Origin of the sequence: Leisingera sp. ANG-DT (assembly GCF_000813785.1) — a bacterium.
GTDB lineage: Bacteria > Pseudomonadota > Alphaproteobacteria > Rhodobacterales > Rhodobacteraceae > Leisingera.
In genome coordinates, this window is record NZ_JWLE01000023.1 from 55,816 (window position 1) to 140,513 (window position 84,698).

Consider the following 84,698-nt stretch of genomic DNA (forward strand, 5'->3'; position numbering starts at 1 on the left):
TGCTGGAAACCCTGGCACGGGTCATCCGCAACCGGATTGCCCTGCGCCGCAAGGTGCATGCACTGGCCTCGGAAGGACGGCTGACGGCCTGGCTGCTGTCGGCGCTGCCGCTGGTGATTTTTGCCACCGTGTCGGTTCTGACACCCAGCTACTACGCCGGGGTGGCCGATGACCCGATGTTCCGGCCGATGATGGGCGCGATCGTCCTGCTGACGGTGCTGAATGCGCTGACGCTGCGCAAGCTTGTCAATTTCCGGATCTGATAGAGGAGGTTTGCCATGGAAGAGTTTGCCACACGCCTCCTGACCCAGACCGGGCTGCCGCCCGGCGCACTGGCAGCGGTTGGGGCTGCCGCTGCCGTGCTGCTCCTGTATTTCGGCGCTGCTGCCAGCCTGGCGCGGAAATCACCCGCCGCGGCACGGCTGTCGTCTCTGGGCGAGGCCCGCCGCCGCCAATCTGGCGACCTGGCGCTGCTGAAGGCCCCCGGTGCCCAGCCAGGCGGGCTGATGAAGGCCTTTGTGCCTGCCAGCCGGAGCGAACGGTCGGAGCTGGAGAACAAGCTGTCACAGGCCGGTTTTTCGCAAGAGGGAGCGCTGCGCAGGTTTACTCTGATCCGGGTTTTCCTCGGGCTGGCGGTGCCGGGGCTGCTGCTTCTGGTCATCGCAGCCGCCAAGACGCCCGGTCTGCTGCCGCCCAACCCGTTCACGGGGCAGGTGGCCGGATGGACAAATCTGCAAGTCTTTCAGGCCCTGAGCGGGCTTGTGGGGACAGGTTACTTCGGCCCGGTCTATGTGCTGAACGCCCGCGCCGCCGCCCGCCGCCGCCGGATCGAGGAGGCCTTTCCCAATGCGCTGGACCTGATGAGGATTTCAGTGGACTCCGGGCTGGGTTTCGACGCCGCGATGACCCGCGTCGGCAATGAGCTGGGGCAGGTTTCGCCGGATCTGGCCTTTGAGCTGCTCAGCGTGCAGCGGCAGATTCAGGCGGGCCGCGCCCGCGGTGATGCGCTGCTGGACATGGCTGGCCGCACCGGAGTGGACACGGTCCGGTCATTTGCCAATGTTGCCCTGCAGTCGATGCAGTTTGGCACCAGCATGGCATCGGCGCTGGCGACCTATTCCGAGGATCTGCGCAGCCAGCGGGAGATGCGGGCGCAGGAAATGGCCAGCAAACTTCCGGTCAAGATGTCGGCGGTGCTGGCCTCTCTGATGCTGCCTGCATTGGTCATGATCACCATCGGCCCGGTGGTGATCCGCTACATCCGCTTTATCGCAAGCTGATTCGAATTCCGTTTGGACAATTGCCGCAATCGGCGGCCATTGGTTCGGCGGGTCAGCTCCGGAGCACTGAATAAATCTCCTTATGATTGCAAAAATGCGCGTTTACCTGCAATTTGCGCCAAATTCTTGACGCAATTGAAAGAGCCGGCCAGCATGGCGGGACGCAATAAGGAGATGATTGGTACGGGCGCTTGCTAAGTTACTAAAAGCGCTATGTTAAAAGTTAGTATTGCTGTGGGGGGATGCGCGTTATGGGGACCAATGCGCTATTTGACACCCACACCATTCGGGCTGCTGAGGCCGGAATGATCGCGCCAATTGCGCGATGGTGTGAGTGTTTGCACGGCTGTGCGCCTTTCAGGGACGCGTTGAGCGGACTGGCGGCGGCCATTAAGGGGGAAGCAGCTGCAATTTGCAGGGTATCGGCTGGCAAGGGCCGGGCTTCAGGATCAGTTATCTATGACAGGGCCGCGGGCAGCGGAAACGGCTTGCCATTGGAGCGCTCCTTTGCCTGCTCGGTGCTGGGCAGTTATCTGGACAAGGCCAAACCAGGGCTGATCTGGTACAAATCCATGAGCGATGAGGCGGCGGATCCGGCATTGGACCGGTTCCACAGCGATCGCAAACTGGTGGAGCTGGCGGTGATCCCGCTGTCTTCGGGCGAGCAGCACACCGATTTTCTGGAGTTGCATTTCGCAACCCGGCCCGGTGCGGTGCAGCAAGCGCTGCTGAACATCATTTCCGGCACTTTGGTGCGGACATGGACCAACCGCTCTCCCGGCCTCTATGCTGAGGCCTGCCTGAAGGAACGCCGCGTAGCCCGGAATGCCGAAGTCGCGGCGCATCTGCTAAGCATGGAAAACCCGGCTCAGCTGAGCCGCGCCGAATACCGGGTCTGCGTTCTGCTGAGCAAGGGCCAGCCGGCCAAGCGGGTGCAGTCGGACCTGGGGATCTCGAAATCGACGCTGCGCACCCATCTGCGCAACATCTACGCCAAGACACGCACCCGCAACATGAGTGAGCTGGTCTATCAGCTGGTCTCGGTTGACACCTTCGCCGGGCAGACGCCGCGGCGAAGCTCTGCTGCATGACGGGCTTTGTTGAGCTGCTGCCGCTGGCTGCGGCCAGCCCGGTGCTGATCTATGCGGGGCTTGGCGACCTGCGGCACCTGCGGCTGCCAAACCGGCTGATGCTGGGTTTGGCGGCGGTCTTCTTGCTGACAGCACCGCTGCTGCCGCTGGCGGAAACCGGGCTGCGGCTGCTGGCTGCTGGCATTGTCTTTGCGCTGTGTTTCGCGCTGTTCTGCGGGCGGGTGCTGGCGGGCGGCGATGTCAAGATGATGGCACTGGCCATGCTGTTTGTGCCGTCTTCTGCGCTTGCCGCCTTCGGCTGGAGTTTCAGCGCTGCAATGCTCACCGTGCCCTTGGCTTTGACGCTGCTGGGCCGGACAGAGGCCGCCGCCGGCTGGCGGCAGTGGGCCTCGCTTCAGACGCCGGGGAAAATGCCGATGGGGGCGGCAATTTCCCTGGCGCTGATGCTCTTGCTGATTGTTCAGGCTGGCAGGGTCTGATCCTGAAAGGCGGCTGGCAACTTAGCGGGCAGGCGGAAACACGGCCGTCCGCTTGACCGTTCCATACACAAAACTGGTGTCGATGGAGGCAATGCCGCCGACCGGGTGGATGCGGGTGCGGATGAATTCTTCATAGGCCTCCAGGTCCGGTACCAGCACCCGCAACTGGTAATCCATCGCACCGGTCAGCACGTGGCATTCCAGCACCTCGTCGATCAGCTGCATCTTGCGTTCGAAATTCTTCACATCCGCCTCGCCGTGCCGCTCCAGCTTGATGCGGACAAAGACGGTGATTGGCAGCCCGTAGGATTTGGCATCAACCACCGCGCTGTAGCCCTGGATCACGCCCTGGGCCTCCAGATTGCGCACTCGCCGCAGGCAGGGGGAGGGGGAGAGACTCACTGCCTCCGCCAGGTCCTGGTTGGTCATCCGGCCGTCCCGCTGCAGGGCGCGGATGATCTGGCGGTCCTTGCTGTCCATTTTGAGGTCCTGTTTGGCATAATCTGCCAAAAATTATATCTACTCAGAAATAATTCGCAATCCATTGCCGCTGAAACAGGCGGATGATGCCTGTAACAACAGACAGGAGCATCCCATGAAAACCTCCGGCGGCTTTGCCACCCGTGCCATCCACCACGCCTATGACCCGCAGGACAACGAAGGCGCGCTGACGCCGCCGTTGCACCTGACCTCGACCTTCACGTTTGAGACCGCCGAGGCCGGTGGCGAGATGTTCGCAGGCGAACGCCAGGGCCATATCTACAGCCGGATCTCCAACCCGACCTGCGACTTGCTGGAGCAGCGCATAGCCACGCTGGAAGGCGCCGAGGCGGGCCTGGCGCTCAGCAGCGGCATGGGCGCCATCACCGCGGTTCTTTGGACGCTGCTATCGCCCGGTGACGAGGTGATCGTGGACAAGACGCTTTATGGCTGCACCTTTGCCTTCATGCGCCACGGGCTGGCGAAATGGGGCGTCACCATCACCCATGTCGACATGACCGACATGGAAAATCTGCGCGCAGCAGTGTCGGACAAGACCCGGGTGGTGTATTTCGAGACCCCGGCCAACCCGAACATGCGGCTGGTGGACATCGCGGCGGCCTCTGAAATCGCCCATGCCGCAGGCGCGCAGGTGGTGGTCGACAACACCTATGCCACCCCCTATTTGACCCGCCCAATTGAGCTGGGCGCTGATATCGTGCTGCATTCCGCCACCAAATACCTGGGCGGCCACGGCGATGTGGTGGCGGGCCTTGTCGTCGGCACCGCCGAGCAGATTGCTGAAATCCGCCTGGTCGGCATGAAGGACATGACCGGCGCAGTGATGGCGCCCTTCAATGCCATGCTGATCCTGCGCGGCCTCAAGACCCTGGCGCTGCGGATGGACCGCCACTGCGCCTCTGCCGTCACCGTGGCCGATTATCTTGCCGCCCACCCGGCAGTGAAGTCGGTGTCCTTCCCGGGGCACGAGAGCTTTGCCCAGGCTGATGTCGCTAAGCGCCAGATGGCACAGCCCGGCGCCATGATCGCCTTTGAGGTCGAGGGCGGCCTGCAGGGCGGCATTGCGTTCATGAACGGTCTGCAGATGATCCAGCGCGCAGTGTCGCTGGGCGATGCGGAAACCCTGATCCAGCATCCGGCCTCGATGACCCATTCGACCTACACCCCGGAAGAGCGCGCCGAGCACGGCATCAGCGACGGGCTGATCCGCCTGTCGGTGGGGCTGGAGGATGTGGCCGACATTCTGGCCGATCTGGAACAGGCCTTGCCCGCCCCCGTGCAGCACGCCGCCGAGTAAGGAGAGAGCCATGCGCCCCGATCTGACCCACCTCAAGACCATCGAACAGCGGCTCTTGTGGCTGTCGCATTGGATGATCCACAACGCGAACCACATCCGCCCCAAGGCGGACGGGATCAAGATCGGGGGGCACCAGGCCTCTTCGGCCTCCATGGTGTCGATCATGACGGCGCTTTATTTCTCGGCGCTGAAACCGGGCGACCGGGTGGCGGTGAAACCGCATGCCTCGCCCGTCTTTCACGCGATGCAGTACCTGATGGGCAATCAGACGCGCGAGAAAATGGAGAACTTCCGCGGCTTCGGCGGTGTGCAAAGCTATCCCAGCCGCACCAAGGACGTGGATGACGTGGATTTCTCCACTGGCTCTGTCGGGCTGGGTGTCGGGATCACCGCGCTGGCCTCCATGGTGCAGGACTTCATCACCGCCAAGGACTGGGGCAAGGATGCCCGCACCGGCCGCATGGTGGCACTGGCGGGCGATGCAGAACTGGACGAGGGCAACATCTACGAAGTGCTGCAGGAGGGCTGGAAGAACGATCTGCGCAACACCTGGTGGATCATCGACTACAACCGCCAGTCGCTGGACGGCATTGTCCGCGAAGGCCTGTTCGAGCGGATCGAGAAGATCTTTGACGCCTTCGGCTGGGACGTGGTGCGGGTGAAATACGGCGCCCTGCAGCGGACCGCGTTCGAGGAGCCGGGCGGCGAAGCTCTGCGCGCCTGGATCGACGCCTGCCCGAACCAGCAGTATTCCGCGCTCACCTACATGGGCGGCGCGGTTTGGCGGCAGCACCTGATGGATGATCTGGGCGACCAGGGCGATGTCAGCGCGCTGATTGAGAAACGCAGCGATGATGAGCTGGCGGAGCTGATGGAAAACCTCGGCGGCAACTGCGTCGAGACGATGGCGGACACTTTCGCATCCATTGACCACGACCGCCCGGTCTGCTTCCTGGCCTATACGGTCAAGGGCTGGGGTACGCCGATTGCCGGCCACAAGGACAACCACGGCGGCCTGATGACCAAGGCCCAGATGACGGACTGGCAGGCCCATATGGGCGTCGCCGCAGGGGAGGAGTGGGAGCCCTTCGCCAACGTCGCCGACCCCGCCGCGCTGCAAGGCTTTCTTCGCCAGGTGCCGTTCTTTGCCGAAGGCCCGCGCCGCCATTTCGACGCGCCGCTGCCGGTGCCCGCGATTGCCATCGACACCTCCCGCGAAATCTCCACCCAGATGGCCTTTGGCAAGATCCTTGATGATCTGTCCAAGGGGGACAGCGAGCTTGCGGCGCGGATCCTGACCACCTCGCCCGATGTGACCGGCACCACCGGACTGGGGCCGTGGGTTAACCGGCGCAAGCTGTTTGCCCGTGAGGTGCAGCAGGACGCCTTCATCGAGCACCGCATCCCGTCGACTGCGAAATGGAACTTCGCCCCCGAGGGCCAGCATCTGGAGCTGGGCATCGCGGAGATGAACTTGTTCCTGCTGCTGGGTGCCGCGGGCCTGTCGCATTCGCTGTTCGGCAAGCGGGTGATCCCCATCGGCACCGTCTACGACCCCTTTGTCTGCCGCGGCCTCGATGCACTGAATTATGCCTGCTATCAGGACGCGCGTTTCATGATCGTCGGCACCCCCTCCGGGGTGACGCTGGCGCCCGAAGGCGGCGCGCATCAGTCCATCGGCACGCCGCTCATCGGGATGTCACAGGACGGGCTGGCGTCGTTTGAGCCTGCTTTTGCCGATGAACTGGCGGTGATCATGGAATGGGCCTTCGACTACCTGCAGCGCGACGGCGAGGGCGATCCGGATGAGCGCACCTGGCTGCGCGACGAGACCGGCGGATCGGTCTATCTGCGCCTCACCACCAGCCCGATGGAGCAGCCCGGAAAGCGCGCCGACGAGGACTTCCGCCAGGGCGCCATCGACGGCGGCTACTGGCTGCGCAAGCCGGGGCCAAACTGCGATGTTGTAATTGCCTATCAGGGCGCAGTGGCGCCGGAGGCGATCAAGGCCGCGGGTATCATCGGTGAAAGCCGCCGCGACGTGGGCGTGCTGGCGGTGACCTCTGCCGACCGGTTGAACGCGGGCTGGACCGCGGCGCAGCGGGCGCGCTCGCGCGGCAACGCCGCCGCCAGGTCCCACATTGAAACGCTGATGGGCGGCCTGCCGCCGCACTGCAAGGTGATCACCGTGATTGATGGCCACCCGGCGACGCTGGCCTGGCTGGGCGGGGTTGCGGGCCACCAGACCGTGCCCCTTGGCGTCGAGCATTTCGGCCAGACCGGCACCATCGGTGATCTCTACCGCCACCACGGGCTGGATGCTGCCGCTATCGTGGCCAAGGTGAACGGCCTGACCGCCGGCAAACGGGTCAGCAACGCCGTGCCGGCCGGGTAATCACCCGTCTGAGCTTGCTGGATCAGACTGAAGTACAGGGGCGGCCGCGCGGAAGCACGGCCGCCCTTTTGCGTTATTCCGCCACGCAGTCGGCGAAGTAATGGGTCACCCCGTCAGGGCCGGTCTCCTGCACCAGCCCGTGAATGTCGGTCTCGAAACCGGGACAGTCCCGCGCAAAAGCGCGGTTGAACTTCAGGTATTCCACGATCTTCTTGTTGAACACCTCGCCCGGTATCAGCAGCGGAATGCCGGGCGGGTAGGGGGTCACCAGGCTGGTGGTGATGCGCCCCTCCAGATCATCTATCGGCACTCGCTGGGTGGTGCGCCGGGCGATGTGGCTGAAGGCATCGCTCGGTTTCATCGCTGGGGTCAGGTCGCTCAGGTACATCTCGGTCGACAGCCGTGCCACGTTGTTTTTGGAGTACAGCGCATGCACATGTTCGCAAAGGTCGCGCAGGCCCATCTGCTCATACCGCGGCTGGCTGGCGCAGAATTCCGGCATCGCGCGCGGCACGGCCAGGTTGCGGGCAAAGTCGTCCTTGAACTGCTGCAGCGCGCTCAGCAGCGAGTTCCAGCGGCCCTTGGTGATGCCGATGGTGAACATGATGAAGAAGGAATAGAGCCCGGTCTTTTCCACCACCACGCCGTGCTCGGCCAGGTATTTGGTCACGATCGAGGCGGGTATGCCCCAGTCTTCGAACCGGCCGTCCAGGTTGAGGCCCGGGGTGATGATGGTGGCCTTGATCGGGTCCAGCATGTTGAAGCCCGGTGCCATGTCGCCAAACCCGTGCCAGCTGTCCTCGCCGCCTGCCTGCACACCGTCGGCATCGGTTTTCCTCAGCACCCAGTCTTTCGTGCTGCCAATGCCGTCCTCGGCCAAATCCTCCGGCCCCCAGACCTGGAACCACCAGTCATCGGCGCCGTACTCTTCGTCGACCTTGCGCATGGCGCGGCGGAAATCCAGGGCCTCCATGATGCTTTCCTCGACCAGCGCGGTGCCGCCCGGCGGCTCCATCATCGCTGCCGCCACATCGCAGCTGGCGATGATCGAATACTGCGGGCTGGTGGAGGTGTGCATCAGATAGGCTTCGTTGAACAGATGCCGGTCCAGCTTGGTCTCCTCGCTGTCCTGCACCAGCACATGGCTGGCCTGGCTGATGCCCGCCAGCAGCTTGTGGATCGACTGGGTGGCATAGGTCACCGAATGCTTGGTGCGCGCCCGCTTGCGGCCCATCGCGTGATAGCTGCCGTAAAACGGGTGGAAGGCCGCATGCGGCAGCCAGGCCTCGTCGAAATGCAGGTTCTCGGTATAGCCGTCCAGCTGCCCCTTGATCACCTCGGTGTTATAAAGAACCCCGTCATAGGTCGACTGAGTCAGCGTCAGGATCCGCGGCTTCACCGCATCGGCATCCACATCCTCCAGCAGCGGGTTGGCGCGGATCTTGGCCTTGATGCTCTCGATTTCGAACTCCGAATGCGGGATCGGGCCGATGATCCCCCAGTGGTTGCGGGTCGGCTTCAGGAACACCGGGATGGCGCCGGTCATGATGATCGAATGCAGGATCGACTTGTGGCAGTTGCGGTCCACCACCACCACATCGCCCGGCGCCACCGTGTGGTGCCAGACCATCTTGTTGGAGGTCGAGGTGCCATTGGTCACGAAATAGCAGTGATCGGCGTTGAAGATCCGTGCCGCGTTGCGTTCCGACGCCCCAATCGCGCCGTTATGGTCCAGGAGTTGCCCCAACTCCTCCACCGCGTTGCAGACATCGGCGCGCAGCATGTTCTCGCCGTAGAACTGGTGGTACATCTGCCCGACCGGGCTTTTCAGGAACGCCACGCCGCCGGAATGCCCCGGGCAGTGCCAGGAATAGGAGCCGTCCTCGGCATAATCCAATAGCTTCTTGAAGAATGGCGGCTGGATGCTTTCCAGGTAACTCTTCGCCTCGCGGATGATGTGGCGGGCGACAAATTCCGGCGTGTCCTCGAACATGTGGATGAAGCCGTGCAGCTCCCGCAGGATGTCATTGGGCAAGTGGCGGCTGGTCTTGGTCTCGCCGTAGATATAGATCGGCACATCGGCGTTCTTCCAGCGTACTTCCTCAATGAAGGTGCGCAGGGCGACTACCGCGGGGTCCAGATCCGGTCCGGGGGTGAATTCCTCGTCGTCGATCGACAGCACAAAGGCGCTGGCGCGGGACTGTTGCTGCGCATATTGCGACAGGTCGCCATAGCCGGTGACACCCTGCACCTCGAACCCTTCGTCCTCGATGGCTTGGGCCAAGGCGCGGATGCCGGAGCCTGAGGAGTTTTCGGAACGGAAATCTTCGTCAATAATGACAATGGGAAAGCGGAATTTCATGCTGTTCTCCTGGAAGCATGCCTGATTTGACGATACAGGCTGCCCGCGCTGATGCAACGCCCGCGGCAGGGCGCAGTTCGCGTTACGCTCAACCGTAAAGCCCGCCAAGAGGGCATGTGCAGAATTCGCTGGCATTTGACGGGCAGATAGTTGACATTGTCAATTATCATGACCCAGACACGCTTTCACCTGCATCACTCCCTTGGCTACCAGATCACCATGCTGGCGCGTGTGATCGAACGCCGCTTTGAACAGCGCATCGCGGAACACGGGCTGACACGCGTGACTTGGTGCGTGCTGCTGGCAGTAGGGGAAGAGGGGCTGACGACCCCGTCGGAGATTGCGGATTTCATCGGCATTGACCGCACCGCCACCTCCCGCGCCCTGCGTCAGATGGAGGCGGGCGGGCTGATCACCCGCCGCAGCGGAGAGGGCGACGGGCGCTCGATCCGGGTGATGCTGACCGCTGCAGGCCAGGCGGCGCTGCAGGCGGTTCTGCCCATCGCGCAGGAGAACGCCGCGCATTTCGAGGCCAAGCTGAGCGGTGAAGAACTTTCCGAGCTGCGCCAGTCCGCCGTCAAGCTGCTGCAGGACGAGCCGCGCATCGTCGCCAAGCTGTAACTCAAAGGGGCCATCCATGGGCAAACTGTTTTCCTACCGCAACCGGCCTGTGCACCTGGGGCCGTACCCGATGGAGACCCTGACCCGGCAGGCCCAGCCGGAAGAGCTGGACGCGCTGCCGCCACAGGAGCAGGTCAGTTTCCGCCGCCCCGGTGCACCGCTCTCCATCGTCAATGCGATGCGCGACTACCAGGCGATGCTGGACGCCACCCGCGAAGGACTGGTGAAAAAGGAGCGTGCCGAGATCCCCGCCAGCCCGCAGGAGCGCACCGATCATCTGAAGGCCTTCGGCTACTTCTGCGACGCCTCTCTGGCCGGTGCCTGCGCGGTGCCTTCCGGCGCCTGGCTGGAGGCGCCGCTGGTGAACCCGGATGTGGCGGCGCTTTCGGAAACCCTGCGCAGCAAGCAGACCAAAACCTTCGCCTCCGGCATCGACGTGGTGATGGCTTCCTTGCGCGAGGCGATGCAGGCCCCGCCCGCGGACTGCCGCCACCACACGCATGCGCTGGTCTACATCTACGAGTTCCCGCGCGACCCTGAAGCCGGTGAAGACGGCACCGACTGGCTGGCGGATGCGCAGGATCAGCGCGCCTGCTTGCGGGCGGCGGAAACCGTGGTGACGCTGGCCAATTACATCCGCCTGCTGGGGTGGGAGGCGCGCGCGCATACCGGTGCCGCCAGTGATGTGCATCTGGGCCAGCTGGCGGTGCAGGCGGGGCTTGCCACCTGCGAGGATGGCGTGCTGACAAACCCGTTCCTTGGCAATCGCTTCGGCATCGCCGCCGTCACCACCACCCTGGAACTGGCCGCCGATCTGCCGCTGGTGCCGGGGCAGGCGCCGGGCCTCAAATACCGGCTGGGCCTTGGTAGCCACGCCAAAAGCGCTGCCAGCCGCGACCCCTATGCCAAGCGCCGCTTCATGGACGGCCCGCACCCGTTCGAGACCCTGAAGCGGGTGGCTGACCCCACCACCTATATTGACGAGGTGAACGTGGCGCGCGTGCCAAAGCGCGCCGACATGTTCGCACGCTCCCTGTTCGGCGACCTTGGCAAAGGCCCGCAGGAAGCGGCGAAGAACGGCAATTACGTCCGCAAGTCCTCCTCCGCCTTTGCCTTCCGATCCTCGCTTGCGGCCTTCGTGCTGCTGCAGGACGGCGAGCCCGCACCGCAGGTTGACCCCAGCGCCGCCGATGCTGAACGCAACGCCGCCAACATCAAGGCTGCGGCCTATTTCCTCGGTTGCGACGCTGTGGGGATCTCACGCTGCCCTGACTGGGCCTACTACTCCCACGACGCTGCAGGCGAACCACTGGCCCCCTACCACGAAAACGCCATCAGCATCATCATCGACCAAGGCCATGAGACGATGGAGGGCGCCTCCGGCGACGACTGGATCGCCTGCGCCCAGTCGATGCGCGCCTACCTGCGGTTTTCGCTGCTGGGCGGGGTGATCGCGCAACAAATCCGCAACCTCGGCTATACCGCCCGGGTGCATTCGGTGATGGACGGCGAGGTGCTGCAGCCGCCGCTGTTGCTGCTGTCCGGCCTTGGCGAGGTCTCCCGCATCGGCGAGGTGATCCTGAACCCCTTCCTCGGCCCCCGCCTGAAATCCGGTGCCGTGACCACCAATCTGCCCATGACCCATGACAAGCCGGTAGACTTCGGCCTGCAGCGGTTCTGCGAGGCTTGCAATAAATGCGCCCGCGAATGCCCTTCCGGCGCTATCACTGCGGGCCCTAAGCTGATGTTCAACGGCTACGAGATCTGGAAATCCGACAGCCAGAAATGCACCACCTACCGGGTCACCGTGCCCGGCGGCGCCATGTGCGGCCGCTGCATGAAGACCTGTCCCTGGAACCTCGAGGGCCTGTTTGCCGAGGCGCCATTCCGCTGGGCCGCGATGAATGTGCCCGGCAGTGCGCCGCTCTTGGCGAAACTCGACGACGCGCTGGGCAATGGCGAGGTCAACTCCGCCAAGAAATGGTGGTGGGATCTGGAGATGGTGGAAGAGGGGCCTTATTCCCCTTCGCAGCATCCGGTGAATGCCCGCAAGCTCTCCAAAGATCTGGACTTGAAGTTCGAAGACCAGACCCTGGCGGTCTATCCCGCACCGCTGGCGCCGCCGCCCTATGCCTGGCCCGCCCCGATGGACCGAGAGGCCGGGATCGCGGCTTATCAGGCGATGATACCCGCAGCGGAGCACAAGCGCCGCCGCGCGCAGGGCCTGCCGCCGGAGCATGTCTATTCTGCCGATCAGGGTGCTGCGCCGGTCATGCGGGTGCGTCTGTCGAAGGTCGAGCACGTGACGGAGGCCGTCACCAAGTATGAGTTCTCCCTCCCGGACGGTTCTCTGCTGCCGCCAGCAACAGCCGGTGCCCATATCGACGTGGTCGTCGCGCCGGAGTTCTTCCGCCAGTACTCGCTGTCGGGCGACCCGGCGGACCGCTCGAAATACCAGATCGCAGTGCTGCGCGAGGATCAGGGCCGCGGCGGTTCCAAGCTGATGCACGGCATCTTCGAGGAGGGGCGCATGGTCTTCATCTCCAAGCCAATCAACCACTTCCGGCTGGTGGAGGATGCCGCCAAATCCTACCTGATGGGGGGCGGTATCGGGGTGACGCCGATGATCGCCATGGCCCACCGCCTGCACGCGCTGGGCCGGGATTTCGAGTTCCGCTATTCCTGTTCGAAAGTGACGAATGCCGGCTTCCTGGAAGACCTCCGGAGCGTTCCCTGGGCGGGCAAGGTGCATCTGCATTTCTCCGATCAGGGCACCCGCGCAGACCTGAACGAAGTGCTGCAATACGTGCCCGGCAGCCACGTCTATACCTGCGGGCCGGAGGTCTATATGCAGGCTGTGCTGGAGGCGGCAGAAGCCAATGGCTTCCCGGAAGAGGCCCGCCATATGGAATACTTCTCGGTTCCCGAACAGCCCGAATACGAAAACCATCCCTTCACCCTGAAGCTTGCTAAATCAGGCCGGGAAATCCTGGTTCCGGCAGAGCAGACTGCCACAGAAGCGCTGGCAGACAGCGGCATCCACGTGGATGTGAAATGCTCTGACGGTATCTGCGGCGTCTGCAAGTGCGGGCTGATCTCCGGCGACGCCGAGCACCGCGATTTTGTGCTGTCGAATAAGCAGCGCGAGGGCGCCATCATCCTGTGCCAGTCCCGGGCGCAGGCGCCGGACGGGGTGCTTGAAATCGATCTCTGAGCCGCGGGGCTGGAAGGGGCGGCACAATTTTCTTGTGAAAGAAAATTGCCAAAAGTTTTGCTGAAAACTTTTGCGCGCGGGGCAGTGGCGGTTCAATACGCTTGCCGCTCTCCCAGCAAATAGCGCGCTGCATCCGCGTAATCGAATACCAGCGAGACCACGATCACCGCGCACACCGTCAGAATGATCCGCCGCGGCCAGACGGGCATATCCGGGCGCGCCTGCTGGCGCCACAGCCAGACCACGAGTGGCGTCCACAGGATCACATGCGGCACCCCCAAAAGCCGCACATATCCCAGCTGCCCGTAGATCCAGTAGACTCCACCAGCCGCCAGCACACTGGCTGCCACGGTCACCAGACCGGCGATCCGGCTGGGCTTCCAGATCAGCAGTGCCAGCGGCAGCACAAAGGCACCCAGAAACAGGATGTTGACCCAGACCTGCACCCACAGCGGCTGGGTTGCAATTGCCTCTTCCAGTGTCATGGCACGGCCCTCCTGCCGGCGACCCTAGGCAAGGGCAGGGCGGGCGGCAAGAGCTACAATGGAGAGCCTTCGCGCATCTTGTCCTGCTCCGAAGGAGTCGGCGTATGGTTGAAGACATAGGCGGTGCGGCAGGCCTCCTCACCGCCCAGTTCCTCGATCCTGCGGCGCTGATCGGCAAAGGCGCGGGCGTTCACCTCCTCCGGGTCGCAAATTGCGTGCAGCCGCCGTTCGCCTTCGCTAAGCGCCGCCCTGATTTCTGGGTCATTCACCCCGTCCATCGCCCGGTTCACGAGTTCATGCGGGTCGCCTTCCAGATCGAACAACTGCGGCTGCATCCCGGCGTAGTGGACATATTTCCACTTGCCCCAGCGCACCATGAAGGCGCCGGTTTTCGAGCCGCCGTCGTGGTATTCGCTAAAGCCGGTGCGGCTCTCGTCATAGGGGGCATTGGCAATCGCGCGCAGCGACACGCCCGGCAGCTCCGCATCCTCCGCCACGCCGCACACCTCGCGCGCGGTGGCGGCGATGTCGGTCAGGCTGGTGCAGGTCGCCACCTTTTGCCCCGCCGGAATCCCCGGCCCGGCGGCGATCATCGGCACCCCGGCGGATTGCTCATACATCACCTGCTTGGTCCAGAACCCCTGATCCCCCATCATGTCGCCGTGATCCGACACATAGAGGATCACCGTGTTCGCCAGCTGGCCGCTGGCCTCCAGCGCCCGGATCACCCGGCCCGCGCAATCATCCATAAAGGAGGTGAGCCCGTAATAGGCTGCCTTGGCCTCGCGCATCTTCTGCTCGTCGAAGTAATCATCGTAGTTGAAGAAACCCGCGATGTTGCGCAGCTCCTCATGCTCCGGCAGCCCTTCGCCATAGCCCACGGGCAGGTCCATCTCTGCCGGGTCATACAGGCTGTACCACTCCTCTGGGCAGGTGAGGGGGTAATGCGGGCTGACCAAGGACACAAAGGCCGCCCAGGGCTGCTGCTGCCGCTTGGGATCCGCCAGCCAGGCCTCCGCCGCCCCGGTGATGGCGAGATCATAGTCGGTATAGGTGCTCGACCCGGTGCCGACATCCCCGGCCAGCTCCGCTGCCGAGTCATAGGGCGGCGGGTTTTCCCGCAGCAGGCCAATCGCCCAGCCGACGCCGCCGACCACATGCATCGGCAGGATTTCTTCGGAAAACCCGTTGTCATCTTCTGCGGAGCGGAAATGCAGCTTACCGATCGACACCACCTCGCGGCCCGCCTCCCGCAGAGCGTGCATCCAGCTGTGCGGGGCTCCGACATAGGGCGTCGCGCTGTCCCAGTGGCCGGTCCTGTGCACCCAGTTGCCGGTGGCCAGCGCCGCGCGGGTCGGCACGCACATGGGAGAGGGCGTATAGGCCGCGGTGAACATCGTGCCGCGCGCCGCCAATGCATCCAGGTTCGGGGTCTTCACGATGGGATGTCCTGCGCAGCCCATCGCATCCTTGCGGTGCTCGTCCGAGATGATCACCAGTAAGTTCGGTTGCTGCGCCATCCTTCCCTCCCAATTTTGTCCTTCTCCCTAGACTGAAGGCGAAAGGCGGCGCCTGAACGTCAGTTTGCGGCACTCGGGCGGCGGATTGCTCCACCGGATGCTTGCCGTTTCCTGGCTTTCTGGGTTGTGAGCTGAGCAGCTGGGTGCTATCTCGCAGACGGTACTGTTATGATATAACATAATTGGATTCGCAAATGACGAACAACAGACTGCCGGTAACTGTGCTCTCGGGCTTCCTTGGGGCGGGCAAGACCACGCTTTTGAACCACGTCCTGAACAACCGCGCGGGCCGCCGGGTTGCGGTGATCGTCAACGACATGAGCGAGGTGAACATCGACGCGGACCTGGTGCGCGGCGGAACGGAGCTGTCGCGGCAGGATGAGAAGCTGGTGGAAATGACCAACGGCTGCATCTGCTGCACTCTGCGCGACGACTTGCTGCAGGAGGTGCGCCGCCTCGCGGCTGAAGGGCGGTTCGACTATCTGCTGATCGAAAGCACCGGCATTGCCGAGCCGCTCCCAGTGGCCGCAACTTTCGATTTCCGGGACGAGCAGGGCGCAAGCCTGTCGGACGTCGCCCGCCTCGATACCATGGTGACTGTGGTGGATGCGGTGAACCTGCTGAAGGACTTCTCCAGCCATGATTTCCTCAGCGACCGCGGCGAAAGCCTGGGCGCCGAGGACGACCGCACTCTGGTCAATCTGCTGACCGACCAGATCGAATTTTCCAACGTCATCATCCTGAACAAGGTAACTGAAGCGGGGCCGGCCCAAACAGAAGCGGCGATGCTGGTGATCAAGGCGCTGAACCCGGATGCCGAGGTGATCCAGACCGACTTCTCCGAGGTGGACGGGGACCGCATCTTCGACACCGGGCGCTTTGACTTTGACAAGGCCCACGAGCACCCCCTCTGGGCCAAGGAGCTCTACGGGTTTGAGCACCATGTGCCGGAAACCGAGGAATACGGCATCTCCTCCTTTGTCTACCGCGCCAAACGCCCCTTCGATCCTGCCAAGATCCATGCGTTGCTGAATGGCGACCTGCCCGGCGTGATCCGCGCCAAGGGCCATTTCTGGCTGGCCACCCGCCCGGAATGGGCCGCTGAATTCTCGCTGGCCGGCGCCATCTCCTCGGTCCGCCCGCTGGGCCTGTGGTGGGCGGCGGTGCCAACGGAGCGCTGGCCGTCTCATCCTGAGGCCCGGCGCGAATTCCTGCAGAACTGGGACGAGACCTGGGGCGACCGGCGCCAAGAACTGGTGTTCATCGGTGCAGGCCTCGACAAGGAAGCCACCACCGCCCGCCTCGACGCCTGCCTGATGCCGGAATTGGCGAATGGCTTCGACCCGGCCTGGGCCTCCCTGGAGGACCCCTTTCCAAGCTGGCGCCCCAATGGCTGACCGCAGGGCGCGCCGCAACCTGAACTCCCGCCTGAAGCGGCGGCGCAGGGCAGGGGATCCGATGCAAGCCTATGACGCGCTGCCGCCGGGGCTGCGGCAGTGGCTGGCCTCCGCCTGCCTGCCCTGGAGCCCGGCCTCGGCGCTCAGGATCTGGACCAGGGCGGGCGGCAGCCGCGATCCAGCTGCCGCGGCCGCACGGCTGGACGCCGCTGAACAGGCAATGCTGAAACGGGACGCCCGCGTCTGGGTATTCCGGACCTAGACACAATGACCGCCGCCTCAGGCGGTTTTCTTGTCCGCTTCTGCTGCAGCGTCAAACTCTGCCCGGGCCGCGTCGATCACCGGCAGATGCTCCAGCGCCCAAAGTCCCAGCGCCCTGACCGGCTCGCGGAACGACTCGCCCAGCGGCGTCAGCGCATATTCCACCTTGGGCGGGATCGTCGGGTGGTAAGTGCGGTTCACCAGCCCGTCCCGCTCCAGCTCGCGCAAGGTCAGGCTCAGCATCCGCTGAGAAATCCCCAGGTGCCGCTTCAGCGCGTTGAAGCGCAGCACGCCGTATTGCGCCAATGAAATCACGATCAGCACGCTCCAGCGGTCGCCGACCCGCGACAGCACTTCGTTGATGCGCCCGCATTCCGGGCATTGACCCTCCGCCATGGCGGTTCCTTCCGTGTTACCGGGGCTAAAGAATGTGCCTTCTTGTGCCCTTTCCGGTACCGCTTATATAGCCGGTTACAAATTTATACCACCCATCACATAAGGCCCCGAAAGGACCGGACACATGAGCAAGAGCACCCTGATCGAGAAGCTGAACTGGCGCTACGCCACCAAGAAGATGGACCCCTCCAAGGCGGTTCCGCAGGAGAAGGTCGACCAGATCATCGAGGCGATCCGCATGGCGCCGACCTCCTCCGGCACCCAGCCGTTTGAGGTCTTCGTGATCACCAACCCGGAAATCCGCGCGCAGATCCGTCCGCACGCCTGGGACCAGGCCCAGATCACTGACGGCTCGCACCTGATCGTTTTTGCCGCCTGGGACAACTACTCCGAAGACCGCATCGACGCGGTGACCCGCCAGATGACCGAGGAGCGGGGCGAGATCCCGATGCTGAACCAGTATTACGATAACCTCAAGGCGACCTACCTGCCGCGCGAGTCGCGCACCAACCACGACCACGCCGCCCGCCAGGCCTATATCGCGCTGGGCTTTGCGCTGGCCGCCGCGGCTGAGCTGGAAGTGGACAGCACCCCGATGGAAGGTTTCACGCCTGACAAAATCGACGAGATCCTGAACCTGCGCGAGAAGGGCCTGCGCTCCGTGCTGTTGCTGCCGCTGGGCTACCGCCAGGAGGACGGCGATTGGCTGCTGCCAATGAAAAAAGTGCGCAAATCCCGTGAAACCATCGTGACAGAGATCGCCTGAGCATTCCCCGCATGAGGGCAGCAGGCGGCATTTCCGGCCGCCTGCTGCCCTCCGTGCGGAACACGAAAGGCAATCAATTCGAATTGAATCCTTTAATGCGCTGATTTCAGGCTACATTAACAGCTGAGTGTTATTGATTAAGGTACGGCTCTTGCCGCTTCCAAAGGGCCGCAGAGTGGTGTGATTTTGCCGGGGCTGCCCAAGCGTGTTTACTTCTGATTTCTCTGCAGGCGAATTGCAGCCGGAGCTGAAGCAGGTCTTCTTCCACTGGCGGAACGCTGCTGAAGACGGGAAATTCCCGCGGCTCACCCAATTCGAACTGCCAAATGCCCATCCGGCACCGAACATCCTGTCAGTGTTTGAAATAGAACGGACACAAACCGGTGAACCTGCTGACTTCAAGGCGCTGTATATCCGCAACAAGATCATCAACACGCTGAGTCGCAAGTACGTCGGCACCCGGCTGTCCGAACATCCCGGCTTTGGACCCGGATCGATGATCTGGAGCTGTTTTCACGAAGTGGCATCCACCTCCCGGCCATTGCTCGCTGCACTGCCCTATGTCGGACCGCTGCCGGAATACCGCAGCACCTCCGAACTCTACCTGCCGTTGCGGGGGGAGGGGGTATCGGTTGACTACGTGTTTGTGGGTGTCGTCCTGCTGGAACAGGAATACAGCCACAAGGCACCCTGAACCGTCCGCAGAGAGCGGCAGCGGGCAGCCAGCCGCCGTAAAACCCTCTTCCCCTTGCCATGCAGGGCTTTTCCCTTGCGCGCCCCCGGGAATCCGCTTATATCGCGCGCTGTCAGAACACGGGCGGCCAACGTCCGGACGGCATATCTGAGCAGGGCTGAGGACTACCTCGGCCCTTTGTGTTTGTTTGATCAGATGTGCTCCGGGCCACGTTCTGGACTGGCTTAACCAAGACCGGCGGAGACAACCGCCCGGCCAGAAACACTAGTAAAGGAAACCTGAGACCTCATGGCTCAAAACGCATCGATGGAGGAATTCGAAGCCCTCCTGAACGAAAGCTTCGAAATGGACACCCCGGACGAAGGTTCGGTTGTCAAAGGCAAAGTGCTGGCAATCGAAGCCGGCCAGGCCATCATCGACGTCGGCTACAAGATGGAAGGCCGCGTTGATCTGAAAGAATTCGCAAACCCCGGCGAAGCCGCTGAAATCGCAGTCGGCGACGAAGTGGAAGTCTTCCTGCGTTCGGCAGAAAACGCCCGTGGCGAAGCCGTCATCTCCCGTGAGATGGCCCGCCGCGAAGAAGCCTGGGACCGCCTGGAAAAAGCATACGCAGACGATCAGCGCGTCGAAGGCGCGATCTTCGGCCGCGTCAAGGGCGGCTTCACTGTCGACCTGGGCGGCGCTGTTGCCTTCCTGCCCGGCTCGCAAGTTGACGTCCGCCCCGTGCGCGATGCCGGCCCGCTGATGGGTCTGAAGCAGCCGTTCCAGATCCTGAAGATGGACCGCCGCCGCGGCAACATCGTGGTTTCGCGCCGTGCGATCCTCGAAGAGTCCCGCGCCGAGCAGCGCGCCGAAGTCATCGGCAACCTGTCCGAAGGCCAGGCCGTGGACGGTGTCGTCAAGAACATCACCGAATACGGTGCGTTTGTTGACCTGGGCGGCGTTGACGGCCTGCTGCACGTCACCGACATGGCATGGCGCCGTGTGAACCACCCCTCCGAGATCCTGTCGATCGGCGAAACCGTCAAGGTTCAGGTCATCAAGATCAACAAAGAGACCCACCGCATCTCCCTCGGCATGAAGCAGCTGCAGGAAGATCCGTGGGATCTGGTTGGCGCCAAGTACCCGCTGTCCTCCGTGCACAAGGGCCGCGTCACCAACATCACCGATTACGGTGCATTTGTTGAGCTGGAGCCGGGCGTCGAAGGTCTGGTCCACGTCTCCGAGATGTCCTGGACCAAGAAAAACGTCCACCCGGGCAAAATCGTCTCCACTTCCCAGGAAGTCGACGTCATGGTTCTGGAAATCGACGGTGCCAAGCGCCGCGTGTCCCTGGGCCTCAAGCAGACCATGCGCAACCCGTGGGAAGTGTTCTCCGAGAACAACCCCGAGGGCACTCAGGTCGAAGGCGAAGTCAAGAACATCACCGAATTCGGTCTGTTCATCGGCCTCGACGGCGACATCGACGGCATGGTTCACCTGTCCGACCTGTCCTGGGACGAGCGCGGCGAAGACGCGATCCAGAACTACCGCAAAGGCGACATGGTTTCGGCCGTTGTCTCCGAAGTGGATGTCGACAAAGAGCGTATCTCGCTGTCGATCAAAGCCCTGGGCGGCGACAAGTTCGCTGAAGCCGTGGGCGGCGTGAAGCGCGGCTCGATCGTGACCGTGGAAGTGACCGCAATCGAAGACGGCGGCATCGAAGTGGAATACGAAGGCATGAAGTCCTTCATCCGCCGCTCCGATCTGTCCCGCGACCGTGCCGACCAGCGCCCCGAGCGTTTCTCGGTTGGCGACAAGGTCGACGTGCGCGTCACCAACGTCGACTCCAAGACCCGCCGCCTGGGCCTGTCCATCAAGGCGCGCGAGATTGCGGAAGAGAAAGAAGCAGTGGAACAGTATGGCTCCTCGGACTCCGGCGCATCGCTGGGCGACATCCTGGGTGCCGCACTGAAGTCGGGCGACTAATCTCCCCGGCCTCACGGCTGACAAATCGGAAAGCCCCGCAGATATCTGCGGGGCTTTTTGTTTGGCGAAAGAGCGTTAGTTCTCGGCAGCCACAGCGTCAGCTTGCGCTGCTGCTGTCTTCCTGGGGCAGAGCCGCTTCCTCCAGCCGCGCTTTGAGACGGCCAATAACGTGCTGCGCCGCTGCAATTTCCTCCGGCAGCAGGCCGCTGGCAAGCGCGTTTACCCAGGGGATCTGCTTTGCAATGGCGGCATCGTACAGGTCCTTTCCTTTGGGCGTCATGACGACCAGCTGCGCGCGTTTGTGCTGAGGGTTGGGCTGGAACTCCAGGATCCCTTCGCGCTTGAGCTCATTGACGATCCTTTGAATGCCCTGCCTGTGAACACCCATGGTACGGGCGTGCCAGGCGACAGTTTCCGCCTTTTCCGCATAGGCAATGGCGCCAAGTATCTGCCATCGCGCGCTGGTAAGCCCCAGCCCGGAAACCAGGCGGTCACCAGCAATCTGCAACCGGCCATTCAGCCGGAACACATCCAGGATCAGCTCCGTTACCGCTTCTCCCGCCTCGCTTCGTTGCACTTCAGGCATGACGCCCCCTGAATTTTTGACAATGTGTTGTCATTGTGGTTTATGGCTCCCATATGACAACATGACACCAAGTTGAAACGGCATACAAGGAGCACCCTGCGATGGTCAATTTCAAACCTCTGGACCCTGAGTTCCCCATTGATCATCAACTGGCGGTCGAGGCAGGGCCTGTTGTTCTGGTCAATCTTTTCACCGTTGATCCCGCTGAGCAGGACGCATTGGTCGAAGCGTGGAGGAGTGATGCCCTGTGGATGAAGAAACAGCCGGGCTACATCAGCACCCAGCTCCACAAGGCCATCGGCGATGGCAGCATGTATCTGAACTATGCGGTCTGGGATTCCGTGGCTGACTTCCGTGCGGCGTTTTCCAATCCGGAGTTCCAGCAGCAGCTCAGCCACTATCCCTCCAGTGCCGTAACGGCTCCGCATCTGTTCGAAAAGATTGCCGTGCCGAACTGCTGCACGTCCTGACGGCCTGTTCTGCGGATCTACTAATTGGGAAGTAAAATGAAGACGAAGATTCACGCCATTGCAGGCGCCATCGGTTTTCTGATGATCCTGGTGTTCTGGACATCGACGGCCCTAAGTGAATTGTTTGCCGGCCACGAGACGGTCGCGGCGGTCAAAGCATCGATCCTGAAGGGTATGCTCGTCCTTATACCGGCCATGATCATAGTTGGCGGGTCCGGGATGGCGATGGGCCGGCGGCGCAAAGACGCGCCGGCGAGGGCCAAGAAGAAGCGCATGCCGGTTATTGCACTGAATGGTTTGCTGGTTCTCGTCCCTGCCGCCTGGTTTCTGGCCGGGAAAGCTGCTGCCGGCGAATTTGACGGCACGTTTTATGCGGTCCAAACGGTCGAGCTGATCGCCGGCGCCGGAAACCTGTTCATGATGGGCTTGAATTTCCGCGATGGTCTGAAGATGACCGGGCGGCTCCGGCGTTCCCGCTAAGGGCGCCGCGGCACGATCAGGCTGCCGCGGTGCCCCGGATGCCCCTAGTTCGGCCGCACCGCCACCAGCACGACGCCCAGTTCCTCTTCCAACTCCTGCAGTTTCTTCAGCTTCTCGTCAGGCAGGGCGGCGGTGGTTGTCTCAACACCTGCCAGCGCCACCACCGGGCTGCCGATGTCTTTTTCGAGGCTCTTGATCGCGTCCAGTTTGTCAGCCTCAAGCGAGGCAAGCGGGTACAGCATGGTCGTCTCCTCATTGTTGATGGGTTTGACTATAGCCGATTCTTGGCGGTGCCGGCCTGAACGGCACAAAAAAGGCCCCGGCAGCAACCGGGGCCTTTCGCACTCTGTGCTGAATCAGGCGTGCTGGGCGCTGTCCGCGTGGGTGACAACATCCGGCTCCAGGTCCCAGTTCTTGCCGTCCAGACCGTCGATCTGGTCGTCTTCGGAGACGCGCAGGCCCACGGTGCGTTCCAGGAGGAAGGACAGGACAAGCGCCGTGACCACCCCGGTTCCGATGCAGACGGCAGTGCCCGCCAGCTGCATCACCAGCGAAATCTCGCCGTGCTGGAACGCATAGGCGCCTTCCTCGATGCCGAAGTAGCCGCCGCGCGGGGTGCCCGCCTTGAACAGGCCCAGCAGAACCATGCCGAGGGTGCCGCAGCCCAGGAACAGCGGGAACAGCTTGTGCTCGTCAATGCCGCGCTTCAGCGTGAACTCATAGACCGCATAGGCCGCGAAAGGCGCCACCAGGCCGACGATGAAGGCCTGCCAGGGCAGGTAGACATCAAAACCGGATGCGCCGGCAACGTAACCCGCCAGCGGCCCCAGCAGGGTATAGGCGTATTTGCCGGTGGCATAGGCGATCAGCAGCCCGGTGATGGCGCCGCCGGCCCAGACCATGGCGTAGTTGTTGATGGCGATGCCGACGCTGGTATCCGCCATGGTGACGCTGACGGCCAGCGCTTCGGGATCAAAGAAGAACAGGCACGACAGGATCACCATCGGCAGGCCCGCAAAAATCAGCAGCAAGCCCGGCGCACACAGGCCGATGCTGGGAGCCAGATAGGCCGAGATCCGCGGATGCGGCGCCATCATGCCGGGGCGGGCGCCCAGCTTGGGGGTGAAAACCAGCGCCATGCCTGCCGGGAACAGGTAAACAAAACCAACGCCAAAGAAGTCATGGAAACCCGCATTGGTCAGCGGCCCAACAGAGCCCCAGGTCGCCCAGCTCAGCGCGGAGGACACCACAGCAGCCACGATGCAGGTGATGAAATAGGCCGAGGCCTTCATCCGCTCCGACACCGCGAAATGCAGCAGGATGTTGATGATGCCGGCAAACACCGCCAGGAAAAAGATGAAGATCTGGAACGTGTTCAGCCCCGGAAACGTTGCCGGGTCGGTGTGATGCGCCAGCGCATTGGTCATGGCGCCGCCCAGCCACCAGTCCTTGATCGAATCCATCATGGTCGCGCCTTCCATGATGTAATACTGCCCGGCCCACAGGCCGAAACCGATGACGTAATAGGTGGCAAAGCCGAGGAAGAACCCCAGCGTCTTTTCAATGGTCGAGTTGAACAGGTTCCTGCGCCGCGCGGTGCCCGCGTCGATCAGCAGCAGGCCGACAACGACCAGGATGGCCCCGACGATGCCCGATGCGTACAGAATGTTCTGCACCAGGGAGTTCAGGGTAACTTGCTGCACATGTATCGTGCTCATGTCCAATGGCATTTCCAGTTCTCTCCAAGTTGGTTTGGCTGCCTGCCGGTTGTTCGCCACCAGCTTCGGCAGTCCGGCGCCCGTTGCCGCCATGAGGCGGGCGCGCCGGTTCGTTTGGCACCAGATCCGGTCAGTTTGCTGACGCGCCTGGTTAGGAAAAGGATGGGCGATGCGGTGCGCTTTACAATGAAAAATTTTACTTTGCGGAAATATAGTTTCATATGCGGCACGCGGGGCGGGCTGATGCCGCATCCCGCGCTGCCTGACCGGCAATGTGACGGAATCCGGGCAATGAAGAGAGCTGCCGGCAGCCCCCCCGAATCAATCGGACCCCAGCCTGCGCAGTTGACGCCGATGCCGCGCTGCGGCGGCGGTTTGCCGCCCGCGATTGGGGCCCGGCGGCCTGAAAAGGGGGTAAAGTGCCGCTGATTTGGCCGTCAAACCTGCGGCATTTTGTTCCCCCGCGCGCGAATTTTTCCTATACTCTCAGAATAATAGCCAAAACATACCGGCACCTGGGAGGAAAAAGAACATGATCCGCTCTGAGTTGATTCAGAAGATTGCAGACGAAAACCCGCACCTGTATCAGCGGGATGTAGAGAGGATCGTGAACACGGTGTTCGAGGAAGTGACCGATGCCATGGCCCGCGGCGACCGGGTCGAGCTGCGCGGCTTCGGGGCCTTTTCGGTCAAGAAGCGGGACGCACGCACCGGCCGCAACCCGCGCACCGGCGAGACGGTCGAAGTCGAAGAGAAACATGTGCCGTTCTTCAAGACGGGTAAACTCTTGAGGGACCGCCTGAACGGGAAAGCCTGATGCGTTACATTCGCTACGCGGTTCTTGGGGCCCTGGCCATCGTGCTGGTGTCCGTCTGTCTGGCCAACAGCACGGTGGTTGAGCTGAAACTGATGCCCGCTGCGCTGGCGGAGCTGTTCGGCTTTAACTACAGCATTGCGCTGCCGCTGTTCGTGGTGGTGCTGGGCGGGGTCGGCGCCGGGCTGGTGATCGGCTTCCTGTGGGAATGGATCCGCGAGCACAAGCACCGCAGCGAGGCCGCGCAGAAGGCCCGCGAGGCGCGCAAGCTGAACCGCGAAGTGACCCGGCTCAAGAAGCAGAAGAACCAAGGCAAGGACGAGGTCCTGGCGCTTCTCGAAGACGCAAACTGAGCCAGCCATGAGCAATATCCGGGTCAAGATCTGCGGGCTCAGCGTCCCGCAGGATGTGGCTGCCGTTGCCGCTGCCGGTGCGGCCTATGCGGGTTTCGTGTTCTTCCCGAAATCGCCGCGCAATGTTTCCATCGCCCAGGCCGCCGCGCTGGCGATCGAGGCGCCTATTGGTCTGTGCAAGGTTGCACTGACGGTGAATGCCTCTGATGATGAACTGGATGCCATCACCGGTGCGGTGCCGCTCGACATGCTGCAGCTCCATGGGCGTGAAACCCCGGAACGGGTGGCAGAGGTGCGCGCCCGCTACGGGCTGCCGGTTATGAAGGCGGTGGGCATTGCGGATGCCGCCGACATTCCCCAGATCGCGCTTTATGAACAAGTGGCCGACCAGCTGTTGATCGACGCCAAGCCGCCCAAGGAGGCCGAGCTGCCCGGCGGCAACGGCCTCGCCTTTGACTGGCGGCTGCTGGCAGGGCGCAAATACTGGCAGAAACCCTGGATGCTGGCTGGCGGGCTAACGCCGGAAAACGTGGCGGAGGCCATCCGCATGACCGGAGCCCGGCAAGTTGATGTCTCCTCGGGTGTCGAAAGCGCGCCGGGCGAAAAGGATGCAGGTCTGATCGAGGCCTTTACAAAGGCGGCCCACGCCGCCCGCGGCTGACGGCCTCCCCGCCGCGGGTTTCAGGATATGCCGCAAAGAGAGGGATTTGAGTATTTGGAGAAAGATGAAAACACTGGGCCTGCGCCTTCATCTTTTTGTAAATACTCACAGCGCAACCGCAGCGCCCAGGGTGTTGCGCCCCCGGCGTACGCTGGTCACACGCGATCTTAAGTCCCATATGCCACGATCTTTCCTGATCGCGGTCACCGCCGGGCCTGACACTCCCGGCACTTTGGAACAGGGCCCTTTGGCAGGGGCACGCACAGACGACGTTTCGCGTGCGGGAGGAAACTCCCGTCCCGCCTCCGCCCCTTGGCGGCGCCGCCAAACTTAAACTTCCGGCCTTTTGACAGGCAGATCACAGCAGAAACCAGCAGCACACCGGCAGGGCAGGCGCCTTGGCCGGATGCAGCCGCTTGCGCAATCTCCCTTTACCAAGGCGCTGGCGCGCTATAGTCATGGCGGGCGCTGCGAAAGTGAGGGAAGAACCATGGCCGACGATCTTTTCAACAGCTTCATGAACGGTCCGGATGAACAGGGCCGTTTTGGCATCTTTGGCGGGCGTTTCGTCTCCGAAACCCTGATGCCGCTGATCCTGAGCCTTGAGGAAGAATACAACAAAGCCAAGGACGACCCTTCCTTCTGGGCCGAGATGGAAGACCTGTGGAAACACTATGTCGGCCGACCCAGCCCGCTCTATTTTGCGGAGCGCCTGACGGCGGAACTGGGCGGCGCCAAGATCTATATGAAGCGCGACGAGCTCAATCACACCGGCGCGCATAAGGTGAACAACGTGCTGGGCCAGATCCTGCTGGCACGCCGCATGGGCAAGACCCGCATCATCGCTGAAACCGGCGCCGGGCAGCACGGCGTGGCGACTGCCACCGTCTGCGCCAAGTTCGGGCTCAAGTGCATCGTCTACATGGGCGCGCACGACGTGAAGCGGCAGGCGCCCAACGTGTTCCGCATGCGCCTGCTGGGGGCTGAGGTGATCCCGGTGACGTCGGGCCGCGGCACCCTGAAGGATGCAATGAACGACGCGCTGCGCGACTGGGTAACCAACGTGCGCGACACATTCTATTGCATCGGCACAGCGGCCGGCCCGCACCCCTATCCGGCGATGGTGCGAGATTTCCAGTCGGTCATAGGCAAGGAAGTCCGCTGGCAGTTGGCTGAGCAGGAAGGCGAAGGCCGCCTGCCGGACACCGTGATTGCCGCGATCGGCGGCGGCTCCAACGCCATCGGTCTGTTCTACCCGTTCCTTGATGATGCTTCCGTCAATATCATTGGCGTCGAGGCAGGCGGCAAGGGTGTCGACGACCGGATGCAGCACTGCGCGTCCCTCACTGGCGGGCGCCCCGGTGTGCTGCACGGCAACCGCACCTACCTGCTGCAGGATGAGGATGGCCAGATCCAGGAGGGCTTCTCGATCTCCGCGGGTCTCGACTATCCCGGCATCGGGCCGGAGCATTCCTGGCTGCACGACACGGGCCGCGCCCAGTATGTCTCGATCACCGACAAGGAAGCGCTGGAGGCGTTCCAGGTCAGCTGCCGTACCGAGGGCATCATTCCGGCGCTGGAGCCCAGCCACGCGCTGGCCCATGTGATGAAGATCGCGCCGGACCTGCCGAAGGACCACATCATCGTGATGAACATGTGCGGCCGCGGCGACAAGGACGTGTTCACCGTCGCCAAGCACCTGGGCTTTGACATGTCCGACACCGAAGAAGGGCGCACCTTCGAGGAGTGACCGGCGCCTGACCGGCACCGGATGTCCAGTATGAAACGGCACCTCGCCTTGGGGTGCCGTTTTTATTGCGGGCAATGTATCCGGTCGCGGCGGCCCTCTGCAGCCGTATAAACCAATGGTATAAGCGCGTTTTCAGCGTCTTTTAAACCTGCGGGTGATGGCGCTGGCCGCCGACGCATGGCCTTTGTCCGGCACCAGCCAAAAGTCCGGTGCCGTCATGACCTTGCAACTGCCCTGCCTCAGATCAGCCTTTGATCCGCCCTCCGGCCAGGCAGGCGCATTGACGGAGCAGCTGCGGGCAGAGCTGGTCGGGCAGGGCTATGACAGCGTTGCGTTTGAACAGGACGGGCAGGATTTGCTGGTTACTGCCCGAACGGGCGGCCTGGTGCTGGCGGCGGTCTATGACCTTTCCACCGGCGCCCTGATGGCGCAGGACATCTGGCATCAGAGCGATGAGGAGGCGCTGGAAATTCTGTCTGCGTCAGGCAGTGGAGATCAGGCCGGATCGGCGGCGTAGCTTTGCAGCACGCTCAGCGGCACAATGTCGAGCGCGCGCACATGAGTGGCCTCCAGGATGACCTTGGGCGCGCAGCCCTCATCGGCGGCCTGCAGGAAGCGCGCGGCGCAGAGGCACCAGCGGTCGCCGGGCTGCAGGCCCGTAAAGCTGAACTCGGGGCGCGGTGTCGACAGGTCGTTACCAACGTATTTTGAGAACGCGAGGAACTCTGCCGTGGTCACCACGCAGACGGTGTGGCTTCCCTGGTCTTCGGCGCAGGTGTTGCAATGGCCGTCGCGGAAGAACCCGGTCACCGGGCCATTGGAGCAGAGCGCAAGCGGGCCGCCCAATACGTTGATGCTGTCGTCTTTGTCCATGGGGTGCCCCGTCCCGGATATGGTTCAGTGTAATGATAGGGCAAATCCACCGCCCGTCCCGGTATTTCCCGTGCCAGAGCAGGTCTGTCAAACGCAAGCCGCCCGTCAGCGGGGCTGACGGGCGGCTGAATAGCTTACCTGAACGCCGGATCAGGTGTTGAACAGGAAGTGCAGCACGTCGCCGTCCTTGACGACATAGCTTTTGCCTTCGGCCCGCATCTTACCGGCTTCCTTGGCGCCCTGTTCACCATTGCAGGCGATGAAATCGTCATAGGCGATGGTTTCGGCCCGGATGAAGCCCTTCTCGAAATCGCCGTGGATAACACCCGCCGCCTGCGGCGCTGCGGTGCCGGTGCGGATGGTCCAGGCGCGTGCTTCCTTGGGGCCGACGGTAAAGTAGGTTTCCAGGTGCAGAAGTTCGTAGCCCGCGCGGATCAGACGGTCGAGGCCGGCTTCTTCCAGGCCCATTTCCTCCAGGAACATTTGGGCTTCTTCGGCTTCCAGCTGGCTGATCTCTTCCTCGATCTGGGCAGAGATGATCACATGGCTGTTGGCCTGCGCCGCGGCCATTTCCGCGACCTTGGCGGAATGTTCGTTGCCTTCGACCGATTCCGACTCGCCGACGTTGCACACGTACAGGACCGGCTTGGTGGTCAGCAGCTGCAGCATCTTCCAGGCCTTGGCGTCCTCGGCATCGACCTCGACCAGGCGGGCAGGCTTGCCGTCTTCCAGCATCGCCTGCGCGGCGGCCAGCAGGCGGTCCTGCTGCTGGGCCTCCTTGTCGTTGCCCTTCAGCTTGCGCACCAGGTTGGCGCGGCGTTTTTCGATGCTTTCGAGATCCGCCAGCATCAGCTCGGTCTCGATCACCTCGGCGTCCGTGACCGGATCGACGCGGCCCTCCACATGGGTCACATCGCCGTCTTCAAAGCAGCGCAGCACATGGGCGATGGCGTCGGTTTCGCGGATGTTGGCGAGGAACTGGTTGCCCAGGCCCTCACCCTTGGAGGCGCCTTTGACCAGGCCTGCGATGTCCACAAAGGTCATCCGGGTCGGGATGATCTGCTTGGAGCCGGCAATCGCCGCCAGCTTGTCCAGCCGCGCGTCCGGCACGCCGACCTCACCCACATTGGGTTCGATGGTGCAAAACGGAAAGTTGGCCGCCTGTGCAGAGGCGGTCTTGGTCAGCGCGTTGAACAGTGTCGATTTACCCACGTTGGGCAGGCCGACGATTCCCATTTTAAAGCCCATTCCGGCCTCCTGATACCACTTGGGAGCTGCTTCTAGGCAGCATTGGGGTCCCGTGCAAGCCAAGTCTGGCTGGCAGAACTGCCACAGTTGCGATCTGTGTTCCGCTTCACAGACAGTATGCACACTGATTTTTCATAACGCCCTTGGCAAAGATTTAGAGAGTTTTAGAACAAGGTTGAAAAAGGCTTGGCCAAAAGCCGTAATTTTTCCGAGGGGCTGGAAATGAAAAAGACAACGTTGCTGGCGGCCGCGGTTTCAGCGGCCATGGCACTGCCCGCTGCGGCGCAGGAAGTCGCGCTGGGGCTGGGGTATTCCGATTACCACCGCGAGACTGCGGACGACGGGGCGGTATTTACGCTGGATTACCTGCATGCGCCGTTCCATGAGCGCGGCCGTCTGTCGGCGCGGTTCGGTGCCGCGCTGGAGGTGCAGGATGCGGGCGACATTTTTGCAGGTGTCGGCATCAGCGGCGTGATTGATCTGAACAACGACTGGTTCATCGAAACCAGCGTGATGCCTGGCGCCTATCACGAAAGCTCTCCGGAGAACGATCTCGGCTCCGCTTTCGAGATCCGCAGCCTGCTGGCGGTGGGCAAGCGGTTCCAGAACGGCAAGGCGGTGTCGCTGGCGATCAGCCACAAGTCCAACGCCTCCACCGCGGATGAGAACCCGGGCGTGAACTCGCTGACTCTGCGCTGGCACATTCCGCTCGGCGGCTGAGCCGGGCTGCAAAACTGCGCGGGATTGATTTCCCGCGCAACATTCGGCACACCGGGGCGGACAGATTTCAAAAGGCCCGCCCATGACCCGTATCGATGCCAAATTCGCCGAACTGAACGCCGCCGGCAAGAAAGCCTTTGTCACCTATGTGATGGCGGGCGACCCCGACTACGAGACCTCTTTGGAGGTGGTGAAGGGGTTGCCGGACGCAGGCGTGGACATCATCGAGCTGGGCCTGCCGTTCACCGATCCGATGGCTGACGGCCCGACCATCCAGCTGGCTGGTCAGCGCGCGCTGGACGGCGGCATGACGCTGGAAAAGACGCTGCAGCTGGCTGCCGATTTCCGCAAGGGCGACGACACCACCCCGATCGTGCTGATGGGCTATTACAACCCGATCTACAGCCGCGGCGTGGAGAAGTTCCTGGAAGACGCCAAGGCCGCGGGCATCGACGGGCTGATCGTGGTCGACCTGCCGCCGGAAGAGGATGACGAGCTGTGCATCCCGGCGCAGAAGGCGGGGCTGAACTTCATCCGTCTGGCGACCCCAACCACCGACGACGCGCGCCTGCCCAAGGTGCTGCAGAACACCTCCGGCTTTGTCTATTACGTCTCGATCACCGGCATCACCGGTGCTGCTGAGGCTGAGGCCGGCGATGTTGGCCCTGAGGTTGCCCGCATCAAGGCGGCCACCGATCTGCCGGTCATCGTGGGTTTTGGCATCAACACGCCGGAGAAGGCGCAGAACATCGCGTCTATTTCGGACGGTGCGGTTGTGGGCAGTGCCATCGTCAGCCAGATCGGCGCGGGCAAATCCCCGGCAGAGGTGCTGGCATTTGTGAAGTCACTGGCGGATGGCGCCCACAAGGGCTGACACACGGACACCAACAGGTTTGGAAAACCGCGCCTTCGGGCGCGGTTTTTTGCGTTTCAGGGGTGCGGCAAACCGGGCGTTGCTTTTGCTGGCTTGAATTGGTAAAGAAATTTTACCAAATGAGATCGGGAGAGAATCCAGTGCCGGTGATCACCAATATCAACGACCTGAAGCGCATCTATGAACGCCGTGTGCCGCGGATGTTCTATGACTACGCCGAAAGCGGCAGCTGGACGGAACAGACCTTCCGCGAGAACACTTCGGACTTCGAACAGATCCGCCTGCGCCAGCGGGTGGCGGTGGATATGACCGGGCGCACGACCGCGGCCCAAATGATTGGCCAGGACGTGGCGATGCCGGTGGCGCTGGCACCGGTGGGGCTGACGGGCATGCAGCATGCCGATGGCGAGATCAAGGCAGCCCGCGCGGCGGAGGAATTCGGCGTGCCATTCACCCTGTCGACCATGTCGATCAACTCGATCGAGGAGGTGGCGGAGGCGACCTCCAAGCCGTTCTGGTTCCAGCTCTATACGATGAAGGACGAGGACTATATCCGCCGCCTGATTCAGCGCGCCAAGGATGCCAAGTGCTCTGCCCTGGTGATCACGCTGGATCTGCAGATCCTGGGCCAGCGACACAAGGATCTGAAGAACGGGTTGTCCGCGCCGCCCAAGCTGACTCCCGCCACCATTGCCAACCTGATGACCAAATGGACCTGGGGCCTGCAGATGCTGGGCGCCAAGCGGCGCAATTTCGGCAATATCGTGGGCCATGTGCAGGGGGTCTCCGACACCTCGCAGCTGGGCGCCTGGACGGCGGAGCAGTTCGACCCGGCGCTGGACTGGGGCAAGGTCGAAAAGCTGATGGAGATGTGGGGCGGCAAGGTGATCCTGAAGGGGATCCTGGACGCCGAGGACGCCAGGATGGCCGCCAAACTGGGCGCTGATGCCATCGTGGTGTCGAACCACGGCGGACGGCAGCTGGACGGGGCGCTGAGTTCGATCCGGATGCTGCCGGAAATCATGGATGCGGTGGGCAGCGATGTTGAGGTGCATCTGGACAGCGGCATCCGCTCCGGCCAGGACGTGCTGAAAGCGCTGGCGCTGGGGGCCAAGGGCACCATGATCGGGCGCGCCTTTGTCTATGGCCTGGGGGCGATGGGGCAGAAGGGCGTCACCGCGGCGCTGGAGGTGATTCGCAAGGAGCTGGACACCACCATGGCGCTCTGCGGCGAACGCTCTGTCGAGGGGCTGGGGCGCCACAATCTGCTGATCCCGGAGGATTTCGGCGGCCGCTGGCAGGAATAGTGCGCTCAGGCGGCCGGGCAGGGGCCTTTGCCCCTTCCCATGCTGCACATTCCGGTCTATAGGCACGGCTTCACGCGGGGTGACAGCCTTGGAGGCACCCCGGTTAGACATATGGAGAATTAAGATGGCAAAAGAGATTCCTGATCTCGTAGCCCAGGAACGTGCGGGGACGGGCAAGGGCGCCGCTCGCGCTGCGCGCCGCGCAGGCATGGTTCCGGGTGTGGTTTATGGCGGCGACGTGGATCCGGTCGCGATCCAGATCCCGTTCAACGAACTGCTGAAAAAGCTGAAAGCCGGCCAGTTCAAGTCCACCCTGTGGAACCTGAAAGTGGAAGGCCATGACGACGTGCGCGTGATCTGCCGCGACGTTCAGCGCGATGTGGTGAAGGACCTGCCGACCCACCTCGACCTGATGCGCCTGCGCCGCACCTCGAAGATCAACCTGTTCATCCCGGTTGAGTTCATCAACGAAGACCAGGCCCCCGGCATCAAGAAGGGCGGCATGCTCAACGTGACCCGCCCCGAGGTTGAGCTGGTTGTGACCGCTGGCGATATCCCCGAGAAGCTGGTTGTCGACATGGCCGGCCTGAACATCGGCGACGTTGTCACCATCTCGTCGATCGAGCTGCCGTCCGGCGCCAAGCCGACCATCGACCGCGACTTCGTGATTGCAAACATCGCGTCGCCCGGCGGCCTGTCCTCTTCCGACGATGAAGAAGGTGAAGGCGAAGAAGGCGAAGCAGTGGAAGCAGCTGCTGAAGAATAAGACCGGCGCCCATCGGGCAACGGTTTCACGGGCTCCCATCCGGGGGCCCGTTTTTTTGTGCGGCAGGCCGTTTGCCGGTGATTGACTTTTGCCCGCACCGCTGTCCCATTTCCGCCTGAGGATTGGGAGGAACGGGCATGGCGGATTACGATATTGCCATTGCAGGCGCTGGGGCCGTGGGGGTGAGCTGCGCGCTGTGGGCACAAATGCGCGGCCATAGGGTGCTGCTGATCGACCCGGAGGATCCGGGATCGGGCACCAGTTACGGCAATGCCTGCACGCTGGCGACCTATGCCTGCCTGCCGGTCAATGACCCCTCGGTGCTGATCTCGCTGCCCGGCCTGATGTTTTCCAAGGACAGCCCGCTGTCGCTGTCCTACGCCCATGCGCTGCGCAATCCGGGCTGGATGCTGTCCTTCCTTGCCAATTGCCGCCCCGGCCCGTCGCAGCGGATCGCGGGCCATCTGGCTGATTTGCTGTCGCACGCGGATGCCGGGATCAATCCGCTGATCGAGGCCGCAGGTGCGCAGGATCTGGTGGTGGAGCGCGGCCAGCTGTCTGTGTGGTCGACGGAGAAAGCCGCCAAGGCCGCAAGCGACGGGCTGGAGCGCCGCCGCGCCTTGGGGGTTCCGTGGCGGGAGGTGGACCCGGAAGAGGCGCTGGAGATGGAGCCGGGGCTGCAGCTGCCCATCAGGCGCGCGGTGCATTTCCATGCAGCCCGCAGTTTGCGTGATCCGCTGGAATTCATCACCCGGATGCACCGGGCCTATACCGAATTGGGCGGCACCACCCTGCGCGCGGAGGCAGAGGCGGTCAGGGCTTCGGATACGGGTGTGGAAGTGCAGGCCGGCGGCCAGAGTCTCACCGCGGGCCATGCAGTGATAGCCAGCGGCGCGTTTTCCAAGCGGATCGCGGGGGCAGGGGCGGAGCGTCTGCCCCTGGGCACCGAGCGCGGCTACCACGTGATGTATGAAGGTGAGGCGCATAGGGTGACGCGGCCCGTGGGCTGGGGCGAGGCCGGGTTTTACGCTGTTCCCCATGCAAAAGGCCTTCGGCTGACCGGAACGGTGGAGATCGCGGCGCTGGATGCGCCCATGAACATGCGCCGTCTGGCCTATATTGCCCGCAAGGGCGCGGAGATGCTGGGGCAGCTGCCCGCACCCAGCAGCGAGTGGCTGGGCTACCGCCCGACGATGCCGGATTCGCTGCCGGTCATTGGCCGCAGCCCGCAATCGGACCGGGTGCTCTACGCCTTTGGCCACCAGCACATCGGGCTGACCCTGGGCGGCATTACCGGGCGGCTGATCGCGGATCTGGCGGAAGGCCGCCAGCCGAATGTGGATCTTGCACCTTTTTCGGCAAACCGCAGGTTCGCCTGACGCCGCGCGGCTCTGGATTCCGCAGCCCAAATAGGGCATCACTCGGTTTCCTTGAAACGCAGATCGGGCAGACCCCATGAAACTCTTTGTCGGCCTTGGCAATCCCGGCCCGAAATATGAGCGCAACCGCCATAATATCGGCTTCATGGCGCTGGACCGGATTGCCGGTGATCACGGGTTTTCCCCCTGGAAGTCAAAATTCCAGGCGCTGATCTGCGAGGGCAATTTGGGCGGCGAAAAGGTGCTGCTGCTGAAGCCGCAGACCTTCATGAACCTCTCCGGCCAGTCGGTGGGGGAGGCGATGCGGTTCTACAAGCTGACTCCGGCCGATGTGGTGGTGCTGCATGACGAGCTGGACTTGGCGCCGGGCAAGGCACGCATGAAGCAGGGTGGCGGCCATGCCGGCCACAACGGGCTGCGGTCGATCCATTCGCACATCGGGGCGGACTACGCGCGGGTGCGGCTGGGGATCGGCCATCCGGGCCACAAGGACGCGGTGGCGGGCTATGTGCTGCGCGACTTCCCCAAGGCGGATGAGGGCTGGCTGGATGACCTGATGCGCGGTATTTCCGACGGCGCGGCTGAACTGGCGCGCGGCGATGGCGGCAAGTTCATGAACGCGGTTGCGCTGCGCGTTGCTCCGCCGCGCAGTTCCACCAGCAAGCCCAAGGCTGAGGCGAAACAGCCCGCCAAGGAAGACCCGGTGCCGGATACCCGTTCGCCGCTGGAAAAACTGATGGACAAGTTCAAGTAAGCTCAGGTCAAAAGCGAAGAGACAGACAGATGGTGAAACTGATTATCGACACCGATCCGGGCATCGACGATGCAATGGCGATCTTCTATGCCGCCGCGGCCCCGGACATCGACCTGTTGGGCCTGACCACGATCTTCGGCAATGTGACCACCGCAACGGCCACCCGCAACGCGCTGCGCCTGCTGGAAGCCGCGGATCTGGACGTGCCGGTGGCGGCTGGTGCCACCACTCCGCTGGTGCTGCCGCCGTTCAAACCCTCGGCCTATGTGCATGGTGACGAAGGTTTTGGCGACATCCCGGCAGCTGAGCCCAAGGGCAAACCGATGGAGGAGGACGCTGCGGACTTCCTTTGCCGCATGGCACGCGAGCACAAGGGCGAGCTGGTGGTTTGCCCGATCGGCCCGCTGACCAATATCGCCTTGGCGATGCAGCGTGATGCAGATTTCATTGCAAACGTGAAGGCCATCGTGGTGATGGGCGGCTCTTTGGAGGAAGGCGGCAACATCACACCCCATGCTGAGGCCAATATCTATCACGACCCGCACGCAGCGGATGTGGTCTGCCAGGGCGGTTCAAAGGTGGTGTTTGTGGGTCTGGACGTTACCCACCGCATCCTGTGCCGGCCGGAGGATTTCGAGGCCATCGCCGCTAAATCGCCGGAGCTGGGCGGCATGCTGCAGGAGATGTCGCATTTCTATATCAAGTTCTACCGGGAGGTTGCGGGCCTTAACGGCTGCTCGCTGCATGATCCGGCGGCAGTGATTGCCTGCACCAACCCGGAGCTGTTCGGGATGCGCGATGTGGCGCTTGAGGTGTCCTGCGAGGGCGAGACTTCCGGCGCCACGGTCGCTGCGCCAGACAGCACCCGCGACCCGGTTAAGGTCTGCATGACGGTTGAAGCGGACGCGGTGAAAGCCTTGTTTCTCAAGCGCTTGGCCCTGCTGCCATAAGGGGGGGTGGCCGGGCGGCCCGGTTGTTTTCCGGGCAGCCGCACCCGGTTAGCTGACCGCGCTGAGCATTAGCCGTCTGCGTTCGCTGCCGGGGCAAGATCTCGCGCAGCCGGTCTGCATCGCCGCGCCCTGCATCCCTTCGCTTTTCATTGGCCGAAACGCATTGTCAGGTGCTGTGCGGCTTGCCCGCCTTGCGTGCCCGGGAATGGGTACCGCGGCAGGCTTCCATGGCGGTCGCGCTGGATGGCAGCTGAGCAAAGATCTCCAGCGCCTGAACCCGCTGGATCATGCGCAACGGTGATAAACCTGCCATGCTTGCTCTGCTCTGCGGACCGTTGCTGACTCGCCTTGGCAGGCCGTTGCGCCAGCGGCGCGGTCACATCATCAGTGTCGAGGCGATGGCCTTTCGCTGCAGTTGCGTCACGTTTTTTCAGCTTTGACGAGTATTATTTCAGAATCCGATTGTGATATCGGAGTGCTATGGCATTCTTCATGTGCGCTAGTTTGGATTTGCTGGCAGACATCTTTGATTTTTGCTTGCGCCAGCTGATTTTAGCTTTTCTAAGATACATGTTCAGATTGTGAGGCGAAGGTTTGGTTGATAGGTTGTCGGTGCTGGCAGCATGCCGGCAGATTCAGGCAGAGCACCCGCACCTGCGGGAAAAGTACTCTCGTGCCAGAAAAGTCGTCCGGGCCTTCAAGTCGCCCGCATTTTATGAAGTCACCACCAAGTGCAATCTGAAGTGTGAAGGCTGCTACTATTTCGAAGGCGGGAAGACTGCGTCGATCCCTGCCAGAGATCGTATTGACGACTGGAAGAAGTTCTTCGCCGATGAAGCAGCACGCGGTGTCAGTATGGCCTATTTTGTCGGGGCCGAGCCTGCTATGGCGCCGGACCGGCTCATGGCAGCGGCTGAGCACTTCCCTTATGGAAACATCGGAACCAACGGCACGATCAGGATAGACCCAAGTGTGCAATACCGCATTGGTGTTTCGGTTTGGGCTGGCGACGACGAATCCGACAAGCAGCTGCGTGGGGGGAGTGTTTTTCGGAAAGCCCTCAGGAATTATGCGGGCGACCCGCGTGCTATCATACTGCTCACTGTGTCCAACTGGACAGTAGATCAGATCCCGCGTGTCGCTGAACTGTGCAAGGATCACGGCCTCCCGTTGACATTCAATATTTTTTCTCCAACCCATGAATTCAACCGAAAGCTGTCTATCTCAGCGCCGAACGACAGTGATTTTTTCCGGGTCAGCTCGCCGCTTTCATCTCCGAAACTGAATGATGCTGCGCTGGAGCGGCTTCGGCGCGCAATGAATCAGGCGATTGAAGATTTCCCGGAGACTGTAATCTACTCAAAATCGTATAATGACTACATTTGCCAGCCGGGTGCGCGTTACGAACTTGATCCGGAAACGGGCATTGCAATGGACTGCCAATCCCGCATTCGCGAACCCATGCGGTATTTTGATGTCTCCCTCAGACCCAACCCTGTGAAGTGCGGCACGCCGGATGTCGATTGCAGAACCTGCCGCATGTACTCTGGAGGCTGGTCCTCCCAGTTCATCCCGAAGCCCAGGGATGCAGCCAGCCCGGAAGCCTTTGAAGGCTGGCTGGATTCGCTTGAAACGCTTGGCCGGATTTTCCTCTATTCTCCGGCTGACGCAGGCGCCGCAAAGGCAGTCGCATGAGCTTGCAGGTTCCGGCACTGTCCTTGCCGCCATTGGCCGAAATCCGCTGGACCTCTGCTGCGGACGCCATTCGTTTTCGCCCGCACACCCGGCCCAGGGAATTGTTGTCGCAGGGAGTTGTTCCAGTGCCGGCCGGCAGGCGGAACATTTTTCTTATTTCGGATCCCGGCACTGCAGATCGCATTCTAAGGCGGGACAGCAAGCAGTTTCCCAAAGCAACCCCGCAGTACAGGGTCGGGTATAAGGCGTTCGGCCCGGGTATCAGCGGGACGATTGGAGAGACGAACCTGCGCCAGCGAAAGGCACTCGCCCCTCTTTTCGAAGGCGCAAATCTGCGCAGGGCCGCGGAAGCGGCGCGGCTTGCGGCGGCTGATGCTGCGCACCGCTGGACAGGCACGCGTGTCGTTGATCTGCACAAGGAATCCAGCCGGCTGGCCCTGGATGTGGCCTGGAGTATCTTTCTCGGCAATGGCGAGTATGAGGGGGCAGCGCCAAGTGTGCGCGAAGCCATTGAAAAGATTGCACGGCTTCCGAAACAGGATTTCGTGGAGGCGGCATCCGTTGTCCGGGAGCTGGTAGATACCTACGTTGATACGGGCCGCTATCTGTCCGTTGATGATGAAAACCCAATGTCTAAGATCGCCTGCGCTGCAGGCTACAGCGGCTCTCCCGGGTTAAGCCAGCCGGAGGTACGGGCGAATGCGGCGGTGCTGGCAGCGTCGGGGCATGTGACAACTGGCCTGACCCTTGGCTGGGGCCTGTGGGTGCTGGGGCAAATGCCCGCATATCAGGCAGAGCTGCGGGACAAGCTGGAACGCGAGGGAAGTATCCGGCCCGAACTGATCGCATTGTTCAGCGAAGCGATGCGGCTCTGGACGCCAGCAGCCGAAACCATGCGGGAGAACCTGGTTCCGGTTTCGGTGGAAGGGACAACGATCCCGCCCAAGTCCCTCATTCTGGTCTCCTATTACGCCATGCACCGGCGCTCCGGTCTTTGGGCCGAGCCGAACAAGTTCGACATAACGCGTTTCAGCCGGGCGAACCTGGCAAATATTCCCAAAGGGGCCTTTCAGCCGTTTTCAGGGGGAGAATACCGGTGCCCTGGCATGTCGCTGGCATGGCGGGAGCTGATTGCAGCAAGTGAAACCTTGCTGAGGCGATGCACGATCGAAGTTGAACCTGCGTCAGCTGCGGAAGTCGGGCTGGAAGCCGGAACCTGCATTTATCCCGACCGCCCGCTGCAGGCAAAAATTTCAGGAGTAAAATGAAACACGCTTTGGCCGACGGGCACTACCTTTCTATTTACTCCGCAATCGACCCTGTTTCGGCGGCTCATGACATTTACTTGCGGCACGACCAGAGCATGGCGCTGTGGAAAAAGAGCAGGCGGACGGTCGAGCTGATCCGCTACTGGGAATTTGAACGGATTTCCGGCATCAAGCACCACAGCCTCTCCTTCGCCAGCAGGCGGGACGCAATCGCATTCATTGATGCGCAACTGGCCGAGCTGGGGATGAGCAGCGCAGATCTTATCGAGATTTGGGGCACTCCGGGTTTGGAAAAAATAGGCGGCCTGCGTATCAGCCCCGAAGCGCAGGGCTACCCCTACCACAGCATCGCGCATCTTTTTTCCGGTATGCTGAGCGACACAAGCGTTTTCCAGAGCCAAAAGGTGCTTGCCATGGCAGTGGATGGAGCACCGGATCTGCTGTTTGAACGCGAAGCCCGCCGGAAACCCTACTACGCTGCGGCCTTCTGTGACCAAGGGCAGCCAGAGTTCTTTCCGGTTTCGTCGCCGGCAGTGCTGTGGGCCTTTTTGAAAAGCCACTACCGCATGGCTGAAGGCTCCCTGATGGCCCTGGCCAATGCCGCGACAGCACGGGCGAACATAGAGGCCGGGCAGCTCATCGAGATACGCGATGCCGCTGAAACGGCCGCCGCCGGACGCTGGCTCAAGGAATTGGCAGGCAGAATAGATGCTCTTGAGCCTAAGGATGAAGGAACGGGCTTCACTTGCCTTGATCCGCGCTTTTCCTTTGAAGAGAACAGGATCAGCATGGCAGCAAAGCTTGTCCAGGAAGTTTCGAACCTGATTATGCACCGGAACGTGGCCCGGGCTGTCGACCGCTTCCAGATTGACCCCAGGGAAACGGTGTTGTCGGTGTCGGGCGGATTTGCTCTGAACTGCCCTGCAACTGCCTTCCTGACCCGGAGTTTCGGGTTTCGCGGCGTCTTGCAATCGCCGCCGGTCAACGATTCCGGCTTGTCGCTGGGGATCGGGCTGCACCAGTTCTTCGAGAATGATCCAGGCTTCAGCTTCTCCCTTGGACATGCCTTTTACGGGCGCGGGCCTGTCCCGGCCGCCGGCTGCGGAGCCAAGGCTCAATTTTCTCCGTTCATCAGATCCAGCAGGCCGGCTGGCCCTGAAAGATTTGTGGATGATATTCTGCAGGGGCCGGTTGTCCGGATAAGCGGCCCGGCGGAAATCGGTCCGAGGGCTCTTGGCAACCGCAGCCTGCTGGCAGACCCGCGGTCGGAAAAGGCGTTGGGTGTCCTGAACCGCATCAAACAGCGACAGTGGTGGCGCCCTGTTGCGCCGATTGTGCTGGAAGAGGACGCTGGCGACTTTTTCGAGAATGCGGCCTGCTCGCCATACATGCTGCGGACCTTCCAGATCCGCGCCGGTAAGGCGCATCTCGTGCCGGCCATCCGGCATCTGGACGCAAGCGCTCGCGTGCAGACGGTCTCACGGAAGCAGAATGCCGAGCTGCATGCTTTTCTGACGGCTTTCAAAGAGCGAACCGGCATCCCGATGCTTTGCAATACCTCTTTGAATGACAAGGACGAACCGATCATCGACAGCCTTGCCGAAGCGATGAACTTTGCCCTGCGCAAAGGTCTGCCGGTTATCTATTCCGATGGCTGCCGAATCCGGCTGCAGGACCACTCAAATTATTCTGCGACCGGACCGCTGCCGCGCGCCGGTGCCGGTGCGCTCGTGCGTTCGAAGGCGGAAAAGACAACCTCAGGAAAGCTGTTGAACCCTTTTGGAATATCCAGGAAAGACCTGATCGTGCTCTCTTCGGTCAGTCTGATTGACGGGGTGGACCTGCAAGACCAGCAACGCGTTGAACGCCTCAGGCGGCGAGCTTTCCTGCTCGGGAAAAGACTGGACAGAACACTGGCGCTCGATTTCACGTCGGACTGGCACTCAGACCAGAGAGCCAGTGCAGACCGGGCAGCCGGTTTTGGCCCCGGCCCGGTTTGACAGAGGGCCGCGGCATGAATGAGCAGCACGCACGCAGTTTGATGCAATCCGGGAACTACCAGGGCGCCCTGTCGCTTTACGAGAGCTGGGCGGAGAAAACCGGAACGCCGGGAAGAGCCTATCTGGGAAAAGCGCGCGCGCTTGAGCAGCTCGGTCGGATTGAGGAAGCGCTTGATGCTGCCGAGGCGGCGGGCAAACTGCTTCCAAGGAACCTGGATGGGTGGTGGATAAGGGCACGCTGCCACAACAAGCTGGGGCAATCCGGGCAAAGCGAAGCATGCTGCCGTCAGGTGCTTGCGTTGAATCCGGTTCACGCGGGGGCGGCTGCAGCGCTGGCCCGTCTTTATGTGAAAGGGGATGCTGCCGAGCGCGCGATGGCAGTTGTAGCTGGTTTCCATCAGGCGGGTGGTACGGACGCCAGGGTTTCTCTTGTCCACGCCGGCATTCTGATCAGCAGGCGGGCTTACGGTGATGCCGAGGCTATTCTGCGCGGGCTTCTCGATGACGGCTTGGAGACACCGCAGCGGCAGAACGCAGTGCGGCGGCTGGCGGACCTGTATATTACCTTGAAGGATTTCCCTGCGCTGCGGGCGCTCTGTGACGGGCACGTCAAGGACGACGATGACAAGATCCGCATTGCCGTGCGCCTGTGCAAACTGCCGCCAGCGGACCTTGGAGCCAGTTTCCCGTTTTCCTTTTTCAGGGAGCTCTATGAAAACAACGCAGGCGACACGCGTGCATTCAATGCGTTCTTTATTCAAGCAAGCCTGGCTGGCGAAATTGAAGATACCCTCGGGTTGGAAATTTCGCATGCTGCCATAGCCGACACGTCGAATGGTGATATCTGCGGCCTGCTGAAGCGGCTGGAGCCGCCAGCGCCGGAAACAGCGGCCAAACCGGAAAACCTGGAATTCTGGCACCTATGCGGCCAGCCCTGCGGCAGTTTTACGGCGTGGGCAGCCAGGGCATTGTGGAACCGGGAGGCCACAGCTGCGCTGGCACGGTACCTGGGCCCGCACCGCGGCAATCGTGCGGAGGTGATGAAGCAGCTGAACGCTCTATGCGCACAGCCGGACTTCGCCCTGCTTGCGCAGCAGCGGTCCCGCGGAAAGGGCTGTCTTGTGGCCGGATCCCACTTGGGGCCTATCCGGGCCCTGCCGCCGTTTCTGGAAGACCGCTTAGACAGTGTGGGTGTCATTAGTGACCTTCGCCGGCACCGCTCTGCTGAAGGCCAAAATGATATCTCCGTTCGTTTGAACCCCGGACGAAGCTTTCGCGAAATCGCCATGTGCCTGAAACGGAATGCCATCTTATGCTGTGCGCCCGATGGTATTTGGCCGACCGATCCGAAACGTTTCTTTGACAGTGAGTTCGGGCCTGTCGCCCTGCAAACTCTTTATGCACGCGCCCAGTACGCCAGCGGGGCATCCTGCGTCTGGGCCGAGGCGTATTGGCAGGACGGTGAAATCCGCTTTGGTTTCCGGCCAATGCCTTGCCCTCGCGCCGGCGAGGGCAGGGAGGCCTTCGTGCAAAGATGGGGCAGATCATACCTGATGCATACGGTAGAGCTTCTGAAGAACCGGCTGCCTGCATTTTATGATGGGCACCGGAGATTCCGGGAGAGGGGCTGAGTGATCCCCTCTGGGCTGACCTGGCCGGTTGGCTCAGCTTTGTACCTGTTCACCGCCCGCTGCGGCAGGTGCGGCGGGCTGTTCCCTGCTGCCGTCTGCGCTGTGGTGCGTTCAATCTTTGAGTGTTGATTATAAAGATAAATATATCACAGGTTGTTTAAGGCGACTTCATGCAACAAAAAGGAGTTGTCATTCAGGCGTGGCACTTCGTGGGGACTGCCAGCTTTCTACCGCTCCGAGCGGAAAATGTTTCCGGTAACTTTTGGCGAGGACACAATGGGACAACCTTTTCTTTCCCAGATATCGTTGTGGGGCTTGGATTTTGCGGTAAGGGACTGGGCATATTGCGACGGTCAAGACATTCCTATCGCTCAGAATACAGCACTCTTTGCATTGCTCGGAGCCCGCTACGGCGGTGATGCCCGCACGACATTCGGACTGCCCAACCTTAAGGGGCGCATGGCCTGCGGCCTTGGAAATCCTGGCGAGGACCGCGGCTCAACCGGAGGTGCAGAGACCGTAACACTCAACGCAGCCACCATGCCGCAGCACAACCACCCAGGCACCATTCTCACGGTGGCAGATACGGCAGGTACCAGCGGTCCGGCGAGCGGCCTGGTCATGGCCAAGCCTTCGGTGACACGCAGTGGGACCACCGCGGTGGGCAGTTCATTCTCCGATCAAAGCTATGTCAGCGCGGCTGTGAGCAGCGGGCTGCCTGAGACCGGAAGCATTGGTTCGGGCACTCCTTTCTCCGTCCGCAGCCCGTATCTGGCGGTGAGTTACGAAATTGCCATTGAAGGGATCTTTCCGGCCCGGGCCTAGAATTTCCCTTGTCAATCCAACCTTGTTTCAAGGAGTACATTATGGCTGAGCCCTTTATCTCCCAAATTTCCGCATTCGGGCTTGGATTCACCATCAGAGACTGGGTGCAATGCCAGGGACAACTCTTGGCAATCTCTCAGAACCAAGCGCTGTATTCACTGATCGGCGATATCTATGGCGGCGATGGCATCAATTCCATGGGGGTGCCCAATCTGAAAGGGCGCACAGTCCTGCATTCGGGATCGGGTCCGGGTTTGACCCCGCGCCAGATCGGGTCCTTCAACAGTCTCCGGGACAGAAGCCTCACTTCGTGGGAGATGCCTGCCCATGCGCATCCGATTTCTCAAAAAGCGAAGCCGGAACCAGGCACCAGCCTGACACCGTCTTCAGGGTCGGTAACCGCGATACCCGAGGGCACCTACTCCGGAGCTTCAATCATTGCCGATTGGTACGCCGAAGCGTCAAACCTGACGGACCTGTCTTCGCTGGGCTCTCCGGCAACAGCGCCGAGTGGGAACAGTGCCGCCATTCAAACAATCTCTCCCTACCAGGTTGTCATGTATGAAATGGCCCTTTTCGGGGCCTATCCGCCGCGCAGCTAGCCACCCGGTGTCTCACCCACCTATCCAACCCAGCCACCGCCCTGAGCGGGTGTTTCAAACGAGTGGAGGCAGGAAATGTCAGAACCATTTATGTCGCAGATTTCAATATTCCCTTTGACCTATGCTGTCAGGGACTGGGCTTTTTGCGACGGCCAGATTCTTGCGATCGCCCAGTATAATGCCCTCTTTTCGCTTGTCGGAAGCAGGTTTGGCGGAAACGGGGTTTCTACTTTTGGCCTTCCGGAAATGCGCGGCCGTGTGGCGGTTCACCGCAACACAAATGGGACTTATCCGCTGGGCCAAATGGCAGGATCCGAAAATCAGAAGCTGACCACGGGCAATCTTCCTCCGCACACGCACGGCAACGTGTTTTTTGCAGTAGCCGAGGATGACGGAAGCGAAAACCCGGGGCCCGGCACTGTACTGTCCATTCCCAAGGTGGGGGATGTGGCTGGCCGCGGCTATGCTGCCCCGGATGGCAGCGAGGTTACTCTCGGCAACAGCGGTAGCCGGACTGTCAGTTCAGGGCAAAGCACCCCTTTTTCTATCATGGATCCGTTCATGTGCATGAGCTACGAGATTTCGCTTAGGGGTGCATACCCTTCAAGATCCTAGCTTTTGCCCCACCATCCTGAGAAGCAAAAGGAATTCTGATGACCGCAGTGAATCCCTTAGATGTGAAAATCAGGTCCGCCCGGGCAGGAGATGAAGCGTTTCTCCAGCAGGTGCATGCGGCTGAGCGGCATTGGGAGTTTGCTCCGCTTCTCAATGCAGGAGATGAAGAAAGCTACCACAAGGTGCTTGCGCAGCAGTACGACGCCCACCACGACGTTTACTTCAACAGCTATTCCGTTGCGAAATACGGAATCATCCTGCTTTGCGGCACGACGATCGGCCGGCTGTACCTGGACGAACGGGACAGCGAATTCCGGATTTTGGACATCGCTCTGCTGCCGCAATACCGCGGGCGCAGCATTGGCTCCATTGTCATGCATGGTGTATGTGCCGCCGCCGCTAGAAAGCATCTGCCGGTCACACTGCATGTGCATAGTCTGAACGCCGCAGCCTACCGCTTCTACTACAGGCTCGGATTTGAAGCGCAGAGCTCCAACCACCGCCATGTTCTGATGCGCTGGTTCCACCCCGACTATGAGCAGTTGGCCAGCGGCTGTTTCGTGCCGCCAGATGTAACCATTCGGCGGCTGCAGCCCCTCACAGCCAGGTCAGGACTAGTTTGACCGCGGCCAAGCCGGAATTGCCTGGCATCCATTGCATTGGCTTCAGGCCGATGCGCGAAAGCACCACCCATGGAGGTTATCATGAAAGCGATCAAGGAATTGGAACACAATGATTTTGCAGGTCTGGTTGGCGAGGCCTTTAATATCGGACATCTTGAGGCCAAACTCACTTCGATTGACATGGGGCCGGAAACACCCGCCGAATTCAGAGCGCAGTTCTCGCTGCTGTTTGAATGCCCGGAAGACTTTGTTGGCGACCACGAAACGCTGGCGCTTTCCCATGAAAAAATCGGCTCCCATTCTGTCTTTATCTCAAAGGTGATGGGCGGCAACGGCAAGCCAAACCTTCAGGTCGTGTTCAATTGAAGGTTTGGCTTGCGGCGGGTGAGTTCACTCGCGGGAACTTGCCATCAAACAGGGCATGCGACTGCAGGGATTTTGCACGCGAATCGCGTGCAGCCCTGCCAAAAATCCGGGAAGCGGCCTGAAATTCCATATTTTTCAGGGGCTGGAAGAAAATTGAAAAAACGCCTTGTTTCTCTGGGTTGCGGCACATATACGGGTCAGCGGAGACGTGGCCGAGTGGTCGAAGGCGCTCCCCTGCTAAGGGAGTAGGCGGGAAACCGTCTCGTGGGTTCGAATCCCATCGTCTCCGCCATCATACATTGGTAATTGATCGTCTCAGATTGCGTGCAGCTGCAGCCCGGCTGCCTGCGTGGCCTTCGCAGATGTGCCGGAGAGTGGATCTGTTGGTCGCGGCTGTTGCGTTTTGGAAAACGAGCGCATTCGCCCCTGTGCAATCAGTTACCTGCGATTGAGATCATCCCGGCGTAGTTTTCCGCCAGCCTCCGGGCGTCCTGACGGTCAAATTTCACTGACTGGGTTTGTGCCATGTTGAATGCAGATGCGCCGCTGAACAGTTCCATGACGTCAACTTTGAAGTTTTTTGCGCTCGTGCTGCTCAATTGTTCTTCGGCGGGCAAAGAGAACTGTAAGTCGCGCCGGTTCTCATCAAAGCCCAGGTGATAGACCAGGGGCAGGATGGCATCATCCAAAATCAGGCTGCCTTCGAACACGACAAACTTGTAGCCCACTTCCCAGTTCCAGGCCATTTGGCTGTTCGGGTCCAGATCGCCGCGCGGCTCGATGGAAGCGTTCGCCTGCTCGTCTATGCCGATTGAAAAGGAGAGGCCGGAATAGGACCTCAGCGGTATGTTGTTCAGTTCTACTGCAAAACTCTCATTTCCAGCACCGAACCGGACCAGATGGTAGCTGTCCGGCTCCAAATAGGTACCATCTTCGCCCGACAGCTTGATATTGCTGATGTAGAAACGAAAATTCTGTACCCTGAACTGCCCGGGACCGTTTGGGTTCTTGTAATGGAACTGGTCAAAAACCAGCTTCTGCCCATTGGCCTCTGCCTGGAAGACGAGGCGCAGCTGGCTGGCGGGCGGATCCGTTTTCCGGAACGCGTGCCAAACGGTAAGCGCCAGCAGGAAGGCCAGCAAGACATTGATGTGGATCGGCTTCATTCCGGACATCACAACTCTCCTTCAAGAGGATTGGAAAATCGGGCATCCGACAGGAATGCTTCATCCGTCAGGGTGTGCAGAAATGCGATGATTGCGGCTTTCTCGCTGTCCGTCAGACGTAATCCAACAAAGGAACCGGGAGGTGAGGCGGCGTTGTCAGCTTCAAGTATGAGCGGGCTCAGAGTGGGGCTGACCACCACTCCGCCGTTGTAGTGGTCCATCACGTCTTCCAGCGTCTGCAGGCGCCCGTCATGCATGTAAGGGGCCGTGACGGCGATGTTGCGCAGCGTTGGCACTTTGAAGAAGCCTTTGTGTGCCGGGTTGTCTGTTACAGCCATGAGGCCGGCGGGCAAATCCTCGTCCTTGTCCAGCCCGTTGTTGGAAAACCCGTCCAGCCCATCCCGGAAGCCTGAGGTCAGAAACTGGCTGTGGCAATCAATGCAGTTGCCGCCGCGCAAAGAGACCTTGGTGTCCGGGTGGGCCATGAAGAGCTTGCGGCCCAGTTCCTCCTGCTCGGTCAGCACCGCCTCGCCGCGCAGGAAACGGTCATACTTGGAACCAGCAGAGATGAGCATGCGCATGAACGTGGCCAGCGCCCGCGCGATATTCTCGGATGACACTTCGCCATAGGCCTGCCGGAACATGCGCCGGTACTGCCGGGACCCTTTCAGTTCGCGGACCAGCTCTTCCAGATCCTGTGCCATTTCCTGGGGGTTCTCGATCGGGAGCAGGGCCTGCTGCTCAAGGGACAGGGCCCGGCCGTCCCAGAAAAACCGCTCCTGCCCCCACAGAAGATTCACCAGACTCATACTGCTGAATTCCAGGCTTTCCCCATTCAGCCCGGCAGCAGTTGGCAGGCCGTCGGTGAAAGCCAGCCGCTGGATATGGCAGGTCGCGCAGGACCGGTCATTGCCGCCGGATAGGGCGGGATCGTAAAACAGCCTCCGCCCGAGGGCGAACGCCTCTTCGGTCAGGGGATTGTCCTGCGGGACAGAGAAGCGCCCGAATACAAAAGGGGCGGAAAAATCCGCAACCGGCGTCGGATCGGGTGGCAGCGCCCTGATGACGTAGGACGCTCCCGTACCGATGGCCACCACCGCAGCGGCGGTTGCGATCCAGCGCTGGCGAGCCATCCTGCTGCTTCCTCAGTGGTGATGCACAAACCCGGACCCGAACAGCCCTTCCAGGTTGTCTACGCCCTTGCTGTACTTTTCCCTGAAGTTCACTGATCCCAGCTGCTCGCCGGTGGCGAGATCATGCACGGTGATCGTGTGGGCGTTCAGCGCGGCGATGAAATCCACATCTGTCGGGTCATTATCAGCTGCGTTGCCAAGGTTCAGCAGGTTGTTCTGGACCGCGATCAGGTCACGGCCGGACTTGGATGTGAAGAAGATCATGTGGTGCGCGCCGGGCGCTGCCTGAATATCCGGCCCGGAAGACACCAGGTCGGGCAGCTTGGCGAGATCGTAGCGCTTCACCACGCCGGGCAGGGCATGGCTGATGAACAGTTCGGTATCGGTGCCATAGAACTCCAGCGGCACAGCGGTATTGTTTGCGGCACCGCTATAAAGCACCTCGGGATCTCCGAATGTCTTGGAGGCTTCGTCATAAGGCACTTTCCAGGTTTCGAATCCGAACATCGTATTCACCAGCACGGCCGGTTTGATGTTTTCGTTCATGGACGGCCGGGCAAATAGGACTTCCACAGGTGACGACGGGAAACCCAGCGGCTTTTCGTTTTCCACGACAATGTTCTGGATGGGCTCCAGCGTGTTGAGATCAATCACGGTCAGCGCATTTCCCACACCCGTGGCCAGGTCGGGGTGCACCGTGGAAGTGATGATCATCCGGTCCTGATAGGCGGAGATGCCATGTGGATACATGATGTAGGGCTTGTCCGCGCCGACTTCGCTTGGCCGCGCTTCGATGACTTTCACAACCGCGTTTGTCTGCGGGTCGAACACGCCCAGCGTTCCGCCGTCATCGCCGCCGGTGCCGCCCATGAAGGTGACAAACATGTACTCCGTGCCATTGGAGGAATGCCACATGATGTCTTCGCCCACCATCTGGCCTTGGGTGTCGAGGCATTCGAAACCGGTGACCTGCGGCGCTCCGGTTGCGTCCCGCTCCAGGCCGATCTCCGCCAGGCTGCAGACCGGGTCCAAACCGGTTGCATACAGCCGCCCGGCTGGGCTGTAATACAGGTGATGCAGCGGATGCGTCATGTCCGGTTGCGTGACTTCGCTCAGGATTTCACCGAAATTTTCCTGCTCTGGATCCAGCTCGACGATGGCGATGCTGTGAGCCGTTTCCAGCGTTGGCAGCCCTCGCAGGAGAACAACTCCGTGGCTTTCCTCGCGCACTTGGGCGCCAGGTTGAGCCGGCAGCATTGAAATGAGTGCAGCAGTAAACAATGCGGGCAACAGGCCCTTGAACTCGTTATTAACCTTCATGGCAGCTACGTCCCCTCCCGAGAAAATGACCCTGCTCGAGCCAGCCTCAACGTAACTTCTGACGAACAATACCACATCAGGGCTTACCCCCCAAGCTGCAGCGCCTCCCCATTGTCCGCCGCTAATAAACAGTCGGAGAAAGCCTTCGGCGAAGCACTTGCTGCCAGGTTGACCCGTGCCTCCGGCGGTCCGCTGAGTAACTGAAGGAGGGGCAGTTTTGGGTGCTTCATGCAAAAGAGGCGGGTGAGGCTGAGCAATGTTACAGGCACCTAAGTCTATAGCATTAAAGAGATATTCAATAATCGCATAGCTCCGATGTGCATCCTGCATACCCTATGCGATATCGGCATTTCACAGTTTGCGCAGCGCAGGATAGCGTTTGCGGCATAATCACAGGGGAGTATGCCTAATGACGAAATTTGTCAGAAGCCTGGCGGCTGCTGCGGTGGTGGCGATGGCACCGGTTGCCTATGCCGAAACCACCGTGCGCGTTGCCTATGACGCTGACCCGGTTTCGCTGGATCCGCATGAACAACTGTCCGGCGGCACGCTGCAGCTGTCGCACATGGTCTTTGACCCGCTGGTGCGCTGGACAAAGGACCTGCAGTTCGAACCGCGCCTGGCCGAAAGCTGGGAACAGATCGACGAAACCACCATGCGCTTTAAGCTGCGCAGCGGTGTTACCTTCCACAGCGGCAATGCGCTGACCGCCAAGGACGTCGACTGGACCTTTGACCGCCTGAAGGCGAGCGACGACTTCAAGGCGATTTTCGCCCCCTTCACCGATGTCGAAGTCGTCGACGACATGACCTTCGACCTCAAGACCTCTGAGCCCTATCCGCTGGTGCTGCATACCGCGACTTACATCTTCCCGATGGACAGCGCGTATTACACCGGCACCACCGATGACGGCAAAGACAAGGGCGAAATCGTCAAGCACGGTGATAGCTTTGCTTCGCGCAACGTTTCCGGCACAGGCCCGTTTGTGGTTTCCGAGCGTGAGCAGGGCGTGCGCGTCGTGTTTGACCGCTTCGACGGTTACTGGGACGCTGATGCGGGTAATGTCGACAAGATCGTTCTGACCCCGATCAAAGAAGACCCGACCCGCGTGGCAGCCCTGCTGTCCGGCGACGTGGACTTCATCGCGCCGGTTCCGCCGACCGACCTGAAGCGTGTGGAAGAGGCTGAGGGCGTTGACCTGATCACCATGCCCGGCACCCGTATCATCACCTTCCAGATGAACCAGAACCGTGTCGAGGCCTTCAAGGACGCCCGTGTCCGCCAGGCAATCGACTATGCTGTCAACAACGCAGGCATCGTTGACCGCATCATGCGCGGCTTCGGCACCGTGGGCGCGCAGGCCAGCCCGGCTGGTTACCTGGGTTACAACGAAGCCCTGGCACCGCGCTTTGACCTGGAAAAAGCCAAGGCCCTGATGGCTGAGGCAGGCTATGCCGACGGCTTCTCGATCACCATGATGGCGCCGAACAACCGCTATGTGAACGACGACAAGATCGCGCAAGCCGTGGCTTCGATGCTGGCACAGATCAACATCAAAGTTGACCTGCAGACCATGCCCAAGGCGCAGTACTGGCCGACCTTTGACGAGCGCGCAGCAGACATGATGATGATCGGCTGGCATTCGGACACCGAGGACTCGGCGAACTTCCACCAGTTCCTGACCGCCTGCCCGAACCCGGACAACGGCAACGGCCAGTACAACTCGGGCAACTACTGCAACGAGGAAGCAGATGCGCTGATGGATGCCGCCAACGCGGAAACCGATCCGGCCAAACGTGCGGAAATGCTGCAGAAGCTGGAAGGTATTCTGTACGACGAGGCCGCCTTCATCCCGCTGCACTGGCAGAACCTGGCATGGGGTTCCAAGTCCGGCATGAACTCGGCCGACATCGTGAACGCGCTTAACTTCCCCTACTTCGGTGACCTGGTTGTCGAAACCGGCAGCTAATCACTGAATACTTCCGGGCCGGTCTCCCCCGGCCGGCCCGGACCTTTTAAACAACAAGCGGCTGTCAAGGCTGCGCTTGCAGGACCCGCGGTTCCATCGGACACTGCGACCTGCGCTGTAACCAAACTCTACAAAGGTCAGGACGATGTTTGCCTATCTCGCCAAGCGAGTGATTCAGGCGGTTGCCGTGATGTTCGTCATCTCGCTGATTGCCTTTGCCATCCAGGGCAACCTGGGCGATCCGCTGCGCGAATTGGTCGGGCAGTCGGTTTCCGAAGAAGTGCGCCAGCAGTTGCGCGACGAGATGGGGCTGAACGACAGCTTCGTGACGCAGTACCTGCGGTTTGCGGGCAATGCGCTGCAGGGCGACCTGGGCACCTCCTATTTCTTCAAGGAGCCGGCGCTGGACGTGATCCTGAAGAAGCTGCCCGCGACGCTGGAGCTGGTATTCGGCGCAACGCTGATCATCGTCGGCTTCTCGGTGCCGCTGGGCGTCTACACCGCGATCAAGCCTGACAGCATCCTGAGCCGCATCATCATGGGCCTGTCGATTGTCGGCATCTCGATCCCGGTATTCCTGACCGCCATTCTGATGATCTTTGTGTTCTCTGTGGAATACGGCTGGTTCCCTTCCTACGGGCGCGGCGACACCGTGCAGGTCTGGGGGTATTGGCAGACGAATTTCGCCACTGCCGATGGCTGGCTGCACATCATCCTGCCCTCGATTGCGCTGGCCTCCATCATGCTGCCGCTGTTTGTCCGCCTGATCCGCGCCGAAATGATGGAAGTGCTGCAGTCCGAATACGTCAAATATGCCAAGGCCAAGGGCATCAATCCCTGGCGCATCTACTTTGTGCACGCGCTGAAGAACACGCTCCTGCCGGTGATCACCGTGGGCGGCGTGCAGATCGGCACCATGGTCGCCTACACCATCCTGACCGAGACGGTGTTCCAGTGGCCGGGCATGGGCTTCATGTTCCTTGAGGCGGTGAACCGCGTCGATACCCCGCTGATCGTGGCCTATCTGATTGTTGTCGGCTTCATCTTCGTGGTCACCAATACCATCGTCGACTTGATCTATGGCCTGGTGAACCCGACCGTGAACATTGCGAGGATGGGCGCATGAGCACCGAAACGCTGAACCCGAAATCCGAACCCTCGCGCTGGTCCAAGATCTGGAACTCCAACATGGGCTACAGCTTCCGCCGCAATCCGGTGGCGGTGGTGAGCATGATTGTGTTCCTGCTGATCGCCATTGCGTCCTTCCTGGCGCCGGTGATCGCGCCCTATGACCCTTATGATCCGGCGCAGATCGACATCATGAACTCGGAATACCCGCCTGCCTGGGTCAGCGGCTCGCTGCCGGAGTTTGTGCTGGGCACCGACGACCAGGGCCGCGACCTGTGGTCGACTATCCTCTACGGGACCCGCCTGTCGCTGCTGATCGGCATCTGCGCAGTCGCGCTGCAAGCCTTCCTGGGCATCTCCATCGGTCTGATCGCTGGTTACGTGGGCGGCCGCCTGGACAGCCTGCTGATGCGGCTTGCTGATATCCAGCTGTCGTTCTCGACCCTGATGGTGGCGATCATCTTCCTGGCGGTGACGCAGGCGATGTTCGGAACCGACACCTTCAACAAATATGCGGTGGTGTTCCTGATCGCAGTGATCGGGGTGGCGGAGTGGCCGCAATACGCCCGCACTGTCCGCGCCACTGTGCTGGCCGAAAAGAAGAAGGAATATGTCGACAGCGCCCGGGTGCTGGGTTTCGGCCCCATGCGGATCATGGTGCGGCACATCCTGCCGAACTCGCTGTCGCCGATCTTTGTGATCTCCACCGTGCAGGTCGCCAACGCGATCATCTCCGAGGCCTCGCTCAGCTTCCTGGGCCTGGGCATGCCGCCGAGCCAGCCGTCGCTGGGCTCGCTGATCTCTTCCGGCTTCGACTACATCTTCTCCGGCAGCTGGTGGATCACCGCCATTCCCGGCGTGGTGCTGGTGGTGCTGGTTCTTGTCATCAACCTGCTGGGCGACTGGATGCGCGACGTCCTGAACCCGAAACTCTACAAGGGGTAACGCGATGAGCCTTCTTTCCGTTCGCGACCTCACCGTCAAATTCGCCATGCGCGATCAGACGGTCACCGCCCTCAACGGCATTTCCTTCGACCTGGCCAAAGGCGAACGTCTGGGCATCGTCGGCGAAAGCGGCGCCGGCAAATCGATCACCGGGTTCTCGCTGATGAACCTCCTTAGCCGCCCGGGCTATATCGACACCGGCAAGATCCTGTTTGAGGGCGAGGATGTCGTTCAGATGAACGACAAGCGCTTGCGCAACCTGCGCGGCAACCGGATGGCGATGATTTTCCAGGATCCGATGGTGACGCTCAATCCGGTGCTGACGATTGGCCAGCAAATGATCGAGACCCTGATGGCGCACCGAAAGCTGAGCCATGAGGAAGCCCGCCAGATTGCAATCGTCAAGCTGCGCGAGGTCTATATCCCCTCGCCGGAGGAACGTCTGGAGCAATATCCGCACGAGCTGTCGGGCGGCATGCGCCAGCGGATCATCATTGCGATTGCGCTGTTGCTGGACCCGCAGCTGATCATTGCGGATGAGCCGACCACCGCGCTGGACGTGACCATCCAGGCTGACATCATGGAGCTGATGCTGGAGCTGTGCCAGTCCAACCAGGTGGGTCTGATCCTGATCACCCACGACCTGGGCGTGGTCAGCCAGATGACTGAGCGCACGCTGGTAATGTATGCCGGCCGGATCATCGAAGCGGGCCGCACCCGCGAGATCATCAACGACCCGCAGCACCCCTATACCCAAGGTTTGATCAACGCGCTGCCGCAGCAGACACTGCCGGGCCAGCGGCTGAAACAGATACCGGGCAACATGCCTGGGCTGGCCAGCATCCCCGCCGGCTGCGCCTTCAATCCGCGCTGCAAATACGCCACTGATCTCTGCCGCAGCCGGGTTCCGGAAATCGTGCACTATGGCGAGGTCGAAGTGGCCTGCCACGAGGTGCAGCGCCTGAACAGCGATGAAGACCGTCAGGAGGCACGGGCATGAGTGACGCAAAAACCGACCGCCCGCTCTTGGAGATCAAGAATCTGGAAAAACGGTTCGACCTTGATCAGGGCTTTCTGGAAACCCTCAAGTTCAAGCAGGGCAAGATCGTGCGCGAGAGCCGGTCTGTCCATGCCGTAAACAACATCTCGCTGGAGGCCCGCAAGGGCGAGGCGCTGTGCGTGGTGGGCGAGTCCGGCTGCGGTAAATCCACCGTGGCGAGGCTGGTCGCCGGCCTGCTGACCCCATCCGCAGGTGAGATCCACTATGGCGGCCAGCGTATCGACAATCTGTCGCGGTCCGGCATGCAGCCGCTGCGCAAGAAGATCCAGATGATCTTCCAGAACCCCTATGCCTCGCTGAACCCGCGCATGACAATCCGGCAGGCGCTGGAAGAACCGGTGCGCCACCATTATCCCAACGCCTCGGCAGCGGAGGTGCGCGACAAGGTGACCGAGGTGATGCTGTCGGTCGGCGTCGACCCCAGCTGGGCCAAGCGCTACCCGCACGAATTCTCCGGCGGCCAGCGCCAGCGGATCGCGATTGCCCGCGCCCTGACGGTGGACCCGGAATTCATCATCGCCGATGAGCCGATCAGCGCGCTGGACGTGTCGATCCAGGCGCAGGTGCTGAACCTGATGCTGGAAGCCAAGGAAAGCCGCGGCCTCACCTATCTGTTCATCACCCACGATCTGAGCGTGGTGGAGCATTTTGGCACCCGTGTTGCGGTTCTTTACCTTGGGTCGGTTTGCGAGGTGGCCGACACCCGGACATTGTTCTCCAGCCCCAAACACCCCTATACTCGGGCCTTGCTGTCCGCGGTGCCGCAGCTGAAGGACGACCGGCCGAACCACATCCGCCTCAAGGGTGAGATTCCGACGCCGATCAACCTGCCCACAGGCTGCCCGTTCCAAAGCCGCTGCGCCTTTGCGGACGCACGATGCAAGAGTGAAAAGCCCAAGGCCATTCACCAGCCCGATGGCAGCATGGTTGCGTGCCATGCCGTCGAAGAAGACAGGCTGGATGCGGTGGCCGCCGGTTAAGACGGGACGCCCAGTTGGATATCATCTGGCTCAAGGACTTCGAGGCTTTGGTCGCGTGCAAGAATTTCTCGCGCGCGGCTGAAGAGCGTAATGTCAGCCAGCCGGCCTTTTCGCGCCGGATCCGGGCACTGGAGAATGAGATCGGCGTGCGGCTGATCAACCGCGAGACGCTGCCGCTGACGCTGACCCCGGCCGGCGAGGTGTTCCTGTCGCAGTCCCGCATCATGCTGCGCACCTATGAGGAAACCATAGAGCGCTGCCAGACCATCGACGCGGCCGGCGAAAACGTGATCCGCTTCGCCGCCTCGCAGTCGCTCTACATGACCCATTACAAGACCCTGATTGCGCCCTTGGCCAGCGAGGGCGGGGTGGATACCGATCTCAACTCCACCTCTTGGGCCGCCGACCAGTTTGTTAGCGCGCTGCAGCAGGGCTATTGCGATGTGATCCTGACCTACTGGCACCCGTCGATGGATTTTCTGGGGCCATTGGAGGTCGCCAATTTCGAGTATCTGACGCTCTCGACCGACCGTTATGTGCCGGTGTCCCGCACAACCACGGACGGCGCGGCGGAGTTCGCTTTCAAACCCGGCAGCAAGGACGCAGTGCCGCTGCTCTCTTATGGTGCGGTGTCGGCGCTGCGCTCGGTGCAGGAATTTGCGTTGACCCAGCTATTGCCTGGGCAGAAAGTGTTTGTCGTCAACCAGAACGCACTGGCCAACAGCGTCAAGGCGATGATCCAGGAGGGGTTCGGCATCGGCTGGCTGCCGCTGAGCCTGTGCCGCGAAGAAATCGCCTCCGGCCGCTTTGCCATTGTGGATGAACGGCTGGGCACCGACCTGGAGATCCGCCTTTACCGCGATCCGCGCAGCACCAAGCAGACGCTGGATGTGCTGTGGAAGCAGCTGAAGCGCTCGGCGATGAAAGCGGCCTGAGCGGCCAGCAGAAGGCAGTCGCCCGTTGATTGCGCTGGCCGTCGTGCAGTAAATCTGACATTGCTAGTTGCGGGCCGGACACGAGCAAAGGCAGATGGATATGCATTATCTCAAGCGTGAGCTGTACGATCTGGTTAAAAGCGATGATGCCATCTTTGACTTCCTTCAAATCGGGTCGCTGGACGGCCTCTGGTACTGGGACCTGGAAAAGCCGGAACACGAATGGATGAGCCCGGAATTCTGGCGCCTGTTCGGGCTGGACCCGCAGACAAAGCAGCACTTTGCGTCAGAGTGGCAGGATCTGATTCACCCCGACGATCTGGCGCTGGCGCTTGAGAACTTCCACAAGCACCTGGAGGACCCGGAGCACCCCTATGACCAGATCGTCCGCTACCGCCATGCCGACGGTCATATGGTTACGGTGCGCTGCCGCGGCCTGGCGATCAGGGATGAAAACGGACGGCCGGTGCGGATGCTGGGTGCGCACAACGATTTGACAGAGCTGAAGGCGCGGGAAGCCGAGCTGGCGGCGGCCATTACCGGCTTGGCTGCGGAGGTGACGCGTGCAAATTCTGCCGTCGAAGCCCGCACTGCCTTTCTGGCTACGATGAGCCACGAGATCCGCACACCGCTGAATGTGATCCTTGGTCTGCTGCACCTGATCAAGAGCGATGAAACCGCCTCGGACAAGACCCGAGAGCGGGCGGATGTCGGGCACCGGGCTGCTGAGATGCTGATGACTCAGCTGGTCAACGTGCTGGAGACCGCACGGATTGATTCCGATGCGGTGGAATTCAGTCCAAAACCTGTGGAAACAGCGGGTCTGGTTGTCCAATGGCAGGACGCGCTTGAAGCCAGCGCCAGCCGTTACGGCAAGCCGTTGCGCACCTGGGTGTCTACGGCAGCTAATGTGCCGGAACAGCTGCTTCTTGATCTCCCGAAGGTCACCCAAATCGTGAACAACCTGATCGACAATGCGGTGAAATTCACTCCCAAGGGGAGCGTCTCCATAGCGCTGGAGCGTGACAATGCGGCGGCCTGTCCGATCAGCATCACTGTGCTCGACACTGGTCCCGGCATAGCGGCAGAGGACAGCGGCAGGGCTTTCGAGCGGTTCACTCAGCTCGAAAATGCGGTTTCCCAGCACAAGGGCGGGTCCGGCCTGGGCCTGTCGATCTGCGACGAATTGGCGGAGCTTATGGGCGGCAGCATCGCCATTCTGAAAAATCCGCCCGATGGGTTCAGCCTGGGCATCCGGTTGCAACTGCCCGAACCGGATAGTGACATGGCAGCAGGCTGACTGCTTGGGCTGGCATCCGTCCTGAGCCTGATTGTCCCTTGCGGCCAAGTGTCCCGGACAACAAAAAAGGCGCCCGAAGGCGCCTTGTTTTATTGGTCGGAGTGAGAGGATTCGAACCTCCGACCCCTGCCTCCCGAAGACAGTGCTCTACCAGGCTGAGCTACACTCCGACCGTGGAGGGCGAAATAGCTCAGGGCGCGGGGTTTGACAAGGGCGATTCCACAGAAAGATGCGGTTTTCGGGAATTCTTTTTGGCACTGCAGGCTGCGGCTCCACAGGCACGAAAAAGCCCCGCTCCGGCGGCCGGGCGGGGCTTTGTTAGTTCCGGATTAGCGACTGGAAATCAGAGGCTTGCGTCCAGCGCTGCGATCACTGCGTCGCCCATCTGGCTAGTGGAGACCGGCTCCACGCCTTCGCTTGCCAGCAGGTCCGCGGTGCGCACGCCGTCGGCCAGAACCTTCTCGACCGCGGCTTCCAGCCGGTCGGCCTCGGCGCCTTGGTCGAAGCTGTAGCGCAGCGCCATCGCAAAGCTCAGGATGCAGGCGATCGGGTTGGCCTTGCCTTGGCCTGCGATGTCGGGCGCAGAGCCGTGCACGGGTTCATAAAGTGCCTTGGGGCGGCCGTTTTCCATAGGCGCGCCCAAGCTGGCGGAGGGCAGCATGCCCAGCGAGCCGGTCAGCATCGCGGCGCAGTCGGACAGGATATCGCCGAACAGGTTGTCGGTCAGGATGACGTCGAACTGCTTGGGTGCGCGCACCAGCTGCATTGCACCGTTGTCGGCGTACATGTGGGACAGCTCGACCTCGGGGTAATCAGCTGCCACGCGGGTCACAACCTCGCGCCACAGGATGCCGGATTCCATCACGTTGGCCTTCTCCATCGAGCAGACCTTCTTGTTGCGCCGCATCGCCAGTTCGAACGCGGAACGGGCGGCGCGCTCGATCTCGCTTTCGGTGTAGCGCTGGGTGTTGATGCCGACGCGCTCGTTGCCCTCTTCGAAGATGCCGCGCGGCTCGCCGAAGTAGACGCCGGAGGTCAGCTCGCGCACGATCATGATGTCCAGACCGGCAACGATGTCCTTCTTCAGCGAGGAGAAATCCGCCAGCGCGTCAAAGCACTGCGCCGGGCGCAGGTTGGAGTAAAGGTCCATCTCCTTGCGCAAGCGCAGCAGGCCGCGCTCGGGTTTCACGGAGAAGTCCAGATCGTCATAGGCCGGGCCGCCCACCGCGCCGAGCAGCACTGCGTCGACGTCCTGCGCCTTGGCCATGGTCTCATCCGCCAGCGGCTTGCCGTGCTTGTCATAAGCCGCGCCGCCGACCAGATCCTCGCTCACATCGAACTGCAGGCCGCGCTTGTCTCCGAACCAGGAGATGATCTTGCGCACTTCGGCCATGACCTCTGGGCCGATGCCGTCGCCGGGCAGAATCAGAATCGATGGGTTGGGCATGGGGATCCTCCAAAATAACAGCTGGCAAGGGCGTAGCGGGACAGCGGGGCAGGGTCAATAACAGCCCTTGGTAATAAAGGGGAAAGAAGGGGATTTGCCCGCGTAATGATGTTGTCGCGGGGGGATCAGTCCAGCAGTAAATCCACCCAGACCAGCCGGTGGCGGCTGGCGGCTGCTGCGGGGTCATCCGGACCGTCTGGCCACACCACACCGCTGGCGGTCACGGTCAGACCGGCAGAAGGCAGCACATAGTCGACCCGCATGCGGCCCGCGTTTTGCCATTCGACGGTGTCTGTGCCTGCTTCCGGGCTCTGCGGGAGCGGATCCTGCAGGCGCGGATCCGACAGCAGGCTGCGGATCGCGTCTCTGCGGCCTTCCCCGCGCCCGGGATCGAGATTGGCGTCGCCTGCAATGACAAAAGCACCGTCTGGCGCCGGCCCAAGCTGGCCATCCAGCAGCAGTTGCCATAGGCGGATTTCATCGCGGTTGCGCAGCCCGTTGCGGTCTTCCGGCCCATCGAACAGCGGCGGGGTGGCGTGGAAAGTCATCACATTCAGGCGGGAGCCATCCGGTGGCATCAGCGGCACCAGCCAATGACCAGTAGCGGACAATCGTTGCACGGCCTGCGCCTCGGCGGAGGGAAAGGGGCTGCCATCCGGATGCTGCGGCAGCAGGGCACCCGCCAGATCCTTCCACAGCAGAGAAGAAAAGTCGCGGATGCCGTCATGATTTACCGGCAGCCGGGACAGCAGCGCAATGCCTCCTTGGCCGCGGAATCGGCCATAGCCCTGATTGTCGCGCGGTTCACCAGCCTTGCCGTTGCCATCCATGTCCAGCGGGGCAGAGGGCGGCAGGCCGGAATTAGGCTGCAGTGCAATGCGGTAGGGGTAATCCAGCCCATGATCCGCCAGCCGCGCCGCCAGCGCCGCCAGCGCCTGGCCTTCGTAGTCCCAGTCAATGCCTTGCAGCGCCAGCACATCCGGCTGTGCTGCGGTGATGACCTCCACCACCGCAGCAACCTGAGGGTCGCTGCCGCGAAGGATGTCGCGCAGCAGCAGGCCCGGCCCGTCGCGCGACAGTTCCGTGTTGAAGGTGGCAATGCGCAGGGTGTCTGCCCAGCCCGTCCCGGCGGCAAGGATCAGGAGGAGACCCGCCGCCAGCCGCCTCATGCGGTCTGCAGCGCCTCGTCGGGATCAGCGCAGGCAGCACGCCGCTTCTGTGCGATCAGCCCGGCGATCCGCAGCATCGCCATGCCGCGCATGATCATTGAGGCAGGCACCAGCGCCCAGGCGCTGATCACCCAGATAAGCATATGCGGCGCGGCCAGCATGCCAGGGTCCACCAGGCCAGAGGCCAGCTTGACCGCCGCAGGCAAGGCAAAGGGCAGCAGCACGCCGCCGATGATGTTGACGCGGCCGTCGCGCTGCAGCCGCTGCACCACGTCGCCGCCGGTAGTGGGATCGAACAGCGGCAGGTTGACCCAGACGTTGAAGGCGCCGCTGCCGACCGGCCAGTGACCGACCCGGATCACCAGCGCAAAGAGAACGATGGCAGTTGCCGCAACCGCGCTGGCCAACCCAGCGGCATCCCGCACCATCAGCACCACGGCCTCCGGCACTTGCGGCGGCATCATCAGCACTGTCAGCTGCACCGGGGAATAGGCAAAGTCGAGCTGGCCGCCGAGCCAGCTGCCCAGCCGCTGCACCAGCGCCGTCAGTCCGGTCGGGGCCTGCGGATGGGCCGCCAGCAGGCTGAGCGCGCCAACGGTGGCCGCTGCCGCTGCAAAACGCATCCGGTTGATGGGCGGGGCATTGCGGAATTCGACGAAGCTGGGGAAATGCGAGGCGTATTCGCTGAACGCCAAGGCTGAGCCCAGAAGCGCGATGAACAGGATGATCTCCGGCGACTGGGTGGCGGCTGCCGGCAGAATCAGCGTCGGCATCGCAAACAGCATGGCCACCAGTATGCCGCGGAACGCCGCGCCTGTGATGCGTGCAAACACGTTATTCATTCCCTTCAAACCGGCGCGGGCGTTTTGCCTCTTGGGTCCGGATTTGAAGCCCCCCGCGAAGTGCTCCGGGGTGCTCTGCCTCATTTTTGCCCCATTGTGGCAGGCAGGCAGCTTTCCGCTCAAGAGGCCGCAGCAGGTGTTGGGCCACTTTCGTAACTGCACTGATGCCGGATTGCATCAGGGTTTTGGTGGAAATTGAGGGTCTTGGCGGGCGCGCTACCAGATGCTGTGTTGCTGCGCGTACGGCGCACAAGCGGGCCGCCAACAGGCAATTGCGGCGGAAATGCGGCGCGAATCTGGCGGGCAAAAAGAAAACCGCCCAGGGACAGGGCGGTTTCCAGGTGTTTCAGCTGCGGCTGCAGGATCAGACCCAGGGGCGTTCCTGCGCGGCCTTGTCCTCGAACGACTTGATCGAGTCGGCCTTTTCCATGGTCAGGCCGATGTCATCGAGACCGTTCAGCAGGCAGTGCTTCTTGAATGCGTCCACTTCGAACGGGATCACTTCACCGTCGGAGGTGGTGATCTCCTGCGCTTCCAGGTCCACGGTCATGCGGGCATTTTGGCCCTTTTCCGCGTCGGCCATCAGCACATCGACCTGCTCCTGCGGCAGCACGATCGGCAGGATGCCGTTCTTGAAGCTGTTGTTGAAGAAGATGTCGGCGAAAGAGGTCGACACGATGCACTTGATGCCAAAGTCGGCGATTGCCCAGGGCGCGTGCTCACGGCTGGAGCCGCAGCCGAAGTTGTCGCCCGCCACCAGGATTTCTGCGTTGCGGTACTGCGGCTTGTTCAGCACGAAATCCTCGATCTCGGTGCCGTCGCGGTTATAGCGCATCTCGTCAAACAGGTTCTTGCCAAAGCCGGTGCGCTGGATGGATTTCAGGAACACCTTGGGGATGATCATGTCGGTGTCGATGTTCACCAGCGGCATCGGGGCGGCGATACCCTGCAGTTTCTGGAACTTTTCCATTACTCGTTTCCTTGTTTCTGGTGCTTCAAACCGCTGAGATCGAAGCCGATCTCCTGCGCGTGGCGTGCGATGAAGCTGTGTTTTTCGGGCCGGTGCGCCTTGTGGTAGCGGCGCACCATGGATGCATAAAGATGAACGGCCAGCGTGTTGTCCGTAAGCCAGCCGTCTTCCTGGCAGCTGCCGCTGAACAGCACATCGGTCAGAACCCCGCGGATCGGGTAGAACACGTCCGGCTCGCGCACGTGCTCGACCTCACCGGTCAGGTTCAGCGTGTAGTCCAGCGCCCGGGGGCCAAGCGACGGGCGCTGCAGCTCAAAGGCTGTCAGCAGGCGCTTGCCGGGCGGCGCGGCTTCCACTTCCTTGCGGATCTTGCGGGCCAGCCAGGGCGGCACGAACTCAGGGTCCTCGAACCAGTCCAGCAGATGGTTCAGCGTTGCGGAGCCTTTCGGCAGCCGCAGGACTGCGCCATTGATCGACCGTGTCGGCTCATAGCCGACGTGATAGTCCGCGTCCGGCAACGGCCGGCAGCAGAGCATATCGGTGTCGATCCAGATCATGTCCGTCTGCTTCAGCAGGTAAAGACGGAACAGATCCGACAGCATCGAGGCCGGCGCCTCCCCGTGCCCTGCCTTGGCAGGGTCCCAGATTTCCGCCGCCGGGCAGGTGCGGACACCTGCAGGAACCGGCGGTGCCGCAGGCCCGGTGTGGAACAGCACAACCTCGTGGCCGCGCTGCACGAAACTGGCCAAGGACAGTTCGTGCAGCCAGTTCAGGCTGTCACCGATCCACAGGCTTGCGACCGCGGGAAGGGAAGGGCTGGACGGCATCGTTGGCCCCTCAGGTTCAGATCAGCTCACGCACATCCGTCAGCCGCCCGGTCAGCGCGGCAGCGGCGGCCATGGCAGGCGACACCAGATGGGTGCGGCCCTTGTAGCCCTGGCGGCCTTCGAAGTTCCGGTTCGAGGTTGCGGCGCAGCGCTCTTCCGGGGCCAGCTGGTCGGGGTTCATTGCCAGGCACATCGAGCAGCCCGCAAGGCGCCATTCGAAACCGGCGGCCTCAAAGATCTCGGCCAGGCCTTCTTCCTCAGCCTGGGCGCGGACCAGGCCGGAGCCCGGAACGATCATGGCGCGCATGCCGTCCTTGATCTTCTTGCCCTTCACCACGTCTGCCACGGCGCGCAGGTCTTCGATACGGCCGTTGGTGCAGGAGCCGATGAACACGGTATCGATCTCGATGTCGGTGAGCTTCTGGCCGGGGGTCAGGCCCATGTACTCGATCGAGCGGCGGGCCGCTTCGACCTTGCCGCCGGAGAAGTCCTCGGGGTTTGGCACCACACCGGTGATCGGGAGCACGTCCTCAGGGGAGGTACCCCAGGTCACGACCGGCTCAATCTCCTCGCCCTTCAGGGTGACGACCTTGTCGAAATGCGCTCCCTCGTCGGTGTAGAGGGTCTTCCACCAGTTCAACGCGGCTTCCCACTGGGCGCCTTTCGGGGCGTGCGGGCGGCCTTTGACGTATTCAAAGGTGGTCTCGTCCGGCGCAATCAGGCCCGCGCGGGCGCCGCCTTCGATCGCCATGTTGCAGACGGTCATGCGGCCTTCCATCGACAGATCGCGGATTGCTTCGCCGCAGTATTCGATGACATAACCGGTGCCGCCGGCGGTGCCGGTCTCGCCGATCACGGCCAGGGTGATGTCCTTGGCGGTGACGCCCGGCTTCAGCTTGCCGGTGATCTCCACCTTCATGTTCTTGGACTTCTTCTGGATCAGCGTCTGGGTGGCCAGCACGTGCTCCACTTCGGAGGTGCCGATGCCATGCGCCAGCGCGCCGAAGGCGCCGTGGGTGGCGGTGTGGCTGTCGCCGCAAACCACGGTCATGCCGGGCAGGGTCCAGCCCTGTTCCGGGCCGACGATGTGCACGATGCCCTGGCGGACGTCATCCACCGGGTAGTAATGCACGCCGAATTCCTTGGCGTTCTTGTCGAGCGCCTCGACCTGAATGCGGCTTTCCTCGTTCTCGATGCCTTTGGCGCGGTCGAGTGTGGTCGGCACGTTGTGGTCCGGCACCGCGATGGTCTTTTCGGGCGCGTGCACCTTGCGGCCGGCCATGCGCAGGCCTTCAAACGCCTGCGGGCTGGTCACTTCGTGGACCAGGTGGCGGTCGATATAGAGCAGGCTGGTGCCGTCCTCTGCTTCATGCGCTACATGCGCATCCCAGATCTTGTCATAGAGTGTCTTGGGGGACATGGGTCCTCTCCCGTGATGTATTGGGTATGCTGGCTTTGGGCTGGGCAAGCACCTTATAGGCGCGCCAGGACCGTGCGGGCGGCGCCAAAGAACCGTTCGCGCAGCCGCGCGCGGTCTTGCAGTTCGATCTTTTGCGCCAATACGAGGGTCATGGCTGTCAGATACATCCGCAAAGGCCGGCAATCAAGATTCGTTCGCAGACGGCGGCCCAAGCCTGTCCTGCGCCAAAGCAGTCATCAGCCGGTGCTGTTCTTCTGTGCCAGCCGTCTTGTGTCTGCCCGCGACATCGATCGCAGGGCAAACCGCATGCCAAAGGCGCCGGCGATGCCCAGCCCGGCCATGACCAGCGGCATCATCCAGGTGGTGAAGAACCCATGCCGCTCCTGCACCCAGCCGCGGTTTTCCTCGTGGTAGAGGATCTCGAATTTCTGGCCCACCTCCGGCGTGAAGAACACTGGCAGAAAAGTTTCCGCTTGCCACCAATCGCCGGCCGCATCCCTGTAGCGCACTGTGGGGTAGTAGTCGCCGTCGTCGACCGTGCGTTTGGTGACGGAATCCGTGCGGGTCCCGTGAACATAGCGAATTGACAGAATTTCTGCTTCGGCGGGCTGCGCATGGCGCACAAACCGCCAGTTGTCGAGAAAGGCTATGAGGCCGAACAGAATGAAAATCCCCGGCACCAGAAACATCAGAAAACGCATCCACAGCGGTTGTTTTACGGTTTCTGCCATCTGCCCCTCCGGTTTTCCGGCAGCCTAGCAAACGGCGGCAATGGTGGCGAGAACTTCGCATTGGCTTGATCGAAACCCAGCGGAACGGCACAGTGGCAGAAAACGGGGGCGCAATGGAGCCGGAAGAGCAGACACCACCCAGGGACGCGATTGCCGAAAGCACCGCCGAGGCGCTGGAGCTTGGCCAGCGGCTGTGGGAACTGGCATCAGAAGGGCTCGAGCTGCTGCTGCGGCCCTGGAACGCGTACCAGGCCGGGATCGTTGTTGCGGTCTTTGTGCTGGCAACCTTGATTGCTCGTCCGCTGAAGAACGCATTCCACAACTGGCTGCGGGCGCGCGAGGGCTGGCCGCGCTGGCGGATCCGGGCCGGGCTGGTGGTGCACAAGCGGATCCGCGGCATCTTGTTTGTGCTGCTGATCTGGATGGTGGTCCTGATCATGCAGGAAATGACCTGGCCCAGCCGGTCCCGCCTGCTGACCGTCATCGCCAACCTGTCGCTGGCCTGGCTGATTGTCTCCTTTGCCACCCGGCTGGTGGGCAATCCGCTGCTCCGGAACCTCGTGAAATACGGCGCCTGGGCCTGGATCACCTTGCGCATCCTGGGCATCACCGAAGACGCGATACATCTGCTGGACGGCGTCGCCATCAATTTCGGCGATCTCAGGATCTCGCTGTTCCTGGTGGTGCAGGCGGTTGTGATCTTGGGCGTGATGCTGACGCTGGCGCGGGTGATCTCCTCGGTGGCGGCCAACCGGATCCGTGCCAATTCCGATATTTCCCCGTCGATGCAGGTTCTGGGGGCCAAACTGGCGCAGATCCTGCTGTTCGGCGGTGCATTCTTTATCGGGCTCAAGGCGATCGGCATCGACCTGACCGGCCTGGCGGTGCTGTCCGGCGCCATCGGCGTGGGCCTGGGTTTTGGCCTGCAGAAGGTTGTGTCGAACCTGGTGTCGGGCCTGATCATCCTGTTGGACAAATCAATCAAACCGGGCGATGTGATCTCGCTGGGCGACACCTTCGGCTGGATCAATGCGCTGGGCGCGCGGTATGTCTCAGTCGTGACCCGCGACGGGCGGGAATACCTGATTCCGAACGAAGATCTGATCACCACCCAGGTGGTGAATTGGTCGCATTCCGACAAATACGTGCGGCTGGACCTGCATTTCGGCACCGGCTACGGCGACGATCCCCACAAGGTGCGCAAGATCGCGATTGAGGCCGCCTGTGGCGTCAAGCGGGTGCTGCAGTACGGCAGCAAGAAGCCGGTTTGCCATATCACCGGTTTTGGCGACAGCAGCGTTGATTATGTGTTGCGGTTTTGGATCGACGACCCCACCGGCGGCCTCACCAACATCCGCGGCAACGTCTATCTGGCGCTGTGGGACGCGTTCCAGGAAGAAGACATTTCGATCCCGTTCCCGCAGCGCGAAGTGCGGATGCTGAACGACCCTTTGCCGGTCAGGGTTGCACCTTCGGACAATGACGGATAAAGCACAGGGCTTGCATCGCCGGGGCGTGGTTTTATTGAAAAGTTACCCTCCGGTTGCTACATTATTAACAGGCCCGGCGCCGGGGCTTGGCGGCGCGTTGCAAGGAGGACTATGTCCTGTCACCCGTACCTCAAGCGGCAGATGCCGCTGTTAATGGGGCAGCCGTGATGGCCGCCCAGTCCCAGCCCACCAGCGAACAGCTGCTGGAGCGGATTCTCTCCTCACTCAGCGATGACAAAGCCGAAGATGTTGTGCAGATCGACCTGCGCGGCAAGACGTCGATCGGCGATTACATGGTGCTGGCCTCCGGCCGCTCCACCCGTCAGGTCGCTGCGATGGCAGAAAAGCTGACCGACCGGCTCAAGCAGGAGTACCGGATCACCTGTAAGGTCGAAGGCAAGGATGCCGGCGACTGGGTGCTGATCGACTCCGGTGATGTGATCGTCCATATCTTCCGCCCGGAAGTGCGCGAGTTCTACCAGCTTGAGAAGATGTGGATGCCCGCAGGCACCCCGGCAGCACCGGCCGCCGAGGGCTGATCCAAGGCTGATTTGAGGCAGGCCCGCACAGGCGTGCGGGCCGGATTGCTGCAGGAAATTCATGCGTCTGCATATCTGTGCGGCCGGGCGTCTTCGCTCTGGCCCGGAAAAATCCCTCATCGACGATTACCTGACCCGGTTCGACCGGACCGGCCGCGCGCTGGGTCTGGGTCCTGCGCGGGTGGTGGAGATCGAGGATAAGAAAAACGCAGGCATGGCAGCAGAGGCCGCGCTCTTGCGCAAGGCGCTGCCCAAGGGCGCGGTGATCTGTACCCTGGATGAGCGCGGCAAGGTGGTGTCTTCCCCCGATTTTGCGGACAGGCTGGCTGGCTGGCGCGACAGCGGCCGCCAGGACCTGGCGCTAATCATCGGCGGCGCGGACGGGATCGACCCTTCCTTGCGGGCCGAGGCCGATTTCTCCATTTCCTTCGGTAAGATGGTCTGGCCGCATATGCTGGTGCGGGTAATGCTGGCGGAGCAGATCTACCGCGCCGCAACCATTCTGGCGGGCAGCCCGTACCACCGGGTGTGAAGGTGCCTTGGGGCGCATGCCTCCCCTCCCGGCGGCATAGCCGCCTGCCGGGCAGCGGGACGGGAATTTTTTAGCCAGAAGAAGATCAGGGCAGGGTGAGCACGTAAGTTTCCTTGCCCCAGCCATCCACCAGGCAGCGGGCCTGGATCTGCACCTGGGTTATTCCCTCCGGGATCTGCACACCGCTGAGCGACCGGGTAAAGGGCTGCTCGTGCTCGTGCGGATGCGCCAGCACCCGCAGGCCCAGTTCGTTTCCGTCCATATCCAGCACCCGCCAGCCGTCGGCGTAATGCTCCCAGCCGGTGTCCGGGTGGGAAAGGGTGACGCTGAAGGACCAGCTGCCGCCAGAGGCGCGGGCGGTGGCGTCCTCGATCACCGGTTCATCTGCAAGGGCGGGCAGGGCGGCGGCGCTGAGCGCACAGGTCAGAAGCAAGTGTTTCATGCCCGCACCTTAGCCTTGAGGAGCCAGCTGTGCAGTCACGAAACCGTGTCCCCTTTGCTATCAGACGGGATGCGCAGCAGGATCCGGCGGGAGTGCGAGACGAATTCGCGCCGGTACAGCACCGCAACAGTAATCAACACGGCCCCGCCCAGCGGCAGGGCGCCCGCCAGCCAGGCCACGGCGGCCAGCGCGAAATAGGTCGACCGCATGCCGCGGTTGAAACTGCGCGCGGCAGTGATGCTGATTTCAGCCGCCTGTGCGGCGCGCGGATAGGCAAGCTCATGGGCCGGATCATTCGGCACCGCCGCCATCAGCACCGCGCAATAGCCGAACAGCCGGTGCGACCAGACAAACTTCAAAAACGCATTGGACAGAAGCAGCAGCACAACAAGGATCTTCACTTCCCAGACAAAGGCCGGAGCGCTGTCCTGGATCAGGTCTTCTGCAACCCCCGCCAGCTGTTCAGTATTGCCGATCAGTGCCAGCCCGCCGCCGATCGCGATCATCGCAGCAGAAGCAAAAAACGCGGTGGCCTGCCGCAGGTTGCCGGCCAGCTGCGCGTCAAATATCCGCGGGTCGCGTTCCACCATCCGTTTCATCCAGTCGCGCCGGAAATCCTCCATCAGCAGAGAGACAGAGGGCCGCCCGGCAGGCGGATTCTCAATCCTCCAGCCGATCCACAGCCAGCCTGCGATCAGCAGGGTCAGTGCGGCGAGGTCAAAGAGGGTGAATTGCGCAAGGCGGGTGGTCCAGATCATGGCCTGACCGTAGCGTGGCAATCCGTCCCTTGCCAGACGGGAAGAATTGGTAATATCATTTTACCAAATAGGAGAGCCCGATGGAGATGCCATCCCCGAACCCCGCCATTCTGGCCCGCAAGGCGCGGCTTGCCGAGCGCCTGCGTGCCGTGCTGCCCGCGGATGCGGTGATCCAGGACGAGGCGGAAACCCGCGCCTATGAATGCGATGCGCTCACTGCCTACAGATGCCCGCCGCTGCTGGCGGTGCTGCCGCGGAGCACGCAAGAGGTCTCAGCCGTGCTGCGGATCTGCCACAAGGAAGGCGTGCCGGTGGTGCCGCGCGGTGCAGGAACCTCGCTGGCGGGCGGGGCGCTTCCGACGGCAGATTGCGTGATCCTGGGCGTGGCGCGGATGAATGAGGTGCTGGAGACCGATTACGACAACCGCATTATCCGGGTGCAGACCGGGCGCACCAATCTCAGCGTCTCCGGCGCGGTGGAGGAAGAGGATTTCTTCTACGCCCCCGACCCGTCTTCGCAGCTGGCCTGTGCTATTGCCGGCAATATCGCGATGAATTCCGGCGGGGCGCATTGCCTGAAATACGGGGTCACCACCAACAATCTGCTGGGTGTGACCATGGTGATGATGGACGGCACCGTGGCGGAAATCGGCGGTGCGCATCTGGATGCGGGCGGGCTGGACCTCTTGGGCGTGATCTGCGGCAGCGAAGGGCAGCTGGGGGTGGTGACTGAGGCCACCCTGCGGATCCTGCGCAAGCCTGAGGGCGCCCGCCCGGTTCTGATCGGCTATGACAGCAACGAGGTGGCCGGCGCCTGCGTCAGCGACATCATCAAGGCGGGTGTGCTGCCGGTGGCCATCGAATTCATGGATCGCCCCTGCATCGAGGCTTGCGAGGCATTTGCCAAGGCGGGTTATCCGATGTGCGAGGCGCTGCTGATTGTCGAGGTAGAGGGCAGCGAGGCCGAGATCGCGCACCAGCTGGGGTTGATTAAGGAGATCGCCCGCTCCCACAACCCGGTGGAGCTGCGCGAGGCGGGGGATGCGGATGAGGCCGCCCGCATCTGGCTGGGCCGCAAGTCGGCCTTTGGCGCCATGGGGCAGATCAACGATTACATGTGCCTGGACGGAACGATCCCGGTGTCCTCGCTTCCCTTCGTGCTGCGCCGCATCGGTGAGATGAGCAAGGAATTCGGGCTGGATGTGGCCAATGTCTTCCACGCAGGTGATGGCAACATGCACCCGCTGATCCTGTTCGATGCCAACAAACCGGGCGATCTGGAAACCTGCGAGGCCTTTGGTGCCGAGATCCTGAAGCTCTGTGTCGAGGCGGGCGGCTGCCTGACCGGCGAGCATGGGGTCGGGATCGAGAAACGCGACCTGATGCTTCATCAGTACAGCGCGGCGGATCTGGAAGCGCAGCTGAAAGTTAAGGATGTGTTTGATCCCAAATGGCTTTTGAACCCGGCCAAGGTGTTCCCGCTGTCTGTAACTGAAAGCCGCCGGGCCGTGGCGCTGGCTGCTGAATGATTGGGGGCTAGCCCCCAAACCCCCAGAGTATTTTCGGGAAAGATGAATATGATGACACCAGGGAGCGAGGCAGAGCTGGCCGAGGCCATTGCAGGCGCAAGCGGGCCGCTGTGCATTCAGGGCGGCGGCAGCCGCGGGCTGGGTGTGGAAGGGGACGTGCTGAGCACGCGCGGGCTATCCGGTATTGAACTCTATCAGCCCGGCGCGCTGACGCTGGTGGTCAAGTCGGGCACCCCAGTGGCTGAGGTGGAGGCGCTGCTGGCCGCGGAAAACCAGCGGCTAGCGTTTGAACCGATGGATCACCGCGGCCTGCTGGGCACCGATGGCGAGCCGACCGTTGGCGGAGTGATTGCCGCCAATGTCTCCGGCCCCCGGCGAATCCAGGCGGGGGCGGCGCGCGATCACCTGTTGGGGGTGCGGTTAGTGGATGGGTCCGGCCAAGCGGTGAAGAACGGCGGCCGGGTGATGAAGAATGTGACCGGCTATGATCTGGTCAAGCTGATGTGCGGCGCCCACGGCACCTTGGGAGTGCTGACGGAGGTGTCTTTGAAAGTGCTGCCAAAGCCTGAGTGCAGTGGCACGTTGGTCTGGCACGGGCTTGGATGGACTGCGGCGCTGAAAGTATTCTGTGAAGCTCTGAAGTCACCCTATGACGTGACCGGCGCAGGCAGGGTGCCGCAGGGTGCCGTTGGAAAATCGATGACGTTCGTTCGGGTGGAGGGATTCGAAGAGTCCGTCAAATACCGCCTGACAGAACTGCGGAGGCACTTTTCAGATTTGAAACCTGATGAGCTGAACATCGACGCAGAAGAAAATACCCGAATTTGGCAGTCCTTGCGCGACGCAGAACCGTTTCACGGCAAAGCTGGAGATGTGTGGCGAACCTCGGTAAAGCCGACTGACATGCTTAAAGTAACAGGGCAGAGGGATTTCGAGCATGTTGTCGATTGGGGCGGCGGGTTGATCTGGAGCCTTGTGCCGGAAGGGGAGGATTTAAGGCAGAAACTGGCAGATGTGCCGGGCCATGCCACGCTGGTGCGGGCCAGTGCAGACACGCGCGCGAGGCTCGGCGTATTCCAGCCGCAGCCCGCACCGCTGGCAGCCATCGCCGAAGGTCTGCGGCGGCAGTTCGACCCGCGCGGCATCCTCAATCCGGGCTTGATGGGGTAACACATGCAGACAACATTCACCGAAAAACAGCTGCAGGAACCCGGCACCAAACGGGCCAACGAAATCCTGCGCTCTTGCGTCCACTGCGGGTTTTGCACCGCGACGTGCCCGACTTATCAGGTGCTGGGCGATGAGCTGGATTCACCGCGCGGTCGGATCTACCTGATCAAGGACATGCTGGAAAACGAACGGGTGCCGGACGAAAAGACCGTCAAGCACATCGACCGCTGCCTGTCGTGCCTGGCCTGCATGACCACCTGTCCGTCAGGCGTGCACTACATGCATCTGGTGGACCATGCCCGCGCCTACATCGAAAAGCACTACGACAGGCCATGGAGCGATAAGGCCCTGCGCTGGCTCCTAGCGCGGATCCTGCCTTATCCGGGCCGATTCCGGCTGGCGCTTCTGGGAGCGAAGATGGCAAGACCGTTCAAGGGCCTGCTGCCGGACCCGCGGCTGCGGGCAATGCTTGAGATGGCGCCCAAGACCATTCCGCCAGTGAGCCGCAATGATGATCCGCAGAGCTTTGCCCCGGCCGCGCCGCGGAGGAAACGCGTGGCGCTGATGACCGGCTGCGCCCAGAAAGCGCTGAACACGGATATCAACGACGCCACCATCCGCCTGCTGACCCGGCTGGGCTGCGAGGTGGTGGTCGCCAGGGGTGCGGGCTGCTGCGGAGCGCTGACCCACCACATGGGGCGCGAAGACGAGAGCCACGCCACCGCGGCCAAGAACATCCGCGCCTGGGCGGCAGAGATGGATGGTCAGGGGCTGGACGCGATCGTCATCAACACCTCGGGCTGCGGCACCACGGTCAAGGACTACGGGCATATGTTCCGAAACAGCGAACTGGCGGCGGATGCGGCGCGGGTGTCAGGCATTGCGATGGATATCTCCGAATTGCTGATGCAGCTGGATCTGCCTGAGGGGGAGGACAAGGGGCTGACAGTGGCTTATCACGCCGCCTGCTCACTGCAGCACGGCCAGCAAATCAAGACCCACCCCAAGACGCTGCTGAAACAGGCCGGTTTCACGGTGGTGGAGCCTGCCGACAGTCATCTGTGCTGCGGATCGGCCGGTACCTACAATTTGATGCAGCCGGAAATCTCGGCCCAGCTGAAGGCGCGCAAGGTCAAGACGCTGGAGGCCAAAGAGCCCGATCTGATCGCTGCTGGCAATATCGGCTGCATGATGCAGATCGGCGGGGGCACCGAATTGCCCATCGTGCATACGGTCGAGCTGCTGGACTGGGCCACCGGCGGCCCGCAGCCGCCTGCGCTGACGGCACCGGGCAAACGCGCGCCGGAGGTACCCATCTTGCGCTGAGCGGTGTTTGAAAAGCGGAAAGAATCGGGCTGCACAAACCGCGCATTTGCCGTAATTTTGCCTGAACAGACAAATAATCTCCCACCCGGTGGATAAGAGGAGACGCATGTGAGGCAGTGGATTCTTGCGGTTGCAGCGCTGCTGGCGCCAGCCGCAGCAATGGCGCAGGACAGCAGACTACAGCGGATGGATACCCTGGATGCGGGCCGCAAGTGGGAAGCTGTCGGGCGGCTCGACGTGAATGGCGAGGGGTTCTGCACCGGTGCGCTGATTGCTCCTGACCTGGTGTTGACGGCCGCGCATTGCCTCTATGACAGCCGCACCAAGGCGCCGATCGACCCCGCCACCATCGAATTCCTGGCCGGCTGGCGCAACGGCCGCGCCTCTGCCTACCGCTCTGTGCGCCGGGCGGTGCAGCATCCCTCTTATGTCTATGACGGGGAGCTTTCGACCGGCCGGGTGCGCAATGACATCGCTCTGCTGCAATTGCAGCGCCCGATCCGCAATACCAAGGTCACGCCGTTTGAAACCGAAGCGCGCCCGCGCAAAGGAGCCAAGATCGGTGTCGTCTCTTATGCCCATGACCGGTCTGAGGCGCCGTCCCTGCAAGAGGTCTGCGCGGTGATGGCGCGGCAGCAGGGGGTGCTGGTAATGTCCTGTGACGTGGATTTCGGCTCCTCCGGTGCGCCGGTGTTTTCCTTTGACGGTGGCGTGCCGCGCATCGTCTCGGTGGTTTCTGCCAAGGCAGAGGTGAGCGGTAAGCAGGTGTCGCTGGGATCTGCCCTGGCCGAGGAACTGACTCTGCTGCAGGCGCAGCTGACTGCGGTTGCGACCGGCGGCCAGCTGCCCCCTGGCGTGGGCCGGGTGAAGGCGGGGGAGCGCGCCAGCTCCTCCGGTGCAAAGTTCATCAAGCAATGATCCGGCGGGCGCTGATACTGGCGGCTGCGGTTCTGGCCTATGCCGGCGGTGCGGCGGCTCAGGAAACTGGCCTGCGGCGGCTAACCGACCGCGATGATCTGTTCGGCTGGGAGGCCGTGGGCCGGCTGGAACTGAACGGGCAGGGATTCTGCACCGGCACTTTGATTGCCCCGGAACTGGTGCTGACGGCGGCGCATTGCGTCTATGACCGCAACGGGGATCAGCGCCCGGCAGAGCAGATCCGGTTCCGGGCCGGATTGCGGGACGGGGTGGCGATTGCCGAGCGGCAGGCGCTGCAGATCGCGGCGCATCCCGGCTACGATCCGCGCCAACGCCTGACCTTGGAGAATATCCGCCACGATGTGGCGCTGATCCGGTTGGCGGAGCCGGTCCTCAGCGGTCAGGCAGATGCCTTTGCGCTGCATTCTGGCCAGGATTACGGCGTTAACATTTCGGTAACCTCTTACGGCATGGGCCGGGCTGAGGCGCTGTCGCGCCAGCGTGAATGCAACCTGATGGGGGAGCACCGGGACGTGCTGATGATTGACTGCAATGTCACCTTCGGCTCTTCCGGGGCGCCGGTGTTTTCGCAGGTGGGCGGCCGCGGGCGCATCCTGGCGCTGGTTTCGGGCGGTGGTGACTTTCAGGGGAGGAAGGTCGCCTTTGGCATGAAGCTGCCGCAGCGGGTGGCGGAGCTGAAGGCGCAGCTGCGCCGCAATCCGGTGGCAGCGCCTGACCGGCGGATCAAGCGGGTCCGGGTGGGCAGCGGTGCTTCCGCAGGTGGTGCAAAATTTGTCAGCGTGGGCGACTGACAGACCTCTTGAAGCCGCAATTTCCGCTTCCTATCTCAGGATTGTCCGGGCAGCCGCTGATTGGGGCCCGGAGAAAAATCAGCCTGTCCCCGCGGGGAAGGCATCCTGAAATCGCTCATGAATGAGGATGGAAAATGCGTACTTTTGATTTTGCACCGCTGCACCGTGCCACCATCGGTTTTGACCAGATCGCCAGCCTGATGGACCGCGCCCTGAGCGCCGACGCCGCACAGTCCAGCTACCCGCCCTACAACATCGAGAAGACCGACGCCGACAGCTACCGCATCTCAATCGCTGTTGCCGGTTTCTCTGACGAAGACCTCAACGTCGAAGTGAAGGAAAACGCGCTGGTCGTGTCCGCGAAGAAAGCAGAGGACGGCGACGGCCGCACCTTCCTGCACCGCGGTATTGCCACCCGGGCCTTCGAACGCCGTTTCACCCTGGCCGACCACGTCCACGTGACCGGCGCCAGCCATGAAAACGGCATGCTGCATATCGATCTGCACCGCGAGGTGCCGGAGGCGCTGAAACCGCGCCGGATCGAAATCTCCTCCTCCCGCCCGAACCGACCGGAGATCGAGGCCAAAGCGGTCAACTGATCCTTCGGTTCCCGGTTCGCGCACAAGACGCCCCCTGGCTTTGCCAGGGGGCTTTTTTGTTTTGCCGGGCTGTCCCCGCGGGGACAGCCCAGGGTTGTGCGGCGCAATCAGATGTTAGGATTTTGGCGCCACACTGAGGTGGTGAATGGTTGTTGCGCCGGTGTCCGACCGCCCGCCGGTGCTGTCAATACGCGGTCAGGGTGAACCATATGGGACCACAAGAGATACAGCATGTTCAGCAGAGCTTCGCAGGCATATTTGCCCGCAAGGCGGATCTGGCAGAACGGTTCTATGTGCATCTCTTCACCCGCCTGCCGGAGGCGCGGGGGATGTTCCGCGGCAATTTCGTGAAGCAGAAAACGATGCTGACGGCGATGATCACGTCCTGTGTGCGCAATTTGGATGACCCGCGCACGCTGGAGGACATCGGCGTGCAGCTGGCGCAGGAACACGCTCATCTGGACCTTGGCCCGCGGGAGGCGGAGGCGGCAAAGCGGGCGCTGATCGCCGCTTTGCGCGATGTTCTGGGGGCGGAACTGGACCCGGAGACCGAGTTTGCCTGGGCCAGTGCCATCAACCGGGTGGCAGGGACGCTGACCCGGCACTGAGCTGGCACTGACCATCCGGCTGCCCTGATCCGCGGGGCGGTTCAGACCGCCATGCAGATGTATTTCATCTCCAGGTAATCTTCGATGCCGTGGTGGCTGCCTTCGCGGCCCAGGCCGGACTGCTTGACGCCGCCGAATGGGGCCACCTCGGTGGAGATGATGCCGGTGTTGACCCCGACGATCCCGTATTCCAGCGCCTCGGCCACCTTGTATACGCGGGAGAGGTCCTTGGCGTAGAAATAGGACGCAAGGCCAAAGATGGTGTCATTGGCCATGGCGATCACCTCATCCTCGTCCTCGAACTTGAACAGCGGGGCCAGCGGGCCAAAGGTCTCGTCGGTGGCAAAGGCCATCTCCTGGGTTGCGCCCTTGACGATGGTCGGCTGGAAGAAGCTGCCGCCCAGTTCCGACGGGTTGCCGCCCAGGATCACTTCGCCGCCCTTGGAGGTGGCATCTGCGATATGCTCCTGCACCTTCTCGACCGCTTCCTTGTTGATCAGCGGGCCGAAGTGGATGCCATCCTTGAGGCCGTCGCCGACGTTCATTTTCTCGACCGCGGCTTTCAGCTTCTCCGCAAAGGCATCGTAAACGCCAGCCTGCACATAGATCCGGTTGGCGCAGACGCAGGTCTGGCCGTTGTTGCGGAACTTGCACATGATGGCGCCTTCGACGGCGGCGTCCAGATCGGCGTCGTCAAACACGATGAACGGCGCGTTGCCGCCCAGCTCCATCGAGCATTTCATCACCGTGTCTGCTGCCTGGCGCAGCAGGATGCGGCCGACCTCGGTGGAGCCGGTGAAGGTCAGCTTGCGCACCGCGTCGTTCTCGCAGAACTCCTTGCCGATGTCGGAAGCGCGCGACGACGGCACAACGCTGAACACACCCGCCGGAATGCCGGCCCGGTCGGCCAGAACTGCCAGCACAATGGCAGACAGCGGGGTCTCTGCCGCCGGGCGGGCGACAAAAGAACAGCCGGCGGCCAGCGCCGGGCCTGCCTTGCGGGTGATCATCGCGTTGGGGAAGTTCCAGGGAGTGATCGAGGCGGCAACACCAATCGGCTGCTTCAGCACGGTGATGCGCTTGTCGCGCTGGTGGCCGGGGATGGTCTCGCCGTAGATCCGCTTGGCCTCTTCCGCGAAGAACTCGATGAAAGATGCGCCATAGGCGATCTCGCCGCGGGATTCCGCCAGCGGCTTGCCCATCTCGGCGGTCAGGATCACTGCCAGATCCTCCTGGTTTTCCATCATCAGCTCGAACCACTTGCGCATCACATTGGCGCGCTCCTTGCCGGTCCACTTGGCCCAGTCCTTTTGCGCGGCATCGGCCTGGGTAATGGCACCGGCAACCTGCGCGCGGCTGGTGTCGGCGACCTGGGCGATCACGTCGCCGCGGGCCGGGTTGGATACGTCAAAGGTGCCTTCGCCGTCGGTAAACTGGCCGCCGATATAAGCGCGGGTTTCCAGCAGGCTGGGGTCTTTAAGCAGGGATTTCAGGTCAGTGGTTGCGTCAAGCATGGCGGGCCTCCCGGGTGTTCTGTTGCGGAATGCAAAGCAGTTGTGCCTTGATATGTCCAGAAGGATTGATGAGTCCAGAATTTGATCAAATTCCGGGCAAAGATTTTGAGCCAAGCAATTTGACATGTCCTGTGCCAGACTGTCTGGTAGCCGCAAAGAATAAGAACAGGGGAGATTGGGCATGGAATTGGATGATGCCTATGCCAACGGGGCCTATATCGAGAATGCCGACAAGTACCCGCCGCGCTGGGCGGCCTCGGCGGAGGATTTCCGCAACAGCCTGCATGAGCGCGCCCGGCTGGATATCCCCTATGGCGAGGGGGAGCGGCAGACTTTCGACCTGTTCCTGCCGGAAGGCACCCCCAAGGGGTTGTTTGTCTTTGTCCACGGCGGCTATTGGCTGGCTTTCGATAAAAGTTCCTGGTCGCATCTGGCGCGCGGCGCGCTGGCACATGGCTGGGCGGTGGCGATGCCATCATACGACCTGTGCCCGGAGGTGCGGATTGCCGATATTACCCGGCAGGTCACGGCTGCCGTCAAGAAAGCTGCGGCCGAAGTTGATGGACCAATTGCACTGGCGGGCCATTCGGCGGGTGGTCACCTTGTGGCGCGGATGCTGGACAAAGCGCTGCTGCCAGCGGACGTGGGGGAGCGGATCAAAACGGTGATCCCGATTTCGCCGCTGTCGGATCTGCTGCCCTTGTTGCGCACCACGATGAACCAGAAGTTCAAGATGGATTCGGCTGCTGCGGTGGCAGAAAGCCCGGTGGAGATGCAAGACCGCTATGAGGCAGAGGTCACCGTTTGGGTCGGCGGCGAGGAACGCCCGGCGTTTCTGGATCAGGCGGTCTGGCTGGTGGAGGCCTGGGGTGCGGATCATGTGATTGCCTTTGGCAAGCATCATTTCAACGTGATCGACCCGCTGGCCGACCCGGACAGCGATCTGGTGGCGCTGATCGTGAATTGAGGGCTTGGAGGGGGCAGAAACGCCCTCTCTGAACAGGGCGAAAATAGTTCTTGCCAGAATCCCCTTTCCGCCGCATCTTCCGGCTCAAGGGCCAGGCGATGGCGTCGCCGCATGGAATACATGCCAGCCCCCGCATTCCAAAACTGTCCTGAACGCCGGGACCTTTCTTGTAAGAAGGAAGGGTCTGATATGACTGCACGTCCTGAAATGTACCGTTTTCACAATGGTGAAAAGGCGCCGCTGCAATTCGCCGTCTCCGAATACGAGGCGCGGATCGCGGGCCTGCGCAAGATCATGGCCGACACAGGGGTGAGCGCTGCTGTCTTCACCTCGATGCACAACATCTCCTACTACTCGGGCTTCACCTATTGCGCCTTTGGCCGCCCCTACGGCCTGGTGGTGACGGCGTCCGAGGCTGTGACCATCTCGGCCGGCATCGACGCGGGCCAGCCCTGGCGCCGCTCTTTCTGCGACAACATCACCTACACCGACTGGCAGCGCGACAATTTCTGGCGCGCAATCAAGTCTGTCTCGGGCGAGGGCGCGGTTGTCGGCTATGAAAGCGATCACCTGACCCTGCTGCAGAAGGGCAAGCTGGAAGCCTTCCTGGCGCCGTCCAAGCTGGTTGACCTCTACGAGCCGACCATGCGCCAGCGGATGGGCAAATCCGCAGCCGAGCTGGACATGATCCGGGCCGGTGCCGCGGTGGCCGACGTTGGCGGCTTTGCGATCCGCGAGGCGGTCAAGGAAGGCGCGCGGGAGATCGACGTGGCGATGGCTGGCCGCGACGCGATGGAGCTGGAGATTGCCAAGCGCTTCCCGGATGCGGAATACCGCGACACCTGGGTGTGGTTTCAGTCCGGCATCAACACCGACGGTGCCCACAACCCGGTGACGGGGCGCACCCTGCAGCGCGGCGATATCCTGTCCTTGAACACCTTCCCGATGATCTCCGGCTATTACACCGCGCTGGAACGCACCATGTTCGTGAAGGAAGTGGATGCCGAGAGCCTGAAGATCTGGGAGGCCAACGTTGCCGCCCATGAATACGGCATCTCGCTCTTGAAACCGGGTGCGAGTTGCGCGGAAATCACCCATAAGATCAACGCCTTCTTCGAAGAGCGGGATCTGCTGCAGTACCGCACCTTCGGCTATGGCCACTCCTTTGGCGTGCTGTCCCACTACTATGGCCGCGAGGCCGGTCTGGAGCTGCGCGAGGACATCGACACGGTGCTGGAGCCCGGCATGGTGATCTCGATGGAGCCGATGCTGACCATCGCCGACGGCCAGCCGGGCGCCGGCGGCTACCGCGAGCATGACATTCTGATCATCCATGAGGACGGCAACGAGAACATCACCAAGTACCCCTACGGGCCGGAGTTCAATGTTGTCGGCTGAGGCCGGCTGAACACGAAAATGCAGGGGGTGCCATGCGTGCACCCCCTATACACCCCTTGTGCACCGGGCAGGCGCCCTGCGGGTCCGGGGCTAGTGAAAGGCTTGGCCTTGGGGGCGAGCAAGCGCGGCCTCTGACGGCGGGCAAACCGGAGCCTGCGGAGCCGCCGGGCCGCCGTCGGCCAGCAGCTGGCGGTGCGCGTTCCATCCGCGGGTCATCCACAGGGTTGCAGTGGTCTGTTCCACGGCACGTTGCAGAGCACCTTGTACGGACAGGCTGAGCTGGGAGGCATCGTGCTGCGCGGTCACGCGCAGGCGGTCCCCGGGTGCCGCCAGATGCGGATGATCCAGCAGGTAAGCGGTTCGCCCCCAATGGCCGCCGGAGTTCACTCCGTTCGACACCTGGATGCCGGGGGCCAGGTCCATTTCGAAACTGACAAGGACCGCATGGATGGTGCCTGCGGCTGCACAGGCGAGATCCGCTGTGGTGCGCCCCGGATTGATGTTTGGCCGGGTGAAGTCAAACGCGAACAGCTCTGCCGCCGGGCCCAAGGAGCGAAGCTTGCAAGCCTCGAAATCGTTCGGGGTGAGCTGCGCCACGCGGGCAAAATTGTGAAAGGCGCTGAGGTCGAAGCCTTCTGCCTCATGCGGGCGCCAGAGGTTCAGAAGCCCATCGCTTTCGACCGGCTGCGCCATGAGCGTTCCGCGTTCGGGGATCGCGCGGGCATCCGGCTTGGCAAGTGCGGCCATGGCGTGGGTGAGAGTTGCAAGCGCACCTTCGCCAAGCAGAACCGTATCGACGATTTCCGAGATCACGACATCTGCCTGCTCTGGAATGTCTTCGCCGACCACGATGTCGTGCGACCATTTCGGGATGACGGTGATGCGGCTGCTGAGACCGTTGTCCGCGATGACCTGCTTCGCAGCCTGGGCGATCAGGGGCTGCTGTTCGCAAGTGTAGACATGTTTCGCGCCCGCACGTGCCGCCAGCATGGCGGTCAAACCAGCGCCGCAGCCGATGTCCAGAACCACGTCGCCGGGCTTCACTTTGGCTGCGATGGCCTTGGCATAGGCCTTGTTGCGGGCGGTGTCCGACAGCATCGGGAAGTGCCAGCGGGGCACAAATGTCCGATGCAGCCGTTCCTGCAGGATCTGCGCCTCGTGGTGGCCGGGGTCAATCCTGAGAGCCTCTGATAAGAGCTGCGAAGTCCGGATGCCGCCGTCGGTCAGGGGTTCAGATTTTGCGGATTGTAAGAGGGATTCTGCGTCCTGTGCAGGCTGGTTCTGGTGTTTTTGCGAAGGGGCAGGCGAATGACTTCCAGGCAAATTTTGTCCTCATTTATTGCAAATGCCACTGACCTGCTTATCCCTCATGCCTATCTAATAAATGATGAAGGAAAGGCACGTGCTGCGGGACGTTTCTGCCGGCGCTTCTGAGAATACCGGTGCCAAGGCTGCCGGAGGGGCTGGTCCGCAGATCTGCCGGCCGGGCGAGAGCTGTTCCGGCAAGGGGGGCACGGACGTTGCGCCGGGGCGGGTCTTGGGGCATATGTGCGCCACGGCATCGCCCGCCGAATAGCCCGCCGATATGATACCCTCTTGCTGCAGCACGGTTGCATGCCGCCGCGAGGAAGAAAGAGCCACCGCCATGTATGACGCCCCGGAAAAGAAGAAATCGGAATTTGCGCTGATCCAGCTGATGCCGAACCTGATGACCATCGGTGCCATCTGTGCGGGCCTGTCGGCGATCCGGTCTGCGGTTTACGGCAATTACGGGCTGGCGGTGATGCTGATCCTGCTGGCGGCGGTGCTGGACGGGCTGGACGGGCGGCTGGCACGGGCGCTGCGCAGCGTCAGCAAGATGGGAGCGGAGCTGGATTCGCTGGCTGACTTCCTGAACTTCGGCGTGGCGACGCCACTGGTGATCTATTTCTGGGCGCTGCAGGACATGCGCGGGATCGGCTGGATTTCAGTGCTGGTGTTCTCGGTCTGCTGTGTGGTGCGGCTGGCGCGGTTCAATGTGTCTGCCAAGTCGGAGGAAGACGCGCCGAAGCTGCGCAAGGGGTACTTTGAGGGCATCCCTTCGCCTGCCGGAGCGCTGCTGGCGCTGCTGCCGATGTTTGCCTCCTTTGCCTATGGCAGCCGCGAACCGGTGCTGCATGAGCTGCTGATCTGTCTCACCATGGTGCTGGTGGGGCTGGCAATGATCAGCCACATTCCGACCTGGTCGCCGAAAGCAGTTAAAATTTCACGTGAGAATGTTAAGTACCTGCTTGTGGGCTTTGCCTTCATGGCTGCGGCATTACTGACCTATGCATGGACCGTGCTGGTTGTGCTATGCCTTGGCTACGTTGCGATGGTGATTTGGGGGCTGGTTTCCAAGCCAAAAGACTAGCCCAAGACGTCCGGGGAGGGACGAATTGGATATCAAAGCAGTTGAGGAGTCATACGCGCGCTGGGCGCCGGTGTATGACAGGACATTTGGCGCGGTGACGCGCTCTGGCCGCCGCAGGGCGACCCGCTACATCAATTCCCGCGAGGGCAGTGTGCTGGAGGTCGGGGTCGGTACCGGGCTGTCGCTGCAGCATTACGCACCGCATCTGCAGGTGACGGGGATCGATTTCAGCCATGACATGCTGAAGAAGGCCCAAGGAAAGGTGCAGGAGCTGGGGCTGAAACAGGTGGAGGCGCTGCGGCAGATGGATGCCCGGCAGCTGGATTTCCCGGACAACTCGTTTGACACGGTGGCGGCGATGCATGTGCTGTCGGTGGTGCCGGACCCGAACAAGGTGATGCATGAGATTGCGCGGGTTCTGAAACCAGGCGGCAAGGTAGTGATCACCAACCATTTCAAGAGCGGCAAAGGGGTGCGGGCCTCGCTGGAGAAGCTGTCAGCCCCCCTGGCCAATGTGATTGGCTGGCATTCGGACTTTGCGCTGGAAACGGTGCTGCAGGAGGACCGGCTGCAGGTCGAGGTGCAGGAAAGCATTCCGCCCTTCGGGATGATGACATTCCTGGTGCTGGGCAAGCAGCAGACAATGTGAAACAGCCGGTTTCCGCAATGCAGCCCCGGGGGGATCCTCCGGGGCTTTTCTTTGTGCGGCCTGTCTGCAACAGTGCATTTGAAACGGGTGGAATTGCGCCGCCTCAGGGGATGTAAAATCCTTTTACATCCCCATATCAGGATCAGGTATTTGACAGGGAAGGAGCGGATGCGATGAGTGTGTCCCAATTTGAGAAAATGGTGGCGGACAGCCAGGACAAGGTGCGCGAGTCGCAGTCCAGGATCGAGGCGCTGACCTCGCGCATCGAAGCGGCGCGCAGCAAGATCGAGGCCGGCGAGGATGCCAGCATCGACATCGAAAACGCCACTCTGGAAGACGTGCATGCGCATACCGAGGTGATGAATGCCAATATTGCCGAGCTGATCATGGGGCTCGATGATGTGACGGCGGCGTTTTCCAAGGATTTTGACGAGATGCGGAACAAGACCGGCTGGGAGAGCTTTGTCGGCTTCTTCAGTCGCGGCAAGTCGGACTCGATGCGCCAGGAGCGGATGCGCACGGCGAATATCGACGACAAGCTGCAGGACCTGATTGCCAAGTCGGACGTGATCGTGAAGCTGCTGGAAGGCCAGCTGGCGACGCTGGAAGAGCAGCGCGAGAAGGTGCAGGTGAACCTCTCCGCAACCCTGGACGACCGCGAGTTCACGGTGCAGGAGCTGGAGGGCGTGCGGGCGCAGATCGTGGCGCTGGACCCGCAGATCATCGAGCTGGAGAACAAGATCGCGGTCGAGCAAGACGCGGCGGCACGCACCAAGCTGGAGACCGAACTGGCCGACATCAACGCCAAATACAACGCGCTGGTGCAGGAGGAGCAGGTGAAGCTTGCCAAGTCCCAGACGCTGGAGCGCTATATCGAGAAGGGCAAAACCTGGGTCGACAGCCTGCAGAACCAGGCGGCGACGCAGATGGTGCTGATCAACAAGCTGCAGACGGACACGCAGCAGCGGGTGGTGCTGTATGATGCGCTGACCAAATCGCTGAAGACCGCGCAGCAGCAGGATGTGGCGCACCGGATCAACGAGATCGGCGTGCAGACCGACAAGGAAGCCCAGACCGCAATGGCGGCGATCGGCACCGCGACCAACCAGAAGATGGCCGACATGCTGGAAGCGCATGAAGGCAACATGGTGTTTGCCCGCGACGTGCTGGAGAAGAAGGCCAAGGCGGATGAACGCTTTGCCCGCCGGTTTGCCGCGATTGTCGAGAAGCATGACAAGAACCTGTATGGGGGGTGAACTGCCATATCGGCCAGCGTTCACTCTGTTGAAATGGGCGCTGGGAATTGCAGGTCTTGCTATGGCATTCCCGCTGATCTCCACCGCACTTTTTCAGTTTGAGATGGAATTGGTAAGAAAGGTTGGAGCTGGGTTCGGCTTGGCGGCTTATTTTGGAAGTTTCTTGTTGCTGGGACTTTCAGCTGTGCTTGCCGCTTGGGCCGTCGCTTGGCTGGGGCTTACCTTCGTTCTCAATCGTGCCGGAAGTCAGAAGGACTGACATCGCTTATGAAAACAGCCTGATTACCTTGTCCGTTAGTGCAGCAAAGAAAAGTTAAATGGAAACAGCCAGAGTTGAGTTCGCACGAAACACAGGACGGCTCCGGGCCGCGGGTGGGGGCGTAGCGCCCGCCCGGGGGGGCG

85 protein-coding genes and 2 tRNA genes (1 of these 87 running past the window's edge) are annotated in these 84,698 nt (G+C 62.0%); 60 read left to right on the forward strand and 27 right to left on the reverse strand.

Annotated elements, in window-relative coordinates; genetic code table 11:
• From RA21_RS22080 to RA21_RS22085, 4 genes are all read left to right on the forward strand, one after another.
• Positions 1 to 263, forward strand: the end of a protein-coding gene (locus tag RA21_RS22080; RefSeq protein ID WP_052254259.1) for a type II secretion system F family protein. The gene continues 730 nt to the left of window position 1, outside the view; the window shows 263 of its 993 coding nt (coding positions 731-993); its start codon lies off the left edge, out of view; it ends in the stop codon at positions 261 to 263.
• A gap of 15 nt (positions 264 to 278) precedes the next feature.
• Positions 279 to 1,280, forward strand: a complete 1,002-nt coding sequence (locus tag RA21_RS17055; RefSeq protein ID WP_039151133.1) for a type II secretion system F family protein — start codon at positions 279 to 281, stop codon at positions 1,278 to 1,280.
• A gap of 488 nt (positions 1,281 to 1,768) precedes the next feature.
• Positions 1,769 to 2,371: a helix-turn-helix transcriptional regulator gene (locus RA21_RS17060; RefSeq protein ID WP_193747984.1), complete on the forward strand. Its 603-nt coding sequence runs from the start codon at positions 1,769 to 1,771 to the stop codon at positions 2,369 to 2,371.
• A complete protein-coding gene (locus RA21_RS22085; protein ID WP_052257698.1) occupies positions 2,368 to 2,850 on the forward strand; it encodes a prepilin peptidase in 483 nt (160 codons plus the stop codon). Before RA21_RS17060 ends, RA21_RS22085 begins: the two co-directional genes overlap by 4 nt.
• A gap of 21 nt (positions 2,851 to 2,871) precedes the next feature.
• On the opposite strand, the gene RA21_RS17070 is transcribed toward RA21_RS22085, so the two are convergent.
• Positions 2,872 to 3,330 carry an Lrp/AsnC family transcriptional regulator gene (locus RA21_RS17070; RefSeq protein WP_029205017.1) on the reverse strand — a complete coding sequence of 153 codons (459 nt, stop codon included), beginning with the start codon at positions 3,328 to 3,330 and terminating at the stop codon, positions 2,872 to 2,874.
• A 115-nt stretch (positions 3,331 to 3,445) separates the two neighbouring features.
• On the opposite strand from RA21_RS17070, the gene RA21_RS17075 reads away from it, so the two are divergent.
• The gene (locus RA21_RS17075; RefSeq protein WP_039151279.1) at positions 3,446 to 4,648 is read left to right on the forward strand and encodes a methionine gamma-lyase; all 1,203 of its coding nucleotides are present in this window, start codon (positions 3,446 to 3,448) and stop codon (positions 4,646 to 4,648) included.
• A gap of 10 nt (positions 4,649 to 4,658) precedes the next feature.
• Positions 4,659 to 7,043, forward strand: a complete 2,385-nt coding sequence (locus RA21_RS17080; protein WP_039151138.1) for a hypothetical protein — start codon at positions 4,659 to 4,661, stop codon at positions 7,041 to 7,043.
• Between the two features lie 73 nt (positions 7,044 to 7,116).
• Here RA21_RS17080 and RA21_RS17085 read toward each other — a convergent pair whose 3' ends face one another.
• The gene (locus RA21_RS17085) at positions 7,117 to 9,405 is read right to left on the reverse strand and encodes an arginine/lysine/ornithine decarboxylase (protein ID WP_039151141.1); all 2,289 of its coding nucleotides are present in this window, start codon (positions 9,403 to 9,405) and stop codon (positions 7,117 to 7,119) included.
• Positions 9,406 to 9,573: 168 nt separating this feature from the next.
• Between RA21_RS17085 and RA21_RS17090 the strand changes: the two genes are divergently transcribed.
• Positions 9,574 to 10,026 carry a MarR family winged helix-turn-helix transcriptional regulator gene (locus RA21_RS17090; protein ID WP_039151144.1) on the forward strand — a complete coding sequence of 151 codons (453 nt, stop codon included), beginning with the start codon at positions 9,574 to 9,576 and terminating at the stop codon, positions 10,024 to 10,026.
• A 16-nt stretch (positions 10,027 to 10,042) separates the two neighbouring features.
• Complete coding sequence (locus tag RA21_RS17095) at positions 10,043 to 13,240, forward strand: 2Fe-2S iron-sulfur cluster-binding protein (protein WP_039151147.1); 3,198 nt, start codon at positions 10,043 to 10,045, stop codon at positions 13,238 to 13,240.
• A 92-nt stretch (positions 13,241 to 13,332) separates the two neighbouring features.
• On the opposite strand, the gene RA21_RS17100 is transcribed toward RA21_RS17095, so the two are convergent.
• Together RA21_RS17100 and RA21_RS17105 are read right to left on the reverse strand one after the other, a co-directional pair.
• Positions 13,333 to 13,725 carry a hypothetical protein gene (locus RA21_RS17100; protein ID WP_019298071.1) on the reverse strand — a complete coding sequence of 131 codons (393 nt, stop codon included), beginning with the start codon at positions 13,723 to 13,725 and terminating at the stop codon, positions 13,333 to 13,335.
• Between the two features lie 53 nt (positions 13,726 to 13,778).
• A complete protein-coding gene (locus RA21_RS17105) occupies positions 13,779 to 15,245 on the reverse strand; it encodes a sulfatase-like hydrolase/transferase (RefSeq protein WP_039151150.1) in 1,467 nt (488 codons plus the stop codon).
• Between the two features lie 194 nt (positions 15,246 to 15,439).
• On the opposite strand from RA21_RS17105, the gene RA21_RS17110 reads away from it, so the two are divergent.
• Together RA21_RS17110 and RA21_RS17115 are read left to right on the forward strand one after the other, a co-directional pair.
• Entirely contained in the window at positions 15,440 to 16,642 is a 1,203-nt protein-coding gene (locus tag RA21_RS17110; protein WP_039151152.1) for a GTP-binding protein, read from the forward strand.
• Positions 16,635 to 16,904: a DUF6525 family protein gene (locus RA21_RS17115; RefSeq protein WP_039151154.1), complete on the forward strand. Its 270-nt coding sequence runs from the start codon at positions 16,635 to 16,637 to the stop codon at positions 16,902 to 16,904. Before RA21_RS17110 ends, RA21_RS17115 begins: the two co-directional genes overlap by 8 nt.
• Positions 16,905 to 16,921: 17 nt before the next feature.
• Here RA21_RS17115 and RA21_RS17120 read toward each other — a convergent pair whose 3' ends face one another.
• Positions 16,922 to 17,299, reverse strand: coding sequence for a winged helix-turn-helix transcriptional regulator (locus RA21_RS17120; protein WP_039151157.1), 378 nt, complete (start codon positions 17,297 to 17,299; stop codon positions 16,922 to 16,924).
• Positions 17,300 to 17,423: 124 nt separating this feature from the next.
• On the opposite strand from RA21_RS17120, the gene RA21_RS17125 reads away from it, so the two are divergent.
• The 3 genes from RA21_RS17125 (at position 17,424) to rpsA (ending at position 20,727) form a co-directional block, all read left to right on the forward strand.
• Positions 17,424 to 18,065, forward strand: a complete 642-nt coding sequence (locus RA21_RS17125; RefSeq protein WP_039151159.1) for an NAD(P)H-dependent oxidoreductase — start codon at positions 17,424 to 17,426, stop codon at positions 18,063 to 18,065.
• Positions 18,066 to 18,270: 205 nt separating this feature from the next.
• Positions 18,271 to 18,759 carry a hypothetical protein gene (locus RA21_RS17130; protein ID WP_039151161.1) on the forward strand — a complete coding sequence of 163 codons (489 nt, stop codon included), beginning with the start codon at positions 18,271 to 18,273 and terminating at the stop codon, positions 18,757 to 18,759.
• Positions 18,760 to 19,047: 288 nt separating this feature from the next.
• The gene (rpsA, locus tag RA21_RS17135; protein WP_019298078.1) at positions 19,048 to 20,727 is read left to right on the forward strand and encodes a 30S ribosomal protein S1; all 1,680 of its coding nucleotides are present in this window, start codon (positions 19,048 to 19,050) and stop codon (positions 20,725 to 20,727) included.
• Between the two features lie 97 nt (positions 20,728 to 20,824).
• On the opposite strand, the gene RA21_RS17140 is transcribed toward rpsA, so the two are convergent.
• On the reverse strand, positions 20,825 to 21,313 hold the full coding sequence (locus RA21_RS17140) for a MarR family winged helix-turn-helix transcriptional regulator (protein WP_039151165.1): 489 nt from the start codon (positions 21,311 to 21,313) through the stop codon (positions 20,825 to 20,827).
• A gap of 101 nt (positions 21,314 to 21,414) precedes the next feature.
• On the opposite strand from RA21_RS17140, the gene RA21_RS17145 reads away from it, so the two are divergent.
• Both RA21_RS17145 and RA21_RS17150 read left to right on the forward strand, forming a co-directional pair.
• Positions 21,415 to 21,783, forward strand: coding sequence for an antibiotic biosynthesis monooxygenase family protein (locus RA21_RS17145; protein ID WP_019298080.1), 369 nt, complete (start codon positions 21,415 to 21,417; stop codon positions 21,781 to 21,783).
• A 36-nt stretch (positions 21,784 to 21,819) separates the two neighbouring features.
• The gene (locus RA21_RS17150) at positions 21,820 to 22,263 is read left to right on the forward strand and encodes a hypothetical protein (protein WP_019298081.1); all 444 of its coding nucleotides are present in this window, start codon (positions 21,820 to 21,822) and stop codon (positions 22,261 to 22,263) included.
• Positions 22,264 to 22,307: 44 nt separating this feature from the next.
• Here the strand turns inward: RA21_RS17150 and RA21_RS17155 are convergent, their stop codons facing one another.
• Both RA21_RS17155 and RA21_RS17160 read right to left on the reverse strand, forming a co-directional pair.
• Complete coding sequence (locus RA21_RS17155; protein WP_019298082.1) at positions 22,308 to 22,505, reverse strand: hypothetical protein; 198 nt, start codon at positions 22,503 to 22,505, stop codon at positions 22,308 to 22,310.
• Between the two features lie 114 nt (positions 22,506 to 22,619).
• On the reverse strand, positions 22,620 to 23,981 hold the full coding sequence (locus RA21_RS17160) for an ammonium transporter (protein WP_241483519.1): 1,362 nt from the start codon (positions 23,979 to 23,981) through the stop codon (positions 22,620 to 22,622).
• A gap of 505 nt (positions 23,982 to 24,486) precedes the next feature.
• Between RA21_RS17160 and ihfB the strand changes: the two genes are divergently transcribed.
• The 5 genes from ihfB (at position 24,487) to RA21_RS17185 (ending at position 28,076) form a co-directional block, all read left to right on the forward strand.
• The gene (gene ihfB / locus RA21_RS17165) at positions 24,487 to 24,798 is read left to right on the forward strand and encodes an integration host factor subunit beta (protein ID WP_272946442.1); all 312 of its coding nucleotides are present in this window, start codon (positions 24,487 to 24,489) and stop codon (positions 24,796 to 24,798) included.
• On the forward strand, positions 24,798 to 25,148 hold the full coding sequence (locus tag RA21_RS17170) for a lipopolysaccharide assembly protein LapA domain-containing protein (RefSeq protein WP_039151167.1): 351 nt from the start codon (positions 24,798 to 24,800) through the stop codon (positions 25,146 to 25,148). Before ihfB ends, RA21_RS17170 begins: the two co-directional genes overlap by 1 nt.
• A 7-nt stretch (positions 25,149 to 25,155) precedes the next feature.
• On the forward strand, positions 25,156 to 25,809 hold the full coding sequence (locus RA21_RS17175; RefSeq protein WP_019298086.1) for a phosphoribosylanthranilate isomerase: 654 nt from the start codon (positions 25,156 to 25,158) through the stop codon (positions 25,807 to 25,809).
• A 490-nt stretch (positions 25,810 to 26,299) separates the two neighbouring features.
• The gene (gene trpB / locus RA21_RS17180) at positions 26,300 to 27,559 is read left to right on the forward strand and encodes a tryptophan synthase subunit beta (RefSeq protein ID WP_019297395.1); all 1,260 of its coding nucleotides are present in this window, start codon (positions 26,300 to 26,302) and stop codon (positions 27,557 to 27,559) included.
• A gap of 217 nt (positions 27,560 to 27,776) precedes the next feature.
• Entirely contained in the window at positions 27,777 to 28,076 is a 300-nt protein-coding gene (locus tag RA21_RS17185; RefSeq protein ID WP_152610581.1) for a hypothetical protein, read from the forward strand.
• Here RA21_RS17185 and RA21_RS17190 read toward each other — a convergent pair.
• Together RA21_RS17190 and ychF are read right to left on the reverse strand one after the other, a co-directional pair.
• Positions 28,055 to 28,432, reverse strand: coding sequence for a DUF2237 family protein (locus RA21_RS17190; protein ID WP_019297394.1), 378 nt, complete (start codon positions 28,430 to 28,432; stop codon positions 28,055 to 28,057). The genes RA21_RS17185 and RA21_RS17190 overlap by 22 nt on opposite strands.
• A 150-nt stretch (positions 28,433 to 28,582) precedes the next feature.
• Positions 28,583 to 29,680, reverse strand: coding sequence for a redox-regulated ATPase YchF (ychF, locus tag RA21_RS17195; RefSeq protein ID WP_039151171.1), 1,098 nt, complete (start codon positions 29,678 to 29,680; stop codon positions 28,583 to 28,585).
• Positions 29,681 to 29,902: 222 nt separating this feature from the next.
• On the opposite strand from ychF, the gene RA21_RS17200 reads away from it, so the two are divergent.
• The 7 genes from RA21_RS17200 to RA21_RS17230 all read left to right on the forward strand — a co-directional run bounded on the left by RA21_RS17200 (position 29,903) and on the right by RA21_RS17230 (position 36,430).
• Positions 29,903 to 30,400, forward strand: coding sequence for an acyloxyacyl hydrolase (locus RA21_RS17200; RefSeq protein WP_029204933.1), 498 nt, complete (start codon positions 29,903 to 29,905; stop codon positions 30,398 to 30,400).
• Positions 30,401 to 30,482: 82 nt separating this feature from the next.
• Entirely contained in the window at positions 30,483 to 31,274 is a 792-nt protein-coding gene (gene trpA, locus RA21_RS17205; RefSeq protein ID WP_039151173.1) for a tryptophan synthase subunit alpha, read from the forward strand.
• A gap of 140 nt (positions 31,275 to 31,414) precedes the next feature.
• Entirely contained in the window at positions 31,415 to 32,581 is a 1,167-nt protein-coding gene (locus RA21_RS17210) for an alpha-hydroxy acid oxidase (protein ID WP_039151176.1), read from the forward strand.
• 124 nt (positions 32,582 to 32,705) lie between these two features.
• Positions 32,706 to 33,347 (forward strand): 50S ribosomal protein L25/general stress protein Ctc, encoded by a 642-nt coding sequence (locus RA21_RS17215; protein ID WP_019297389.1) that lies wholly within the window; start codon positions 32,706 to 32,708, stop codon positions 33,345 to 33,347.
• A 137-nt stretch (positions 33,348 to 33,484) separates the two neighbouring features.
• On the forward strand, positions 33,485 to 34,726 hold the full coding sequence (locus RA21_RS17220) for an NAD(P)/FAD-dependent oxidoreductase (protein WP_039151180.1): 1,242 nt from the start codon (positions 33,485 to 33,487) through the stop codon (positions 34,724 to 34,726).
• Positions 34,727 to 34,802: 76 nt separating this feature from the next.
• On the forward strand, positions 34,803 to 35,480 hold the full coding sequence (gene pth, locus RA21_RS17225; protein WP_039151183.1) for an aminoacyl-tRNA hydrolase: 678 nt from the start codon (positions 34,803 to 34,805) through the stop codon (positions 35,478 to 35,480).
• Between the two features lie 29 nt (positions 35,481 to 35,509).
• Entirely contained in the window at positions 35,510 to 36,430 is a 921-nt protein-coding gene (locus tag RA21_RS17230; RefSeq protein WP_039151186.1) for a nucleoside hydrolase, read from the forward strand.
• Between the two features lie 166 nt (positions 36,431 to 36,596).
• Here RA21_RS17230 and RA21_RS23455 read toward each other — a convergent pair whose 3' ends face one another.
• Positions 36,597 to 36,719 carry a hypothetical protein gene (locus RA21_RS23455; RefSeq protein ID WP_019297385.1) on the reverse strand — a complete coding sequence of 41 codons (123 nt, stop codon included), beginning with the start codon at positions 36,717 to 36,719 and terminating at the stop codon, positions 36,597 to 36,599.
• Between the two features lie 305 nt (positions 36,720 to 37,024).
• On the opposite strand from RA21_RS23455, the gene RA21_RS17235 reads away from it, so the two are divergent.
• The 10 genes from RA21_RS17235 to RA21_RS17285 all read left to right on the forward strand — a co-directional run bounded on the left by RA21_RS17235 (position 37,025) and on the right by RA21_RS17285 (position 46,347).
• Complete coding sequence (locus RA21_RS17235) at positions 37,025 to 38,125, forward strand: radical SAM protein (RefSeq protein WP_152610582.1); 1,101 nt, start codon at positions 37,025 to 37,027, stop codon at positions 38,123 to 38,125.
• A complete protein-coding gene (locus RA21_RS17240) occupies positions 38,122 to 39,393 on the forward strand; it encodes a cytochrome P450 (RefSeq protein WP_039151191.1) in 1,272 nt (423 codons plus the stop codon). Before RA21_RS17235 ends, RA21_RS17240 begins: the two co-directional genes overlap by 4 nt.
• Complete coding sequence (locus RA21_RS17245) at positions 39,390 to 41,393, forward strand: carbamoyltransferase C-terminal domain-containing protein (RefSeq protein WP_052257699.1); 2,004 nt, start codon at positions 39,390 to 39,392, stop codon at positions 41,391 to 41,393. Before RA21_RS17240 ends, RA21_RS17245 begins: the two co-directional genes overlap by 4 nt.
• A gap of 14 nt (positions 41,394 to 41,407) precedes the next feature.
• Positions 41,408 to 43,024 carry a tetratricopeptide repeat protein gene (locus RA21_RS17250; RefSeq protein WP_039151194.1) on the forward strand — a complete coding sequence of 539 codons (1,617 nt, stop codon included), beginning with the start codon at positions 41,408 to 41,410 and terminating at the stop codon, positions 43,022 to 43,024.
• A gap of 246 nt (positions 43,025 to 43,270) precedes the next feature.
• Complete coding sequence (locus RA21_RS22400) at positions 43,271 to 43,849, forward strand: phage tail protein (RefSeq protein ID WP_082008995.1); 579 nt, start codon at positions 43,271 to 43,273, stop codon at positions 43,847 to 43,849.
• Between the two features lie 41 nt (positions 43,850 to 43,890).
• Entirely contained in the window at positions 43,891 to 44,451 is a 561-nt protein-coding gene (locus tag RA21_RS17260; RefSeq protein WP_019297378.1) for a phage tail protein, read from the forward strand.
• A gap of 75 nt (positions 44,452 to 44,526) precedes the next feature.
• On the forward strand, positions 44,527 to 45,066 hold the full coding sequence (locus RA21_RS17265; RefSeq protein WP_082008996.1) for a phage tail protein: 540 nt from the start codon (positions 44,527 to 44,529) through the stop codon (positions 45,064 to 45,066).
• 38 nt (positions 45,067 to 45,104) lie between these two features.
• Complete coding sequence (locus tag RA21_RS17270; protein ID WP_039151197.1) at positions 45,105 to 45,689, forward strand: GNAT family N-acetyltransferase; 585 nt, start codon at positions 45,105 to 45,107, stop codon at positions 45,687 to 45,689.
• A gap of 81 nt (positions 45,690 to 45,770) precedes the next feature.
• Complete coding sequence (locus tag RA21_RS17275; RefSeq protein ID WP_152610583.1) at positions 45,771 to 46,055, forward strand: DUF6916 family protein; 285 nt, start codon at positions 45,771 to 45,773, stop codon at positions 46,053 to 46,055.
• A gap of 202 nt (positions 46,056 to 46,257) precedes the next feature.
• Positions 46,258 to 46,347: transfer RNA gene (locus RA21_RS17285), tRNA-Ser, on the forward strand.
• Between the two features lie 142 nt (positions 46,348 to 46,489).
• On the opposite strand, the gene RA21_RS22090 is transcribed toward RA21_RS17285, so the two are convergent.
• Genes RA21_RS22090 through RA21_RS17300 form a run of 3 tightly spaced genes read right to left on the reverse strand, consistent with a single transcriptional unit; the run spans position 46,490 to position 49,674 of the window.
• Positions 46,490 to 47,230, reverse strand: a complete 741-nt coding sequence (locus RA21_RS22090; protein WP_019297373.1) for an MbnP family protein — start codon at positions 47,228 to 47,230, stop codon at positions 46,490 to 46,492.
• A complete protein-coding gene (locus RA21_RS17295; protein WP_039151203.1) occupies positions 47,230 to 48,354 on the reverse strand; it encodes a cytochrome-c peroxidase in 1,125 nt (374 codons plus the stop codon). Before RA21_RS17295 ends, RA21_RS22090 begins: the two co-directional genes overlap by 1 nt.
• 12 nt (positions 48,355 to 48,366) lie before the next feature.
• Positions 48,367 to 49,674: a hypothetical protein gene (locus RA21_RS17300; RefSeq protein ID WP_039151205.1), complete on the reverse strand. Its 1,308-nt coding sequence runs from the start codon at positions 49,672 to 49,674 to the stop codon at positions 48,367 to 48,369.
• 409 nt (positions 49,675 to 50,083) lie between these two features.
• On the opposite strand from RA21_RS17300, the gene RA21_RS17305 reads away from it, so the two are divergent.
• The 7 genes from RA21_RS17305 (at position 50,084) to RA21_RS22095 (ending at position 57,991) form a co-directional block, all read left to right on the forward strand.
• Positions 50,084 to 51,643, forward strand: a complete 1,560-nt coding sequence (locus RA21_RS17305) for an ABC transporter substrate-binding protein (RefSeq protein WP_039151209.1) — start codon at positions 50,084 to 50,086, stop codon at positions 51,641 to 51,643.
• Positions 51,644 to 51,788: 145 nt separating this feature from the next.
• Positions 51,789 to 52,769, forward strand: a complete 981-nt coding sequence (locus RA21_RS17310; RefSeq protein ID WP_019297369.1) for an ABC transporter permease — start codon at positions 51,789 to 51,791, stop codon at positions 52,767 to 52,769.
• Positions 52,766 to 53,716: an ABC transporter permease gene (locus tag RA21_RS17315; protein WP_019297368.1), complete on the forward strand. Its 951-nt coding sequence runs from the start codon at positions 52,766 to 52,768 to the stop codon at positions 53,714 to 53,716. The genes RA21_RS17310 and RA21_RS17315 overlap by 4 nt, the downstream gene beginning before the upstream one ends.
• A gap of 4 nt (positions 53,717 to 53,720) precedes the next feature.
• The gene (locus tag RA21_RS17320) at positions 53,721 to 54,716 is read left to right on the forward strand and encodes an ABC transporter ATP-binding protein (RefSeq protein WP_029204931.1); all 996 of its coding nucleotides are present in this window, start codon (positions 53,721 to 53,723) and stop codon (positions 54,714 to 54,716) included.
• On the forward strand, positions 54,713 to 55,756 hold the full coding sequence (locus tag RA21_RS17325) for an ABC transporter ATP-binding protein (protein ID WP_039151211.1): 1,044 nt from the start codon (positions 54,713 to 54,715) through the stop codon (positions 55,754 to 55,756). The genes RA21_RS17320 and RA21_RS17325 overlap by 4 nt, the downstream gene beginning before the upstream one ends.
• 14 nt (positions 55,757 to 55,770) lie before the next feature.
• Positions 55,771 to 56,691, forward strand: coding sequence for a LysR family transcriptional regulator (locus tag RA21_RS17330; RefSeq protein ID WP_039151214.1), 921 nt, complete (start codon positions 55,771 to 55,773; stop codon positions 56,689 to 56,691).
• 94 nt (positions 56,692 to 56,785) lie between these two features.
• Complete coding sequence (locus RA21_RS22095; RefSeq protein WP_052257702.1) at positions 56,786 to 57,991, forward strand: PAS domain-containing sensor histidine kinase; 1,206 nt, start codon at positions 56,786 to 56,788, stop codon at positions 57,989 to 57,991.
• Between the two features lie 93 nt (positions 57,992 to 58,084).
• Here the strand turns inward: RA21_RS22095 and RA21_RS17340 are convergent.
• From RA21_RS17340 to RA21_RS17380, 9 genes are all read right to left on the reverse strand, one after another.
• Positions 58,085 to 58,161, reverse strand: a tRNA-Pro gene (locus tag RA21_RS17340).
• Positions 58,162 to 58,334: 173 nt separating this feature from the next.
• Positions 58,335 to 59,438 (reverse strand): 3-isopropylmalate dehydrogenase, encoded by a 1,104-nt coding sequence (gene leuB / locus RA21_RS17345; RefSeq protein WP_039151217.1) that lies wholly within the window; start codon positions 59,436 to 59,438, stop codon positions 58,335 to 58,337.
• Between the two features lie 125 nt (positions 59,439 to 59,563).
• Complete coding sequence (locus RA21_RS17350; protein WP_039151222.1) at positions 59,564 to 60,607, reverse strand: endonuclease/exonuclease/phosphatase family protein; 1,044 nt, start codon at positions 60,605 to 60,607, stop codon at positions 59,564 to 59,566.
• Entirely contained in the window at positions 60,604 to 61,440 is an 837-nt protein-coding gene (locus RA21_RS17355) for a hypothetical protein (RefSeq protein ID WP_029204930.1), read from the reverse strand. Before RA21_RS17355 ends, RA21_RS17350 begins: the two co-directional genes overlap by 4 nt.
• A gap of 373 nt (positions 61,441 to 61,813) precedes the next feature.
• Complete coding sequence (gene leuD, locus RA21_RS17360) at positions 61,814 to 62,419, reverse strand: 3-isopropylmalate dehydratase small subunit (RefSeq protein WP_019297360.1); 606 nt, start codon at positions 62,417 to 62,419, stop codon at positions 61,814 to 61,816.
• Positions 62,419 to 63,246, reverse strand: coding sequence for a hypothetical protein (locus tag RA21_RS22100; protein WP_019297359.1), 828 nt, complete (start codon positions 63,244 to 63,246; stop codon positions 62,419 to 62,421). The genes leuD and RA21_RS22100 overlap by 1 nt, the downstream gene beginning before the upstream one ends.
• Before the next feature lie 16 nt (positions 63,247 to 63,262).
• Positions 63,263 to 64,666 (reverse strand): 3-isopropylmalate dehydratase large subunit, encoded by a 1,404-nt coding sequence (leuC, locus tag RA21_RS17370; RefSeq protein ID WP_019297358.1) that lies wholly within the window; start codon positions 64,664 to 64,666, stop codon positions 63,263 to 63,265.
• A 53-nt stretch (positions 64,667 to 64,719) separates the two neighbouring features.
• On the reverse strand, positions 64,720 to 64,818 hold the full coding sequence (locus RA21_RS17375) for an isopropylmalate isomerase (protein WP_226429013.1): 99 nt from the start codon (positions 64,816 to 64,818) through the stop codon (positions 64,720 to 64,722).
• 84 nt (positions 64,819 to 64,902) lie between these two features.
• The gene (locus RA21_RS17380; protein ID WP_039151225.1) at positions 64,903 to 65,397 is read right to left on the reverse strand and encodes a DUF3592 domain-containing protein; all 495 of its coding nucleotides are present in this window, start codon (positions 65,395 to 65,397) and stop codon (positions 64,903 to 64,905) included.
• 113 nt (positions 65,398 to 65,510) lie between these two features.
• Between RA21_RS17380 and RA21_RS17385 the strand changes: the two genes are divergently transcribed.
• From RA21_RS17385 to rlmH, 3 genes are all read left to right on the forward strand, one after another.
• A complete protein-coding gene (locus RA21_RS17385) occupies positions 65,511 to 66,887 on the forward strand; it encodes a mechanosensitive ion channel family protein (RefSeq protein WP_029204929.1) in 1,377 nt (458 codons plus the stop codon).
• 167 nt (positions 66,888 to 67,054) lie between these two features.
• Complete coding sequence (gene rsfS / locus RA21_RS17390) at positions 67,055 to 67,426, forward strand: ribosome silencing factor (RefSeq protein ID WP_039151226.1); 372 nt, start codon at positions 67,055 to 67,057, stop codon at positions 67,424 to 67,426.
• Between the two features lie 61 nt (positions 67,427 to 67,487).
• Positions 67,488 to 67,958: a 23S rRNA (pseudouridine(1915)-N(3))-methyltransferase RlmH gene (gene rlmH, locus RA21_RS17395; protein ID WP_039151229.1), complete on the forward strand. Its 471-nt coding sequence runs from the start codon at positions 67,488 to 67,490 to the stop codon at positions 67,956 to 67,958.
• Between the two features lie 85 nt (positions 67,959 to 68,043).
• Here rlmH and RA21_RS17400 read toward each other — a convergent pair whose 3' ends face one another.
• Positions 68,044 to 68,400 (reverse strand): hypothetical protein, encoded by a 357-nt coding sequence (locus tag RA21_RS17400; RefSeq protein ID WP_039151230.1) that lies wholly within the window; start codon positions 68,398 to 68,400, stop codon positions 68,044 to 68,046.
• Positions 68,401 to 68,435: 35 nt separating this feature from the next.
• Entirely contained in the window at positions 68,436 to 69,158 is a 723-nt protein-coding gene (locus RA21_RS17405; protein WP_039151232.1) for a DUF599 domain-containing protein, read from the reverse strand.
• Positions 69,159 to 69,238: 80 nt separating this feature from the next.
• Between RA21_RS17405 and RA21_RS17410 the strand changes: the two genes are divergently transcribed.
• The 7 genes from RA21_RS17410 to RA21_RS17440 all read left to right on the forward strand — a co-directional run bounded on the left by RA21_RS17410 (position 69,239) and on the right by RA21_RS17440 (position 76,120).
• A complete protein-coding gene (locus tag RA21_RS17410) occupies positions 69,239 to 70,687 on the forward strand; it encodes an FAD-linked oxidase C-terminal domain-containing protein (RefSeq protein WP_039151235.1) in 1,449 nt (482 codons plus the stop codon).
• A 42-nt stretch (positions 70,688 to 70,729) separates the two neighbouring features.
• The gene (locus RA21_RS17415) at positions 70,730 to 71,857 is read left to right on the forward strand and encodes an FAD-binding protein (RefSeq protein WP_082008997.1); all 1,128 of its coding nucleotides are present in this window, start codon (positions 70,730 to 70,732) and stop codon (positions 71,855 to 71,857) included.
• Between the two features lie 3 nt (positions 71,858 to 71,860).
• On the forward strand, positions 71,861 to 73,183 hold the full coding sequence (gene glcF, locus RA21_RS17420; protein ID WP_039151238.1) for a glycolate oxidase subunit GlcF: 1,323 nt from the start codon (positions 71,861 to 71,863) through the stop codon (positions 73,181 to 73,183).
• Positions 73,184 to 73,342: 159 nt separating this feature from the next.
• A complete protein-coding gene (locus RA21_RS17425) occupies positions 73,343 to 74,101 on the forward strand; it encodes a trypsin-like serine peptidase (RefSeq protein ID WP_152610586.1) in 759 nt (252 codons plus the stop codon).
• Entirely contained in the window at positions 74,098 to 74,913 is an 816-nt protein-coding gene (locus tag RA21_RS17430; protein ID WP_039151242.1) for a trypsin-like serine peptidase, read from the forward strand. The genes RA21_RS17425 and RA21_RS17430 overlap by 4 nt, the downstream gene beginning before the upstream one ends.
• 134 nt (positions 74,914 to 75,047) lie before the next feature.
• Positions 75,048 to 75,512: an Hsp20 family protein gene (locus RA21_RS17435; RefSeq protein ID WP_019297345.1), complete on the forward strand. Its 465-nt coding sequence runs from the start codon at positions 75,048 to 75,050 to the stop codon at positions 75,510 to 75,512.
• 209 nt (positions 75,513 to 75,721) lie between these two features.
• Entirely contained in the window at positions 75,722 to 76,120 is a 399-nt protein-coding gene (locus tag RA21_RS17440) for a globin domain-containing protein (protein WP_039151245.1), read from the forward strand.
• 41 nt (positions 76,121 to 76,161) lie between these two features.
• Here RA21_RS17440 and RA21_RS17445 read toward each other — a convergent pair whose 3' ends face one another.
• On the reverse strand, positions 76,162 to 77,634 hold the full coding sequence (locus RA21_RS17445) for an NAD-dependent succinate-semialdehyde dehydrogenase (RefSeq protein ID WP_039151248.1): 1,473 nt from the start codon (positions 77,632 to 77,634) through the stop codon (positions 76,162 to 76,164).
• Between the two features lie 181 nt (positions 77,635 to 77,815).
• On the opposite strand from RA21_RS17445, the gene RA21_RS17450 reads away from it, so the two are divergent.
• Together RA21_RS17450 and RA21_RS17455 are read left to right on the forward strand one after the other, a co-directional pair.
• Positions 77,816 to 78,601 (forward strand): alpha/beta hydrolase, encoded by a 786-nt coding sequence (locus tag RA21_RS17450; RefSeq protein ID WP_039151251.1) that lies wholly within the window; start codon positions 77,816 to 77,818, stop codon positions 78,599 to 78,601.
• A 189-nt stretch (positions 78,602 to 78,790) separates the two neighbouring features.
• Positions 78,791 to 79,999 carry an aminopeptidase P family protein gene (locus tag RA21_RS17455; RefSeq protein ID WP_039151255.1) on the forward strand — a complete coding sequence of 403 codons (1,209 nt, stop codon included), beginning with the start codon at positions 78,791 to 78,793 and terminating at the stop codon, positions 79,997 to 79,999.
• Between the two features lie 90 nt (positions 80,000 to 80,089).
• On the opposite strand, the gene RA21_RS17460 is transcribed toward RA21_RS17455, so the two are convergent.
• On the reverse strand, positions 80,090 to 81,322 hold the full coding sequence (locus RA21_RS17460; RefSeq protein ID WP_039151257.1) for a 50S ribosomal protein L11 methyltransferase: 1,233 nt from the start codon (positions 81,320 to 81,322) through the stop codon (positions 80,090 to 80,092).
• 322 nt (positions 81,323 to 81,644) lie between these two features.
• On the opposite strand from RA21_RS17460, the gene pssA reads away from it, so the two are divergent.
• The 4 genes from pssA (at position 81,645) to RA21_RS17480 (ending at position 84,555) form a co-directional block, all read left to right on the forward strand.
• On the forward strand, positions 81,645 to 82,391 hold the full coding sequence (gene pssA / locus RA21_RS17465) for a CDP-diacylglycerol--serine O-phosphatidyltransferase (RefSeq protein WP_019297339.1): 747 nt from the start codon (positions 81,645 to 81,647) through the stop codon (positions 82,389 to 82,391).
• A 25-nt stretch (positions 82,392 to 82,416) separates the two neighbouring features.
• A complete protein-coding gene (locus RA21_RS17470; protein WP_039151259.1) occupies positions 82,417 to 83,040 on the forward strand; it encodes a class I SAM-dependent methyltransferase in 624 nt (207 codons plus the stop codon).
• Positions 83,041 to 83,213: 173 nt separating this feature from the next.
• A complete protein-coding gene (locus RA21_RS17475; RefSeq protein WP_039151262.1) occupies positions 83,214 to 84,296 on the forward strand; it encodes a hypothetical protein in 1,083 nt (360 codons plus the stop codon).
• A gap of 28 nt (positions 84,297 to 84,324) precedes the next feature.
• Positions 84,325 to 84,555, forward strand: a complete 231-nt coding sequence (locus tag RA21_RS17480) for a hypothetical protein (RefSeq protein WP_206540072.1) — start codon at positions 84,325 to 84,327, stop codon at positions 84,553 to 84,555.
• The last annotated feature ends 143 nt before the right edge of the window (positions 84,556 to 84,698 follow it).

Bases quoted from the DNA above. Each gene is read 5' to 3' on its own strand.
- RA21_RS22090 (WP_019297373.1), bottom strand. From the start codon at position 47,230: ATGTCCGGAATGAAGCCGATCCACATCAATGTCTTGCTGGCCTTCCTG.
- RA21_RS17400 (WP_039151230.1), bottom strand. From the start codon at position 68,400: ATGAAACACTTGCTTCTGACCTGTGCGCTCAGCGCCGCCGCCCTGCCC.
- RA21_RS17120 (WP_039151157.1), bottom strand. From the start codon at position 17,299: ATGGCGGAGGGTCAATGCCCGGAATGCGGGCGCATCAACGAAGTGCTG.
- RA21_RS17115 (WP_039151154.1), top strand. From the start codon at position 16,635: ATGGCTGACCGCAGGGCGCGCCGCAACCTGAACTCCCGCCTGAAGCGG.
- RA21_RS23455 (WP_019297385.1), bottom strand. From the start codon at position 36,719: ATGATCCAGCGGGTTCAGGCGCTGGAGATCTTTGCTCAGCTGCCATCC.
- RA21_RS17430 (WP_039151242.1), top strand. From the start codon at position 74,098: ATGATCCGGCGGGCGCTGATACTGGCGGCTGCGGTTCTGGCCTATGCC.
- trpB (WP_019297395.1), top strand. From the start codon at position 26,300: ATGGCCGACGATCTTTTCAACAGCTTCATGAACGGTCCGGATGAACAG.
- RA21_RS17110 (WP_039151152.1), top strand. From the start codon at position 15,440: ATGACGAACAACAGACTGCCGGTAACTGTGCTCTCGGGCTTCCTTGGG.
- RA21_RS17055 (WP_039151133.1), top strand. From the start codon at position 279: ATGGAAGAGTTTGCCACACGCCTCCTGACCCAGACCGGGCTGCCGCCC.
- RA21_RS17385 (WP_029204929.1), top strand. From the start codon at position 65,511: ATGGAGCCGGAAGAGCAGACACCACCCAGGGACGCGATTGCCGAAAGC.
- leuD (WP_019297360.1), bottom strand. From the start codon at position 62,419: ATGGAAAAGTTCCAGAAACTGCAGGGTATCGCCGCCCCGATGCCGCTG.
- RA21_RS17100 (WP_019298071.1), bottom strand. From the start codon at position 13,725: ATGACACTGGAAGAGGCAATTGCAACCCAGCCGCTGTGGGTGCAGGTC.
- RA21_RS17415 (WP_082008997.1), top strand. From the start codon at position 70,730: ATGAATATGATGACACCAGGGAGCGAGGCAGAGCTGGCCGAGGCCATT.
- RA21_RS17125 (WP_039151159.1), top strand. From the start codon at position 17,424: ATGAGCAAGAGCACCCTGATCGAGAAGCTGAACTGGCGCTACGCCACC.
- RA21_RS17445 (WP_039151248.1), bottom strand. From the start codon at position 77,634: ATGCTTGACGCAACCACTGACCTGAAATCCCTGCTTAAAGACCCCAGC.
- RA21_RS22095 (WP_052257702.1), top strand. From the start codon at position 56,786: ATGGATATGCATTATCTCAAGCGTGAGCTGTACGATCTGGTTAAAAGC.
- RA21_RS17300 (WP_039151205.1), bottom strand. From the start codon at position 49,674: ATGAAGGTTAATAACGAGTTCAAGGGCCTGTTGCCCGCATTGTTTACT.
- RA21_RS17080 (WP_039151138.1), top strand. From the start codon at position 4,659: ATGCGCCCCGATCTGACCCACCTCAAGACCATCGAACAGCGGCTCTTG.
- RA21_RS17230 (WP_039151186.1), top strand. From the start codon at position 35,510: ATGGTGAAACTGATTATCGACACCGATCCGGGCATCGACGATGCAATG.
- rpsA (WP_019298078.1), top strand. From the start codon at position 19,048: ATGGCTCAAAACGCATCGATGGAGGAATTCGAAGCCCTCCTGAACGAA.
- leuC (WP_019297358.1), bottom strand. From the start codon at position 64,666: ATGTCCCCCAAGACACTCTATGACAAGATCTGGGATGCGCATGTAGCG.
- RA21_RS17410 (WP_039151235.1), top strand. From the start codon at position 69,239: ATGGAGATGCCATCCCCGAACCCCGCCATTCTGGCCCGCAAGGCGCGG.
- RA21_RS17170 (WP_039151167.1), top strand. From the start codon at position 24,798: ATGCGTTACATTCGCTACGCGGTTCTTGGGGCCCTGGCCATCGTGCTG.
- pssA (WP_019297339.1), top strand. From the start codon at position 81,645: ATGTATGACGCCCCGGAAAAGAAGAAATCGGAATTTGCGCTGATCCAG.
- RA21_RS17095 (WP_039151147.1), top strand. From the start codon at position 10,043: ATGGGCAAACTGTTTTCCTACCGCAACCGGCCTGTGCACCTGGGGCCG.
- trpA (WP_039151173.1), top strand. From the start codon at position 30,483: ATGACCCGTATCGATGCCAAATTCGCCGAACTGAACGCCGCCGGCAAG.
- RA21_RS17155 (WP_019298082.1), bottom strand. From the start codon at position 22,505: ATGCTGTACCCGCTTGCCTCGCTTGAGGCTGACAAACTGGACGCGATC.
- RA21_RS17425 (WP_152610586.1), top strand. From the start codon at position 73,343: ATGGCGCAGGACAGCAGACTACAGCGGATGGATACCCTGGATGCGGGC.
- RA21_RS17405 (WP_039151232.1), bottom strand. From the start codon at position 69,158: ATGATCTGGACCACCCGCCTTGCGCAATTCACCCTCTTTGACCTCGCC.
- RA21_RS17295 (WP_039151203.1), bottom strand. From the start codon at position 48,354: ATGGCTCGCCAGCGCTGGATCGCAACCGCCGCTGCGGTGGTGGCCATC.
- RA21_RS17380 (WP_039151225.1), bottom strand. From the start codon at position 65,397: ATGGCAGAAACCGTAAAACAACCGCTGTGGATGCGTTTTCTGATGTTT.
- RA21_RS17475 (WP_039151262.1), top strand. From the start codon at position 83,214: ATGAGTGTGTCCCAATTTGAGAAAATGGTGGCGGACAGCCAGGACAAG.
- RA21_RS17190 (WP_019297394.1), bottom strand. From the start codon at position 28,432: ATGGACAAAGACGACAGCATCAACGTATTGGGCGGCCCGCTTGCGCTC.
- RA21_RS17150 (WP_019298081.1), top strand. From the start codon at position 21,820: ATGAAGACGAAGATTCACGCCATTGCAGGCGCCATCGGTTTTCTGATG.
- RA21_RS17070 (WP_029205017.1), bottom strand. From the start codon at position 3,330: ATGGACAGCAAGGACCGCCAGATCATCCGCGCCCTGCAGCGGGACGGC.
- RA21_RS17160 (WP_241483519.1), bottom strand. From the start codon at position 23,981: ATGAGCACGATACATGTGCAGCAAGTTACCCTGAACTCCCTGGTGCAG.
- RA21_RS17185 (WP_152610581.1), top strand. From the start codon at position 27,777: ATGACCTTGCAACTGCCCTGCCTCAGATCAGCCTTTGATCCGCCCTCC.
- RA21_RS17240 (WP_039151191.1), top strand. From the start codon at position 38,122: ATGAGCTTGCAGGTTCCGGCACTGTCCTTGCCGCCATTGGCCGAAATC.
- RA21_RS22085 (WP_052257698.1), top strand. From the start codon at position 2,368: ATGACGGGCTTTGTTGAGCTGCTGCCGCTGGCTGCGGCCAGCCCGGTG.
- RA21_RS17455 (WP_039151255.1), top strand. From the start codon at position 78,791: ATGACTGCACGTCCTGAAATGTACCGTTTTCACAATGGTGAAAAGGCG.
- RA21_RS17245 (WP_052257699.1), top strand. From the start codon at position 39,390: ATGAAACACGCTTTGGCCGACGGGCACTACCTTTCTATTTACTCCGCA.
- RA21_RS17215 (WP_019297389.1), top strand. From the start codon at position 32,706: ATGGCAAAAGAGATTCCTGATCTCGTAGCCCAGGAACGTGCGGGGACG.
- RA21_RS17325 (WP_039151211.1), top strand. From the start codon at position 54,713: ATGAGTGACGCAAAAACCGACCGCCCGCTCTTGGAGATCAAGAATCTG.
- RA21_RS17440 (WP_039151245.1), top strand. From the start codon at position 75,722: ATGGGACCACAAGAGATACAGCATGTTCAGCAGAGCTTCGCAGGCATA.
- RA21_RS17270 (WP_039151197.1), top strand. From the start codon at position 45,105: ATGACCGCAGTGAATCCCTTAGATGTGAAAATCAGGTCCGCCCGGGCA.
- RA21_RS22100 (WP_019297359.1), bottom strand. From the start codon at position 63,246: ATGCCGTCCAGCCCTTCCCTTCCCGCGGTCGCAAGCCTGTGGATCGGT.
- RA21_RS17260 (WP_019297378.1), top strand. From the start codon at position 43,891: ATGGCTGAGCCCTTTATCTCCCAAATTTCCGCATTCGGGCTTGGATTC.
- RA21_RS17305 (WP_039151209.1), top strand. From the start codon at position 50,084: ATGACGAAATTTGTCAGAAGCCTGGCGGCTGCTGCGGTGGTGGCGATG.
- RA21_RS17310 (WP_019297369.1), top strand. From the start codon at position 51,789: ATGTTTGCCTATCTCGCCAAGCGAGTGATTCAGGCGGTTGCCGTGATG.
- RA21_RS17200 (WP_029204933.1), top strand. From the start codon at position 29,903: ATGAAAAAGACAACGTTGCTGGCGGCCGCGGTTTCAGCGGCCATGGCA.
- RA21_RS17450 (WP_039151251.1), top strand. From the start codon at position 77,816: ATGGAATTGGATGATGCCTATGCCAACGGGGCCTATATCGAGAATGCC.
- RA21_RS17250 (WP_039151194.1), top strand. From the start codon at position 41,408: ATGAATGAGCAGCACGCACGCAGTTTGATGCAATCCGGGAACTACCAG.
- glcF (WP_039151238.1), top strand. From the start codon at position 71,861: ATGCAGACAACATTCACCGAAAAACAGCTGCAGGAACCCGGCACCAAA.
- RA21_RS17075 (WP_039151279.1), top strand. From the start codon at position 3,446: ATGAAAACCTCCGGCGGCTTTGCCACCCGTGCCATCCACCACGCCTAT.
- rsfS (WP_039151226.1), top strand. From the start codon at position 67,055: ATGGCCGCCCAGTCCCAGCCCACCAGCGAACAGCTGCTGGAGCGGATT.
- RA21_RS22400 (WP_082008995.1), top strand. From the start codon at position 43,271: ATGTTTCCGGTAACTTTTGGCGAGGACACAATGGGACAACCTTTTCTT.
- RA21_RS17275 (WP_152610583.1), top strand. From the start codon at position 45,771: ATGAAAGCGATCAAGGAATTGGAACACAATGATTTTGCAGGTCTGGTT.
- RA21_RS17265 (WP_082008996.1), top strand. From the start codon at position 44,527: ATGTCAGAACCATTTATGTCGCAGATTTCAATATTCCCTTTGACCTAT.
- RA21_RS17085 (WP_039151141.1), bottom strand. From the start codon at position 9,405: ATGAAATTCCGCTTTCCCATTGTCATTATTGACGAAGATTTCCGTTCC.
- RA21_RS17145 (WP_019298080.1), top strand. From the start codon at position 21,415: ATGGTCAATTTCAAACCTCTGGACCCTGAGTTCCCCATTGATCATCAA.
- rlmH (WP_039151229.1), top strand. From the start codon at position 67,488: ATGCGTCTGCATATCTGTGCGGCCGGGCGTCTTCGCTCTGGCCCGGAA.
- RA21_RS17435 (WP_019297345.1), top strand. From the start codon at position 75,048: ATGCGTACTTTTGATTTTGCACCGCTGCACCGTGCCACCATCGGTTTT.
- RA21_RS17315 (WP_019297368.1), top strand. From the start codon at position 52,766: ATGAGCACCGAAACGCTGAACCCGAAATCCGAACCCTCGCGCTGGTCC.
- RA21_RS17140 (WP_039151165.1), bottom strand. From the start codon at position 21,313: ATGCCTGAAGTGCAACGAAGCGAGGCGGGAGAAGCGGTAACGGAGCTG.
- pth (WP_039151183.1), top strand. From the start codon at position 34,803: ATGAAACTCTTTGTCGGCCTTGGCAATCCCGGCCCGAAATATGAGCGC.
- RA21_RS17105 (WP_039151150.1), bottom strand. From the start codon at position 15,245: ATGGCGCAGCAACCGAACTTACTGGTGATCATCTCGGACGAGCACCGC.
- RA21_RS17320 (WP_029204931.1), top strand. From the start codon at position 53,721: ATGAGCCTTCTTTCCGTTCGCGACCTCACCGTCAAATTCGCCATGCGC.
- ychF (WP_039151171.1), bottom strand. From the start codon at position 29,680: ATGGGCTTTAAAATGGGAATCGTCGGCCTGCCCAACGTGGGTAAATCG.
- RA21_RS17350 (WP_039151222.1), bottom strand. From the start codon at position 60,607: ATGAGGCGGCTGGCGGCGGGTCTCCTCCTGATCCTTGCCGCCGGGACG.
- RA21_RS17375 (WP_226429013.1), bottom strand. From the start codon at position 64,818: ATGACCCTCGTATTGGCGCAAAAGATCGAACTGCAAGACCGCGCGCGG.
- RA21_RS17175 (WP_019298086.1), top strand. From the start codon at position 25,156: ATGAGCAATATCCGGGTCAAGATCTGCGGGCTCAGCGTCCCGCAGGAT.
- leuB (WP_039151217.1), bottom strand. From the start codon at position 59,438: ATGCCCAACCCATCGATTCTGATTCTGCCCGGCGACGGCATCGGCCCA.
- RA21_RS17220 (WP_039151180.1), top strand. From the start codon at position 33,485: ATGGCGGATTACGATATTGCCATTGCAGGCGCTGGGGCCGTGGGGGTG.
- RA21_RS17090 (WP_039151144.1), top strand. From the start codon at position 9,574: ATGACCCAGACACGCTTTCACCTGCATCACTCCCTTGGCTACCAGATC.